General features: G+C 73.8%; 77 protein-coding genes. 48 read left to right on the top strand and 29 right to left on the bottom strand.

The genetic code is table 11. From position 1 onward, the window contains the following. Positions 1–143: 143 nt before the first annotated feature. Positions 144–1,901 carry an ABC transporter substrate-binding protein gene (locus tag ACGFZL_RS29980; protein WP_393696434.1) on the bottom strand — a complete coding sequence of 586 codons (1,758 nt, stop codon included), beginning with the start codon at positions 1,899–1,901 and terminating at the stop codon, positions 144–146. Between the two features lie 74 nt (positions 1,902–1,975). After that, positions 1,976–3,004, bottom strand: a complete 1,029-nt coding sequence (locus ACGFZL_RS29975; RefSeq protein ID WP_393696432.1) for an ABC transporter permease — start codon at positions 3,002–3,004, stop codon at positions 1,976–1,978. Between the two features lie 426 nt (positions 3,005–3,430). Here ACGFZL_RS29975 and ACGFZL_RS29970 point away from each other — a divergent pair, with 426 nt between their 5' ends. From ACGFZL_RS29970 to ACGFZL_RS29950, 5 genes are read left to right on the top strand one after another with little or no spacing between them, the layout of a single operon-like run. Continuing rightward, positions 3,431–5,056, top strand: a complete 1,626-nt coding sequence (locus ACGFZL_RS29970) for an ABC transporter substrate-binding protein (protein ID WP_393696430.1) — start codon at positions 3,431–3,433, stop codon at positions 5,054–5,056. A 9-nt stretch (positions 5,057–5,065) separates the two neighbouring features. Next, positions 5,066–5,989, top strand: a complete 924-nt coding sequence (locus tag ACGFZL_RS29965) for an ABC transporter permease (protein WP_393696428.1) — start codon at positions 5,066–5,068, stop codon at positions 5,987–5,989. After that, a complete protein-coding gene (locus tag ACGFZL_RS29960; RefSeq protein WP_355169367.1) occupies positions 5,982–6,959 on the top strand; it encodes an ABC transporter permease in 978 nt (325 codons plus the stop codon). The genes ACGFZL_RS29965 and ACGFZL_RS29960 overlap by 8 nt, the downstream gene beginning before the upstream one ends. A gap of 10 nt (positions 6,960–6,969) precedes the next feature. After that, positions 6,970–7,953 carry an ABC transporter ATP-binding protein gene (locus ACGFZL_RS29955; RefSeq protein WP_393696426.1) on the top strand — a complete coding sequence of 328 codons (984 nt, stop codon included), beginning with the start codon at positions 6,970–6,972 and terminating at the stop codon, positions 7,951–7,953. After that, complete coding sequence (locus tag ACGFZL_RS29950) at positions 7,946–9,013, top strand: ABC transporter ATP-binding protein (protein WP_393696424.1); 1,068 nt, start codon at positions 7,946–7,948, stop codon at positions 9,011–9,013. Before ACGFZL_RS29955 ends, ACGFZL_RS29950 begins: the two co-directional genes overlap by 8 nt. Before the next feature lie 101 nt (positions 9,014–9,114). Here ACGFZL_RS29950 and ACGFZL_RS29945 read toward each other — a convergent pair whose 3' ends face one another. Beyond that, on the bottom strand, positions 9,115–11,256 hold the full coding sequence (locus tag ACGFZL_RS29945) for a prolyl oligopeptidase family serine peptidase (RefSeq protein ID WP_393696422.1): 2,142 nt from the start codon (positions 11,254–11,256) through the stop codon (positions 9,115–9,117). 167 nt (positions 11,257–11,423) lie between these two features. Here ACGFZL_RS29945 and ACGFZL_RS29940 point away from each other — a divergent pair, with 167 nt between their 5' ends. The 8 genes from ACGFZL_RS29940 (at position 11,424) to ACGFZL_RS29905 (ending at position 18,937) form a co-directional block, all read left to right on the top strand. Further along, a complete protein-coding gene (locus tag ACGFZL_RS29940; RefSeq protein WP_355169375.1) occupies positions 11,424–11,618 on the top strand; it encodes a hypothetical protein in 195 nt (64 codons plus the stop codon). A 31-nt stretch (positions 11,619–11,649) separates the two neighbouring features. Next, positions 11,650–12,543 (top strand): N-acetyl-1-D-myo-inositol-2-amino-2-deoxy-alpha-D-glucopyranoside deacetylase, encoded by an 894-nt coding sequence (gene mshB / locus ACGFZL_RS29935; RefSeq protein WP_393696420.1) that lies wholly within the window; start codon positions 11,650–11,652, stop codon positions 12,541–12,543. Next, the gene (locus ACGFZL_RS29930; RefSeq protein ID WP_393696418.1) at positions 12,540–12,959 is read left to right on the top strand and encodes a DUF6113 family protein; all 420 of its coding nucleotides are present in this window, start codon (positions 12,540–12,542) and stop codon (positions 12,957–12,959) included. Before mshB ends, ACGFZL_RS29930 begins: the two co-directional genes overlap by 4 nt. Before the next feature lie 156 nt (positions 12,960–13,115). Then, a complete protein-coding gene (locus tag ACGFZL_RS29925) occupies positions 13,116–15,392 on the top strand; it encodes a hypothetical protein (RefSeq protein WP_393696416.1) in 2,277 nt (758 codons plus the stop codon). Between the two features lie 125 nt (positions 15,393–15,517). Beyond that, positions 15,518–16,426, top strand: a complete 909-nt coding sequence (locus ACGFZL_RS29920; RefSeq protein WP_393696414.1) for an ABC transporter ATP-binding protein — start codon at positions 15,518–15,520, stop codon at positions 16,424–16,426. Continuing rightward, the gene (locus ACGFZL_RS29915) at positions 16,423–17,163 is read left to right on the top strand and encodes an ABC transporter permease (RefSeq protein WP_355169383.1); all 741 of its coding nucleotides are present in this window, start codon (positions 16,423–16,425) and stop codon (positions 17,161–17,163) included. The genes ACGFZL_RS29920 and ACGFZL_RS29915 overlap by 4 nt, the downstream gene beginning before the upstream one ends. Continuing rightward, the gene (locus ACGFZL_RS29910; protein WP_393696412.1) at positions 17,160–18,326 is read left to right on the top strand and encodes a sensor histidine kinase; all 1,167 of its coding nucleotides are present in this window, start codon (positions 17,160–17,162) and stop codon (positions 18,324–18,326) included. Before ACGFZL_RS29915 ends, ACGFZL_RS29910 begins: the two co-directional genes overlap by 4 nt. Further along, positions 18,323–18,937 carry a response regulator transcription factor gene (locus ACGFZL_RS29905; protein ID WP_355169387.1) on the top strand — a complete coding sequence of 205 codons (615 nt, stop codon included), beginning with the start codon at positions 18,323–18,325 and terminating at the stop codon, positions 18,935–18,937. The genes ACGFZL_RS29910 and ACGFZL_RS29905 overlap by 4 nt, the downstream gene beginning before the upstream one ends. Before the next feature lie 260 nt (positions 18,938–19,197). On the opposite strand, the gene ACGFZL_RS29900 is transcribed toward ACGFZL_RS29905, so the two are convergent. Together ACGFZL_RS29900 and ACGFZL_RS29895 are read right to left on the bottom strand one after the other, a co-directional pair. After that, a complete protein-coding gene (locus ACGFZL_RS29900) occupies positions 19,198–20,016 on the bottom strand; it encodes a transglutaminase-like domain-containing protein (RefSeq protein ID WP_393696410.1) in 819 nt (272 codons plus the stop codon). Continuing rightward, positions 20,013–21,032 (bottom strand): GNAT family N-acetyltransferase, encoded by a 1,020-nt coding sequence (locus tag ACGFZL_RS29895; RefSeq protein WP_393696408.1) that lies wholly within the window; start codon positions 21,030–21,032, stop codon positions 20,013–20,015. Before ACGFZL_RS29895 ends, ACGFZL_RS29900 begins: the two co-directional genes overlap by 4 nt. Positions 21,033–21,172: 140 nt before the next feature. Between ACGFZL_RS29895 and fdxA the strand changes: the two genes are divergently transcribed. Beyond that, positions 21,173–21,493, top strand: coding sequence for a ferredoxin (gene fdxA, locus ACGFZL_RS29890; protein WP_355169393.1), 321 nt, complete (start codon positions 21,173–21,175; stop codon positions 21,491–21,493). Between the two features lie 122 nt (positions 21,494–21,615). Then, positions 21,616–22,710, top strand: coding sequence for a bifunctional succinyldiaminopimelate transaminase/glutamate-prephenate aminotransferase (locus tag ACGFZL_RS29885; RefSeq protein ID WP_393696406.1), 1,095 nt, complete (start codon positions 21,616–21,618; stop codon positions 22,708–22,710). A gap of 57 nt (positions 22,711–22,767) precedes the next feature. On the opposite strand, the gene ACGFZL_RS29880 is transcribed toward ACGFZL_RS29885, so the two are convergent. Next, positions 22,768–23,229, bottom strand: a complete 462-nt coding sequence (locus ACGFZL_RS29880; protein WP_393696404.1) for an ATP-binding protein — start codon at positions 23,227–23,229, stop codon at positions 22,768–22,770. Between the two features lie 279 nt (positions 23,230–23,508). Next, positions 23,509–24,498, bottom strand: a complete 990-nt coding sequence (locus tag ACGFZL_RS29875) for a heavy metal transporter (protein WP_393696402.1) — start codon at positions 24,496–24,498, stop codon at positions 23,509–23,511. A gap of 96 nt (positions 24,499–24,594) precedes the next feature. On the opposite strand from ACGFZL_RS29875, the gene dapE reads away from it, so the two are divergent. After that, complete coding sequence (dapE, locus tag ACGFZL_RS29870) at positions 24,595–25,674, top strand: succinyl-diaminopimelate desuccinylase (RefSeq protein ID WP_393696400.1); 1,080 nt, start codon at positions 24,595–24,597, stop codon at positions 25,672–25,674. 111 nt (positions 25,675–25,785) lie between these two features. Then, positions 25,786–26,544: a TIGR00730 family Rossman fold protein gene (locus ACGFZL_RS29865; protein WP_393696398.1), complete on the top strand. Its 759-nt coding sequence runs from the start codon at positions 25,786–25,788 to the stop codon at positions 26,542–26,544. 4 nt (positions 26,545–26,548) lie between these two features. Here ACGFZL_RS29865 and folP read toward each other — a convergent pair whose 3' ends face one another. Beyond that, positions 26,549–27,421 (bottom strand): dihydropteroate synthase, encoded by an 873-nt coding sequence (folP, locus tag ACGFZL_RS29860; protein ID WP_393696437.1) that lies wholly within the window; start codon positions 27,419–27,421, stop codon positions 26,549–26,551. Between the two features lie 130 nt (positions 27,422–27,551). Here folP and ACGFZL_RS29855 point away from each other — a divergent pair, with 130 nt between their 5' ends. Together ACGFZL_RS29855 and ACGFZL_RS29850 are read left to right on the top strand one after the other, a co-directional pair. After that, positions 27,552–27,905 carry a DivIVA domain-containing protein gene (locus tag ACGFZL_RS29855; RefSeq protein WP_355169957.1) on the top strand — a complete coding sequence of 118 codons (354 nt, stop codon included), beginning with the start codon at positions 27,552–27,554 and terminating at the stop codon, positions 27,903–27,905. Further along, positions 27,902–28,495 carry a DNA-3-methyladenine glycosylase I gene (locus ACGFZL_RS29850; RefSeq protein WP_393696396.1) on the top strand — a complete coding sequence of 198 codons (594 nt, stop codon included), beginning with the start codon at positions 27,902–27,904 and terminating at the stop codon, positions 28,493–28,495. The genes ACGFZL_RS29855 and ACGFZL_RS29850 overlap by 4 nt, the downstream gene beginning before the upstream one ends. 5 nt (positions 28,496–28,500) lie before the next feature. Here the strand turns inward: ACGFZL_RS29850 and ACGFZL_RS29845 are convergent, their stop codons facing one another. Continuing rightward, on the bottom strand, positions 28,501–29,310 hold the full coding sequence (locus ACGFZL_RS29845) for an enoyl-CoA hydratase/isomerase family protein (protein WP_393696394.1): 810 nt from the start codon (positions 29,308–29,310) through the stop codon (positions 28,501–28,503). Positions 29,311–29,606: 296 nt separating this feature from the next. On the opposite strand from ACGFZL_RS29845, the gene ACGFZL_RS29840 reads away from it, so the two are divergent. Next, positions 29,607–29,774, top strand: coding sequence for a DUF3117 domain-containing protein (locus ACGFZL_RS29840; RefSeq protein WP_003966491.1), 168 nt, complete (start codon positions 29,607–29,609; stop codon positions 29,772–29,774). Positions 29,775–29,940: 166 nt separating this feature from the next. Here the strand turns inward: ACGFZL_RS29840 and ACGFZL_RS29835 are convergent, their stop codons facing one another. Next, the gene (locus ACGFZL_RS29835) at positions 29,941–30,639 is read right to left on the bottom strand and encodes an O-methyltransferase (protein WP_355169958.1); all 699 of its coding nucleotides are present in this window, start codon (positions 30,637–30,639) and stop codon (positions 29,941–29,943) included. A 227-nt stretch (positions 30,640–30,866) separates the two neighbouring features. Here ACGFZL_RS29835 and sigE point away from each other — a divergent pair, with 227 nt between their 5' ends. The 5 genes from sigE (at position 30,867) to ACGFZL_RS29810 (ending at position 35,710) form a co-directional block, all read left to right on the top strand. Beyond that, complete coding sequence (gene sigE, locus ACGFZL_RS29830; protein WP_355169407.1) at positions 30,867–31,538, top strand: RNA polymerase sigma factor SigE; 672 nt, start codon at positions 30,867–30,869, stop codon at positions 31,536–31,538. Then, a complete protein-coding gene (locus ACGFZL_RS29825) occupies positions 31,535–32,389 on the top strand; it encodes an anti-sigma factor family protein (RefSeq protein ID WP_393696392.1) in 855 nt (284 codons plus the stop codon). The genes sigE and ACGFZL_RS29825 overlap by 4 nt, the downstream gene beginning before the upstream one ends. Positions 32,390–32,462: 73 nt before the next feature. After that, positions 32,463–34,340, top strand: coding sequence for a trypsin-like peptidase domain-containing protein (locus ACGFZL_RS29820; RefSeq protein ID WP_393696390.1), 1,878 nt, complete (start codon positions 32,463–32,465; stop codon positions 34,338–34,340). Positions 34,341–34,473: 133 nt separating this feature from the next. Next, positions 34,474–34,914 (top strand): sec-independent translocase, encoded by a 441-nt coding sequence (locus ACGFZL_RS29815; protein WP_393696388.1) that lies wholly within the window; start codon positions 34,474–34,476, stop codon positions 34,912–34,914. Positions 34,915–35,038: 124 nt separating this feature from the next. Beyond that, positions 35,039–35,710: a hypothetical protein gene (locus tag ACGFZL_RS29810; protein ID WP_355169414.1), complete on the top strand. Its 672-nt coding sequence runs from the start codon at positions 35,039–35,041 to the stop codon at positions 35,708–35,710. An 86-nt stretch (positions 35,711–35,796) separates the two neighbouring features. Here ACGFZL_RS29810 and ACGFZL_RS29805 read toward each other — a convergent pair whose 3' ends face one another. From ACGFZL_RS29805 to ACGFZL_RS29795, 3 genes are read right to left on the bottom strand one after another with little or no spacing between them, the layout of a single operon-like run. Then, the gene (locus ACGFZL_RS29805; protein ID WP_355169416.1) at positions 35,797–36,930 is read right to left on the bottom strand and encodes an Mrp/NBP35 family ATP-binding protein; all 1,134 of its coding nucleotides are present in this window, start codon (positions 36,928–36,930) and stop codon (positions 35,797–35,799) included. Positions 36,931–36,973: 43 nt separating this feature from the next. After that, a complete protein-coding gene (locus ACGFZL_RS29800; RefSeq protein ID WP_393696385.1) occupies positions 36,974–37,579 on the bottom strand; it encodes a DUF1003 domain-containing protein in 606 nt (201 codons plus the stop codon). Beyond that, positions 37,569–38,861 (bottom strand): magnesium transporter MgtE N-terminal domain-containing protein, encoded by a 1,293-nt coding sequence (locus ACGFZL_RS29795; RefSeq protein WP_355169420.1) that lies wholly within the window; start codon positions 38,859–38,861, stop codon positions 37,569–37,571. Before ACGFZL_RS29795 ends, ACGFZL_RS29800 begins: the two co-directional genes overlap by 11 nt. Positions 38,862–39,311: 450 nt before the next feature. On the opposite strand from ACGFZL_RS29795, the gene ACGFZL_RS29790 reads away from it, so the two are divergent. After that, on the top strand, positions 39,312–40,040 hold the full coding sequence (locus tag ACGFZL_RS29790) for a hypothetical protein (protein WP_393696383.1): 729 nt from the start codon (positions 39,312–39,314) through the stop codon (positions 40,038–40,040). 5 nt (positions 40,041–40,045) lie between these two features. Here ACGFZL_RS29790 and ACGFZL_RS29785 read toward each other — a convergent pair whose 3' ends face one another. Both ACGFZL_RS29785 and ACGFZL_RS29780 read right to left on the bottom strand, forming a co-directional pair. After that, complete coding sequence (locus ACGFZL_RS29785) at positions 40,046–40,561, bottom strand: hypothetical protein (protein WP_393696381.1); 516 nt, start codon at positions 40,559–40,561, stop codon at positions 40,046–40,048. Between the two features lie 39 nt (positions 40,562–40,600). Further along, positions 40,601–41,719 carry a magnesium and cobalt transport protein CorA gene (locus ACGFZL_RS29780; RefSeq protein WP_393696379.1) on the bottom strand — a complete coding sequence of 373 codons (1,119 nt, stop codon included), beginning with the start codon at positions 41,717–41,719 and terminating at the stop codon, positions 40,601–40,603. A 517-nt stretch (positions 41,720–42,236) separates the two neighbouring features. Here ACGFZL_RS29780 and ACGFZL_RS29775 point away from each other — a divergent pair. Beyond that, positions 42,237–42,845, top strand: a complete 609-nt coding sequence (locus ACGFZL_RS29775) for a suppressor of fused domain protein (RefSeq protein ID WP_355169426.1) — start codon at positions 42,237–42,239, stop codon at positions 42,843–42,845. Positions 42,846–42,871: 26 nt separating this feature from the next. On the opposite strand, the gene ACGFZL_RS29770 is transcribed toward ACGFZL_RS29775, so the two are convergent. Beyond that, positions 42,872–44,095 carry an MFS transporter gene (locus ACGFZL_RS29770; protein WP_393696377.1) on the bottom strand — a complete coding sequence of 408 codons (1,224 nt, stop codon included), beginning with the start codon at positions 44,093–44,095 and terminating at the stop codon, positions 42,872–42,874. Positions 44,096–44,260: 165 nt separating this feature from the next. Here ACGFZL_RS29770 and ACGFZL_RS29765 point away from each other — a divergent pair, with 165 nt between their 5' ends. The 3 genes from ACGFZL_RS29765 to ACGFZL_RS29755 all read left to right on the top strand — a co-directional run bounded on the left by ACGFZL_RS29765 (position 44,261) and on the right by ACGFZL_RS29755 (position 46,559). Continuing rightward, positions 44,261–44,938, top strand: a complete 678-nt coding sequence (locus ACGFZL_RS29765) for a DUF6758 family protein (RefSeq protein WP_393696375.1) — start codon at positions 44,261–44,263, stop codon at positions 44,936–44,938. Between the two features lie 98 nt (positions 44,939–45,036). After that, positions 45,037–45,894 (top strand): PHP domain-containing protein, encoded by an 858-nt coding sequence (locus ACGFZL_RS29760; protein WP_393696373.1) that lies wholly within the window; start codon positions 45,037–45,039, stop codon positions 45,892–45,894. A 59-nt stretch (positions 45,895–45,953) separates the two neighbouring features. Further along, positions 45,954–46,559 (top strand): MarC family protein, encoded by a 606-nt coding sequence (locus ACGFZL_RS29755; RefSeq protein ID WP_355169434.1) that lies wholly within the window; start codon positions 45,954–45,956, stop codon positions 46,557–46,559. A 98-nt stretch (positions 46,560–46,657) separates the two neighbouring features. On the opposite strand, the gene ACGFZL_RS29750 is transcribed toward ACGFZL_RS29755, so the two are convergent. The 3 genes from ACGFZL_RS29750 to ACGFZL_RS29740 form a co-directional block, all read right to left on the bottom strand. Continuing rightward, positions 46,658–46,810 (bottom strand): hypothetical protein, encoded by a 153-nt coding sequence (locus ACGFZL_RS29750; RefSeq protein WP_355169436.1) that lies wholly within the window; start codon positions 46,808–46,810, stop codon positions 46,658–46,660. A 172-nt stretch (positions 46,811–46,982) separates the two neighbouring features. Next, on the bottom strand, positions 46,983–47,867 hold the full coding sequence (locus ACGFZL_RS29745; RefSeq protein ID WP_393696371.1) for an alpha/beta fold hydrolase: 885 nt from the start codon (positions 47,865–47,867) through the stop codon (positions 46,983–46,985). 100 nt (positions 47,868–47,967) lie between these two features. Beyond that, on the bottom strand, positions 47,968–50,364 hold the full coding sequence (locus ACGFZL_RS29740) for a DEAD/DEAH box helicase (protein WP_393696369.1): 2,397 nt from the start codon (positions 50,362–50,364) through the stop codon (positions 47,968–47,970). Positions 50,365–50,914: 550 nt separating this feature from the next. Here ACGFZL_RS29740 and ACGFZL_RS29735 point away from each other — a divergent pair. Continuing rightward, entirely contained in the window at positions 50,915–51,661 is a 747-nt protein-coding gene (locus ACGFZL_RS29735) for a ferritin-like fold-containing protein (RefSeq protein ID WP_393696367.1), read from the top strand. A gap of 27 nt (positions 51,662–51,688) precedes the next feature. On the opposite strand, the gene ACGFZL_RS29730 is transcribed toward ACGFZL_RS29735, so the two are convergent. The 4 genes from ACGFZL_RS29730 to ACGFZL_RS29715 form a co-directional block, all read right to left on the bottom strand. After that, positions 51,689–51,958 (bottom strand): hypothetical protein, encoded by a 270-nt coding sequence (locus tag ACGFZL_RS29730; RefSeq protein ID WP_355169444.1) that lies wholly within the window; start codon positions 51,956–51,958, stop codon positions 51,689–51,691. Between the two features lie 197 nt (positions 51,959–52,155). Beyond that, positions 52,156–52,383 (bottom strand): DUF3107 domain-containing protein, encoded by a 228-nt coding sequence (locus tag ACGFZL_RS29725; RefSeq protein WP_355169446.1) that lies wholly within the window; start codon positions 52,381–52,383, stop codon positions 52,156–52,158. Between the two features lie 144 nt (positions 52,384–52,527). Then, on the bottom strand, positions 52,528–53,169 hold the full coding sequence (locus ACGFZL_RS29720) for a TetR/AcrR family transcriptional regulator (RefSeq protein ID WP_355169448.1): 642 nt from the start codon (positions 53,167–53,169) through the stop codon (positions 52,528–52,530). A 191-nt stretch (positions 53,170–53,360) separates the two neighbouring features. After that, entirely contained in the window at positions 53,361–53,582 is a 222-nt protein-coding gene (locus ACGFZL_RS29715; RefSeq protein WP_393696365.1) for a hypothetical protein, read from the bottom strand. Between the two features lie 172 nt (positions 53,583–53,754). Here ACGFZL_RS29715 and ACGFZL_RS29710 point away from each other — a divergent pair, with 172 nt between their 5' ends. The 7 genes from ACGFZL_RS29710 (at position 53,755) to moeZ (ending at position 62,769) form a co-directional block, all read left to right on the top strand. Beyond that, on the top strand, positions 53,755–54,795 hold the full coding sequence (locus tag ACGFZL_RS29710) for an alpha/beta fold hydrolase (RefSeq protein WP_393696363.1): 1,041 nt from the start codon (positions 53,755–53,757) through the stop codon (positions 54,793–54,795). A gap of 8 nt (positions 54,796–54,803) precedes the next feature. Next, complete coding sequence (locus ACGFZL_RS29705; RefSeq protein WP_393696361.1) at positions 54,804–56,348, top strand: DUF3152 domain-containing protein; 1,545 nt, start codon at positions 54,804–54,806, stop codon at positions 56,346–56,348. 198 nt (positions 56,349–56,546) lie between these two features. Next, on the top strand, positions 56,547–58,298 hold the full coding sequence (locus ACGFZL_RS29700; RefSeq protein WP_393696359.1) for a DUF3492 domain-containing protein: 1,752 nt from the start codon (positions 56,547–56,549) through the stop codon (positions 58,296–58,298). After that, the gene (locus ACGFZL_RS29695; RefSeq protein WP_393696357.1) at positions 58,295–59,602 is read left to right on the top strand and encodes a hypothetical protein; all 1,308 of its coding nucleotides are present in this window, start codon (positions 58,295–58,297) and stop codon (positions 59,600–59,602) included. Before ACGFZL_RS29700 ends, ACGFZL_RS29695 begins: the two co-directional genes overlap by 4 nt. 135 nt (positions 59,603–59,737) lie before the next feature. Then, complete coding sequence (locus tag ACGFZL_RS29690; protein ID WP_393696355.1) at positions 59,738–60,787, top strand: NAD-dependent epimerase/dehydratase family protein; 1,050 nt, start codon at positions 59,738–59,740, stop codon at positions 60,785–60,787. Beyond that, positions 60,775–61,527 (top strand): spherulation-specific family 4 protein, encoded by a 753-nt coding sequence (locus ACGFZL_RS29685; protein WP_393696353.1) that lies wholly within the window; start codon positions 60,775–60,777, stop codon positions 61,525–61,527. Before ACGFZL_RS29690 ends, ACGFZL_RS29685 begins: the two co-directional genes overlap by 13 nt. A 63-nt stretch (positions 61,528–61,590) precedes the next feature. Then, positions 61,591–62,769, top strand: a complete 1,179-nt coding sequence (gene moeZ, locus ACGFZL_RS29680; RefSeq protein ID WP_355169464.1) for an adenylyltransferase/sulfurtransferase MoeZ — start codon at positions 61,591–61,593, stop codon at positions 62,767–62,769. A gap of 77 nt (positions 62,770–62,846) precedes the next feature. On the opposite strand, the gene ACGFZL_RS29675 is transcribed toward moeZ, so the two are convergent. The 3 genes from ACGFZL_RS29675 to ACGFZL_RS29665 all read right to left on the bottom strand — a co-directional run bounded on the left by ACGFZL_RS29675 (position 62,847) and on the right by ACGFZL_RS29665 (position 69,052). After that, the gene (locus tag ACGFZL_RS29675) at positions 62,847–64,430 is read right to left on the bottom strand and encodes an alpha/beta hydrolase (RefSeq protein WP_393696351.1); all 1,584 of its coding nucleotides are present in this window, start codon (positions 64,428–64,430) and stop codon (positions 62,847–62,849) included. A gap of 145 nt (positions 64,431–64,575) precedes the next feature. Then, positions 64,576–66,126, bottom strand: coding sequence for an alpha/beta hydrolase (locus tag ACGFZL_RS29670; protein ID WP_393696349.1), 1,551 nt, complete (start codon positions 66,124–66,126; stop codon positions 64,576–64,578). 85 nt (positions 66,127–66,211) lie between these two features. Continuing rightward, on the bottom strand, positions 66,212–69,052 hold the full coding sequence (locus tag ACGFZL_RS29665) for a YbhN family protein (protein ID WP_393696347.1): 2,841 nt from the start codon (positions 69,050–69,052) through the stop codon (positions 66,212–66,214). 203 nt (positions 69,053–69,255) lie between these two features. Between ACGFZL_RS29665 and ACGFZL_RS29660 the strand changes: the two genes are divergently transcribed. From ACGFZL_RS29660 to nudC, 5 genes are all read left to right on the top strand, one after another. Then, on the top strand, positions 69,256–69,618 hold the full coding sequence (locus ACGFZL_RS29660; protein WP_355169472.1) for an MGMT family protein: 363 nt from the start codon (positions 69,256–69,258) through the stop codon (positions 69,616–69,618). 323 nt (positions 69,619–69,941) lie between these two features. After that, positions 69,942–73,460, top strand: coding sequence for an ATP-dependent helicase (locus tag ACGFZL_RS29655; RefSeq protein ID WP_393696345.1), 3,519 nt, complete (start codon positions 69,942–69,944; stop codon positions 73,458–73,460). Positions 73,461–73,594: 134 nt separating this feature from the next. Next, a complete protein-coding gene (locus ACGFZL_RS29650; protein WP_393696343.1) occupies positions 73,595–77,089 on the top strand; it encodes a UvrD-helicase domain-containing protein in 3,495 nt (1,164 codons plus the stop codon). 10 nt (positions 77,090–77,099) lie between these two features. Continuing rightward, entirely contained in the window at positions 77,100–78,503 is a 1,404-nt protein-coding gene (locus ACGFZL_RS29645; protein ID WP_393696341.1) for a dipeptidase, read from the top strand. A 109-nt stretch (positions 78,504–78,612) separates the two neighbouring features. Then, on the top strand, positions 78,613–79,557 hold the full coding sequence (nudC, locus tag ACGFZL_RS29640) for an NAD(+) diphosphatase (protein WP_393696339.1): 945 nt from the start codon (positions 78,613–78,615) through the stop codon (positions 79,555–79,557). Between the two features lie 74 nt (positions 79,558–79,631). Here nudC and ACGFZL_RS29635 read toward each other — a convergent pair whose 3' ends face one another. Next, entirely contained in the window at positions 79,632–79,874 is a 243-nt protein-coding gene (locus ACGFZL_RS29635) for a mycoredoxin (RefSeq protein WP_393696337.1), read from the bottom strand. A 178-nt stretch (positions 79,875–80,052) separates the two neighbouring features. Here ACGFZL_RS29635 and ACGFZL_RS29630 point away from each other — a divergent pair, with 178 nt between their 5' ends. The 4 genes from ACGFZL_RS29630 (at position 80,053) to ACGFZL_RS29615 (ending at position 83,617) form a co-directional block, all read left to right on the top strand. After that, positions 80,053–82,260, top strand: coding sequence for an ATP-dependent DNA helicase UvrD2 (locus ACGFZL_RS29630; protein WP_393696335.1), 2,208 nt, complete (start codon positions 80,053–80,055; stop codon positions 82,258–82,260). Positions 82,261–82,422: 162 nt separating this feature from the next. After that, complete coding sequence (locus ACGFZL_RS29625; RefSeq protein ID WP_355169486.1) at positions 82,423–82,755, top strand: hypothetical protein; 333 nt, start codon at positions 82,423–82,425, stop codon at positions 82,753–82,755. 173 nt (positions 82,756–82,928) lie between these two features. After that, positions 82,929–83,297, top strand: a complete 369-nt coding sequence (locus ACGFZL_RS29620) for a WhiB family transcriptional regulator (protein ID WP_393696333.1) — start codon at positions 82,929–82,931, stop codon at positions 83,295–83,297. Further along, a complete protein-coding gene (locus ACGFZL_RS29615) occupies positions 83,294–83,617 on the top strand; it encodes a hypothetical protein (RefSeq protein WP_393696331.1) in 324 nt (107 codons plus the stop codon). The genes ACGFZL_RS29620 and ACGFZL_RS29615 overlap by 4 nt, the downstream gene beginning before the upstream one ends. A gap of 95 nt (positions 83,618–83,712) precedes the next feature. Here the strand turns inward: ACGFZL_RS29615 and ACGFZL_RS29610 are convergent, their stop codons facing one another. Next, on the bottom strand, positions 83,713–85,098 hold the full coding sequence (locus tag ACGFZL_RS29610) for an ABC1 kinase family protein (RefSeq protein WP_393696329.1): 1,386 nt from the start codon (positions 85,096–85,098) through the stop codon (positions 83,713–83,715). Next, positions 85,091–86,305, bottom strand: a complete 1,215-nt coding sequence (locus ACGFZL_RS29605; RefSeq protein ID WP_393696327.1) for a TOMM precursor leader peptide-binding protein — start codon at positions 86,303–86,305, stop codon at positions 85,091–85,093. Before ACGFZL_RS29605 ends, ACGFZL_RS29610 begins: the two co-directional genes overlap by 8 nt. Positions 86,306–86,534: 229 nt before the next feature. Here ACGFZL_RS29605 and ACGFZL_RS29600 point away from each other — a divergent pair, with 229 nt between their 5' ends. Next, positions 86,535–87,116, top strand: coding sequence for a M48 family metallopeptidase (locus ACGFZL_RS29600; protein ID WP_355169496.1), 582 nt, complete (start codon positions 86,535–86,537; stop codon positions 87,114–87,116). Positions 87,117–87,399: the final 283 nt, after the last annotated feature.

The following is an 87,399-nucleotide window of genomic DNA, read 5'->3' as shown; positions in this document are numbered from 1 at the left end:
GACGTGTCAGATAGGGCATGCCCCCGTAGTCTGGCCGTCGATGAGACGCCGCCGCCCCCCCCCCCCCCCCCCCCCCCCCCCCCCCCCGCCCCGCCGGGGGGGGGGGGGGCCGGGGGGCCCGCCGCCCCCCGCTCGGGCTCGGGCTACTTCATCGCGTAGAGCTTGCAGAGCGCGACGCAGGTGTTGCCGGCGTCGTAGACGACATTGCCGATCTTCGAGCCGTGCATCCAGTTGCGGATGGAGTGGTAGTCGGGCACGGCCGGCGCCAGCTCCATGATCTGGCGGTCGATGGCGCCCCAGGCCTTCTTGGCCTCCTCCGCGTCCGCGATCTTCGCGGCGGCGTCGATGGCCTTGTTGACGCTCGGGTCGTTCAGCTGGGCGTAGTTGCTGCGGCCGTCGCCGATGTTCTTGCCGCTCCAGCAGGGGTAGAACACCGAGTAGCCGGCCGGCCAGTCCGGGCTCCAGCCGGCGCTGAACATGTCGTAGCCGTTGTCGATCTTGCCGATGGCGGTGTAGAAGGTCGACTTGTCGAGCTGCTTGTTGACCACCTGGAAGCCCGCCGCCTCCAGGGCGTTCTTGATCGCGACGGCCTGCTTCACCATGTTGTCCGAGGACTGGTAGGCGATGACCAGCTTCTGGCCGAGCTTGCCGGCCTCCTTCAGCAGCGCCTTGGCCTTCTCCGGGTCACCGGCCGGCTTCTTGGTGGTGCCGTAGAGGTCGAACTTCTCGTAGCCGGGGGTGACCGGGCTGAGGATCGTGGTGGCGATCTCGGTGACCGCGGCACCGCCCTTGATCGTCTGGAGCTGCTGGTGCGGCCAGGCCCAGTTGATGGCCTGGCGGACCTTGACGTCCTTGATGCGGGTGGTGTTGATCGGCCAGTAGTAGGTGACCGTGTCGACCTGGGTGAGGACCCGCTTCTTCAGCTCGGCGTTGGTGAGCACCTGGGCGACGCGCTCGGAGGCGACCTCGTTGAAGATCGAGATCGCGTACTGGTCGTTGCCCCGGTCCGCTATGTAGCGGTCGGTGGAGGCCAGCAGCTCGTAGGTGAAGCCGAACTGGAACTTGTCCGGGTAGGCGTTGCGGATCGGGTCCGTCTTCGGGTCCCAGTGCTCGTTGCGCACGTAGGTCATCGACTTGCCGATGCTGCGGGCACCGATCTTGTAGGGGCCGCAGGAGAACGGGCGCTTGTCGTACTTCTCCTTGGTGTCGTGCTTCTTGGGCACCAGGGAGTAGCCGCGCATGGCGACCGTGAAGTTGAAGTCGCCGTGCGCCTCGTTGAGGCGGAAGGTGACGGTGCGGCCGTCGATCTCGATGGCGTCGAGGTGCTTGCCCTCGAAGGGGCCCTTGTACTTGTCGCCGCCGAGCAGCCAGTCCTGGACGTACCGCGGGCCCTCGGTGATGAAGGAGGCGTAGATCCGCTCGAAGGTGTGGCGGACGTCATCCATGGTGACGTCGGAGCCGTCCTCCCACTTCAGGCCCTCCTTGATGGTGAAGGACCAGGTCTTGCCGCCGTCCTTGGTAGTGCCGGCGTCGGTCGCGGCGTCGCCGACCAGGGTGGTGTTGCCCTTGTCGTCGATCTTGTAGCCGGTCAGACCGCGCATGATCGGGACGGTGATGGCGCCCTCGGTGGAGACGTAGATCTGCGCCGGGTCCATGTGGTCCATGTCGAACTGGTCCAGGCCGTAGACCGTCCCGCCCTTGACCGCGCCCTTGACCTCGGGGGCCGGGCCGGTGGAGTCGGCCTTGGTGCCCACCGGGATGTTGATCGTCTTGCTGCCGGTGACCTTGGGGGCGGAGTTCTTCGACCCCCCGTCCTTGCCGCCGCCACAGGCGGTCAGGACGGTCGACGAGGCTGCGACGACACCCGTCGCGATGATGAAGTTTCTGCGGGAGAAGGACATAGCGCACCTACCAAGGGTTCAGCGGAACGGAAGGGCCGGCCGGACTGCTCTGTGCGGGCCGGAGGAGGACGGGGTCAGCGCCTGGACTTCGGGTCGAGCGCGTCGCGCACCGAGTCGCCGAGCAGGTTGAACGCGAGGACGAAGATCACCATCGACAGGCCCGGAAAGAGCATGAAGGTGAGGTCCTCGGTGTAGAACTGTGCGCCGCGCTGGATCATGACGCCCCAGTCCGGTGTCGGGTCGATCATGCCGACGCCGAGGAAGGCCAGGCCCGCCTCCGCGGTCACGAAGGCCGGGAGCATCAGCGTGGTCTGGATGATGATCGGCGTCCACAGGTTGGGCAGCAGTTCCTTGAAGATGATCCGCCGCGAGGACGCCCCGGTGACCTTGGCGGCCTCCACGAACTCCCGCTCGCGCAGACCCAGCACCTGGCCGCGCAGCAGGCGGGCCAGCGAGGCCCAGCCGAAGGCGGAGAGCACCAGGATCAGCGCCAGGGCGCGCAGCCAGGTGGGGATGTTCTCGTCCGGTGCGACGAAGAGGCCGTAGATCACCGGCATGAAGGCGATGAAGAACAGGGTCGACGGGAACGACAGCAGGATGTCGATGAGCCGTCCGATGAAGTAGTCCGTCCGGCCGCCGAGGTATCCCGCGGTGATGCCGACCACGATGCCGATGAACGCGGTGAGCAGCGTCGCCGCCACCGCGATCCCCAGCGAGGTGCGGATGGCGTAGAGCAGGAAGGTGAAGACGTCCCGCCCGAGCTGCGGCTCGATGCCGAACCAGAAGTCGCCGCTCATGCCGCCGTTGGGGCCGGCCGGGTAGGAGAACGCGTCGAGCAGCTCGGGGTGCGCGCTGGCGTAGGTGGTGTACGGGTCCTTGCCGTACACCTTGGCTATCAGCGGCGCCGCGAGCGCGATCACGAAGAAGAAGATCACGATGCACGCGGACACGAGGCCCGTGCGGTCGCGCTTGAAGCGCTTCCAGGCGAGGCGACCGGGGGAGCGGCTCTCGCCGCCCTGGGGGGTGGGCGCGGGTGCCTTGTCGACGCTCGCGTCGGTCACCTCGTTCAGCGGTGCGGCCGCTGACGGAGTTGGGAGGGTCATGGTGCTCCTGGCCCGAGGAGAGGCTGAGTGACTCCGCAGGGCGTCCCCCTACGGGCTATGGCGGACTTTTTCAACGCAATTCGCTCAGGGTCAATAAATTCTCGCTCGCCTTGGGGTGCTCTTTACCTTTTTTGCGTTTACTTGATCATCCTGTAGCTACGCGGGTAGCGTCCTGTGATCGGACTGTGTCTTACATCGGGCCAACTGCCCTAATCGGTCAACGCGTTCGTTATCCGGACGCCGGGGTGTCGGAATGTGTACACCGTGGGGGCGTAATCCAACGGTTCGGCAACGGTCGCCGGCGATCCGTTGTGCCCGGTCATCCAAGATCCTTCGGCGTTCCGCCAAAGGGAGCCATGCGTGTGCGGTAAGCACCTTTTGCCCCGATGCTGGCCGATAAGTGATCACGGGTAGAGGAGGCACTCCATGCGCGGAGCCACGCACGCCAAGTGGGCCGCCTGCGCGGCGGCGGCAGCGCTCGCGGCGACGGGATGCGGGGGCGGGGGCGGCGGCGCCTCCGACAGCGCGGTGCTCAGCTCCTCCTGGGGCGACCCGCAGAACCCGCTGGAGCCGGCCAACACCAACGAGGTGCAGGGCGGCAAGGTGCTCGACATGATCTTCCGCGGGCTGAAGAAGTACGACCCGGGGACCGGCGAGGCCAAGGACATGCTCGCCGAGAAGATCGAGACCACCGACTCGCAGAACTTCACCATCACCGTCAAGGACGGCTGGACCTTCTCCAACGGCGAGAAGATCACCGCCCAGTCCTTCGTGGACGCCTGGAACTACGGCGCGAGCCTGAAGAACAACCAGCGCAACGCCTACTTCTTCGGCTACATCGACGGCTACGACAAGGTGCACCCGGAGGACGGCGGCAAGCAGAGCGCCCAGACCCTCTCCGGGCTGAAGGTGACCGGGCCGCGCACCTTCACCGTCAGGCTGGGCCAGAAGTTCTCCACCTTCCCCGACACCCTCGGCTACCCCGCCTACGCCCCGCTGCCCCGCGCCTTCTTCGACGACCACGCCGGCTGGCTGAAGAAGCCGGTCGGCAACGGCCCCTACCTGGTCGACAGCTACGCCCGCGGCTCCCAGATGTCCCTGCGGACCTGGCAGGAGTACCCCGGCGACGACAAGGCGCAGAACGGCGGCGTCGACCTCAAGGTCTACACCGACAACAACACCGCCTACACCGACCTGATGGCCGGCAACCTCGACCTGGTGGACGACGTGCCGGCCGCCCAGCTCAAGAACGTCAAGAACGACCTCGGCGACCGCTACATCAACACCCCGGCCGGCATCATCCAGACCCTCGCCTTCCCGTTCTACGACAAGAACTGGAACAAGCCCGGCCTGGAGAAGGTCCGCAAGGGCCTGTCCATGGCGATCGACCGCAAGCAGATCACCGACACGATCTTCCAGAAGACCCGCACCCCCGCCACCGACTGGACCTCGCCCGTGCTCGGCGAGGACGGCGGCTTCAAGGAGGGGCTGTGCGGCGAGGCATGCGACTTCAAGCCGGACGAGGCCAAGCGGCTGATCAAGGAGGGCGGCGGGCTGCCCGGCGGCCAGGTCAAGATCACCTACAACGCGGACACCGGCTCCCACGGGCAGTGGGTGGACGCGGTCTGCAACTCCATCAACAACGCCCTGGACAACGACCGCGCCTGCGTCGGCAACCCGGTCGGCACCTTCGCCGACTTCCGCAACCAGATCACCGACCGCAAGATGCCCGGGCCGTTCCGGGCCGGCTGGCAGATGGACTACCCGCTCATCCAGAACTTCCTCCAGCCGCTCTACTACACCAACGCCTCCTCCAACGACGGCAAGTGGTCGAACAAGGAGTTCGACAGCCGCATCGACAAGGCCAACGGCGAGAGCGACACCGCGCAGGCCGTGAAGGACTTCCAGTCGGCCGAGGAGGTCCTCCGGGACAACATGGGCGCCATCCCGCTCTGGTACCAGAACGGCAGCGCCGGCTACTCCCAGCGCCTGTCCGACGTGCGGCTCAACCCGTTCAGCGTCCCGGTGTACGACGAGATCAAGGTGAGCTGAGGAGGCGCCATGGGACGGTACGTCGTCCGGCGGCTGCTCCAGATGATCCCGGTGTTCATCGGGGCCACGCTGCTGATCTTCCTGATGGTCAACGTGATGGGCGACCCCGTCGCCGGACTCTGCGGCGACCGGCAGTGCGACCCGGCCACCGCCGCCCAGCTGCGCCGCGAGTTCGGCCTCGACAAGCCGGTGTGGCAGCAATACCTGACCTACATGGGCAACGTCTTCACCGGCGACTTCGGCACCGCCTTCAACGGCCAGCCGGTCACCGAGCTGATGGGCACCGCCTTCCCGGTCACCATCCGGCTGACCGTCGTGGCGATCCTCTTCGAGATCGTCGTCGGCATCCTGCTCGGCGTCGTCACCGGCCTGCGCCGCGGCCGCCCCGTCGACACCGGCGTGCTGCTGCTCACCCTCGTCGTCATCTCCGTGCCGACCTTCGTCACCGGCCTGCTGCTCCAGCTGCTGCTCGGCGTGAAGTGGGGCTGGATCGACCCGGCGGTCTCCACCGAGGCCGCCTTCGGCGAGCTGATCGTGCCCGGCCTTGTGCTCGCCTCGGTCTCCCTCGCCTACGTCACCCGGCTGACCCGCACCTCCATCGCGGAGAACCGGCGCTCCGACTACGTCCGCACCGCCATCGCCAAGGGGCTGCCCCGCCACCGGGTCATCACCCGGCACCTGCTGCGCAACTCCCTCATCCCGGTGGTCACCTTCATCGGCACCGACATCGGCGCCCTGATGGGCGGCGCCATCGTCACCGAGCGGATCTTCAACATCCACGGCGTCGGCTACCAGCTCTACCAGGGCATCCTGCGGCAGAACACGCAGACCGTGGTCGGCTTCGTCACCGTCCTGGTGCTGGTCTTCCTGGTCGCCAACCTCGTCGTCGACCTCCTGTACGCCGTACTCGACCCGAGGATCCGCTATGCCTGAGGAGCCCTACCAGCCCGAGCGCGCCATCGCCGGCACCGGCATGGGCGGGCAGATGGACCTCGGCGCCAGCGAGGCGGCCACCCTGGAGAAGCCGCCCGGACCCGACGGCGCCGGACCCGAGGAGAAGCCGCGCAGCCTGTGGTCCGACGCCTGGCACGACCTGCGCCGCAACCCGGTCTTCCTGATCTCGGCGCTGGTCATCCTCTTCCTGGTCGTCATCGCCATCTGGCCCTCCCTGATCGCCTCCGGCAACCCCCTCAAGTGCAACCTGGCCGACGCCCAGGACGGCTCCCGGGCGGGTCACCCGTTCGGCTTCAACGGCCAGGGCTGCGACGTGTACACCCGTACGGTCTACGGCGCCCGCACCTCGGTCGAGGTCGGCGTCCTCGCCACCCTGGGCGTCGCCCTGCTCGGCAGCGTCCTCGGCGGGCTCGCCGGGTTCTTCGGCGGGCTCGGCGACTCGATCCTCTCCCGGATCACCGACGTGTTCTTCGCGATCCCCGTCGTCCTCGGCGGCCTGGTGCTGCTCTCCGTCATCACCAGCAACACCGTCTGGCCGGTCATCGGCTTCATCGTGCTGCTCGGCTGGCCGCAGATCTCCCGCATCGCCCGCGGCGCGGTCATCACCGCCAAGCAGAACGACTACGTCCAGGCCGCCCGCGCGCTGGGCGCCTCCAACTCCCGCCTGCTGCTGCGGCACATCGCGCCCAACGCCGTCGCGCCCGTCATCGTCGTGGCGACCATCGCGCTGGGCACCTACATCGCCCTGGAGGCGACGCTGTCCTTCCTCGGCGTCGGCCTCAAGCCGCCCAGCGTCTCCTGGGGCATCGACATCTCCGCCGCCGCGCCCTACGTCCGCAACGCCCCGCACGCGCTGCTGTGGCCCTCCGGCGCGCTGGCCGTGACCGTCCTGGCCTTCATCATGCTCGGCGACGCGGTGCGCGACGCCCTCGACCCGAAGCTGAGGTGACCCCGCCGCCATGCTCCTCGACGTACGCGACCTGCACGTGGAGTTCCGCACCCGGGACGGCGTCGCCCGCGCCGTGAACGGCGTCAGCTACGCCGTCGACGCGGGGGAGACCCTCGCCGTGCTCGGCGAGTCCGGCTCCGGCAAGTCCGTCACCGCGCAGACCGTGATGGGCATCCTCGACACCCCGCCCGGCAAGGTCACCGGCGGCGAGATCCTCTTCGAGGGCCGGGACCTGCTGAAGCTGAAGGAGGAGGAGCGCCGCAAGGTGCGCGGCGCCGAGATGGCGATGATCTTCCAGGACGCGCTGTCCTCCCTCAACCCCGTCCTCACCGTCGGCGACCAGCTCGGCGAGATGTTCACCGTGCACCGCGGCATGTCCCGCAAGGACGCCCGCGCCAAGGCCGTCGAGCTGATGGACCGGGTGCGCATCCCGGCCGCCCGCGAGCGCGTCCGGCAGTACCCGCACCAGTTCTCCGGCGGCATGCGCCAGCGCATCATGATCGCGATGGCGCTGGCCCTGGAGCCCAAGCTGATCATCGCCGACGAGCCGACCACCGCCCTCGACGTCACCGTCCAGGCCCAGGTGATGGAGCTGCTCGCGGAACTCCAGCGGGAGTACCGCATGGGCCTGATCCTCATCACCCACGACCTCGGCGTGGTCGCCGACGTCGCCGACCGCATCGCCGTCATGTACGCCGGGCGCATCGTGGAGACGGCCCCCGTGCACGACATCTACAAGGCGCCCGCCCACCCGTACACCCGCGGCCTGCTGGAATCCATCCCGCGCCTGGACCACAAGGGCCGCGAGCTGTACGCCATCAAGGGCCTGCCGCCCAACCTCACCCGCATCCCGCCCGGCTGCGCCTTCCACCCGCGCTGCCCGATGGCGCGGGACGTCTGCCGCACCGACGAACCGCCGCTGTACGAGGTCACCGAGTCGGACGGGGACCGCGGCAGCGCCTGCCACTTCTGGAGGGAGTGCCTGCATGGCTGAGCCGATCCTGGAGGTCCGCGGCCTCGTCAAGCACTACCCGCTCGCCGGCGGCATCCTGGTCAAGAGGCAGGTCGGCGCCGTGAAGGCCGTCGACGGCGTCGACTTCACCCTCGACCGCGGCGAGACCCTCGGCATCGTCGGCGAGTCCGGCTGCGGCAAGTCCACGGTCGCCAAGATGCTGGTCGGCCTGGAACGCCCGACCGCCGGGGAGATCCGCTACAAGGGCGAGGACGTCACCCGCCTGTCCGGCCGGGCCCTGAAGGCCGTGCGCCGCAACATCCAGATGGTCTTCCAGGACCCCTACACCTCGCTCAACCCCCGCATGACGGTGGGCGACATCATCGGCGAGCCCTACGACATCCACCCCGAGGTCGCGCCCAAGGGCGACCGGCGCCGCCGCGTGCAGGAGCTGCTGGACGTGGTCGGCCTCAACCCCGAGTACGTCAACCGCTACCCCCACCAGTTCTCCGGCGGCCAGCGCCAGCGCATCGGCATCGCCCGCGGCCTCGCCCTGCGCCCGGAGATCATCGTGGCGGACGAGCCGGTCTCCGCGCTCGACGTGTCGGTGCAGGCGCAGGTGATCAACCTGATGGCGCGGCTCCAGCAGGAGTTCGACCTGTCCTACCTCTTCATCGCGCACGACCTCTCGATCGTCCGGCACATCTCCGACCGGGTCGGCGTGATGTACCTCGGGCGCATCGTGGAGACCGGCCGGGACGCCGAGATCTACGACCACCCGACCCACCCCTACACCCAGGCGCTGCTCTCCGCCGTGCCGGTGCCCGACCCGGAGGCCCGGGAGCACCGCGAGCGGATCATCCTCGCGGGTGACGTGCCGTCCCCGACGAACATCCCCTCGGGGTGCCGCTTCCGCACCCGCTGCTGGAAGGCGCGCGAGCGCTGCGCCCTTGAGGTGCCGGCTCTCGCGGTGCCGGCGGAGTTCCGTGACGTGGCGGGGCCCGCGGCGCACGACTCGGCGTGCCACTTCGCGGAGGAGAAGCAGGTGGTGCCTCCCGAGGAGCCCGGCTCAGGCGGCGGGAACGGCAGCGGGCCGGGGTGACAAGACGCCTCCCCGGCCCGCTCACGGCACCCGCACGGCCGTACGCTGAACAGCCTGCCCCGTCCGTATATCGGGGCCGCTTCCGTCAAGTTGCCCGTACGTTAACCGCGTTGGGCCGTCCCGGTGGTCACGCCCAGTGACCGGCGGAGGAAGTCCACCTGGAGCAGCAGCAGGTTCTCGGCGACCTCCTCCTGCGGCGTCATGTGGGTGACGCCGGACAGCGGAAGGACCTCGTGCGGGCGGCCCGCCGCCAGCAGGGCCGAGGACAGGCGCAAGGAGTGGGCGACCACCACGTTGTCGTCGGCCAGGCCGTGGATCACCATCATCGGCCGGTGCGGCTCGGCGGCGTCGACCAGGCCCGCGTCGTCGATCAGCGAGTTGCGCCGGTACACCTCGGGCCGCTCGCCGGGGTGGCCGAGGTAGCGCTCCTGGTAGTGGGTGTCGTAGAGCCGCAGGTCGGTCACCGGGGCGCCGACGACGGCCGCGTGGAAGACGTCCGGGCGGCGCAGCGCGGCAAGCGCGGCGAGGTAGCCGCCGAAGGACCAGCCCCGGATCGCCACCCGGCCGAGGTCCAGCGGGAAGTCGGCGGCGAGCGCCTGGAGGGCGTCCACCTGGTCCTGGAGGACCACCGCGGCGAGGTCGTCCTTGACCGCCTTCTCCCAGGCGGGCGAGCGGCCCGGGGTGCCCCGCCCGTCGGCGACGACCACCGCGAAGCCCTGGTCGGCGAACCACTGCGAGGTGAGGTGGGCGTTGTGCGCGGCCACCACGCGCTGGCCGTGCGGGCCGCCGTACGGGTCGAGGAGCACCGGCAGCGGGGTGCTGCCGTCGTGGTCCGTCGGCAGCAGCACGGCGCACGGGACGCGGCGTGCGCCCCCTTCGGTGAGGGTCACGCGGGGGGACAGCCCCGGGTCCTCGGCGTACGAGGCCACGACCGCCACCTCCTTGCCGTCCCGCAGCACCCGGGCCCGCGCCCCCGGCCGGTCCGGCGTGGCGGACACCAGCACGGTCACGCCCCCGGCGCGCACCGCCGTGTGCACACCGGGCTCCTCCGAGACCCGCTCCACGCCCAGTTCGTTCACCCGGTACACGTGCACCTGACCCGTCTCCGGCTCGGCCGCGCCCGCCCCGGCCGACGCGGAGACCAGCACGTCGTGCGCGGTGACGTCGAGCACCGCCCGCAGGTGCAACTGGGCGCCGGTGAGGGGGCGCTCGCCGACCGCGAGCACCCGTGCGCCGCCCTCGTCGGCGATCCGCACCAGCTGCCCTGCGGGGGTCCAGCAGGGCACGCCGGGGAACAGTTCCAGCCAAGTTGGATCTTCGTCGGCGTGCACCATCCGGGTCGCCCCTGAGTCGGTGTCCACCGCGAGGAACAGCTGGCCGCGCTGGTCGCGCGCCTGCACCAGGAGCAGCGGCGCGCCCGCCGCCGACCAGTGCACCCGCGCCAGGTACGGGTAGCGCGCCCGGTCCCACCGCACCTCCGTGCGACCCCCGTCGAGGCCGACGACGAAGAGCCGCACGTCCGCGTTGGCGGTGCCCGCCGCCGGATACGGCACCTGCTGCGGGGCGCGCTCGGGGCGCGCCGGGTCGGCGATCCACCAGCGCTGCACCGGGGTGTCGTCCACCCGGGCGACCAGCAGCCGGTCGGACTCCGGACCCCACCAGTGGCCCCGCGTCCGCCCCATCTCCTCGGCGGCGATGAACTCCGCCGAGCCGTAGGAGACGCCCTCGCCGTCCGGCTCGGCCAGCGCCCGGTCGTCCGCGCCGTCCGCGCCGACGACCCGCAGGGAGCCGCCGGAGACGTACGCGACGTGCCGGCCGTCGGGGGAGGGGCGCGGGTCGATCACCGGTCCGCGGGCGGGCAGTTCGCGCGCCGAGCCGTCCGTGAGGCCGGCCGCGAACAGCCGCCCCGACAGGGCGAAGGCGGCCAGCTCGACGGCCGCGTCGGTGGCGTAGCCGACCAGCCCCGCGCCGCCCTCCCGGCTGCGCTCGCGGCGGGCCCGCTCCTCGGCGGACAGGCGCTCCACTGCGCCGCCGAGGAGGGCGCCCGGGTCGGCCGCGACGCGCTCCCGGCCGTCCGCGAGGTCGAGCACCCACAGGGCGCCGGCCCGGTCGGTGCCGGACCCGGAGCGCAGGAAGGCGACCCGGGAACCGTCGGGCGCCACGGTGAACGCACGTGGCGCGCCGAGCGTGAACCGCTGGGTGCGGGCGTGCCGTCGGGGGAAGGATGCGGGCTCGGTCGTCATGCCCCGACCATATTGGCCATGCGCCCCCTTGTGCGGCCGTGCGCCGAGTGATGCGCAGCCACGGATAGTTATGATCACTAGCGCATAGTGGGTATCAACCTGGTGCCCGCTGCGTGGATTTATCTGTCCGACCCCGATGACCCTGGGCCTATTGGAGGTGAGCCGCTGTGGCACTTTCGATTTCGGCGGTGGTGCTGCTGGCGATCATCGTCTTCCTGCTGGTCAAGAAGTCAGGACTGAAGGCCGGGCACGCCGTCGTGTGCGCGCTCCTCGGCTTCTACCTGGCCTCCTCGACCGTCGCACCCACGATCAGCGACGTGACGACCAACATCGCGGGGATGATCGGCAGCATCAAGTTCTGAGCGCCGGGGCGGCCCCCGTAGGCTGGCCCGCATGACGGAACCACCCCCCGGGCACCTGCCGCGGCGTCTGCTCCTGGTGCACGCGCACCCGGACGACGAGTCGATCAACAACGGCGTCACCATGGCCAGGTACGCGGCCGAGGGCGCCCAGGTGACGCTGGTGACCTGCACGCTCGGCGAGCGCGGCGAGGTCATCCCGCCGGAGCTGGGGCACCTGGCCGGCGCCGCGCTCGGCGAGCACCGCCGGGGGGAGCTGACGGAGGCGATGCGCGCCCTCGGCGTCACCGACCACCGGCTGCTCGGCGGCCCCGGCCGCTTCGCCGACTCCGGGATGCTGGGGCTCGCCGACAACGACGACCCCGGCTGCCTCTGGCAGGCCGACCTCGACGAGGCCGCCGCCCTGCTCGTGGACGTCATCCGCGAGGTGCGCCCGCAGGTCCTCGTCACCTACGACCCCGAGGGCGGCTACGGCCACCCCGACCACATCCAGGCCCACCGCATCGCCATGCGGGCCGCCGACCTCGCCGCCGAGGCGGGCTGCCCGGTCGCCAAGGTGTACTGGAACCGCGTGCCCCGCCCGGCCGCCGAGCGCGCCTTCGCTCAACTCCGTGCGGACCTGCCCGGCCTGCCCTTCACCGAGGCCGCCGAGGTCGGCGACGTGCCCGGCGTGGTGCCCGAGGAGCGGATCACCACCGAGATCCGCGGCGCGGACACCCCGTACGCCGCCGCCAAGGCCGCCGCGATGCGCGCGCACGCCACCCAGATCACCGTCGCGGAGCCCTACTTCGTGCTCTCCAACGAACGGGCCCAGCCGCTCTTCACCACGGAGTACTACGAACTGGTGCGCGGCGAACGGGGCCCGGGCGAGGGCCGGGAGAGCGACCTGTTCGCGGGTGTCGACTCGGCGGAGGTCGGGGCGCCGTGAGCCAACGGGACGAACGGGCGAGCGCGCTCGCCCAGCCGCTGCGCGTGCCGCCCCTGGGGCGGTCACTCCTCTATCTCGTGCTGTTCCTGCTCGGCGCCGTCGTCGGCGTCGCGGGCGCGCTGGTGCAGCCCGGCTGGTTCCCCGGCGGGCTGCTGCTCGCGCTGGCCGCCGAGGCCGGGCTCTGCCTCGGCGCCGGGCGGGTCACCGGGCGCCGGGCCGGGGCGGTGGCGCCCGCGGCGGGCTGGGCGCTGCTCGTCGTGCTGCTCACCACCAGCCGCCCCGAGGGCGACTTCGTCTTCGCCGCGGGCAGCGGCTCGTACCTCTTCCTGCTCGGCGGCATCGCCGTGGCTGTGATCTGCGCCACCCTCGCGCCAGTGCGGCAACCGGACGGCGGGGGCACCCGACTTCGCACGTGACGCGTCACCGTTCGACGGTACGGGTGTGCGAGTCCGGTGGGGGTTTCCCCGGCGGTCCCGGGATACCCACCGGACGTGGCCAGTATGGTGGTGCGCGCCGCCGAGCCGCCCGCTGACAGGTGTGACGGGCGGCGGAGCCAACCGGGAGAACCTGCCTTGAGTCGTGAAACTGACAGTCCGTCCTCCGGGCCCCACGGGCGCGGCGGAGCCGCCTACCCCTCGGGCACCCCGCCCTACGGGACGCCCACGGCTCCGGACGACGGCCCGGGCGCGGGCTCGGGCGGCCCGGCCGCGCCGCGGCCGGAGGACCGCAAGACCGAGACGACGCTGACCACCCGGGTCCGGATCAACATCCCCGGGTCGCGGCCCATTCCGCCGGTCGTCATGCGCAAGACCGTGGCGGGCGACGGGAATGCGGGCGCCGAGCCCGAGGCCGTGCCGGGGCCTCCGGTGCCGGGCGTCGGCGCCCCCGGCGGTGGCGCCCCCGCCGCCGGTGGCGGTGCGCCGGCCGAGCCCGCGTCCGCCGGGCCGCCGGAGCAGCCGGCCGAGGAGCGGCCCGCCAGCGACTGGTTCGCGCCGCGCAAGTCCGCGCCGAACGCGGGCGGTCCGGGCACCGGTGCCGCCAACGGGGCCGGGACGCCGGGTGCTTCGGGTCCGGGCGCGGCCGGCTCCGGTCCGGCGGCGGGTCGTTCGGGTCCGCCGGCGGGCGTGTCGGGTCCCACGGCGGGCACCACGGGCACGGGTCCGGGGGCCAACGGTGCCGGTGCCCGTCCCGGCGGTACGGCCGGCCGGCCCGGTGGCGTGGTCGGCGCCATGCACGTACCCGGCGGCAGCCGGCCCGGCTCCAACCGGCCCGGCGCCCCGGGCGGTTCCGGCCTGCCCGGCGCGACCGGCGGCCCCGTCGCGCCCGGACACGGCGGCGGCACCGGCTCCTTCGACGTCACCGATGCCCTGGCCGCCGCCGGGCAGCAGGGCGACGGCCGCCCCACCGGCGACGGCACCGGTGCCGAGCCGAGCCGCGACGACCTGCCGTACTTCACGGGAGACCCGACCGGCGCGGGCGGCCCCGGCGACACCGCGGCCCCGTACGGCGGTCCGCAGGGCCCGGCCGGGCCGGCCGGACCGACCGGCGGACCCGTCACCGGCGACGCCCGGCTGACGCCGCCCCCGGCCGCGGGCGGCTCGCGTGCCCCCCGGGGCCCCGGCGCGGGGTCCAGCGACGACACCGCGATCCTCACGCCGCAGGTCCCGGCGCCCGTACCCGGCGGCCAGGGCCCAGGCGGCCAGGGTCCCGGGCCCTTCGGCGCGGCCAACCCGGACAACGTCTCCGGCAACACCGTCACCAGCGGCATCCCCGTCGTGCCGGGCGGCACCGACCGCGGCACCCCCTTCGGCGCCCCGGCCACCGCAGGACCCCGCGCGCACACGCCCCCGAAGCTGCCCGAGCCGGTCGCCGAACCGCCCGCCGCCTCCTCCTCCGCGCCGGCCCGCAAGAAGGGCCGCCGCAAGCTGCCCCTGCTGGTCGGCGCGGTGGTCGTGGTCGCCGGTGTCGCCTACGGCGCCGGACTGCTGATGAACCGCTCCGACGTGCCCAAGGGCACCACCGTGCTCGGCGTCGACATCGGCGGCGGCACCCGCGACGACGCCGTGGAGAAGCTGGACGCGGCGCTCGGCCCGCGCACCGGCAAGGCCCTGAAGCTGACCGTCGGCGGCGACACCGTCACCCTCCGGCCCGACCAGGCCGGCCTCCAGTTCGACGCCCAGGCGACGGCCAGCGCGGCGACGGGGAGCGACTACAACCCGGTCTCCGTGATCGGCTCGCTCTTCGGCAACCACCGCGTGGTGGACCCGGTCATGCCGGTCGACGAGGAGAAGCTGCACGCCGCCCTCGCGCGCGCCGCGGGTGGCGCCGGCTCCGCCACCGAGGGCACCATCAAGTTCGAGTCCGGCAAGGCGGTGCCCGTCTACGGCAAGCCGGGCAAGGGCATCGACGCGGCCGGCTCCACGCAGGCCGTGGCCGACGCCTACCGCGCCCAGGTGGAGACCGGCAACTCCACCCCGGTCGAGGTGCCGACCACCGAGAAGCAGCCGACCATCACCAAGGCGGAGGTCGACCGCATGCTGAAGGAGTTCGCCGAGCCCGCCATGTCCGCCCGGATCACCGTGCGCGCCGGCGTGCAGTCGATCGCCTTCTCCCCGGAGAAGTCGCTGTGGAAGTTCCTCGGCGTCAAGGCGCAGAACGGCAAGCTGGTCGAGTACTACGACCAGGCCGCCCTGAAGGGGCTGTACGGCAACACCTTCGACTCGGTGCTCGTCACCCGGGCCACCGGCCAGAAGACCCCGGTCACCGTGCAGGACGTCATCGGCGCCATGCGCCCGGCCCTGCTGAGCAAGACCAACCGGGTCGCCGTCGTGGACACGAACCCGAGCTGACGCCCCCGGGGCGCTCGCGGCGTCCCATGGTGCCGGATGACATCCACCGGCCATGACAGATGTCATCCGGCACCATGGACCCCCGGCACTGCCGTGCGCCCGCCCCCCGCCGAGACGATGGGGGCATGACGACGACAGCGGTGGTCGACTTCGACCACGTGACCAAGACCTACGGCGACGTCCGGGCCGTCGACGGCCTGACACTCGCCCTGCGCCCCGGTGAGACCGTGGCGCTGCTCGGTCCCAACGGGGCCGGCAAGTCCACCACCCTCGACCTGCTGCTCGGCCTCAAGCGCCCCGACACCGGCACCGTCCGGCTCTTCGGCACCGAGCCGCGCGCGGCCGTCGTCGCCGGACACGTGGGCGCGATGCTCCAGAGCGGCGGCCTGATGGACGAGGTCACCGTCGCCGAACTCGTCGGCCTTGCCTGCTCCCTGCACCCGCGCCCCTACCCGGTCGCCGAGGTGCTCGCCCGGGCCGGCATCACCGCCATCGCCGGCCGCAAGGTCGACAAGCTCTCCGGCGGCCAGTCCCAGCGCGTGCGCTTCGCGCTCGCCACCGCGGGCGCCAGCGACCTCATCGTCCTGGACGAGCCCACCACGGGCATGGACGTCACCGCCCGCCAGGCGTTCTGGGCCACCATGCGCGAGCAGGCCGACCAGGGCCGCGCGGTGCTCTTCGCCACGCACTACCTGGAGGAGGCCGACGCGGTCGCCGACCGGGTGCTCGTCCTGCACCGGGGCCGGCTGCTCGCCGACGGCACCGCCGCCGAGATCAAGGCCCGGGCCGGCGCGCGCCGGATCTCCTTCGACCTGGCCGACGCGGTCGACGAGGCGGCGCTGCGCGCCCTGCCCGACGTGACCTCCCTCGACCTCTCGGGGCGCACCGTGCGCATCCAGTCCGCCGACGCCGACAACACCGTGCACGCCGTCTACGGGCTCGGCCTCAGGCCCGTCAATCTCGAAGTCACCGGACTGGGCCTGGAGCAGGCCTTCGTCGCCATCACCGCCGCCGAGGAGGCCAAGCAGTCGTGAACGGACTGATCAAGCTGGAACTCACCCGCGCCCTGCGCAACCGCAAGTTCCTGTTCTTCTCCGTCGCCTACCCCTCGGCCCTCTTCCTGATCATCGCCGGCAACGCCGACGCCACCACGAAGGTCGACGGCACCGGCCTCACCCTGCCGACGTTCTTCATGGTCTCCATGGCCTCCTTCGGCGCCCTGACCGCCGTCCTGATGGGCAACAGCGAGCGCATCGCCAAGGAGCGGGAGAGCGGCTGGGTGCGCCAGCTGCGGCTGACCCCGCTGCCGGGCCGCGGCTACGTCCTCGCCAAGACCGCCAGCGCCGCCGTGGTCAGCCTGCCCTCCATCGTGCTGGTCTTCGTCGTCGCCGCGACCGTGAAGCACGTACGCCTGGACGCCTGGCAGTGGCTGGTCCTCACCGCCGCGATCTGGGCGGGCAGCCTGGTCTTCGCCGCGCTCGGCGTGGCCCTCGGCTACCTCGCCTCCGGGGACGCGGTCCGGCCGATCACGATGATCGTCTACTTCGGGCTCTCCATGCTGGGCGGCCTGTGGATGCCGGCCACCACCTTCCCCGGCTGGCTCCAGGACATCGCGAGGTGGCTGCCCACCCACGCGTACGCTGCCCTCGGGCAGTCGATCGAACAGAGCCAGGCCCCGCACGCATCGGACCTCGCCGTCCTCGCCGTCTCCTTCGTGCTCTTCGCGGGCGGCGCGGCCTGGCTGTACCGGAAGGACACGCTGAAGGCGTGAGCGACGTCGGCATCGGGCAGCGCCCGGAGAACGCGCGGCAGCGGACGGTCAAGTCGCTGTGGACGGGCATCTGGCTCATCTACCTGAGCGCCCCCGTGACGGACCTGGTGAGCGGCGGCCACAGCGCCGGCGCCGTGGTGGCCGGGTCTCTCGGCCTGGCCGGCTTCGTCGTCTGGTACATGATGCTGCTGTTCCGCACCGGGCGCCGCGACCAGGTCCGGCCGGTGCTGATCTCGCTCGCCGCCCTCGCGGCCGAGTCCGCGCTGCTGGTCCTGACCCTGGGCCAGGAGTGGCTCGTGCTCTTCGTCTACGTGTCCATCGCCTCCGGCTCGGCCCTCCCGCTGCGCCTGTCGCGCTGGACGGTGCCGGGGGCCTCGGCGCTGATGGCGCTGCTGACCCTCACCGTGCCGGGGGACCGGTGGTCCCTGCTCGGGGGGCTGCTCATCCCGGCGCTGCTCGGCGGGTTCGCGATGACCGGCGTGCGGGAGCTGGTGCGCACCACCATCGCGCTGCGCGAGGCCCGCGCCACCGTCGCGCAGCTCGCCGCCAACGAGGAGCGGCTGCGGCTCGCCCGCGACCTGCACGACCTGCTCGGGCACTCCCTGTCGCTGATCACGCTGAAGAGCGAACTGGCCGGGCGGATGCTGCCGGGGCAGCCCGAGAAGGCCGCCCAGCAGGTCGCCGACATCGAGCAGGTCAGCCGGCAGGCCCTGGTCGACGTCCGCGAGGCCGTCACCGGCTACCGGCGCCCCCGCCTCGCCGACGAACTGGCGGGCGCCCGGATGGCGTTGACGGCGGCCGGCGTCGCGCCCGACGTGCCGGCCGGCCCGCCGGACCTCGCGGGCGTCCCCGAGGAGTGCGAATCGGCGCTCGCCTGGGCGCTGCGCGAGGCGGTCACCAACGTCGTCCGGCACAGCGGGGCCCGGACTTGCGCGGTCGAGCTGCTGCGCCGCCAGACGCTGGAGGGCCCGGTGCTCGAACTGACGGTGGAGGACGACGGCTCCGGCGGGGCGGGCGACGGCCCCGGCAACGGGCTGACCGGGCTGACCGAGCGGCTGACCAAGGCCGGCGGCACGCTGGAGGCCGGCGGCACGCGGCGGGGCTTCCGCCTGGTCGCCCGGGTGCCGGGTGCCGAGGGGGCCGTCCTAGGATCCGGGGCATGACGCGTTTGATCAAGGTCCTGCTGGCGGAGGACCAGTCGATGGTCCGCGAGGCGCTGGCCGCGCTGCTCGGCCTGGAGGACGACATCGAGGTCGTCGCGCAGGTGGCGCGCGGCGACGAGGTGCTGGACGCGGTGCGCTCGCACGGGGTGGACGTGGCGCTCCTCGACATCGAGATGCCGGGGGCGACGGGGATCGAGGCGGCGGCCCTCGTGCACCGGGAGCTGCCCTCGGTGAAGCTGGTCGTCCTCACCACCTTCGGGCGGCCGGGGTATCTGCGCAGCGCGATGGAGGCGGGGGCGGACGCGTTCCTGGTCAAGGACGCGCCGGCCGCGCAGCTGGCGGCGGCGGTACGCAAGGTCCTCGCCGGTGAGCGGGTCATCGACCCCACCCTCGCGGCGGCCGCCCTGGCCGAGGGGGCCAACCCCCTCACCGACCGCGAACGCGAGATCCTCCGGGGTGCGGCGGACGGCTCCACCAACGCGGAACTGGCCACGGCCCTGCACCTCTCCCAGGGCACGGTCCGCAACTACCTCTCGACGGCCATCCAGAAGCTCGCGGCACGGAATCGCACGGAGGCGGTGCGGGTGGCCCGCGAGAAGGGCTGGCTGTGACCCAACGGCCTCCCGCCGTGGGGGCTACGCCGCGTCCCGGGTGCGGACCGCCGTGGCTGGTCGCGCAGTTCCCCGCGCCCCTAGGGCATGCAGTCCTGCCTGTGCCATAGCTGCGGCACCCCTCCCGCCCCAGCTGCGGGCAGTCGTGCCGCTGGGGCGGCACGGGTGGGCGCTGGGGGTCCCCCCTGCTCGAAGAGCTTGGGGGAGGCACCCCGCTGCGCCGGGCTGCGCAACGCCCCGGCCTTGGCTGCAACCGGCGTTCAGTTCAGCATCGCGCGGGCCGCCCTCGCCTCACCGCGAACGCCCTCGGCGAGCGTGTCGTCCACCGCGCCCACCACCTCCGCGTAGGCGTCCAGCTCGACCGCGCCCCCGAGAAAGTCCCCGCGCTGCACCAACAGTTGCGCCCGTTCATACCGCAGCCGCGCCGGATGCGCGGGCAACAGCAGGGAGAGTTCCAGCGCCCACAGCGCGACAACGCTCCGCTCCGGCCGAGCCGCCGCCCAGCTCCGGATGTTGTTCAGGATCCGCGAGACCACCTGCAACGGCGTAGCCGGCTGAAGCATCGAGGCCCGCAGATCCGCCCCGGTCGTCGCAGTGACCAACGCCCGCGCGTCGTCACCGGAAAGCACCCGCCCCCCATCGAAGGGATCGACGAGCACCGCCTCCTCCACCGCCCCGAACCCGACCACGAAGTGCCCCGGCAGCGCCACCCCGTGCACCGGCGCCCCGGCCCGCCGGGCCACCTCCAGCCACACCACCGACAGCAGGATCGGCAACCCCCGCCGACGCCGCAGCACCTCGTGCAGCAGGGACGACTCCAGCCGCCGGTAGTCCGCCGCCGTACCACCGAACCCGTACCGCCCGCCGAGCAGCTCCCGCAGCGCCCCGGCCCACGCGTCCGGCGTCCCGGGCCGGAACGGCAGCTCGCCCGCCAGGCGGTCCAGCTCGACCTGGGCGGCGTCCATGCCCGCCTCGTCGAGGGCCCCGTCCGCCTGCGCCCCGATCAGCAGGCACAGTGTGGACAGGTCCGGCCGCTCGGAGCGGGCCTCCTCGGCGAAGCGCCGCCGCACCTCGCTCACCGCTCCGCACCCGCCGCGGGCTCGCGGTAGTGGTGGTAGGCGTGATGCGCGGTGAACCCCAGCCGGGCGTACAACGCCCGCGCCCCCGCGTTGTCCGTCTCGACCTGGAGCCACCCCGCCGACGCGCCCTCCGCCAGCGCCCGCCGGGCCAGCGCCACCATGACGCCGGTCGCCAGCCCCTCCCGCCGCCGCCCCGGATCCACCTCGACGGCCGCGAACGAGGCCCACCGCCCGTCGACGACGAGCCGTCCGATCGCCGCGGGCGGCGCACCGCCCTCGGCCCCGTCCGGCGCCGCACCCGGCACCGTCGCGAACCACACCGACGGCCCCCCGGACAGCACCCGCAGCGCCACCTCGCCCACGCCCTTGCGCTGATAGCGCGCCAGCCACGCCTCGTCCGCCGCCCGGGACAGCGACACGCCCGTGGGGTCGGGGAGATCCGCCACCGGCGCCAGGGCCCCGGTCCAGACCTCGGCCGTCACCTCCCGCACCCAGCCACGCCGTTCCAGCTCCACCGCCAGGGCGTCCTGCACGCCGCCGGCGACCTGCACGTACGCCGGCAGGCCGCGCGCCGCGTACCAGTGCCGCACCGCGGCCAGCGCGGCGTCGAGCGGCAGGCCCGGATCGCCCAGCGGCAGCACCGAGTTGGCCCGCCGGGTGAACCCGGAGGCGGCCCGCAGCTCCCATTCGCCGAGCCGCTCGCTCTCCACCGGCCGCCACGCCCGCGAGGCGACCCGCGCCAGCTCCTCGTGGGAGGCCGCCGGGCCGCGCCGACGCGCCGGGGCGGCCGGCACCACCTTGCCCGCGACCAGGGACGACTCCGCGATCCGGACGCTCTCGCCGCTCCGGCGCGTGATCAGCAGCACACCGTTGTCCCATGATGTGAGAACCCCGACCGTGTCGGTGAACTTCTCCGCCACGCCTCCAGGTTCGCTCCAGCGCCGGACGGATACCCGTTTGCCCACGTCAGCACTGGTGATACGGACCTCGTATCGCCCGGCGGCGGAGAATTCCACGGGACGGTTCACCCCTCATGTTCGGATCGTGCCCAGGAACGGAGATACTAGGGGCGGGCATCGACGACGCCGCGCTCCCGCGCGCCAGGCGGCGGAGCCTGAGGAGGCCCGCCAGCGCCCTATGGAGGAGGAACGACAGCGTGACCTACGTCATCGCGCAGCCTTGTGTCGACGTGAAGGACAAGGCGTGCATCGAGGAGTGCCCGGTCGACTGCATCTACGAGGGCCAGCGGTCCTTGTACATCCACCCGGACGAATGCGTCGACTGTGGTGCCTGTGAGCCGGTCTGCCCGGTCGAGGCGATCTTCTACGAGGACGACACCCCGGACGAGTGGAAGGACTACTACAAGGCGAACGTCGAGTTCTTCGACGAGCTCGGCTCGCCCGGCGGCGCCAGCAAGCTGGGCCTCATCGAGCGCGACCACCCCTTCGTCGCCGCGCTGCCCCCGCAGGCCGAGTAGCACCGAGCAGCACCCGGGCCGCACCGCCCGCGCCGCCCCGCTCCCGTACGGACCCGATCGCACCGGTCCGCTCCGTACGGGACCGGGGCGTTCGCCGTACCGACGAAAGTGAGCCACCCACCGTGTCCGCAGTCTCCGCGCTCCTGCCCGTCTTCCCCTGGGACAAGCTGGAGCCCTACAAGAAGACGGCCGCCGCGCACCCGGACGGCATCGTCGACCTCTCGGTCGGCACCCCGGTCGACCCGGTACCGGAGCTGATCCAGAAGGCGCTCGTCGACGCGGCCGACTCGCCGGGCTACCCGACCGTCTGGGGCACGCCCGCGCTGCGCGACGCGCTGACCGGCTGGGTCGAGCGGCGCCTCGGCGCCCGGGGCGTCACCCACCGCCACGTGCTGCCGGTCGTCGGCTCCAAGGAACTCGTCGCCTGGCTGCCGACCCAGCTCGGCCTCGGCCCCGGCGACCGGGTCGCCTTCCCGCGTCTGGCCTACCCGACCTACGAGGTCGGCGCCCGCCTGGCGCGCGCGGAGTACGAGGCGTACGACGACCCGACCGACCTCGACCCGGACGGTCTGGAGCTGCTCTGGCTGAACTCCCCGTCCAACCCGACCGGCCGGGTCCTCGGCAAGGACGAGCTGACCCGGATCGTCGCCTGGGCGCGCGAGCACGGCGTGCTGGTCGTCTCCGACGAGTGCTACCTGGAGCTGGGCTGGGAGGCCGACCCGGTCTCGGTGCTGCACCCGGAGGTCAACGGCGGCTCCCACGACGGCCTGGTGGCCGTCCACTCGCTGTCCAAGCGCTCCAACCTGGCCGGCTACCGCGCCGCCTTCCTGGCCGGCGACCCGGCGGTCCTCGGCCCGCTCCTGGAGATCCGCAAGCACGGCGGCATGATGACCTCCGCGCCGACCCAGGCGGCCGTGGTGGCGGCCCTCGGCGACGACGAGCACGTCCGCGTCCAGCGCGAGCGCTACGCCGTCCGCCGCGCCCTGCTGCGCGAGGCGCTGCTCGGCCACGGCTTCCGCATCGAGCACAGCGAGGCCAGCCTCTACCTGTGGGCCACCCGCGACGAGTCCTGCTGGGACACCGTCGGCCACCTCGCCGAGCGCGGCATCCTGGTGGCGCCGGGCGACTTCTACGGGCCCGCCGGGGAGCGGTTCGTGCGGGTGGCGCTGACGGCCACCGACGAGCGGGTCCGGGCGGCGGTCGCGCGCCTCGCCTGACGCACCCGTGGCGAAGGGGCCCGGAACCACGGTTCCGGGCCCCTTCGGCGTACCGGGTCAGCCCAGCGGCAGCCCACCCACCGGCAGGGAGCCGGTGGGCAGCGAACCGGTGGCGGGCAGGCCCTTGCCCAGCGCGTCCGTCGGCAGCCCGCCCTTGGTGGCGGTCTTCGCGGTCTCGCCGACGATGTCCCCGGCGGAGCCCGCCGCGTCGCCGGCCGCCTTCTGCGCCACGGGCGTGGTCTTCTTCACGACCGAGCCGCCGGTCTTGCCCGCGGCCGGCACCGCCTTCTTCACGGCCTTGCCTCCGGTGTCCCCGGCGGAGCCGGTGACGCCGCGGGCCGCGCCGTCGACGGTGCTGGCCACGTTCGCCCCGTCCAGGGCCGTGAGCCCGCCCAGGTTCGGGGTGGCCGGCAGCTCCGCGGCAGCGTTCGCGGAGCCGGCCGCACCGACTCCGGCGGCCGCTCCGGCGGCGACGAGCAGCGCGGCACGGGCGATCCGGCGGGTCAGGGGGAGGGACATGTTGCTCCTTCGACGGAAGTCGACGTTGTGGCTAGGACGCCGTGACTACCGCGCGGAGGCCGCGAAGGTTGCGGACGGGAAACCTAAAGAGTTGGCAATGCGTCGCATTATCGGGTGCCCCGAAAAGCGGGCAAATGGGCCGCGGCCGGAAAGCGGGCCGAATCCTTACACCCCTTTGCTCCCAAGGCGTTCGGCGCATTCGCCGAGGGTGCGGCGCAATTCCGGGGGCGGGCCGGGCCGGAGACCGGTGCGGGTACCCCCGACGGGTGACGGCTCGTACTACCGGCCGGACGTGATCCGGACCGGCCCCGGGCCCCGTTCCGCGCCCGCGGTGCCGTCCGCGCCCGTGGGGCGCCACGTGCTGCCGGTGCTGCCCGCGGTCCACTCGCGCCCCGCGTAGGCGACCCGCTCGATGTGCAGCGCCGAGGCGTTGGCCACCGCCCAGTGCGCGAGCTGCCAGCCGCGCCGCTCGGCGCTCTGCCGGGCTATCGCGCCCTCACCGGTCCAGGAGGCGGTCACCGGGAGCGTCACGGTCCGCCCGCCGGAGGTCTCACCGGAGATCTCGGGGGAGGGGCTGGGCGCCGGGGCCGCCTCCGCGTCAGCGGCGGCCGGCTGGAGCACGCCCCGCCCGAAGTCCCGTACCAGCGCCGCCCGCACCGCGTCCGGGCCCGTCGGGCTCCCGCCGGCCGGCAGGCCCGCGCAGGTCAGTGTCGCCCCGGAGCGGCCGGTCAGCGCGGCGGCCAGCAGCGCGGCGTCCGGCTCGTGCTTGGCGTAGGCGTCCGGGAAGCCGCTGCGCTGCACGCGCTGGGCGGCGTCGGTCAGCGGCAGCCGCGTGTAGTCGGGCACCTTGACCAGGTGGTCGTAGAACTCCCCGGCCGCGTACGCCGGGTCCATGATGTCCTTCCGGGTGCCCCAGCCCTGCGAGGGGCGCTGCTGGAAGAGGCCGAGCGAGTCCCGGTCGCCGTGGTCGAGGTTGCGCAGCGCCGACTCCTGGAGGGCCGTCGCCAGCGCGATCGTCACCGCCCGCTCGGGCAGGGCCCGCGCGGTGCCCACCGCCGTGATCGTGGCCGCGTTCACCGCCTGGTCCGCCGTCAGCCCGTACGACCCCGTGCCGCTGCCGCCCGCGACGACCTTGCAGCCGCGCGCGTCCTCGCCGCCGGTGACGTACTGCACCACCAGATAGCCGGCGACCGCGAGCAGCACCACGAGCGCCGCCCCGGTGCGGAGCAGGCGGCCGGGACGTGCGCGGGGCGCGGGTGGCTGAGACACGCGTACAAGGTACTGGAGAGTAGGCGCGGGGCAGGCGGGCTGTGGACAACCGCGCGGGAACGGTGGGGCCAGGGGGCGGAGGTTAGGGTCGGGGACATGGCCCACACCCCGCTCGACCTCACCCTTGACGCCGCCGAGCTGACCGCGCGGCTCGTCGACATGCCCTCCGAGAGCGGCTCCGAGAAGCCCCTCGCCGACGCCGTCGAGAGCGCGCTGCGCGCCCTGCCGCACCTGAGCGTCGAGCGGTTCGGCAACAACGTCCTCGCGCGCACCGACCTGGGCCGCGCCGAGCGGGTGGTGCTGGCCGGGCACATCGACACCGTCCCCATCGCCGGCAACGTCCCCTCCCGGCTCGACGCGGACGGGGTGCTGTGGGGGTGCGGCACCTGCGACATGAAGGCCGGCGTCGCGGTGCAGCTGCGCATCGCCGCCACCGTGCCCGCCCCCAACCGCGACCTGACCTTCGTCTTCTACGACAACGAGGAGGTCGCCGCCGAGCTGAACGGCCTCAAGCACGTCGCCGAGGCCCACCCGGAGTGGCTGGCCGGCGACTTCGCGGTCCTCCTGGAGCCGTCCGACGGCGAGGTCGAGGGCGGCTGCCAGGGCACGCTGCGCGTGCTGCTGAAGACCACCGGGGAGCGGGCGCACTCCGCGCGGAGCTGGATGGGCGCCAACGCCATCCACGCCGCCGCCCCGATCCTCGCCCGCCTCGCCGCCTACCAGCCGCGCCGCCCGGTCATCGACGGCCTGGAGTACCGCGAGGGCCTCAACGCGGTCGGCGTCACCGGCGGCGTCGCCGGCAACGTCATCCCCGACGAGTGCGTGGTCACCGTCAACTTCCGCTACGCCCCCGACCGCACCCCCGAGGACGCGCTCGCCCACGTCCGCGAGGTCTTCGCGGAGTGCGGCGTCGCCGAGTTCACGGTGGACGACCACAGCGGCGCCGCCCTGCCGGGCCTCTCCCACCCCGCCGCCGCGGCGTTCATCGAGGCGGTCGGCGGCGAGCCGCGGCCCAAGTTCGGCTGGACGGACGTCTCCCGCTTCTCGGCGCTCGGCGTGCCGGCCGTGAACTACGGGCCCGGCAACCCCCACCTGGCCCACAAGCGGGACGAGCGGGTGGACACCGCGAAGATCCTCGCCGGCGAGGAGCGGCTGCGGTCCTGGCTCACCGCCTGACCACCGGAGAGGGTTTTGAACCGGTGCGTGGCGGACATGCTCAGGTCCCCCGTACGTAACCCGCGTAGAACTACGCTGAGGTGCGGATACCGGCGAACGGAGGGAGCGCGCATGGCCACCGGCAACCCCGAGGGCAAGAAGCGGCCACCGGAGGAGCAGCGCCTGGGCCCTGTCCTCCGGCGGCGGGACCAGGTGCAGGAGAGCACCACCGACCAGCGCCTCCTCGACGAGCGGGCGCCCACCGACTGGGTGCACACCGACCCCTGGCGGGTGCTGCGCATCCAGTCCGAGTTCATCGAGGGCTTCGGCACCCTCGCCGAACTCCCGCCCGCCATCAGCGTCTTCGGCTCCGCCCGCACCCCGGCCGACTCGCCCGAGTACGACGCGGGGGTGCGGCTCGGCCGCGGCCTGGTCGAGGCCGGCTTCGCGGTCATCACCGGCGGCGGCCCCGGCGCCATGGAGGCCGCCAACAAGGGCGCCCTGGAGGCCAAGGGCATCTCGGTGGGCCTCGGCATCGAGCTGCCCTTCGAGCAGGGGCTCAACCCCTACGTCGACATCGGGCTGAACTTCCGGTACTTCTTCGTCCGCAAGATGATGTTCGTGAAGTACGCCCAGGGCTTCGTGGTCCTGCCCGGTGGCCTCGGCACCCTGGACGAGCTGTTCGAGGCCCTCACCCTGGTGCAGACCCAGAAGGTGACCCGCTTCCCGATCGTCCTCTTCGGCACGGAGTACTGGGGCGGCCTGCTGGACTGGCTGCGCAACACACTGGTGGCCCAGGGCAAGGCCGCCGAGAAGGACCTGCTCCTCTTCCACGTCACGGACGACGTGGACGAGGCCGTCGCGCTGGTCTCCAAGGAGGCGGGGCGCTAGCCGCTCAGGCCAGCCCCCTGCGGGCCACCGCCGGCTGCCGGTGGCCCGCGATGGACGCCACCATGTCCAGGACCTGCCGGGTCTCGGCCACCTCGTGCACCCGGTAGACCCGCGCCCCCAGCCACGCCGAGACCGCCGTGGTCGCCAGCGTGCCGAGGACCCGCTCCTTCACCGGCCGGTCCAGGGTCTCCCCGACGAAGTCCTTGTTGGACAGGGACACCAGGACCGGCCAGCCGGTGTCCGCCATCTCGCCCAGCCGCCGGGTCGCCTCCAGGCTGTGCCGGGTGTTCTTGCCGAAGTCGTGCCCCGGGTCGATCAGCACCGACTCCCGCGGCACCCCGAGCGCCACCGCCCGCTCCGCCAGGCCCAGGGTGACCTGGAGGATGTCGGCCATCACGTCCGCGTACTCCACCCGGTGCGGCCGGGTGCGCGGCTCCGCGCCGCCGGCGTGCGTGCAGACCAGGCCCACCCCGTGCCGTCCGGCGACCTCGGCGAGCCTCGGGTCGACGCCGCCCCACGCGTCGTTCAGCAGGTCGGCGCCGGCCGCGCACACCGCCTCGCCGACCTCGTGCCGCCAGGTGTCCACGCTGATCACCACGTCCGGGAAGCGCCGCCGCACCTCCGCGACGAAGCCCACCGTGCGGCGCGCCTCCTCCTCGGCGGACACCTCCTCGCCGGGGCCCGCCTTCACCCCGCCGATGTCGATGATCGCGGCGCCGTCGGCGACGGCCTGCTCCACGCGCGCGAGCGCGGGCTCGTCCCGGAAGGTGGCCCCCTGGTCGTAGAAGGAGTCCGGGGTCCGGTTCACGATCGCCATGACCACCGGCTCGTGGGCCCCGAACTCGCGCCGGCCCAGCCTCAGCGTCCCCTGCGACATCTCCACGTTCCCTACCGTTCTGCCGTTCCCGGTGTGCGCTCGGGCCGCCTGCGGCCCCGGCTGTCAGACTCGCATGGCACGATCGGACCCGACACAACCGACGTCCGATCCGGCCATGGGGGCCCCAGCGATGGTCATGTTCCTCTTCCTCGTCCTCGCGCTGGCCGTCGTCGTGGCCGCGGTGACGCTCGCCGTGGTCGGCGGCGGCGACAGCGGTCCCCTCCCCGAGGCCGCCCCCGACCGAGTGCGCGACCTGCTGCCCCCGGACCGCCCGCTGGTCCGCGCCGACGTCGACCGCCTGCGCTTCCCGCTCACCGCCCGCGGCTACCGCATGGCGGACGTGGACGACGCCCTCGGCCGCCTCGGCGCCGAGCTGGCCGAGCGCGACGCCCGCATCGCCGACCTGGAGCACGCCCTCGCGGGCGCCCGGGCGGGCGGGCACCGCGTCGCCATGGAGAAGCCGGCCGAGGGGGAGCAGCAGTGAGCGCCGGTGAGGCCGTCGCAGGACCGGACGGCGTGCCGCGCTGCCCCTGGGCCCTGTCCACCGCGGACTACGTCGCCTACCACGACGAGGAGTGGGGCCGCCCGGTCCGCGGCGACGACGCCCTCTTCGAGCGGCTCAGCCTGGAGGCCTTCCAGTCGGGCCTGTCCTGGATCACCATCCTGCGCCGCCGCCCCGGCTTCCGCGCCGCCTTCGCCGGCTTCGAGATCGCCGCGGTGGCCGCCTTCACCGACGCCGACCGCGAGCGGCTGCTCGCCGACGCGGGCATCATCCGCAACCGGGCCAAGATCGACGCGACCCTCGCCAACGCCCGCGCGCTGGCCGGCTGGGCCCCCGGCGAACTGGACGAGCTGATCTGGTCGCACGCCCCCGACCCGGCCGGGCGGCCGGTCCCCAAGACCCTCGCCGACGTCCCGGCGGTCACCCCGGAGTCCACCGCGCTGTCCAAGGCGCTGAAGAAGCGGGGCCTGCGCTTCGTCGGCCCGACCACCGCGTACGCGCTGATGCAGGCCTGCGGCCTGGTGGACGACCACCTCGCGGAGTGCGCCGCGCGCGGGGCGGCCGGCTCCTAGCGACTTCAGCGGCCCAGGTAGCGGGGCTTCTCCTTCTGCACGAAGGCCCGCACCGCGATGGCGTGGTCCTCGGAGGCGCCGGCCCGGGACTGCAGCTCGTCCTCCTTCTCCAGCGTCTCGGAGAGGGTGTGCGTCAGCCCGTAGGCGACCGACTCCTTCAGCGCGGCGAAGGCGACCGTCGGGCCCTCGGCCAGCGCCCGCGCCGTCCGCTCGGCCTCCGCGCGAAGGTCGGCGGCCGGCACGACGCGGCTGGCGATGCCCAGCTCGAACGCCTCCCGGGCGCCCAGGCTGCGGGGGAAGAGCAGCAGGTCGGTGGCGCGGCCGGGGCCGACGACGCGCGGCAGCGTCCAGGAGACGCCCGAGTCGGCGGTCAGCGCCACGCCCGCGAAGGAGGTGTTGAAGGCCGCCGTGTCCGCGACGATCCGGTAGTCCGCCGCCAGCGCGAAGCCGAAGCCCGCCCCGGCCGCCACCCCGTTCACCGCCGCGACCACCGGCTTGGGCGCCTCCACCAGGGCCCGCACGATCGGGTTGTAGTGCTCGCGCACCGTGCTCATCGTCCGGCCCTCGCCGGACCCCGCCTCCCGGTCCGCGGCCAGCAGTCCGACGTGCTCCTTGAGGTCCTGGCCCACGCAGAACGCCCGCTCCCCGGCCGCCGCGAGCAGCACCGCCCGTACGGCGTCGTCGTCGGCCGCCGCGCGCACCGCCTCCCGCAGGGCGACCTTGGTCGCGATGTCCAGCGCGTTCATCGCCTCGGGGCGGTTCAGCGTGATCGTCGCGAGCCCGTCGCCCACTTCGTAGAGAACGGTGTCGGCCATGGGTATCCCCTCCGCGTCGGGTCTGTGAGCCCACAGCATGACGGAGAACGGCGGCGCCGGACCGGCCCCGGGATGTGAGCTGCGTCAAAGGATTCCGGTCCGTGCCCATTCGGCGGACGTGGCCGAGGGCGCGCAGTATCGCAGTCACATCGCCGAATTGAGTGGTTTTGCTCGCGCGCGTTGCCCAAGCGATGCCGACCGATGTTGGTCATCGGGTCCAGTGATGCGGGATAATGGCTGGGAAGCAATATGTTCGATGCCGGGACGGTGAGCCGGTATCAGGAAGGGGAACGAGCATGGCGGCCATGAAGCCGCGGACGGGCGACGGCCCGCTCGAGGTGACCAAGGAGGGGCGGGGCATCGTCATGCGCGTTCCGCTCGAAGGCGGCGGTCGACTCGTCGTCGAGCTGACCCCCGACGAGGCCGATGCGCTCGGCGACGCCCTCAAGAAGGTCGTCGGCTGACGCGCAAGCGACCATACCCAATCGACCGCCCCGGTGCCGCCCCAGGCACCGGGGCGGTCGATTTCCCACTCTCCGTCATCTCCCGGATTCCCACGGCCCGCCGGTGCACACCCACGCGCGCGTGGGTGTGCGTGGATCCGCGGTGACGTTGATCCGTGGTGACGGATCAGCGCTTGACCGCGCAGAGCAGCCCGTCGCCCACCGGCAGCAGCGAGGGCACCAGCTCCTCGCTCTCCCGCACCGCCCGCAGCAGCTCCCGCAGCCGCAGTACCTCGGTGGGCTGCGGCCCCGAGTCGACCGTCCGGCCGGCGCCGAAGACGCCCTCGAACGCGACGAGGCCGCCGGGCCGCAGCAGGCGCAGCGACTCGGCCAGGTAGTCCAGGTACTCGAGGCGGTCGCCGTCGCAGAAGACCAGGTCGTACCCGGCGTCCGCGAGGCGGGGCAGCACGTCGAGGGCGCGGCCCGGGATGAAGCGGGCCCGGTTGCTGGCGTAGCCGGCGGTGCGGAAGGCCTGGCGGGCGCACTGCTGGTGGTCGGGCTCCGGGTCGACGGTGGTCAGCACGCCGTCCGGGCGCATGCCGCGCAGCAGATGGATCCCGGAGACGCCGCAGCCGGTGCCTATCTCCGCGACGGCCTTGGCGTCCACGGCGCCGGCCAGCAGACCGAGCGCCGAGCCGGTGCCGGGCGTCACCGAGCGCAGGCCCGCCTCACGGGCCCGCTCGCGCGCCCAGCGCAGCGCGTCGTCCTCGGCGACGTAGGCGTCGGCGAACGCCCAGCTCGGCTGCCGGTTGCCGGTAATGACCCTCTCCTGTCCCCGTGGTGGCCTCGGCGTGACTGTATCCGTTGGCGTCGGGAACCCGCAGATGGGACCGGTCGTTTGGGAGGGGAGAGCGAGAAGGCGGAAGGGCGGACGAGTCGGGCCGCCCCAGATCAAATTCTCGTAAAACCGCTTATCCGGAGCTAACGGGCGAGGTGGCTATGGTAGGGGCTCCACTGGACACCACCAGAGCCGACAGGGGAGGTGCGGCCGCACCCGCGGATCGGGGCGGAGTGCTGCGGCGCTTCCTCGGATCGGCAGTCAGGCCGAAATCTGTGAACGACACCGCTGCCGACCACAGCCACGCCGCCGGGCCCGCCGCGGGCCACGGCCAGACCGCGACCTTCACCGGCGACGCGGACGGTGCGGCGTGGACTCCGCCCACCTGGGAGGAGATCGTCAGCACCCACAGCGGCCGGGTCTACCGCCTCGCGTACCGCCTCACCGGCAACCAGCACGACGCGGAGGACCTCACCCAGGAGGTCTTCGTCCGCGTCTTCCGGTCCCTGTCGACCTACACACCGGGCACCTTCGAGGGCTGGCTGCACCGCATCACCACCAACCTCTTCCTGGACATGGTCCGCCGCAAGCAGCGCATCCGCTTCGACGCGCTCGGCGACGACGCGGCCGAGCGGCTGCCCAGCCGGGAGCCCACCCCGCAGCAGCTCTTCCACGACGCCCACTTCGACGCGGACGTCCAGCAGGCCCTCGACACCCTGGCCCCCGAGTTCCGCGCCGCCGTCGTGCTGTGCGACATCGAAGGGCTGTCGTACGAGGAGATCGCCGCCACCCTCGGCGTCAAGCTCGGCACGGTGCGCTCCCGCATCCACCGCGGCCGGTCCCAGCTGCGCAAGGCCCTCGCGCACCGCGCGCCCAAGGCGCGCACCGAGCGGCGCTCCTTCGCGGCCCGGGTGCCGGCCCTGGGAGGAGGGGGCGCGAGCGCGTGAGTGGATCACGTCCGAAGGGCGAGGGACATCTCGCCGAGCAGCATCTGGGAGACCGGCTCTCCGCCCTGGTGGACGGAGAGCTCGGTCATGAGGCGCGTGATCGCGTCCTGGCGCACGTGGCGACCTGCCCCAAGTGCAAGACGGAGGTCGATGCCCAGCGCCGGCTGAAGAACGTGTTCGCGGAGGCCGCCCCGCCCACCCCGTCCGAGAGCTTCCTGGCCCGGCTCCAGGGCCTGCCCGGCGGCGGTCCCGGCCCGGGCTCCGGCGGCGGGCTGCCCTCCGGCGTCTTCGACACGGGCCGCGACGACCGGTTCGCCTTCGGCTATGTGCCGGCCTCCCCTCCGGGTCACGGGCCGCGCGGGCAGGTTCTCGGGCGGCACGAGAGCGACCGGCCGTCCTCCCGCGGCCTGCGCTTCGCCTTCGCCGCCGCCGGCGCGGTCTCGCTGGCCGCCGTGGCGCTCGGCGGGGTCACCGCCGGGATGCCGGACGCCACCTCGGAGGCGCGCGGCTCGGGCGGCGGCAGCAATGTGACGCCGGCCCGCAGCCCGAGCGCGGGCGCGGCGACGTCCCCGGAGGCCCAGCGCCGGCGCGTCGGGGCCCCGCTGCTCGGGCAGGTCCAGGGCGTGCGGACCCTCGGTGACGTGCCGACGGCGCCCACGGAGGCGGCCGCCCCGCTGCTGCCCGGGCTGCGCCAGCAGGCGATGCGCGCGCTGACCGCGCCGGTGACGGCCGGTGCGGCGGTGATGTCCCCGCTGATACGGCCGCTGGAGGCGGTGCCTCCGTCCTGGACGGGGTCGACCGGGGCACTGCCGACCCCCGTCGCGTCCTCCCCCTTCCGCCAGGCTCCCTGACCGGGGCCTGCGCGCCGGGCCGCGGACCTGATTGAATCCGGGATGACGGACCGCGGCCGGCTGTGGGGAGAACATGAGCGAGGCCAAGCCCACGAAGGCGAAGTGGTGGAACCGCTCCCGCCCGCACACCCCTGACGGCGACTTCGAACTGGCCGCCCCTCAACAGCCCTCCGCCGAGGGCGACTTCACGCTGCCGCGCCCGGCGGAGGCCGAGCGACCCCGCCCGGCGGCGGACCTCTCCCGGGCGACCGACGACGTACCACCGCCCCGCCCGGCAGCGGAGCAGGAGGGCGACCCGGAGCCGCCCCGCCCGGCCCCGTCGCCCCAGGCCCGCGACACGGGGGACTACGAACTGCACCGCCCCGAAGCGACACCGACCGGGTCGGGCCCCCGGCCGGCCGCCGAGCCCGGCACCGTCCCGCACCCGTCCGCCGCCCCGGAGCCGACCCCCGCCGGCCTCCCCGGACCCGAGGCGCAGCCGGTCGACGGCGCCGCCCCTGGCCCGTACCCCCACCCCGGCGGCCCCGGCACCCGCCATACCCCCCTCCACGACCCCGACCCCTACAGCACCCCGCCCTACGGCGAGCCCGGCCCCTGGGCGCCCGCGCCGCCCGTGCAGCACCCGGCGGCGACGGCGCCGCCGGCCGGCGGGACCGGCATCGCACCGCCGCCGCCCGGGGACGTACCGCCGGCGGGAGTGAACGCGCCGGCCGTCGGGGGCGTGCTGCCGGCCGTCGATCCGTGGGGGCGCTACGACCCCTGGGCCGTCGCCGCCGGGCCGTTCCAGCAGAACGGGGCGCCCGTGCTCACGCAGAAGCAGGAGCGCAGACGGGCGCGGAAGGGGCTGATCGTCGCCATCCTGCTGATCGCCCTGGCCTCCGGCGCCGTCGGCGGCCTGGTGGGCGCCCACCTGGAGCGCAACGGCGGCGTGGGGACGACCGTCACCCTGCCCCAGGCCGGCCGGGAACCGGCGGGCCGCGCCGCGGACAGCATCGCCGGCATCGCCGGACGGGCCCTGCCCAGCGTGGTCACCCTGCACGTCAGCGGCAGCGACGCCGCCGGCACCGGCACCGGCTTCGTGCTGGACGCCAAGGGCCACATCCTGACCAACAACCACGTCGTGAGGGCGGCCGGCGAGGGGGGCCGCATCACCGTCACCTTCAACAGCGGCGACACCGCCACCGCCACCGTCGTCGGCCGCGACAGCGGCTACGACCTGGCCGTCGTGAAGGTGACCGGCGTCCGCGGCCTCACCCCGCTGCCGCTGGGCAACTCCGACAACGTCCGCGTCGGCGACCCCGTCGTCGCCATCGGCGCCCCCTTCGACCTGGCCGGCACGGTCACCTCCGGCATCATCAGCGCCCGGCAGCGGCCCATCACCGCCGGCGGCGAGGACAGCAGCGACGTGTCCTATGTCGACGCCCTCCAGACCGACGCGCCGATCAACCCCGGCAACTCGGGCGGTCCCCTGCTCGACTCCCGCGGCCGGGCGATCGGCATCAACTCCGCGATCCGCTCCGCCGGAAGCGGCAGCGGCGGAGGCGACGGTGAGGACCCGGACGGCGGCCAGGCCGGCTCGATAGGGCTCGGCTTCGCCATCCCCATCAACCAGGGCAAGCGCGTCGCCGAGGAACTGATCAACACCGGCCGCGCCACCCACCCGGTCATCGGGATCAACCTCGACATGGACTACGCGGGCGACGGCGCCCGCGTCGGCGACAAGGACAACAGCGGCGGCCCCGCCGTCGTGCCCGGCGGCGCCGGCGCCCGGGCCGGGCTGCGCCCCGGGGACGTGATCACCCGGGTCGACGGCGACCGCGTCCACTCCGGCGAGGAGCTGATCATCAGGACCCGGTCCCACCGCCCCGGCGACCGCCTGGAGCTGACCCTGACCCGGGGCGGCAAGGAGACGAAGGTCTCACTGGTCCTCGGCTCCTCGGCAGGAAGCTGACGGACAAGGGGTCAGCAAGGCAAACAATCCGGAAAGGCCACGCATACGGGCGCTCGGCGGACACGGGACAGTATCGGTCGGACGGGGGAGGCGGGTACCGTGGGGGCGGCCCGGACATCCCAAGGAGCTTCAGGTGTTCAATGACATAGGACCACTCGAGCTGGTCACGCTCGTCGTCCTCGCCGTGCTCGTCTTCGGTCCGGACAAGCTGCCCAAGGTCATTCAGGACATCACCCGCACCATCCGCAAGATCCGGGAGTTCTCCGACAGCGCCAAGCGCGACATCCGCGAGGAGCTGGGCCCCGAGTTCAAGGACTTCGAGTTCGAGGACCTGAACCCCCGCACCTTCCTGCGCAAGCAGTTGGACAACGACGAGCTGGGCCTGAAGGAGATCCGCAACGGCTTCGACCTGAAGAAGGAGATGGCCGAGGTCACCGACGCCGTGCACGGCCGCGACTCCGGCAGCTCCTCCCCGTCGCCCTCGTCGTCCGGTGGTGGCCGCGCGGACCTGACGAAGAAGCCCGAGCCCCCGTCCGACGAGGCCCCGCCGCCCTTCGACGCCGACGCCACCTGACCGCCCTTCCCGCCCCCTCCTCGGCGGTGTGGCTATGCTGCCGAGTTGTTGCGCGGAGCCGACGAGTGCGCCCGAAGGGGGGCGGGCCGTTCGGGTCCGTCCGAGCGAGGAGGCGTCGGGGCACATGGAGACGACGAGTCGGGCAGTCGAGCAGACACCGGCCGCGGCGGACGACCAGCGGGGCGCCGCCGCCCGGCGTACGGCCGACGGCTATCTGCGTGCGCCCTTCCCCTGGTACGGCCTGGACGAGGCGTTCACCGGGCCGCGCTGGCTGATGCAGGTCGGCACGGCGGCCGACGGGACCGTGGAGCACGGGTCGGTCGGGCACGGCGACGAGCCGTCCGTCCGCAACGAGCACGTGGCCAATGGCGACCAGGACGCCAAGGAGAAGTTCGCGGTCGTCGTGACCGTCGCCGCCAACCCCGACCGGCGCAGCGCCGACGGCACCGGCCTCCTGGAGGCCACCTCGGTGTCCTCGGCGGCCTGGCTCGCCGGGGTCGGGCTGCTGTCCTTCACCTGGCCCGGCCAGATGGACCACGCGCTGCGCGACGACTGGCTGGACCAGCAGACCGAGACCGCGTGGGTCCTCGCCGACGACCTCGACGGCGAGGACTGGACGACCCTGTCCCTGCCCGTGGACGGCGTCCCGACGGCCTTCCACTACCGCGAGTCGGAGTTCGGCTGGATCCTCGCCGGCTCCACCGCGCAGGGCGTCCACCTGGGCGCGTACGGCCGCGGCATGAGCGCCTACGGCCTCGCCTTCGCCGTGGTCAAGGACATCGCCGCCTACGCCTGACCGGCCGCGGCACACGTGAAGGGGGCGCCGTCCGGCCGGACGGCGCCCCCTTCCCCGTAGGACGGCTCAGAACCTGTCGGAACGGGTCAGAACTTGTTGCGCGGGGTGATCCCCAGCGACAGCCCCGACAGGCCCCGCTGGCGCCCGCCCAGCTTGCCCGCGATGGAGCGCAGGGCCGCGCCCGCCGGGGACCCCGGGTCGGACAGCACCACGGGCCGGCCGTCGTCGCCGCCCTCGCGCAGCCGCACGTCGATCGGGATCGAGCCGAGCACCGGCACGGTGGCGCCGGTGGTGCGGGTCAGACCGTCGGCGACGGTCTGGCCGCCGCCGGTGCCGAAGACGTCGACCATCTCGCCGCAGTGCGGGCACGGCAGCCCCGCCATGTTCTCGACCACGCCGACGATCTTCTGATGGGTCTGCACGGCGATCGCGCCGGCCCGCTCGGCCACCTCGGCCGCCGCCTGCTGCGGGGTGGTGACGACCAGGATCTCCGCGTTCGGCACCAGCTGGGCCACGGAGATGGCGATGTCGCCGGTGCCGGGCGGCAGGTCGAGCAGCAGGACGTCCAGGTCGCCCCAGTACACGTCCGCCAGGAACTGCTGGAGTGCGCGGTGCAGCATCGGGCCGCGCCAGACGACCGGCGCGTTGCCCGGGGTGAACATCCCGATGGAGATGACCTTCACGCCGTTGGCCGACGGCGGCATGATCATGTTCTCGACCTGGGTGGGCCGCCCGTCGGCGCCCAGCATCCGGGGCACCGAGTGGCCGTAGATGTCCGCGTCGACGACGCCGACCTTGAGGCCGTCGGCCGCCATCGCCGCCGCCAGGTTCACCGTCACCGAGGACTTGCCGACGCCGCCCTTGCCGGAGGCCACCGCGTACACCCGGGTCAGGCTGCCCGGCTTGGCGAAGGGCACCTCGCGCTCGGTCTGCCCGCCGCGCAGCGCCGCGGCCAGCTCCTTGCGCTGCTCGTCGCTCATCACGTCCAGCTCGACGTCGACCCGCGTGACGCCCTCCACCCGGGAGACCGCGTCGGTCACGCGCTGCGTGATGGTGTCGCGCATCGGGCATCCGGAGACCGTCAGGTACACCGCGACCGCGACGGCCCCGTCCGCGCCGATCCCGACCGACTTGACCATCCCCAGTTCGGTGATGGGACGGTTGATCTCGGGATCGTTCACCGTCGACAGCGCCTCGCGCACCGCGTCTTCCGTAGCCATAGAGACGATGGTACGGCGCCGCACCGACGCCGCGGAAAGCCCGTCACCGGTCGGGTACGTCACGCCCCGCGGGCCGATCCGCCGGGAATACCCCACCCTCCGGGCGGTGGCCGTCGCGCCGCTCCTCCAGCTCCTTGAGCATGTCCTGCAGCTCCGAGCGGATCCAGTCCCGGGTCGCCACCTCGCCGAGCCCGATCCGCAAGGAGGCGATCTCGCGGGTCAGGTACTCGGTGTCGGCGATGGACCGCTCGTTCTGCTTGCGGTCCTGCTCCAGGTTGACCCGGTCCCGGTCGTCCTGCCGGTTCTGCGCGAGCAGGATCAGCGGGGCGGCGTAGGAGGCCTGGAGGGACAGCATCAGGGTCAGGAAGATGAACGGGTACGTGTCGAAGCGCATCCCGCCCGGGGCGGCGATGTTCCACACCACCCACAGGATGATGACGACCGTCATCCAGACGATGAACCGCCCGGTGCCCAGGAAGCGCGCGATGCGCTCCGAGAGCCGCCCGAACGCCTCCGGGTCCCACTCCGGCAGGATGCGGCGGCGCGGCGGGCGCGGCTGGTCGAGGCGGGTGCGCGGCGGCCGGGAGGCGGCGCTCGACCCCGCCGAGGCGCGCTCGCGGCCCTGCGTCGACTCGCGCTCAGGCGCCATCGGTGCGCACCTCCTCGCCGGCCTCTTCCAGGTGGTACTCGGTCTCCCGCCAGTCGTCGGGCAGCAGGTGGTCCAGGACGTCGTCGACGGTGATCGCGCCGAGCAGCGACCCGGAGTCGTCCACGACGGGCGCCGCGACCATGTCGTACGTGGCGAAGAACCCGGCGATCACCGGCAGCTGGGCGCTGGGGCTGAGTGGCTGGAGGTCGTCGTCCAGGATCGAGCCGACCAGGGTGTACGGGGGGTCGCGCAGCAGCCGCTGGAAGTGCACCGTGCCCAGGTACTTGCCGGTCGGCGTCTCCTCGGGCGGCCGGCAGACGTACACCTGGGCGGCGTGCGCGGGGGAGAGGTCGCGGTTGCGGACCCGGGCCAGGGCGTCGGCGACGGTGGCGTCCGGGCGCAGCACGATCGGCTCGGTGGTCATCAGCCCGCCCGCGGTGTGCTCCTCGTACGCCATCAGCCGGCGCATGTCGGCCGCGTCGGCGGGCTCCATCAGGCTCAGCAGGCGCTCCTTGTCCTCCTCGGGCAGCTCGCCGAGCAGGTCGGCGGCGTCGTCGGGGTCCATGGCCTCCAGGACGTCCGCGGCGCGCTCCTCCTTGAGCTTGCCGAGGATCTCGATCTGGTCGTCCTCCGGCAGCTCCTCCAGGACATCGGCCAGCCGGTCGTCGTCCAGGGCGGCGGCGACCTCGGCGCGGCGCTTGGCGGACAGATGGTGCAGCACGTTGGCGAGGTCGGCGGGGCGCAGCTGCTCGAAGGTGGCCAGCAGGTTCTCCGCGCCCTGCCCGTGCTCCTCCAGCGAGAACCCGGTCACCGCCGACCACTCCACGGTCAGCGCCTCGCCCTTGCTGCGCCGGAAGGCACCGCCCTTGCGGCCCTTGCGCACGAAGACCTTGTCGACCTCCCAGTCCCGGCGGGCCGGCAGCTGCTGCACGGCCAGGTCGAGCACGGTGGCCTCCTCGCCGGTCTCGGTGAGCGTGACGCGCCGGTCGAGCAGCTCCCCGAAGACCAGCCGCTCGGTGGGCCGCTGCTCGAACCGCCGCACGTTGAGCACGCCGGTGGTGATCACCTGCCCGGAGTCGATGCCGGTCACCCGGGTCATCGGCAGGAAGATCCGCCGCCGCGTCGACAGCTCCACCACCAGGCCGAGCACCCGGGGCGGCTTGCGCCCGACGCGCAGCATGACGACGAGGTCCCGCACCCGCCCCACCTGGTCACCGGCCGGGTCGAAGACGGCGATGCCGGAGAGATGCGAGACGAAGATCCGGGGGGCGCCCGCTGCCATGGCCGCGGCTCCTTTTCCTGAGCGTTCGCACCGGCCAGCTCACCGGTGCCGTTCCATACCGTGTCCCTACCCGCATTGCCCGAGCGAACGGCCTTCAGGCTAGCCCGTCCACCGCGACTGTGCCGGTCTGCGGCTCCGCCGCGTGGGCGCGCCCGACCGCGACGCACCGCAAGCCGACCGGCGACCCGCGGAACGGACGGCCTCAGGGGCGCGGGGCTGTGCCGGTCTGCGGCTCCGCCGCGCGGGCGCGCCCCACCACGACGCACCGCAAGCCGACCGGCGACCCGCGGAACGGACGGCCTCAGGGGCGCGGGGAACTGCGCGACCAGTCACGACGCTCCCGCACCCGGACCACACTCCGCACCCCACGGCGCCCCCCACCTCAAGCGCCGCAGGCACCGGTACGCTGCGCTCAGCCACCCCTCCCCCTCGGAAAGAGGCAACCGCTCCGTGTCTGTGAACCACCGGCGCCCCCTGCGCGCAGCCACCGCGGCATGCATCCTGGCCGCGACGGCAACGCTCACGGCATGCGGCGGCGACGACCCGGACGCGGGCACCAACGGAGTCGGCAAGCTCACCCCGGAGAAGATCCAGACCAGGTCCCGCACCGCCGCCGAAGCCGCGCAGACGGTCCGCCTGCACGGCACCGTGGCCGCCGGCGACAACCGCTACACCCTCGACATGCGCCTCAAGTCGGACGGCGGCTCCGGCTCCGTGGCCGCCGAGGGCACCACCTTCCAGGTGCTCCGCGTCGGCGAGCAGCTCTTCCTCAAGGCCGACGCCGGCTTCTGGAGCCACGACAGCCACGGCGACGACGCGGCGGCCGGGAAGCTGGCCGGCAAGTACGTGAAGGTGCCCAAGGGCGACCCGGCGTACCAGCGCTTCAGCGGCTTCACCGACAAGGACACCCTCCTCGGCTCGCTGCTCACCCTGCACGGCGCGGTGACGACCGACGGCCGGCACGAGCAGGCGGGCGTCCGCACCGTCCGGATCACCGGTGACGAAGGCGCCGGCGGCTCCCTGGACGTCTCCCTGGAGGGCACCCCCTACCCGCTGCGCCTGGAGCGGGCGGGCAGCGCCGGCACGATCGGCTTCTCGGACTGGAACAAGGACTTCACCCTCGCGCAGCCCCCGAAGGACGACACCCTCGACTACGGCGGCCAGCTCCCGACGTCATAGGCCGGTCACTTACGGCGCCGCCGGAACAGCAGCCGTGGCAGCCCCGCCGGAGCCGCCCGCCGGGTCGTCGCCGGCGACGGCACCGGCGGCTCGGCCAGCGCCCCGTCCGGCAGCGCCGCCAGCGCCCCCGTCGGCTCGAGCCGCAGCACCCGGCACTCGCGCGCCCAGCGTTCGGTCATCGCCTCGCCGTCCGGGGCGTTGAGCCGCTTGCCCTTGAGGTCGGCGACGGCCGCCTGCCAGGGCTCGGAGCCGGCGGGCAGCTCCGCCACCCGGGCCGCCCAGGAGACCAGCCGGCCGCCCTTGTCCTTGCTGCGCACGGTCACCTCGGCCGCCGCCCCGTCGGCGAGGCCGGGCAGCGGCTGCTCGCCGGGCCCGTCGCCGACCAGGCAGGCCGCGCCCTCGTGCCAGACGTGCCACAGCGCGCGGGCCGGCCCCTCGGGCCCCCTGACCCAGATCAGGCCGGACTTCTTGGTGGCCTCCTCGACGAGGGCCCGGTCCAGCAGATCCCGCTCGCGTGTCATGCGGTCAGCCTTGTCATGCGGTCAGCCTACCGACGCCGCTCACAGCCACCCGTTGCGCTTGAGGGTGCGGTGGATGCCGAGGCAGATGACCACCGTGACGCCCAGGACCAGCGGGTATCCGTACCGCCAGTGCAGCTCCGGCATGTGCTCGAAGTTCATCCCGTACACCCCGCACACCATCGTCGGCACCGCGACGATCGCCGCCCAGGAGGTGATCTTGCGCATGTCCTCGTTCTGCGCGACGGACGCCTGCGCGAGGTTGGCCTGGAGGATGGAGTTGAGCAGCTCGTCGAAGCCGACGACCTGCTCCTGCACCCGGGCCAGGTGGTCGGCGACGTCGCGGAAGTACTTCTGGATGTCGGGGTCCACGAGGCGCATCGGCCGCTCGCTCAGCAGCTGCATGGGCCGCAGCAGCGGCGACACCGCCCGCTTGAACTCGAGGACCTCGCGCTTGAGCTGGTAGATCCGCCCGGCGTCGGTGCCGCGCGGGGTGCCCTTGCGCCCCGGCGAGAACACCTCGGTCTCGACCTCGTCGATGTCGTCCTGCACCGCGTCGGCGACCGCGATGTAGCCGTCGACCACATGGTCGGCGATGCCGTGCAGCACCGCCGAGGGGCCCCGGCGCAGCAGCTCCGGGTCCTCCTGGAGGCGGCGGCGCAGCGCGCGCAGCGAGCCCTGGCCGCCGTGCCGGACGGTGATGAAGAAGTCCCGTCCGGTGAAGCACATCACCTCGCCGGTCTCCACGACCTCGCTGTTGGCGGTGAGCCGGTCGTGGTCGACGTAGTGGATGGTCTTGAAGACGGTGAACAGCGAGTCGTCGTAGCGCTCCAGCTTGGGCCGCTGGTGCGCCTGCACGGCGTCCTCCACGGCCAGCGGGTGCAGCCCGAACTCCCGGGCGATCCCGGCGAACTCGTCCTCGGTCGGCTCGTGCAGCCCGATCCAGACGAAGCCGCCGTCGCGGCGTACAAGACGCATCGCCTCGTGCGGGCCGAGCGGCACGGGGGTCTCCACGCGGCTGCCGTCCCGGTAGACGGCGCAGTCGACCACCGCGGTCACGCTCGCCGGGTCGCGGGTGGTGTCGTAGGCGCCGGTGTCCTTGCGCAGGGAGACGGCCCGGGAGGGGCGGACCGCGGCGCGCAGGTCTCGGATCATCGACATGGCGGGGCTCCTTCGCGACGGGCAGCAAAGCAGCGTCGGCGACGGGTGGAACCACCCGGAATGAGGACGTCCAGACCGCGCGTCTCGGCGCGTCCACAAAGCGGGGGGCACCGCTCCGTCGCGGTGGCCGGCCTCGCTGCTGATCGAGGGGATCAGGCGGAGCTGATCGAGGGGATCAGGCAGGCAAAACGGGATGAAACGCTCTTCCCTGTGATGGCGCGGCGGAGACGGTGAGCGGCGGCGGCGCGATGCCGGAGCGGCTGCGTCAGCGGCCGGAAGAGCGGGTGGTACTGCACGGTCGACTTCGGTCCATGCCAGCCCCACCTCCTCCGGCCGGTCCCTCGTGAGGGACGTCCATTCCCCTGTTTGAAGGGGTTCCCCGATGGGGAGTTTCCATGGCGTCGGGGCGAGATGGCGACGCACTGCGTGCTGCCCCGAAGCGCTGGCTCAGAGTACCAGTCACCCGACGTGTCAAGGCGCCGCTTTGCCGCTTCCCTACGAGTTCTATGCTCGCCGCATGGCTGATGTTCTCCCCCTGGTCGAGGCCCGGTTGCGCTCCGCGCTGGGCGAGCCGGACGCGCGCGCCGCGGTCACCTTCCTCGGCACCGACCGCATCGAGGTGCTGCGCTTCCCCGGCGCCGAAGCCGCTGCGGGCCCGGAGGGCGACGTCGTGCGCTATGCCACCCTCGGCATGTCCGCGCAGCCCATGGCCGACCCGGCCGCCCTGCTCGCCGACCCGGTCGCGGGCCCCCGCGCGGAGCTGGTCCTCTCCGTGCGCGCCGGCCGCGCCGACACCGACAAGGTGCTGCGCCCGCTCGCCGTGCTGGCCGCCTCCCCGCAGGTCGAGGGCGTCGTCGTGGCCCCGGGCGCCTCCCTGGACACCGGCGAACCGCTGTGGCCCGGCGCGCCGTTCACCTCGGTGCTGGTCGGCGAGCCCGGGGGCCTGGTCGAGGACCTGGAGCTGGACGCGCCGCTGGACCCCGTGCGCTTCCTGCCGCTGCTGCCGATGACCGGGAACGAGGCCGCCTGGAAGCGGGTGCACGGCGCGGGCGCCCTCCAGGAGCGCTGGCTGACGCACGGCACGGACCTGCGGGATCCCGCCCGCAGGTCCGTGCCGCTGGACTGAGAGGCTCAAGAGCCCCGCACGGAAGCTCAGTTGGCGAACACCGTGACCGAGTCCTCGGTCGCGTGCGCCGGCTCCAGCTCCTCCGCCTCGTGGGTGAGCGCCCGGCGCCGTACGACGACCACGGCGGCGCCCAGCAGGGCGGTGATCCCCGCCACCACGAACGGGATGTGGATGTCGGTCCACTCCTCGATCTTCGGCGCGAAGTACGGCGCCGCGGCCGCCGCGAACCAGCGCACGAAGTTGTAGCCGGCGCTGGCCACCGGGCGCGGCGCGTCGGAGACGCCGAGAGCCAGCTCGGTGTAGACGGTGTTGTTCACGCCGATGAAGGCGCCGGACAGGATGGTGCACACGATGGCCGCCGTGTGGCTGCCGTACCCGAGCACCACGACGTCGACGGCGAGCAGCACCAGCGAGCCGCCGAGCACCTTCAGCGAGCCGAACCGGGCCTGCACGCGCGGCGCGACGAGCACGGAGAAGACGGCGAGGAGCACGCCCCAGGCGAAGAACACCGCCCCCGACTTGTACGGGCTCATGTTCAGCACGAACGGCGTGAAGGCCAGCACCGTGAAGAACGTGTAGTTGTAGAAGAACGCCGAGACCGCCGCCGAGGCCAGGCCGCCGTGGCCGAGGGCCTTGAGCGGGTCGAGCAGCGAGGTCTTGCGGGCGGGCTTCGGCTGCTCCTTCAGGAGCACCGAGATGCACAGGAAGCCGATCGCCATCAGGAAGGCCGTCCCGAAGAACGGGTAGCGCCAGCTGGCGTCGCCGAGCAGGGCGCCGACCAGCGGGCCGCAGGCCATGCCGAGGCCGAGGGCCGACTCGTAGAGCAGGATCGCCGCGGCGCTGCCGCCGGCCGCCGCGCCGACGATGACGGCGAGGGCGGTGGAGACGAACAGCGCGTTGCCGAGGCCCCAGCCCGCCCGGTAGCCGACGAGCTGGCCGACCGTGTCGGAGGTGCCCGCGAGCCCGGCGAAGACCACCACGAGGGCGAGGCCGAGCAGCAGCGTCTTCTTGCCGCCGATGCGGCTGGAGACGAAGCCGGTGACCAGCATCGCGAGCGCGGTGATCAGGAAGTACGAGGTGAACAGCAGGGAGACCTGCCCGGCGCTGGCGTCCAGGCCCTTGGCGATGGACGGCAGGATCGGGTCGACGAGGCCGATGCCCATGAAGGCGACGACGGACGCGCCGGCGGTCGCCCACACGGCCTTGGGCTGGCGCAGGATGCCGCCCGCACCCGCGTCGAAGGGGTCCATGGTTGCTCCAATCCGGACCGAAATGTTGATTGGTGTATGCACATAGTAAGTTAGCTACGCTAATTAATGCAAGTTACACCTACTTTGCCGGGTGTTCGGCCGGGTGGGCGCCGGATGGGTGATCGTCCTTGACGCGGGCCGGTGCGGGTAGGACCGTGGGGCTCTATGAGGGGCGAACCCAGTTGCCCGAAATGCGGTGGCCGGGTCAGGGCTCCCGGCCTCTTCGCCGATTCCTGGCAGTGCGATGTGCACGGCACCGTCCATCCGCTCCAGCCCGTGGTCCCGCCCAGCGTCGAGGCGCTCGGCGTGGTGGTGCACCGGGCGCGGGTGCCGGTGTGGATGCCGTGGCCGCTGCCGGTCGGCTGGCTGTTCACCGGCGTGGCCAGCGCGGGCGACGACCGGGGCGGCGGCCGGGCGACCGCGGTCGCCTGCTCGGGCCCCGGCCCGCTGGGCGGCGCGGGTGAGCTGATCCTGGTCGCCGAGGAACTCGGCGTCGGCCTCGGCGCCTGGTACGCGGGCATCGACGCGCCCGACCCCGGCCCCTACCTGGACGTGGAGAAGCCCCCGCAGGCCAAGGTCCTGGCCGCGGGCCGCCCCACCCCGCTCTGGCACGTCTCCGGCGCCCCGGTCGACCGGGCCGTCTTCGCCGGCGAGGCGCTCGGCATGTGGGTCTGGGCGATCGTGTGGCCCGAGCCGTCGGGGCTGCTCATGTACGAGGAGCTGGTCCTCGCCGACCTGCGCGAGGCGGGTGCCGAGCTGGACCTGGTGCCGTGCGGGGCGCTGTCACCGCGGCTGATGCGCCCGGAGGGGCCGCGGGGGGAGCGGGGGCTCCCGGAAGGGTAGGGGGCTCAGGGCGGCTGCGGGTGTGACATGGAGCAGCAGGGACTCCGGTTATCCTGGAGCGTCCCCGTCCGCCCCCGTCACCGCTTGGAGTCCGCGTCGTGCGCATCGACCTGCACACCCACTCCACCGCGTCCGACGGCACGGACACCCCGGCGGTCCTGGTCGCCAAGGCCGCCGCGGCCGGGCTCGACGTCGTCGCGCTGACCGACCACGACACCACCCGCGGGCACGCCGAGGCGCTCGCCGCGCTGCCCGAGGGGCTCATCCTGGTCACCGGCGCCGAGCTGTCCTGCCGCCTCGATGGCGTCAGCATGCACCTCCTTGCCTACCTCTTCGACCCCGAGGAGCCCGCGCTGCTCGCCGAGCGCGAGCTGGTCCGGGACGACCGGGTGCCGCGGGCCCGCGCGATGGTCGCCCGCCTCAACGACCTCGGCGTGCCCGTCACCTGGGAGCAGGTCGCCCGGATCGCCGGCGACGGCTCGGTGGGCCGCCCGCACGTCGCCTCCGCCCTGGTCGAACTGGGCGTCGTGCCGAGCGTCGGCGACGCCTTCACCGAGGACTGGCTGGCCGACGGCGGCCGTGCCCACGTGGCGAAGCACGAGACCGACCCCTTCGAGGCGGTCCGGCTGGTCAAGGCCGCGGGCGGCGTCACCGTCTTCGCCCACCCGGCCGCCGCCAAGCGGGGCCGCACCGTGCCGGAGTCCGCCATCGCCGAGCTGGCCGGTGCCGGGCTCGACGGCATCGAGGTCGACCACATGGACCACGACGCGGACACCCGCGCCCGGCTGCGCGGACTCGCCGCCGACCTCGGCCTGCTCGTGACCGGCTCCAGCGACTACCACGGCAGCCGCAAGGCCTGCGCGCTCGGCGAGTACACCACGGACCCCGAGGTGTACGGGGAGATCACCCGGCGGGCATTCGGCGCGTTCCCCGTGCCGGGGGCCGGCGGAGCCTGACCCCCGCTCCCGCAGTCCTTCCCCTCTTCCCCACCTCCCGCAAGGCCAGTAGCTCACCCATGTTCGACGTCGCCGTCTTCGGCTCCCTCTTCCTCACCCTGTTCGTGATCATGGATCCCCCTGGGATCACCCCGATCTTCATCGCGCTCACCTCCGGCCGCCCCGCCAAGGTGCAGCGGCACATGGCCCTCCAGGCGGTCTGCGTGGCCGGCGGTGTCATCACCGTCTTCGGGCTGCTCGGGCACCAGATCCTCGACTACCTGCACGTCTCGGTGCCCGCGCTGATGATCGCCGGCGGGCTGCTGCTCCTGCTGATCGCCCTCGACCTGCTCACCGGCAAGACCGACGAGCCCAAGCAGACCAAGGACGTCAACGTCGCCCTGGTCCCGCTCGGCATGCCGCTGCTCGCCGGGCCCGGGGCGATCGTCTCCGTGATCCTGGCGGTGCAGAAGGCCGACGGCGTGGCCTCGCAGGTCTCGGTGTGGGCGGCGATCCTCGCCATCCACGTGGTGCTGTGGCTGGTGATGCGGTACTCGCTGCTGATCATCCGCGTCATCAAGGACGGCGGCGTGGTCCTGGTGACCCGCCTGGCCGGCATGATGCTCTCGGCCATCGCCGTGCAGCAGATCATCAACGGCGTCACGCAGGTGATCCAGAACGCCTGACCGGGTTCCACGGAACACCGAGCACGACAAGGCCCCCCGCACGGCGTTCGTGCGGGGGGCCTGCGCATACATATGGGTCGTGCGCCCGGTGCCTGGCGTCAGGCGGCCGAGGAGTCGGCGGGGCGGATCCAGAGGCGCTGCCCGATGGCGGCGGCCTGCTGGACGATACGGTTCACGGAGGCGGCGTCCACAACAGTGGTGTCCACGGGCGTCCCGTCGACGTCGTCGAGTCGCATGACTTCAAAGCGCATGGCCTCTCCCTTCATCTGGTGCTGTCTCAGTCAACCGGCCTCGTGTTACAAACATTCCCTACGCTAAAGAAATTTTTCGAACGGCTAATTACTGACCGGTAAGGTGTCCGAGCGGGACCGAGGACCGCCGCGCCTTCGACCTGGACGCCGAGGGCCTCCTCCAGGGGCAGTACTAGCCGGCGGCTTCCATGGGCACGCCGTCCCAGAAGTCGGCGAACGCCTCGGCCGTGGGCAGCGGGCGGTCGGTGTTGGGGGAGTGCTCGGCGCCCTCGATCACCGTGCGGCGCGCCCCGAGCCGCAGCGCCATCTCGTCCAGGAGCGGCACCGGCCAGGTGTCGTCGTACGCGCCGGACAGCACGTGGAAGGGCAGCGGCACCGCGGCCAGCTCGGCGACCCGGTCCGGCTCGGTGCACAGCAGGCGGCCGGTGGCGATGAGCTGGGCGGGCGCGGTGCCCAGCCAGCGCTCGCGCAGCCGGTGCCGCTCGAAGGGGCTGCGGGCGGGACCGCCGACCTCCTCGGGCGGGCCCATCGCCGAGATGACCTCCCAGACCTGCGCCATCGTCAGCGTGTCGAGCGCGTCGCGCAGCAGCTTCACGCGCTGCTGCTGGGAGACCGAGATCTGCGCCGGGCCCGAGGACATCAGCGTCAGGGAGACGAAGGGGGCGGGGTCGAGCAGCACGGCCGCCCGGGCGATCTGGCCGCCCAGGGAGTGCCCGAGCAGATGGAGCGGCCCGGCGTCCAGGGCGGCGGCCTGCGCGAGGGCGTCGCGGGCCAGTTCGGGCTGCGCGTAGGCGGCCTCGTCGTGCTCGGGGCCGGGCGTCTCGTACTGGCCCCGGCCGTCCACGGCGACCGTGCGGTAGCCGCGGGCCGCGAGCGGCTCGTGCAGCAGGGTGAAGTCCTCCTTGCTGCCGGTGAAGCCGGGCAGCATCAGCACCGTGCCGCGGCCGGTGACCCCGTCGGCGGCGGGCGAGTCGACGACGGCGAACTCCCCGCGCGCGGTGCGCAGCCGGTACGCGCGGGCGCCGGGGGGCGGGGTGAAGGCGGCGTTCTGGCTCACGGGCAGAGCGTATCGGGCGGCACTGGAGAGCCGGACGCCGCCGGCCCGGACCCCCTCCTGGGAAGGGGGGCCGGGCCGGCGGCGTCGTGCGCGGTGCGGATCAGCCCTCGGTGGGCTCCGGGGCCGCCGCGGCCTTGCGGGTGCGGCGCGGCTTGGCCTCCGGCTCCTGCGTGGCCTGCGCCGGGATCTCGGCGGTGGCCACGGCGGGCTCGGCGGCCACGGCGGCCTTGCGGGTGCGGCGGGCCTTGGGCTTGGCCTCCTCGACGGTGGCGACGGCGGCCTCCGCGGCCTCGGCCGCCTTCGCCGCCGCGGTCTTGCGCGTCCGGCGCGGCTTGGCCTCGGCGACCTCCGGCTCCGACCCGGCGACCGGGGCGGGCTCGGTGGCCACGGCTGCCACGGCCGGCACGGCTGCCTTGCGGGTGCGGCGTGCCTTGGGCTTGGCCTCCTCGACGGTGGCGACGGCGGCCTCCGCGGCCTCGGCCGCCTTCGCCGCGGCCGTCTTGCGCGTACGGCGCGGCTTGGTCTCCGCCGCCTCCGGCTCGGCCTGCGCCGGGATCTCGGCGGTGGCCACGGCGGGCTCGGCGGCCACGGCCTTGCGGGTGCGGCGGGCCTTGGGCTTCGCCTCCTCCACGACGGCGACGGCGGCTTCGGCGGCCTCGGCCACCTCCGCGGCCTTGGCCGCCGCGGTCTTGCGGGTGCGGCGCGGCTTGACGGCCGGCTCCGCGGTCTCGACGGCCACGACGGCCTCCGCCGGGGCGGTCGCGGGCTCGGCGGCCACCGGCTCGGCGGCCACGGCGGTCTTGCGGGTGCGGCGACGCGGCTTCTCCGGGGCGGGCTCGGCCACCACCGGAGCCTCGGCGACCGGGGCCGGGGTCTCCACGACGGGGGCCGTGGCCGCCACGACGACCGGCCCGGCCACCGGCGTCACGGCTGCCTCGGCCGGCCTGCGGGTCCGGCGGCGGCGCGGCTTGGCCGGGGCCTCGGCGACGGCGGCCTCCGCCGGTGCGGCGGTCTCCACGATCTCGGGCGCCGGCGCCTCGACGGCGGTGTCGCCCTGCGGCGTCACCGGCGTACGGGACGGCTCACCGGCGCGCGTACGGCGCCGGCGGCGCGGCGTGCGGGGGCGGTCGCCGGCGTCGGCGACGCCCTCCGCGCCCTCGGTCACCGGCGTGGGCGCGGTGCCCTCGGAGCCGACCGACTCGCCACCCCGGGTGCGGCGGCGGCTGCGCGGCGTACGCGCCGGACGCTCGCGGCCGGCGGACCGGCCCTCGTCCCGGCCGCCGCGACCGCGGCCGGCGCGCCCGCCCGGCTCGCCCAGGTCCTCCAGCTCCTCCGCGTCGAGCCCGGCGCGGGTGCGCTCCGAGCGCGGCAGGATGCCCTTGGTGCCCGCGGGGATGCCCAGGTCGGTGTAGAAGTGCGGGGAGGTGGAGTACGTCTCCGGCGGGTCGGCGAAGTCCAGCTGCAGCGCCTTGTTGATCAGCTGCCAGCGCGGGATGTCGTCCCAGTCGACCAGCGTGATCGCGGTGCCCTTGGCGCCCGCGCGGCCGGTGCGGCCGATGCGGTGGAGGTAGGTCTTCTCCTCCTCCGGCGACTGGTAGTTGATGACGTGGGTCACGCCGCCGACGTCGATGCCGCGGGCGGCCACGTCGGTGCAGACCAGCACGTCGACCTTGCCGTTGCGGAAGGCGCGCAGCGCCTGCTCGCGGGCGCCCTGGCCGAGGTCGCCGTGGACCGCGCCGGAGGCGAAGCCGCGCTGCTTGAGCTGGTCGGCGAGGTCGGCGGCGGTGCGCTTGGTGCGGCAGAAGACCATGCACAGACCGCGGCCCTCGGCCTGGAGGATGCGCGCGACCATCTCGGGCTTGTCCATGTTGTGCGCGCGGTAGACGAACTGCGTGGTGTTCGCGACCGTCGCGCCCTCGCCGTCCGGCGAGGTGGCGCGGATGTGCGTGGGCTGCGACATGTACCGGCGGGCGAGGCCGATGACCGCGCCCGGCATGGTCGCCGAGAACAGCATGGTCTGCCGCCGGACCGGGAGCATGCCCACGATCTTCTCGACGTCGGGCAGGAAGCCCAGGTCGAGCATCTCGTCGGCCTCGTCCAGGACCAGGCACCTGACGTGCTTCAGGTTCAGCTTCTTCTGGCCGGCCAGGTCGAGCAGCCGGCCCGGGGTGCCGACGACCACGTCGACGCCCTTCTGCAGGGCCTCCACCTGGGGCTCGTAGGCACGGCCGCCGTAGATCGCGAGGACGCGCACATTGCGCACCTTGCCGGCGGTGAGCAGGTCGTTGGTGACCTGCTGGCACAGCTCGCGCGTCGGGACGACGACGAGGGCCTGCGGGGCGTCGGTCAGCGCGTCGGGCGCGGCGCGGCCGGCCTCGACGTCGGCGGGGACGGTGACGCGCTCCAGGAGCGGCAGACCGAAGCCCAGCGTCTTGCCGGTGCCGGTCTTGGCCTGGCCGATGACGTCCGTGCCGGAGAGGGCGACGGGGAGGGTCATCTCCTGGATGGGGAACGGGTTGACGATGCCGACGGCCTCGAGGGCTTCGGCGGTCTCGGGGAGGATCCCGAGGGATCGGAACGTCGTAGTCAGGGTGCTGCCTCTTCTGTGTGCGCGGTGCGAGGCGAGCGCGGGGGTCGTGCCGGATCGTGCGGGAACGGGACGTACGGATGCCGTACGGCGAGCCGCGGGACACGGGACCTCTGCCGACGCTCTAGCGCTCGTACCACTGAGGGTCCCCTCCGGGGATCCGCACACGGCGTGGCGTGCGGCAGGAGGGCTGTCGGGTCGGAGCCGATCGGGCCACCGACCGGGCATCCTCATGCGTGCGCCCCGACGAGGTGAGCCACGTACGCGTACGCGGCTGTTCGTCACCTACTCGGCAGGCGCATTACCACCATACCCCGGATTCGCGCACATGCGAGGGCCGGTGAGCCGACGTATCCGGTGTCACATCGCCCACACCCCGCCCACCCCCCTCCCGCAACCTGCCCGCGCCCGCCCCGACCGGCGCCCCGGCCGCCTCGGCCGGCGGGCTATTGTGCGCTGCATGACGAGCTCTGACACGCCTGGCAACACCGCAGACGCCCCCGCCGAGACCACCTCGGTCGCCGCCCGGGACTGGGCGTCGGCGGCGGCCGACCCGCAGTACCGCGCCGCGGTGGTGGACCTGCTCGGCGCGCTCGCCTACGGCGAGCTGGCGGCGTTCGAGCGGCTCGCGGAGGACGCCAAGCTGGCGCCCACGCTGGCGGACAAGGCGGAGCTGGCCAAGATGGCGTCGGCGGAGTTCCACCACTTCGAGCGGCTGCGCGACCGGCTCGCCTCGATCGGCGAGGAGCCGACCGCCGCGATGGAGCCGTTCGTGGCCGCGTACGACGCCTTCCACAAGCAGACGGCCCCCTCCGACTGGCTGGAGGGCCTGGTCAAGGCGTACGTCGGCGACTCGATCGCCAGCGACTTCTACCGGGAGGTCGCCGCGCGCCTGGACACCGACACCCGCGAGCTGGTGCTCGCCGTCCTGGACGACACCGGGCACGCCGGCTTCGCGGTGGAGAAGGTGCGGGCGGCCATCGACGCGGAGCCGCGGGTCGGCGGGCGGCTGGCGCTGTGGGCGCGGCGGCTGATGGGCGAGGCCCTGTCGCAGTCCCAGCGGGTGGTGGCCGACCGGGACGCGCTGTCGACGATGCTGGTCGGCGGGGTCGCGGACGGCTTCGACCTGGCCGAGGTGGGCCGGATGTTCTCCCGGATCACCGAGGCGCACACCAAGCGGATGGCGGCGCTGGGGCTGGCCGCCTAGACACCGCCGGCGGGGCACCGCTGCCGGTCAGGCGGTCACCGACCGGCGGCGGACCCGGCCCGCGGGGCGCAGCAGCAGCGACAGCGACGCCGACGAGACGGCCGCCGCGCCCAGCAGGGGCAGGAGCAGGCCGCCGGAGCCGAGCGCGGTGTGCGTGACGAAGGCGCCGAAGAGGGCGCCGGCGACGCCGGTGGGCAGGACCAGGACCCGGTCGGGCAGGCGGTGCGGCAGGCTGTGGGCGGCGGCCCAGGCCAGGGTGAAACCGAGGATCGCGGCGCTGATCGCTTCCAAGAGCATGTCGGGGTCCCTCCCACGCGGTTGGCCTGCCCGAAACGGTCTTGGTCGTCTTACCCCTGACCTGCGGAACGAAATCCTCCGAAACGACGAGAGTCCGGCCGAAACGGCGAAGGTGCGGCTGAAACGACGAGGGCGCGGCTGAAACGACGAGGACCCGGCGGATCGTCCGCCGGGTCCTCGCTGTCGGTTCCGCTCCGTCAGAGCGCCCCGAAGCCCACCTTGCGGGGGGCCGGCTCGCCGATCTCGACGTAGGCGAGACGGTCGGCCGGGACGAGGACCTTGCGGCCGTGCTCGTCCACGAGGCTCAGCAGCTGCGCCTTGCCGGCCAGCGCCTCGCTCACCACGCGCTCGACCTCGTCCGCGCTCTGACCGCTCTCCAGAACGATCTCGCGGGGCGCGTGCTGCACGCCGATCTTGACCTCCACGGCTATGTCCCTCCGACGGTCATGAAATGCGCGACTTCCCGCGCCCGTACCAGCACACATTAGCCCGGTGAGGGGACGCGGGACGGCACTCGGTGCACGCCAGGAGCGAACAGCCGGCGGGAATGCGGGGGACCCGCCCCGGGCTCAGTGCTGTTCGTTGCCGTGCAGCGGGAACCCGGCGATGCCGCGCCAGGCCAGCGAGGTCAGCAGCTGCACCGCCTGGTCGCGGGGCACGCTGCGGTCGCTGTGCAGCCAGGCGCGGGCGACCACCTGGGCGAGGCCGCCGAGGCCGGAGGCCAGCAGCATCGACTCCGCGCGGGACAGGCCGGTGTCCTCCGCGATGACCTCGCAGATCGCCTCGGCGCACTCGTTCGTCACCTTGTCGACGCGCTCGCGCACGGCCGGCTCGTTCGTCAGGTCCGACTCGAAGACCAGCCGGAAGGCGCCGCCGTCGTCCTCGACGTACGCGAAGTAGGCGTCCATCGTCGCCCGCACGCGCTGCTTGTTGTCGGTCGTCGAGGCGAGCGCCTGCCGCACGGACTGGATCAGCGCCTCGCAGTGCTGGTCGAGGAGGGCGAGGTAGAGGTCGAGCTTGCCCGGGAAGTGCTGGTAGAGCACCGGCTTGCTGACCCCGGCCCGCTCGGCGATGTCGTCCATCGCCGCCGCGTGGTAGCCCTGCGCGACGAACACTTCCTGTGCGGCGCCCAGCAGCTGGTTGCGTCGGGCACGGCGGGGAAGGCGTGTGCCCCGCGGGCGTACCGCCTCTGTCTGCTCGATGGCTGTCACGCCGCCTCCCATAGTCGTCCTCGTGCGGTGTGCGCCGCGCCGCCATCGTACTTTTCGGTAACCGTGGTGTGCGCGCTGCGAGCGCAGAATTTCACGGACCGGACGGAGGCGATAGCCGCACAGCAGGTTTCAAAAGCTCGCAAGGCGGGCAGAGGGTGTGGCTCGCCTCCTCGCTCACCGTCAGCCGTCGCTCAGCGGTATTCGTCCTCGTCCTGGGAGACGACCCTGGCCTGCTCCGCCAGATCGGCCTCGTTGGCGTGGTCCGGGTCGGCCTCGGTCAGCGGGTCGTCGCGGCGCGGCGCGAGTTCCGCCTGCTGCTCGGCCGCGTCGGCGTCCGGGGCCTCCACGTCGACCTCCTCCGGCTCTCGCTCGGCGGCGGCGAAGGTCTCGGGGTCGGTCGGGTCGACGGTCATCGCGGGCTCCCTTGATCGGGGACGGGTGCAGTGCTGACACGCGGGTGCCCATTTCCAGAGCGTAGGAGACTCCTGAAGCGTAGGAGACCCCTGATTCCGACGCCCCCCGGGTGTGCGGCCGTGTGACGGCGGCCATACGGGCGCCGCGTGATCATCTCGTAACATTGCCCGCATGTCCTCGACCGATCTGCCGTCCGTCCCGCCTGCCACCGTGCTGCCGAAGGTCGCGGCCGTCAAGGTCGCCGAGGGCGAGCGGCTGCGCACGGTGCACCTGCCCGGCGTCACCCTGACGGTCCGGTCACGGCCGCCGGCGCGCGACGGGCTCCCGCCCGCGCTGTACGTGCACGGACTGGGCGGCTCCTCGCAGAACTGGTCGGCCCTCATGCCGCTGCTCGCGGACACGGTGGACGGCGAGGCCGTCGACCTGCCGGGCTTCGGCGACTCGCCGCCGCCGGACGACGGCGACTACTCCGTCACCGGGCACGCGCGCGCGGTGATCCGCTACCTCGACGCGGCCGGCCGGGGCCCCGTGCATCTCTTCGGCAACTCCCTCGGCGGCGCCGTCACCACCCGCGTCGCCGCCGCCCGCCCCGACCTCGTGCGGACCCTCACCCTCGTCTCGCCCGCGCTGCCCGAACTCCGGGTGCAGCGCAGCGCCGTGCCGACGGGGCTGCTCGCCGTGCCCGGAGTGGCCCGGCTGTTCACCCGCTACACCCAGGAGTGGACCGCCGAACAGCGCGTCCGCGGCGTGACGGCCCTCTGCTACGGCGACCCCGCGCAGGTCTCCGAGGAGGGCTTCCGCAACGCCGTGGAGGAGATGGAGCGGCGCCTGCAACTGCCGTACTTCTGGGACGCGATGGCCCGTTCCGCACGCGGGATCGTGAACGCGTACACCCTCGGCGGGCAGCACGGGCTGTGGCGTCAGGCGGGGCGGGTTCTCGCGCCGACGCTCCTGGTCTACGGTGGTCGAGACCAACTCGTCGGCTACCGCATGGCCCAGCGGGCGGCCCGCGCCTTCCGCGGCTCCCGGCTGCTGACCCTGCCCGACGCGGGGCACGTGGCGATGATGGAGTACCCGCAGACGGTGGCCACGGCGTTCCGCGAACTGCTCGCCGACACGGAGCGGTTCGCGTCCGACGGCCGGCCGGCCGCCGACGAGGCCACCGACCGGACCACAGGCATGACCGACCGGACCACAGGCATAGGAGGCTGAGGCGCGACGTGGGACGCCACAGTCGCCGGGGACCCGCACCCCGGACCGCCGGCACCACCGGGGACGCGGAGAGCGCGGCCGCCGCCGCGGCGGCACGCGACGAGCGCGACTCCGGGTACGGGGGCTCCGAGCCGGGGACTTCCGGTCGCGGTGCCGTCGGGTACGGCGTTCCCGGGGCGGCTGCCGCCGGGCGCCGAGGTCCCCGACCGAGCGGCGCCGGCTACGGAGGTGCCCACGGCGGTCCCGGACGCCCCGGCCCCCAGGTGCCGGACGGTACGCCCGCGTACGGGTTCCCGCAGGTCGGACACGGTGCGCCCGGTCGTCCGCCCACGACGGCGCCGGAGGGCACGCCGGCCCACGGGACCCCGCGGCTGCCGGACGGCACGCCGACGCACGGGGTCCCTCGGGTGCGGGGCGGGCATCCCGAGCAGCGTGAAGCGGGGGGTGGCTGGGGCGAGTTCAGGCCCGGTGCCAACGGTGGTGCCGGTGCCAACGGTGGTGCTGGTGCCGGTCGGGGGGTGCCGTCCGCGGCCCGCTTGCCGCGGCAGCGGCAGGGGCCCGCCGCCGGGCCCCGCCAGGACTACCTGGACGCCTTCGGCGGCGAGACCGACGACGACGTCTTCGCGGCCCGCCCCCCGCGCCGCGCCCGCGTTCCCGCGCGGACGCCCGAACAGCCCGCCGCCGAGACGGAGTCGGGCGCCGACGGCAGCGGCGGCACGGGCCTCTCGGACGAGGAGGCCACCGCCAGGGGCGGCAAGGGCCGTGCCTACACCGGCATCGTCGCAGCCGCCGTCACCACCGTGCTGGCGATCGTCGTGGCCGGCCAGGTGACCGACGGGCACGACGAAGGAGTACGGCCGCCGTCCGCCACCGACCAGGCGCGCGACGCCCGCGACCCCGCGTCACGCGGCAAGGACCGGCCGACGCCCGCGCAGCCGGAGCTCGCCGCGCCGCTGACGTACGACCAGAAGATGCACCGGACGTACCCGCTCGGCGCGACCTTCAAGGGCTCGGGCCGGTTCGACGCCGTCCCCGGCTTCGCCAAGGCGCCCGGCGCGGGGCAGAAGTACACCTACCGCGTGGACGTCGAGCAGGGGCTCGGCCTCGACGGCGCGCTCTTCGCCGAGGCCGTCCAGAAGACGCTCAACGACGACCGGAGCTGGGCCCACGGCGGCGCCCGCACCTTCGAGCGGATCCACTCCGGGCACCCCGACTTCGTCATCACCCTCGCCAGCCCCGGCACCACCGCCGACTGGTGCGCCAAGTCCGGCCTGGACACCACCGAGGACAACGTCTCCTGCGACTCCGCCGCCACCGAGCGCGTCATGATCAACGCCTACCGGTGGGCCCAGGGCGCCAAGCCCTACGGCAACGCCATCTACCCCTACCGGCAGATGCTGATCAACCACGAGGTCGGCCACCGCATCGGCTACAACCACGTCTCCTGCGACAAGGACGGCCAACTCGCCCCCGCCATGCAGCAGCAGACCAAGTTCGTCGACCACGACGGCATCGACTGCAAGCCCAACCCCTGGGCCTACCCGAACGGCTGACCGGCCCCGCACCGGTACCGAACACCCCATCTGGCGCGCCTCAACGCGCCCGGCGCGGGAAAGTCACGCCCCTTCACCCCTTCCGGTGGTGCGACGGACAACCGTCCATCGCGCCACCGTCTGGTCCGCATACCTTCGTCCCGCTGCGAGCCGCCGGACCAACGGCGGCTCACCCCAAGGGAGATCGGGGGTGCGCGGGTGCGCATCGGACTGCTTGCGGAGGGTGGCTACCCGTATCCGAACGGTGACGCCGGGCCCTGGTGCGACCGGCTCGTGCACGGACTCGGGCAGCACGAGTTCGACGTCTACGCCCTCAGCACCAGCGAGCGCCAGGAGGCCGGCGGTCGGCTCCCCCTGCCGCCGCAGGTCCGCCGGGTGCGGACCGCTCCCCTCTGGGACGCGGCGGACGACGGGGTCGCGTACGGACGGCGCGCGCGCCGGCGCTTCGCCGAGCACTACGCCGACCTCGCCGCGGCCCTCTGCGTGCCCGGTCCCGCGGACCACGCCGGTGACCCGACGGGCCGCTCCGCCCTTGAGGAGGACCGTTTCGCCAGCGCGCTGTACGGCCTCGCCGAACTCGCCCGGGACAAGGGCGGACTGCCCGGCGCGCTGCGCTCGGACACCGCCGTACGCGCCCTGGAGCGGGCCTGCCGCGCGCCCGGCGCCCAGCGCGCCGCGCGCGAGGCGCGCGTGCCGGAGCTGCTCGATGTCGCCGCGCGCCTCGAACGCGCTCTGCGCCCCCTCTCCCTCGACTGGTACGAGGACGACGGCCTCGACGCGGTCGACCTGTGCCACGCGACCTCCGGCGGCAGCGCGGCCCTCCCGGGCCTGCTCGCCCGGTACTTCGCCGGTGTGCCCCTGCTGGTGACCGAGTACGGCGTGCGGCTGCGCGCGCACTACCTCACCGACCCCGCCGCACCGCCCGCGACACGGTCCCTGCTCGCCGCCTTCCACGGCCGACTGGCCACCGAGACCTACCGGCGGGCCGCCCTGATCACCCCCGGCGACGCGCACGCCCGCCGCTGGCAGGAACGCTGCGGCGCCGACCGCGCCAAGCTCCGCACCGTCCACCCCGGCCTGGACGCGGCCCCCTTCGCCGAGGCGGCGCGCTCCCCGGAGTGCGCGGACCCGCGCACCCTGGTCTGGGTCGGCCGGATCGAGCCCGGCAAGGACCTCGTCTCGCTGCTGCACGCCTTCGCGGAGATCCGCCGGGCGGAACCGGGGACGCGGCTGCGCGTCGTCGGTGCCCCCGACGGCGCCGACAGTGTCGACGGTGCGGCCTACCTCGCCCACTGCCGGAACCTCGCCGCCCAGCTCTTCCCCGACGAGGCCGAGGGCCCGCACGCCGTCGGGGACAATCCCGTGTCCTTCGAGCAGACCGGCGGCCCCGGCCTCCCGCACCGGGCCGACGCCTACGCCGCGGGCGCCCTGGTCGTCCTGTCCAGCGTCGTCGAGGGATTCCCGACCGGTCTGGTCGAGGCCATGCTGTGCGGGCGCCCCACCGTCTCCACCGACGCGGGCGCGGTGGTGGAGGCCATCGGCGGCACCGGCCTCGTCGTGCCGCCGCGCAATCCGCGGGCGCTCGCCGAGGCGTGCGTGGCGCTGCTGCGCGACCCCGAGCGCCGTGCGCGCCTGGGCGCCGCCGCCCGGGCCCGCGCCCTCGAACTCTTCACCGTCGAACAGAACATCGCGGCATTTCACGGCATTTACCTGGAGATCCTCGCCCGCACACCCGTCCGCCGAGTCCTCCTCGACGGCACCGGCGAGCCCCTGCCCTTCGCCGCCCCGGCCGAGGCCCACATTCCCGGCCACTGGACCGGCCCCGCCGCCTGGCTCGCCGCTCGGTCCGCCGCCCCGTCCGCCGCGCGGAGCGGCCCGCGTTGGGCGACCCCGGGGACCGCCGCCCGTACCACCACAGCGGCCACCACCGTCGGCGAGGTGGCCCGATGACCGGTGTGGACGGGGCCGACGGAGCCGCCCGGAGCGGTGCCGGGCGGCGCGATGCCGGGTGGCGCGGCGAGGAGGCCGGTGAGCCGCTGTCCGTGGGCGGACGGCTCCAGGAGCGGGGCCGCGGCGAGGACGACGCGACCGCCGCGAAGGGCCCGCGCGCCCGGGGTGCCGACCGGGCGGGGGGAGCGGCACCGGCGTCCGCCCCCGTGCGCCGCACCGCCGCCGACCCCGTCAAGGCGCTGCTGCACCGCCATCACGACCTGTGCGAACGGGCCGTCGACCCCCTGGAGATCGCCGCCGGCCTGGAGGCGCACGGCGTCACCGACCGCACCGCCGCCCGCTTCCGCCACCGGGACGTCTTCTCCCTCGCGGAGGAGATGTTCGCCCGCGTGCCTCGCGACGGCGACGACGACGCCCCCGCCCCCGCCTCGGCCCCGCTCGCGCCACCGACCCGCCTCGCCTGGCTGCCGCTCGCCCTGCTGCCGGGCGTCCTGTGCGCCGCCACCGTGGCCGCGCTGCGCCTCACCGACGGCCGCCCACGCCTGATCGCGGCCCTCACCGGAGCCCTCGCGGTGGCCCTGGCGCTGCGCGCGCTCCTGCGCCACGGCCCGCTGCAGGCCGGCACCCGCCTCGTCGGCCCCTGGGCCTGCTGGCTCATCGGCTACGCCCTCCTCGGCGACGGCCTGCTCGACGCCGTCCTGAGCGGCGGGCCCGACGGGCTGCCCGACGGCACCGCCCACGGCGACTGGCCCGTCACCCTCGCCCCGGTCCTCGGCCTCGCCCTCGGCTGCGCCCCCGCCGCCGTCTGCGCCCACCTCTTCGCCGCGCGGGCCCGCCACCGACTGACCGCCAGCCGCAGCCTCGCCGACTTCGCCACCTCCGTACGCCCCCTGCTGCTCGGCGTGTTCGCCCTCTACCTCGCCGCCCTCACCGCGCTGCTCGTGCCGGCCGGCGCGCTCCTCGGCGAGAGCGCCGGCCTGCCCCAGGCCCTCACCCTCGGCGCCCTGCTCCTGCTGGCCCGCCTGCTCACCGTGCACGGCCACCCGCACGCCCCCGCCCGCGTCCTGACCGCCGCGGCCACCGCCGAGGCCACGGCCCTGGCCGCGCTGCTCGCCGGCCGCCTGCCCGGCTGCGGCTTCCTGGCCGCCCCCGTGGAGGCCCTCGTCGCCGCCGGGGGCCCGGGCGCCGTGCCGGCCACGGCCTGCGGCGCCGGGGCCCTGCTCCTGCTGGGCCACGCGAGCCGCCGACTGACCAGGGCCTCGGCCCACGCGCCGGGGCGCGGTCGGGCGGCGCCGGTGCGATGACCGCGCGTCCCTGGGGGGGGGCTCCCCCCCCGCCCCCCCGCCCCCCTCACCCCACCCCCAACCCCCGCCCCACCCCTCAAGGAGCCCCCGAATGACCACCTCCCGATCCGGCGCGTCGGCTCCGGGAGCCGCCCGATGAGAGTCCTGCTGATCGGAGCCGGCGGCTACCTCGGCCGCTTCGTCGCCGACCGCCTGCTCGCCGACCCGGCCGTCCAGCTCACCGCGCTGGGGCGCGGCGACGACGCCGATGTCCGCTTCGACCTCGCCACCGGCAGCCCCGGCGCCCTCACCCGCTTCCTCGACGCCGTCCATCCCGGCGTCGTCGTCAACTGCGCGGGCGCCACCCGCGGCGGCGCCCGGGACCTCATCCGGCACAACACGGTGTCCGTCGCCACCGTCTGCGAGGCCCTGCGCCGCAGCGGCTGCGGCGCCCGCCTGGTGCAGCTCGGGTGCAGCTCGGAGTACGGCCCCAGCCAGCCCGGCTCCTCCACCGCCGAGGACGCCGTGCCCCGCCCCGGCGGCCCCTACGGCGTCAGCAAACTGGCCGCCACGGAACTCGTGCTGGGCTCCGGCCTGGACGCCGTCGTCCTGCGCGTCTTCTCGCCCGCCGGTCCCGGCACCCCGGCCGGCTCACCGCTGGGCCGGCTCGCCGAGGCCATGCGCCGCGCCATGCAGTCAGGCGACGGCGAGCTGCGGCTCGGCGGCCTCGGCGCCCAGCGCGACTTCATCGACGTCCGCGACGTGGCCCGCGCCGTGCACGCCGCCTCGCTCTCCGCCGCGCAGGGCGTCATCAACATCGGCTCCGGCCGCGCCGTACGGCTGCGCGACGCCGCCGCCACCCTGGCCCGGGTGGCCGGCTACGGCGGGGCCCTGCACGAACTCGACACCCCGCCCGGTGCCCTGCGGCCCGCCATCGGCCACCCCCGCTCCGAGACCACAGGGCACCGCCTCGACGCCCTCGGCCACCACCGCACCGACGCCCTCGGCCACCACCGGCCGGACGTCGCCGGGCACCGCCCCGACCCCGACCACGCGCCCCCCGTCGCCCATCCCTACCCGGACGGCTGCGGCAGCTGGCAGCAGGCCGACGTGCGCACCGCCCGGGACCGGCTGGGCTGGCGGCCCCGTATCGCCCTGGAGGAGTCGCTCGCCGACATCTGGATGGAGGCGGCGTGTCGTATCTGACCGGCGCGGCGCCGGCCGTCACCGCGGGCACGGCCCGCCGCAGCGGCCTCGGCGTCCCGGGCCTGGCCCACCCCCTCCTCGCCCCCGACGAATGGGCCCGCATCGCCCGTCCCGGAGCCCCGGTGGACTGGGCCGTCCTCGACATCGCCGACGGCCCCGGCACCCGGCCCGACCCGCACTGCCTCCGGGCGGCGAGCCGCCTGCGCGCCGGGGGCGTCCGCGTGCTCGGCCGCCTCGACACCGCCTGGGGCGAGCGGAGCTTCGGCGCGCTGATCTCCGAGGCCCACCGCTATCTGGACTGGTACCGGGTCGACGGCTTCCTCCTCGCCCGCTGCCCCGCCGACACGGCCGACCTCCTCGCCGTCCGCCGGGTGGTCACCACGCTGCGCGTGCTGCGCGAGGACGCCCATGTCGTCCTCGGCCACGGCACCCACCCCTGTCCGGGCTACGCCGAGATCGGGGACCAGCTGATCACCTACTCCGGTCCCTGGAGCGACTACCGCTGGTCCCAGGCCGCCGAGTGGAGCGCGGACCACCCGCCCGAGCGCTTCTGCCACCTCGTGCACGGCGTGCCCCGCGGACACCTGGAGGAGGCACTGCGCGTGGCCCGCTGGCAGGGCGCCGCGACCCTGTGGTTCACCGACCGCAGCGACGGGGGCGGCCAGACCGACCCCTGGGCGGGTCTGCCCGGCTACTGGGACGAAATCGTCTCGCTGGTCGGGACGGGTGTCTCGGAATGAAAAAGGGCGTGGCAGTGTTACGGAGAGAACAACCGTACTGATCGACCGACCAACGGAGTCCCCGTGTCGCTGCCACCCCTGGTCGAGCCGGCCCCCGAGCTCACCGTAGACGAGGTCCGCAGGTACTCCCGCCACCTGATCATCCCCGACGTGGGGATGGACGGGCAGAAGCGGCTGAAGAACGCCAAGGTGCTCGCCGTGGGCGCGGGCGGCCTCGGTTCGCCGACCCTGATGTACCTGGCGGCGGCCGGCGTCGGCACGCTCGGCATCGTCGAGTTCGACGAGGTCGACGAGTCGAACCTCCAGCGTCAGGTCATCCACAGCCAGGCCGACATCGGCCGCCCCAAGGCGGAGTCCGCCCGGGACACCATCAAGGGCATCAACCCTTACGTGAACGTGGTCCTTCACCAGGAGCGGCTCGAGGCCGACAACGTGATGGACATCTTCAGCCAGTACGACCTGATCGTGGACGGCACGGACAACTTCGCCACCCGCTACCTGGTCAACGACGCCTGCGTGCTGCTGAACAAGCCCTACGTCTGGGGCTCGATCTACCGCTTCGACGGCCAGGCCTCCGTCTTCTGGTCCGAGCACGGCCCGTGCTACCGGTGCCTCTACCCGGAGCCCCCGCCCCCCGGCATGGTCCCCTCCTGCGCCGAGGGCGGTGTCCTCGGCGTGCTCTGCGCGTCCATCGGCTCCATCCAGACCAACGAGGCCATCAAGCTCCTCGCGGGCATCGGCGAGCCGCTGGTCGGCCGCCTGATGATCTACGACGCCCTGGAGATGCAGTACCGCCAGGTCAAGGTCCGCAAGGACCCCGACTGCGCGGTGTGCGGCGAGAACCCGACCGTCACCGAGCTCATCGACTACGAGGCCTTCTGCGGCGTCGTGTCCGAGGAGGCCCAGGCGGCCGCCGCCGACTCCACGATCACTCCGAAGCAGCTCAAGGAGTGGCTCGACGACGGCGAGAACATCGAGCTGATCGACGTCCGCGAGCCGAACGAGTTCGAGATCGTCTCCATCCCGGGTGCCCGGCTGGTCCCGAAGAACGAGTTCCTCATGGGCACCGCCCTGGAGGGCCTCCCGCACGACAAGAAGATCGTCCTGAACTGCAAGACGGGCGTCCGCAGTGCGGAGGTCCTCGCGGTCCTCAAGTCGGCCGGCTTCGCCGACGCCGTCCACGTCGGTGGCGGCGTGATCGGCTGGGTCAACCAGATCGAGCCCGACAAGCCCGTGTACTGACACCGGTCCCTCCTCTCCCGGACTTTTCCGCACGGCGGGGCCTCGCGCGCCACAGGTGCCCGAGGCCCCCGCCGTCGTCATGAGCAGACCTTGCCGTCCTTCGGCACGGCGCCCTTGAGCAGGTAGGCGTCCACCGCGGAGTCGACGCAGTCGCTCCCGCTCCCGTACGCCCCGTGTCCCTCGCCCTTCCAGGTCAGCACCACACCGACCCCCTTGCCCAGCTCGTCGGCCATCCTGCGGGCCCCCTCATAGGGCGTGGCCGGGTCGCCGGTGTTGCCCACGACCAGGACCGGCGCGGCGCCCGGCGCGCTCACCTCCGGGGTGTCGTGCTGTCCGGCCACCGGCCAGTCGTGGCACCAGCCGGCGGTGTCCCAGCCCAGGAAGGGACCGAAGACGGGCGAGATCTTCTCGAACCGCGGCAGCCGCCTGCGCGTCTCCTCCACGGTCGGCCGCTGCCGGTCGTCCAGGCACGATATGACCCGCTGGGAGTGGGCCGATGTGCCGTAGTGCCCCTCGTCGTCCCGCTCGTTGTACCCGTCGGCCAGCGCGAGCAGCTCCGAGCCGTCGCCCTCCTCGGCCGCCTTCAGCGCGCTGGTCAGCGCCGGCCAGCCGTCCTCGCTGTAGAGCGGCAGCACGATGCCGGTGAGGGCCAGGGACTGCGTGAGACTCCGCCCGGGGCTCGAGGTGGGCAGCGGCTTCGCGTCCAGGCGGTCCAGGAGTTCGGAGATCCTGCGCGAGCCCTGCCGCGGGTCCTGACCGGTGGACTCGAGGTAGTCGTCCAGTGCGCGCTGGAAGCCTCTGGCCTGGTTCTCCGCGTGGCCGAGCGTGTCCGCCGCCGGGTCCACGACCGCGTCGAGGACCACCCTGCCCACCCGCTCGGGGAACAGATGGGCGTACACGCCGCCGAGCTCGGTGCCGTAGGACATGCCGAAGTAGTGCGTCTTCTCGTCGCCCAGCACCTGGCGCATCAGGTCCATGTCCCGGGCGGTGTCCGTGGTCGAGACGTGTGCCAGCAGCTTTCCGGCGGCCTTCTGGCACCCCCTGGCCAGGTCGGCGGCGTCGGCGAGATACGCCCGTTCCTCGGCCGGTGTGTCCGGTGTGGCGTCCACCGACTCGGCCTTCTGTATCGCCTTGTCGCCCCGGCAGCGGACGCCCTCGCTGGCGGCGACGCCCCGCGGGTCCCAGCTCACCAGGTCGTACCGCTCGGCCAGGGCCGAGACGGTGCCCGCGAAGTTCGGCAGGGCGGAGACGCCCGAGCCGCCGGGGCCGCCGAAGTTGAAGAGCAGGGAGCCGATGCGGTCGTCGCCGCGGGCCTTGGAGCGGATCAGCGCGAGACCGATGGTCTCGCCGTCCGGCTTCGTCCAGTCCAGCGGCGCCTTGAGTGTGGCGCACCGCCAGTCGCCGCCCGGCGCGGGCGAGTCGGCGCCGGCCTCGCAGCGGCCCCAGTCGAGCTTCTGCGAGGTGAGCGACGCGGGGAGGGCGGGTCCCGCCGCCCGGGTCGGCGCCGCACTGCCCGTCGGAGTGCCGCTGCTGCCCCCGCTCCGGTCGCTCTTGTCGCTCTTGTCCCGGTCCTTGTCGTCGCCGCCCGACGAGCCGCCGCAGCCCGCCGCCAGCATCGCGGCCGCGGCTGCCAGAGCCGTCCACCGCAGGAGTCGCGCCATGTCCGTGTCCCCCCTCGCGAGCCCTCCGCACCGTGCGGCGAAGGGTTGTGCCCGCCATGGTAGGCCGGGGCGGCGCAGCCCGTGACGGCCTGTGGATAACGCTTTGACCAGGGGTTATGTGGGGGTGGGAAGCAAGGTGGGAAGGTCAGGGGCAGACGGTCTCGGCGACCGGCGGCCTGCCGTCGAGCAGGTAGGCGTGCACCGCGTTCTGCACGCACTTGTCCTTGCTGTCGTAGGCCCCGTGCCCCTGTCCCCGGTACGTCAGCTCGACGCCGACGTCCTTGCCCAGCGCGTCCACCATCCGGCCCGCGCCCTCGTACGGCGTCGCCGGGTCGCCGGTGTTGCCGATCACCAGGACCGGCGGCGCGCCCGGTGCGCTGACGTCGGGGTGGTCGGCGGCGCCGGGCACCGCCCAGTCGGTGCAGCTGACCATGGACCAGGCGAGGTAGTCGCCGAAGACGGCGGAGGCCTTGCGGAACTCCGGCAGCCTGTCCTGCACGTACCGCTCGTCGTACCGCGCCTTGTCGTCGGCGCAGTTGATGGCGACGTTCGCCGCGGTGATGTTGCTGTACTGCCCGTTCTCGCTGCGTCCGTTCAGCGAGTCCGACAGGACCATGAGCACCCGTCCGTCGCCGTCGTAGGCCTGCTCCAGGCCCTCGGTGAGGTACTCCCAGAAGTCCTTGGAGTACAGCGCCTGGGCGATGCCGCTGGTCGCGGCGGTCTGGGTGAGGTCGCGGGGGAAGACGCCCGGGATCGGCTTGCGGTCGAGGTTCTTCAGCAGCCTGGTGATGCGGTCCTTGACGTCTTCGGGGCTGTCGCCGATCGGACAGTCCTCCGTCTTCGAGGTGCAGTCCTTGGCGAAGTTGTCGAGCGCGAGCTGGAAGCCGCGGGCCTGCCCGAGCGAACTCTGCTCCGCGTCCTGCGTCGGGTCGACGACCGCGTCGAAGACGGCCCGGCCCACCTTCTTCGGGAACAGGTGGGCGTAGACGCCGCCGAGTTCGGTGCCGTAGGAGATGCCGAAGTAGTACAGCCGGTCGTCGCCGAGGACCTGGCGCATCAGGTCCATGTCGCGGGCCGCGTCGGTGGTGGCCACGTGCGGCAGCGTGCTGCCGGAGTTCTTGTCGCAGGCCGCGTTGAACTTCCGGGTGTTGGCCAGCAGCTTGCCGCGCTCGGCCGCGTCGTCGGGTGTGGAGTCCTGCTGGAAGTAGGTGTCGAGCTGCTTGTCGTCCAGGCACTCGACGGGGTCGCTGCGGCCGACGCCGCGCGGGTCGAAGCTGACCAGGTCGTAGCGCGTGCGCAGGGTGCCGTAGTCCTGGCCGAAGGCGGGCAGCGTGGTGACGCCCGAGCCGCCCGGGCCGCCGAAGTTGAAGACCAGCGAGCCGATCCGCCGGTCGGCGGGGCCGCTGGCCTTGGCCCGGATCAGCGCCAGCTTGATGGTGTCGCCCTTGGGGTCGTCCCAGTCGAGCGGGGTCTTCATGGTGGCGCACTGCCAGGTGGCGCCGCCGGGCAGCGGGGAGGGGGTCGAGCCGCCGCCCTCGGCCTGGGAGGGTGCCGGGCAGTCCTTCCAGCTGAGCTTCTGGTCCGTCACGTCCCCGCCGCCGGAGGAGTCATCGCCGCCGCAGCCGGTGAGGGCGGCGGAGGTCAGGAGTGCGGTGGCGGTGAGGGCGGCGGCACGCAGCCGGGCGGGATTCGGCATGCGTCCATCGTGCGGCTGCCACGGGCCGGGCGCTCGGGGCCGGGGCCGTACGAGGGACGGCACGCGCGCGGTGAGCGGGCCGGCGTCACAGCGCGCCCTTGCGCGTCAGCTGGTTGAACGCCAGCCAGCCCGGCAGCACCGGCAGCCACAGCGTGAGCAGCCGGAACAGCAGCACGGCGGGGGCGGCCACCTCCTTGGGGAGACCGACGGCGATCAGACCGACCGTCAGCGTGGCCTCCACCGCGCCCACGCCGCCCGGCGTCGGGGCCGCGGACCCCAGCGCGTTGCCCGCGAGGAAGACGACGGCGACGCTCGCCAGGCTCAGCGACGTCGACTCGTCGCCGAAGGCACGGATCGAGGCGTCCAGGCACATCACGAAGCAGGCGGTGAGCAGGAGCATGCCGCCGATGCCCGTGATGAGCTTCTGCGGGCGCTGGAGGACGTCCAGCATGCGCGGCACCACACCGGCGAAGAGCGACCGCACGCGCGTGACGACGAATTTGCGCAGGAACGGCACCGAGGTCACCACCAGCACCAGCACCGCCACCGTCAGCAGACCCGCGATGACCGTCCTCGACGGCGACAGCGACGGCGTCTTCTCGGTGCCGGTGAGATAGCCGAAGGACAGCAGCATCAGGATGTGGCAGCCGAGCCCGAACAGCTGCGAGGCGCCCACACTCGCCACCGCCAGGCCCGGCCGCACGCCCGCACGCTGGAGGAACCGGGTGTTCAGGGCGACGCCGCCGACCGCCGCCGGGGCCACGATCTTGACGAAGGACCCGGCGACCTGCGCGGCGACCGTCCGCACGAAAGGCACCCGTTCGGGCACGAACCCCAGCAGCGCCATAGCCGCCGCGACATAGCTCGCCGCCGAGAACAGGGCCGCCGCGATCACCCAGCCCCACTCGGCGTGTGCGATCAGCGGGCCGAACTCGATGTGGGTGAGCTGCGTCAACAGGAAGTAGGCGCCGATCGCACCCGCGATGAAGCTGATCAGCGTGCGCGGACGCACCCGCTCCAGGCGGGCCGGCTCGACCGGCGCCTGGGGTCTGATGCGCAGCACCGCGTGCCGGATGAGCGTGAGCAGGTCCTCCTCGCGGGCCTCCTCCACCGCCTCGTCGATGGCGCGCTTCTCGGCCCGCTGCTCGGCACGCACGGCCTTCTTGTCGGGCTTGCCCGCCTTGCCGGCCTTCTCGTCCCTGCCGGTCCTGGTGAGGCCGTCGGCCGCCGCGGCGCTCTGGGCGTGCCCGGCCGCGGTCTCGGCGCCGCCTTCGGCACCGCTCTCAGCCGCCTCGGCGCGGGCCGCCTTGGCCAGCCGGGAGGACTCCAGCACCGCCTCCCGCTCGCGCTGGGCGCGCTCCCGGGCGAGCCGGCGCAGCGTCGCGCGCGTGGAGCGGCTCAGCGCGATGGGCTGGAGCATCGGCAGGCAGTCCGCGACGGCGTCGGGACCGAGCACCTCCACCGCCGAGGCGACCGCGCGCTCCGCGCCGACCCGCAGGCCCAGGGTCACCAGGAGCTGCGAGACGTCCATACGAAGCAGCAGGTCACTGGCCGCGATCTCGCCGTTGCGCAGGTAGGTGAGGATCACCGTGCCGGAACGATCCACCAGGATCGCGTCCCCCACCAGCCTGCGGTGCGCGATCCGGCGGGACTGCAGGGCCCGCACCTGCTCCCAGGTGCCCCGCAGCAGGACGTCGGTGATGTCCTCGTCCGGCAGCGAGTCCAGGGTGCGACCGCCGGTGTGCTCGTAGACCAGCATGACGGCGTCGGGGCCCAGCTCCGAGGTCGCGATCAGCTTGGGCGCGTTGGCGCCGGCCGCGATGGCGGCGTAGGCGAGCAGGGCCTCCTGCTCCAGGGCCTGGCGCAGGGACGGCAGGCTGCGGCGGTTGGCGAAGCCGCGCAGGGTCAGATTGCGCCACGCGCGGTAGAAGAAGCCCTGCGCCTGCTGCTCCCGGTCCACCACCGTCACGTCCAGCGGGCGGCCGTCCTCCAGGGTGACGAAGTAGCGCCGGCCCCGGTCGCCGTTCTCCACGGAGTCCGCCGGCACCTCCTCGCGGGCGGCGGTCACCGGGCGGAAGCCGACGGTCCGCAGGCCCGCCATCAGCGTCCGGCCGGTGGGCCGGACGTTGGGGGAGCCGACCGCGTACAGCGTCCCGTAGGCGACCGTCCAGCCGATCAGCACCGTCAGGATGATCGAGAAGGGGGTGGTGTAGCCGGTGACGAGCATCGAGAAGGCGTCCAGGAGCAGCACGATCCACAGCACCGCACGCCAGCGGGGTCTGCGGGACATGCCGACCGCCGTCATATAGGCGATGACGGGCGCCAGATAGCCGTGCACGGGGTCGGTGAGGGCGTGGATGTCGCCCGGCGAGGGCTGGGTGAGCGCCTCCTGGATGGAGCCGGGCGCGCCCTTGGCGACCCACAGGTCGGTGGCCAGCGTCACGCCGTGCGCCAGGACCGCCGCGAGCACGCCGTCGGCGATGCGCAGCCCGTCGCGTTTGATCAGCCGCTCGATCGCGAAGGCGACCGGCACCAGGAGGATGGCGATGCTGGAGGCCAGTCCGGCGATCTTGATGAGCAGGTCGGGCGCCTGCCCGGTGCCCTTGTTGATGTCCTGTTCGAGGCCGGAGGTGGTGCCGTGCGCGAAGGCCGCGACGGCGAGGAGGACGGCGATGGCCAGCACGCCCACCAGGAGGCGCATCAGGTCGGACGGGCGGTGCACGCGCGCGGGGAGGAGCGGTTCGTCGCCCTCCACCTCGTCGATGTGCGCGACGTCGTCGGGGTCGGCGGCCGTCGCCGACTTGGCGTCCTCTACGGGGCGGTCGTCCTCTGCGGTGCGGTCGTCCTTCGGCACGGGGGCCTCCGGGCGCGAGGAGGCGTCAGAGGTGCCCTCGGGGTCCTCGGGGTGCACACCCTGCTGCTCCATCGCCTCTTCTTGCTCTCGTATCACTGGTCACCGCCCGCATGATGGTGGCATGCCTTGTCCGCCTTCGGGGGCATCAGGGTGTACTCGCGGGCGGCACAGTCTGCCCCAGGCGCGGTTTCCGGGCGACACGGGCGCCCCGCCGCGAGCCGCTCGCGTCGCCGGGGCCCCTGGCGTTGTCGGTGGGGTGGGGCAGGATGGGGCGGATGAGCGAGCAGAGCCTTCCGGACGAGTACGCCGAGCGGGTCCTCGACGTCGCGGACGGCATCCCGCCGGGCCGGGTGATGACGTACGGGGACGTCGCCGAGTGGCTGGGCGAGGGAGGCCCCCGGCAGGTCGGGCGGGTGATGGCCCACTACGGGGGCGGTGTGCCCTGGTGGCGCGTCGTGCGCGCCGACGGCGTCCTGCTGGCCGGCCACGAGCTGGCGGCGCTCGACCGGTACCGCGAGGAGGGCACGCCTCTGAAGGAGGCCGGCCGGGCCGCGGAGGGGCACCTGCCGCGCCTCGACCTGAGACGGGCCCGGTGGGACGGCGACGACCGCGCGCGGGATCAGCGGGATCACGGGTGACGGCTTCCGTCCCCGTGCGGGCCGCGGTGGCGGCTTCCGTCCCCGTGCGGGCTGCGGTGTGACCAATGACCCTTTCGAGGGAAACGGGACCTGCCGGGCACCGGCGCCGCATGGCGTACGTTCGTGAGGCGGGGGACATCCGTTCCCTGAGTGACCCGCGGGGCCGATGCGCCCCGAGAGGACCGAGGGAACAAGGGGAAGCACCGCTTCCGTCGCGCCTCTCGGCGTAGCGTCGGCCGCGCGCGTCCCGCTCATCCCACGGCCCCCGTCGTCCCCGCAGCGCGGACGGCCCACCCGTACACCCACCAGGACCGGCGAACCACGTGAGCTCCTCCTCTTCCACCGGACGCCCGCCGCACCCCCAGGCGCGGCGGGGGAGCCGTGGCGCTTACCGACTGGTGCGTACCCCGCCGGCGCCCATGGATCCCCCTCGCCCGGACGCCGCGCAGCAGGCCGTGATCGACCACCGCACCGGCCCGCTGCTCGTCCTCGCGGGGCCGGGCACCGGCAAGACGACCACGCTCGTCGAGTCGGTGGCCGACCGCGTCGCCCGGGGCGGCGACCCCGAGCGGATCCTGGTGCTCACCTTCAGCCGCAAGGCCGCCGTCGAGCTGCGCGACCGGATGGCCCTGCGCATGGGCGCGGCCCGCGCCCCCCGCGCGACGACCTTCCACTCCTTCGGCTACGCCCTGGTCCGCGCCCACCAGGACAGCGAGCTGTTCGTGGAACCGCTGCGGCTGCTCTCCGGGCCCGAGCAGGACGTGACCGTGCGCGGGCTCCTCGCGGGGCAGGCGGACCTGGAGCGGCTCGGCCTCGCGCACGTGCGCTGGCCCGACGAACTGCGCGCCTGCCTGACCACCCGGGGCTTCGCCGACGAGGTCCGCGCGGTCCTCGCGCGCAGCCGCGAGCTGGGCCTCGGGCCCGAGGCCCTGGAGGCGTTCGCCCAGCGCATCGGCCGCCCCGACTGGCGGGCCGCCGCGGCCTTCCTCGCCGAGTACCTCGACGTGCTCGACCTCCAGGGGGTGCTCGACTACGCGGAACTCGTCCACCGCGCGGTGCTCCTGGCCCGCCGCCCCGAGGTCGCCGCGCACCTGGCCGCGCGGTACGACGCCGTGTACGTCGACGAGTACCAGGACACCGATCCCTCCCAGGTACGGCTGCTGCGCGCCCTGGCGGGCGGCGGGCGCACCCTCCTGGCCTTCGGCGACCCCGACCAGTCGATCTACGCCTTCCGGGGCGCCGACGTCAACGGCATCCTCGACTTCCCGCATGCCTTCCCGCGCGCGGACGGGCGCCCCGCTCCGGTCGAGGTGCTGCGGACCTCGCGCCGCTCCGGCGCCGCCCTGCTGGCCGCCACCCGGCTGCTGACCCAGCGCATGCCGCTGACCCGCCTGCCCGCCGGCACGGCCCGCGCCCACCGCGAACTCGCCGCCGTACGGGACGGGGGACGCGTCGAGGTGTACACGTACCCGACGTCCGGAACCGAGCTGGACAACATCGCCGACATCCTGCGCCGGGCCCACCTGGAGGACGGCGTGCCGTGGGGCGAGATGGCCGTCCTGGTGCGCGCCGGCTCGCGCACCGTCCCGGCGGTGCGCCGCGCCCTCACCTCGGCCGGCGTCCCGCTCGACGTCGACGGCGACGACCTCCCCCTGCGCCACGAACCGGCGGTGGCGCCCCTGCTGACGGCGCTGCGGGCGGTGGCGACGGCGGCGACGGAGCCGCCGGACGGGGGGCGGAGCGGGGCGGATGGCTTGGAGGGGCCCGGCGGATCGGAGGGGGCCGGCACACAGGAGCGGGGCGGCACACAGGAGGACTCCGGCACACAGGACGAGCCCGGCACACAGGACGAGCCCGGCACGCAGGAGGAGCCCCCCGCCGAGGCGGCAGCGGAGTCCGCAGCCCCGGCCGAGCCGAACCCCGCACCCACCCGCACGCCCTGCTGGCTCGACACCGAGACCGCCCTCACCCTGCTCACCTCCCCCCTCGCCGGCATGGACGCCGCCGACCTGCGGCGCCTCGGGCGGGCCCTGCGCGAGGAGGAGCGCGCCGCCGGCAACCCGCTGCCCCCGCCGTCGGACGAGCTGCTCGCACGCGCCTTGGCGGAGCCGGAGCGCCTCGCGGTGCACGACCCCGCCTACGCGCGCGGTGCCCAGCGGCTCGGCGCGCTGCTCCGCAAGGCCCGGGAGCGCCTCGCGGGCGGCGGCAGCGCCGAGGAAGCGCTGTGGGACCTGTGGGAGGGCACACCGTGGCCGAACCGCCTGGAGCGGTCCGCCCGGCGCGGCGGCGCCGCAGGCCGCAACGCCGACCGCGACCTGGACGCCGTGTGCGCGCTCTTCGCCACGGCCGCGCGCGCGGAGGAGCGCACCGGAGGCCGGGGCGCGCTCAACTTCCTCGAGGAGATCGACGCCGAGGACATCGCCGCCGACACCCTCACCCGGCGCGCCGTCCGCCCGGACGCCGTCCGCCTGATGACCGCGCACCGCGCCAAGGGCCTCCAGTGGCGCCTGGTCGTCGTCGCGGGCGTCCAGGAGGGGCTGTGGCCCGACCTGCGCCGCCGCGGCTCCCTCCTGGAGGCCGACCGGATCGGCCGCGACGGACTGGCCGAGCCCCTCACCCCCGGCGCGCTGCTCGCCGAGGAGCGCCGCCTGTTCTACGTCGCGGCCACCCGCGCGCGCGAACGCCTCGTCGTGACCGCCGTACGCGCCCCGGCCGACGACGGGGACCAGCCCTCCCGGTTCCTGACCGAACTCGGCGTCGAGCCCGTCGACGTCACCGGCCGCCCCCGCCGTCCGCTGGCCGTCGCCGCGCTCGTCGCAGAGCTGCGCGCCACCACCGTCGACCCGCGCGTCTCGGACGCCCTGAGGGAGGCCGCCGCCCGGCGCCTGGCCCGCCTCGCCGCGCTGACCGACGAGGACGACCGCCCCCTGGTGCCGTCCGCGCACCCGTACCGCTGGTGGGGCATGTGGGACCCGACCGAGAGCAAGGTGCCGCTGCGCGACCGCGACCAGCCCGTCACGCTGTCCGGCAGCGCCCTCGACCAGCTGGCCAACACCTGCGCCCTGCAGTGGTTCCTCGGCCGCGAGGTGAAGGCCGACGCGCCCGCCACCGCCGCCCAGGGCTTCGGCAACGTGGTGCACGTCCTGGCCGACGAGGTCGCCTCCGGACGCACCCCGGCCGACCTCGACGTCCTCATGGAGCGCCTGGACTCGGTGTGGAACGCGCTCGCCTTCGACGCCCCGTGGAAGTCGGCCCAGGAGCAGGCCAACGCGCGCGTGGCCCTCGAACGCTTCCTCAGGTGGCACGTCATGGACCGGGCCGGACGCACGCCGGTCGCCAGCGAGCACGACTTCGACGTGACCCTGGAGGCGGGCGACCACCAGGTGCGCATCCGCGGCCAGATGGACCGCGTCGAGGCCGACGGCACCGGCCGCGCGTACGTCGTGGACTTCAAGACCGGCAAGGCGGCCCCCACCGCCGCCGAGGTGGACCGCCACCCCCAGCTCGCCGTCTACCAGCTCGCCGTCCGCGCGGGCGCCGTCGACGACGCCTTCGACGGCGTACGACCGCGGCCGGGCGGTGCCGAACTGGTCCAGCTGCGGCAGGGCGCTCCTCAGCGGGAGGGCGGCGAGGCGCTGCCCAAGGTGCAGGCGCAGGAGGCCCACGACGGCACGGCGGGGGAGGACGGCCCGGCGGGGGAGTGGGTCGGCGACCTGCTGGCCACGGCCGCCGGCAAGGTGCTGGACGAACGGTTCGGACCGACCGCAGGCCAGCACTGCGCCCACTGCGCCTTCCGGGCCTCGTGCAGCGCCCGGCCCGAGGGCCGGCACGTCGTGGAGTGACCCGGGCCCGACCTGTGCGAGGCCGCGCGCGAGGCGGGTGTGACCGACGGCACCACCCGGGCTGACCTGCGCCTCTCCCGCCCCCGGGGATGATCCTGCCACCGCTGTCAGTGGCCGCCGCTAGCCTCTCCGACATGCCCGCTCGCATCACCGACCCCGAGCAGCTCAAGGAGCTCCTCGGCATCCCGTTCACCCCGGAGCAGACGGCCTGCATCGTGGCGCCGCCCGCCCCGCAGGTCATCGTGGCCGGCGCCGGATCGGGCAAGACGACGGTGATGGCGGCCCGGGTGGTGTGGCTGGTCGGCACCGGGCAGGTCGCCCCCGAGCAGGTGCTCGGCCTGACCTTCACCAACAAGGCGGCCGGCGAGCTGGCCGAGCGCGTCCGCAAGGCCCTGGTCCGGGCCGGCGTCACCGACCCGGACCTCATCGACCCCGACGACCCGCCGGGCGAGCCGGTGATCTCCACGTACCACGCCTTCGCCGGCCGTCTGCTGACCGACCACGGCCTGCGCCTCGGCCTCGAACCGTCCTCCCGGCTGCTGGCCGACGCCACCCGCTACCAGCTCGCCGCGCGCGTGCTGCGCGAGGCCCCCGGCCCCTACCCCGCGCTCACCCGCTCCTTCCCCGACCTGGTCGCCGACCTCCTCACCCTCGACGCCGAACTCTCCGAGCACCTGGTCCGCCCGGAGGACCTGCGCACCTGGGACGCCGGCCTCCTGCGCACCCTGGAAGGCACCCGTCTCGGCAACGCCGACCTGCGCAAGGTCCCCGAGGCCGCCGCCGCACGCCGCGACCTCGCGGAGCTGGTGATCCGCTACCGGGCCGCCAAGCGCGACCGCGACCTGCTCGACTTCGGCGACCAGATCGCGCTCTCCGCCCACCTGGCCGGGCTCCCCGAGGTGGGGCGCCTGCTGCGCGAGGAGTTCCGGATCGTCCTCCTCGACGAGTACCAGGACACCTCGGTCGCCCAGCGCGTCCTCCTCGCGGGCCTCTTCGGCGGCGGCACCGGGCACCCGGTGACCGCCGTCGGCGACCCCTGCCAGGCGATCTACGGCTGGCGCGGCGCCTCCGTCGCCAACCTGGACGACTTCCCCGAGCACTTCGCCCACCCCGACGGCCGGCCCGCCGGCCGCCAGGCCCTCAGCGAGAACCGCCGCAGCGGCGGCCGCCTCCTCGACCTCGCCAACGGCCTGGCCGAGCCGCTGCGCGCCATGCACGCGGGCGTGGAGGCCCTGCGCCCAGCACCCGGCGCCGAGCGCGACGGCATGGTCCGCTGCGCCCTGCTGCCCACCCACGCCGAGGAGCTGGCCTGGCTCGCCGACTCGGTCGCCCACCTGGTGCGCACCGGGACCGCGCCAGGCGAGATCGCCGTCCTGTGCCGCACGGCCGGCGACTTCGCCGAGATCCAGGGCGCGCTGGTCGCCCGCGACGTCCCCGTGGAGGTGGTCGGCCTCTCCGGCCTGCTGCACCTGCCCGAGGTGGCCGACCTGGTCGCCGTCTGCGAGGTCCTCCAGGACCCCGGCGCCAACGCCTCCCTGGTCCGCCTGCTCAGCGGCCCGCGCTGGCGGATCGGCCCGCGCGACCTTGCCCTCCTCGGCCGCCGCGCCCGGCTTCTCGTGGCCCACGCACGCGTGGCGGGCGACGACGACCCCGACCGGCGGCTCGCCGAGGCCGTCGAGGGGACCGACCCGTCGGAGGTCGTCTCCCTCGCGGACGCCCTGGACACCTTCCTGGAGACGCCGATGGACGGCACCGGGGACGACGACGGGCTGCCCTTCTCGCCGGACGCGCGCGTGCGCTTCGCGCGGCTGGCCGCCGAGCTGCGCGACCTGCGCCGGGCCCTCCCCGACCCGCTGATGGACGTCCTGCACCGCGTCCTCGCGGTCACCGGCCTGGAGGTCGAGCTGTCGGCGTCCCCGCACGCGCTGGCCGCCCGCCGCCGCGAGACGCTGTCGAACTTCCTGGACGTCGCCGCGTCCTTCGCCGCCGGCGACGGCGAGGCCACCCTCCTCGCCTTCCTGGGCTTCCTGCGCACCGCCGCGCAGTACGAGAAGGGGCTCGACAACGCCCTTCCGGGCGGCGAGAACACCGTCAAGGTGCTCACCGCACACCGCTCCAAGGGCCTGGAGTGGGACGTCGTCGCCGTCCCCGGCCTGGTCACCGGCGCCTTCCCGAGCGACCGGGGCCGCGAGAAGTGGACCGCCCAGGGCAAGGTGCTCCCGCACGGCCTGCGCGGCGACGCCGACACCCTGCCCGACGTCACCGCCTGGGACTCGCGGGGCCTCAAGGCGTTCCAGCAGGACATGAAGGAGCACCAGCACACCGAGGAGCTGCGCCTCGGCTACGTCACCTTCACCCGCCCCCGCTCCCTCCTCCTCGGCTCGGGCCACTGGTGGGGCCCCACCCAGAAGCGCCGCCGCGGACCGTCCGGCTTCCTCACCGCCCTCTACGAGCACTGCGCCGCCGGCTGGGGCGAGATCGAGGCGTGGGCGGACGAGCCCGCCGAGGACGCCGAGAACCCCGCGCTGCACCAGGCCGCCGCCGACCGGGCCTGGCCCCTGCCGCTGGACGATGCGGCCTTGACCCGCCGCCGGGCCGCCGCCCAGACCGTCCTCGCCCACCTGGAGGCACCGTCCGACCGCGCCGTCCAGCAGACCCCGAACGACCCGGACTGGCCACCGCCCCCCGAGGACGACGACGCAGAGGACCCCGAGACCTCCGAGACCTCCGAGGCCCCCGAGGCGGAGGACCCGGCGGACTGGGACGCCTGGACCACCGACCGCCCGGCCGAAGCCACCGTCCCGCACCAGGCCCTCCCGCCGTCGCGGCCCGCCCGCCCGAGGGAGCCGGAGCTCACGCCGGAGGAGACCCGCACCGTCGCCTCCTGGGACCGCGACCTCGAAGCCCTCGCCGGGGAGCTGACGCGCGCCCGCGCGAGTGTGACCGAGGTGCCCCTGCCCGCGTCCCTGACCGCCACGCAACTGCTGACCCTGGCCGCCGACCCCGACGGCCTCGCCCAGGAGCTGGCCCGCCCGATGCCTCGCCCGCCCCGCCCCGCCGCCCGGCGCGGCACCCGCTTCCACGCCTGGGTCGAGGCCCGCTTCGAGGCGTTGCGGCTGCCCCTGCTGGAACCGGAGGAGCTGCCCGGCGCCGAGGCCGAGATCGCCGACGAGCGCGACCTGGAGCACCTCAAGGCGGCCTTCGAGCGCACCGAGTACGCCCAGCGCACCCCCTACCGCGTCGAGGCGCCCTTCCAGCTCGCCCTGGGCGGCCGGGTCGTCCGAGGCCGCATCGACGCCGTCTACCGGCAGGGCGAGGGCGAGCGGGCCACATACGAGATCGTCGACTGGAAGACGCAGCGCGCCGGCACCGCCGACCCGCTCCAGCTCGCGGTGTACCGGCTGGCCTGGGCCGAGCAGCAGGGCGTGCCTCCGGAGTCGGTGACGGCCGCCTTCGTGTACGTGCGCAGCGGCGAGGTGGTGCGGCCCGCCGGACTTCCCGACCGCGCCGCCCTGGAACGGCTCCTCCTCGGGGACCCGGACGAAGGGGACCCGGACAGAGCGAACCCGGTCGGTGCGGACGCTGCTGGTGACGAACCGCACGACCAGGGTGTCCGCCCGGGCCGTTAGGCTCGTGAACATGAGCGAGACCCCGGACAGCGCCGTCCGTACGTACATCGAGCAGCACCGCGCCGCCTTCCTCGACGACCTCGTCGCCTGGCTGCGCATCCCGTCCGTCTCGGCGCAGCCCGAGCACGCGACCGACGTACGCCGCAGCGCCGACTGGCTCGCCGACGCGCTCAGCCGGACCGGCTTCCCGACCGTCGAGGTCTGGCCCACCCCGGGCGCCCCCGCCGTCTTCGCCGAGTGGCCTTCCGACGACCCCGGGGCGCCCACGGTCCTCGTCTACGGCCACCACGACGTCCAGCCCGCCGCCCGCGAGGACGGCTGGCACAGCGACCCCTTCGAGCCCGTCGTCCGCGGAAACCGCCTCTACGCGCGCGGGGCCGCCGACGACAAGGGCCAGGTCTTCTTCCACACCCTCGGCGTCCGCGCCCACCTCGCCGCCACCGGGCGCACCACCCCCGCGGTCACCCTGAAGCTGCTCATCGAGGGCGAGGAGGAGTCCGGCTCCCCGCACTTCCGCGCCCTCGCCGAGCAGCGCGCCGAGCGGCTGGCTGCCGACGCGGTGATCGTCTCCGACACCGGCATGTGGTCCGAGGACACCCCCACGGTGTGCACCGGCATGCGCGGCCTGGCCGAGTGCGAGGTCCGGCTGTACGGACCCGACCAGGACATCCACTCCGGCTCCTTCGGCGGCGCCGTCCCCAACCCGGCCACCGCCGTCGCCCGCCTGGTCGCCGCCCTGCACGACGAGCACGCACGCGTGGCGATCCCCGGCTTCTACGACGGCGTCGTCGGCCTCACCGACCGCGAACGCGCCCTCTTCGCCGAGCTGCCCTTCGACGAGCAGCGGTGGCTGAGCACCGCCAAGTCGCACGCCGCCCACGGCGAGGCCGGATTCACCACCCTGGAGCGTGTCTGGGCACGTCCCACCGCCGAGGTCAACGGCATCGGCGGCGGCTACCAGGGAGCCGGCAGCAAGACGATCGTCCCGGCGTCCGCCCTGGTGAAGCTCTCCTTCCGGCTGGTCGCGGGCCAGGACCCCGACCACATCGAGAAGGCGTTCCGCGACTGGGCGGCCGAGCAGATCCCGGCCGGCATCCGCGCCGAGATCACCTTCGGCGCCGCCACCCGCCCCTGCCTCACCCCGCTGGACCACCCGGCCCTGCAGTCCCTCGTACGCGCCATGGGCCGCGCCTTCGACGCGCCGGTCCGCTTCACCCGCGAGGGCGGCTCGGGCCCCGCCGCCGACCTCCAGGAGGTGCTCGGCGCCCCCGTGCTGTTCCTCGGCATCTCCGTCCCGTCCGACGGCTGGCACGCCCCGGACGAGAAGGTGGAACTCGACCTGCTCCTCAAGGGCGTCGAGACCTCGGCGCACCTGTGGGCCGACCTGGCGGAGCACTGGCGCCACGCCCCCTGACCGACAGCCCGCACCCCGCCGCCTCGCGCACGCCCCGCGCCCCGCGCACGGCCCCTCCTCGACCGCTCGCCGAACCGAAAACCGCTCACCGGGGGAGTTGGAAGCACCCGTGACCACCTGGACCGACCACACCGCCGACCGTCCCATCTCGCTGACCGCCCCCAGCGGCATCGACCGCGCCGCCCACCACCGGCTCGACGAGGCCTGGCTCGCGGCGGCCTGGAGCCACCCCTCGACGCGCTGCTTCGTGGTGTCCGGCGGACAGGTCCTCATCGACGAGACGTCCGACGGGCGCACCGAACTCGTCATGACCCCCTCCTTCGAGGCCCCGCTCACCGAGGCGCACCGCTACTTCCTCGGCACCGACGAGGACGGCGTCAGCTACTTCGCCCTCCAGAAGGACGCCCTGCCGGGCCGCATGGACCAGTCCGCGCGCCCGGCCGGGCTGCGCGAGGCCGGCCTGCTCCTGTCACCCCGCGACGCCGGCCTGATGGCGCACGCCGTCGCCCTCGAGAACTGGCAGCGCCTGCACCGCTTCTGCTCGCGCTGCGGCGAGCGCACCGTCATCGCGGCGGCCGGCCACATCCGCCGCTGCGCCGCCTGCGGCGCCGAGCACTACCCGCGGACCGACCCCGCGGTGATCATGGCGGTCACCGACGAGGAGGACCGCATCCTGCTCGGCCGCCAGGTGCACTGGCCCGAGGGCCGCTTCTCCACGCTGGCCGGTTTCGTCGAGCCCGGCGAGTCCATCGAGCAGGCGGTGCGCCGCGAGGTCAAGGAGGAGGTCGGCATCGCCGTCGGCCCCGTCGAGTACGTCGCCAGCCAGCCCTGGCCCTTCCCGTCCAGCCTCATGCTGGGCTTCCTGGCCCGCGCCGTCTCCACCGGGATCGAGGTCGACGGCGACGAGATCCACGAGGCCCGCTGGTTCTCCCGCGACGACCTGAGCGCCGCCTTCGACTCCGGCGAGGTGCTCCCGCCCTACGGCATCTCGATCGCGGCCCGCCTGATCGAGCTCTGGTACGGCAAGCCCCTGCCCACCCGCGGCTTCGCCTGAGCCGCGCCCGCACGTGACAAAGGCCGGTCCCTCCCCTCAGGGAAGGACCGGCCCGCGCGCGTCCGCAGCCTCCGCTACGCGCCGATCTTCTGCTTGACCTGCGCAAGCGACGGGTTGGTGAGCGTCGAGCCGTCAGGGAAGAGCACGGTGGGCACCGTCTGGTTGCCGCCGTTCGCCTTCTCCACGAAGGCCGCGGAGTCCGGGTCGTGCTCGATGTTGATCTCGTTGTACGCGATGCCCTCGCGGTCCATCTGGCTCTTCAGCCGATGGCAGTAGCCGCACCACGTGGTGCTGTACATCGTCACAGTGCCCGGCATGTCTCTCGCGCTCCTTAGGCGGCTCGGCGGATGAGGTCGCAGGGTGGGAACGTCCGGGAGGGCGCGGCCATTCCCCGAGGTGCCGGACGGTGTGAGGTTCGTCGTACCAGTACGACCATCGGTGCCCGGCTGTGGACAACCGGCGCACCCGTCCCGCCCGACCTGGCAGCATGGCGGGGTGACAGCAGCAACGCACTCCACCCTCTTCCCGCGGGTACCGGACACGGCCGACGCGGTGCTCGACGGGCTCGACCCCGAGCAGCGCGAGGTGGCCACCGCCCTGCGCGGCCCGGTGTGCGTGCTGGCCGGTGCCGGTACGGGCAAGACCCGGGCGATCACCCACCGCATCGCCTACGGGGTGCGCGCCGGGATCCTCCAGCCCTCCAGCGTGCTGGCCGTCACCTTCACCAACCGCGCCGCCGGGGAGATGCGCGGCCGACTGCGCCAGCTCGGGGCCGTCGGCGTCCAGGCCCGCACCTTCCACTCGGCGGCGCTGCGCCAGCTCCAGTACTTCTGGCCGCGGGCGATCGGCGGTTCGCTGCCCCGGCTGGTCGACCGCAAGGTCCAGCTGGTCGCCGACGCGGCGGCCGCCTGCCGCATCCGCCTGGACCGGGGCGAGCTGCGGGACACCACCGCCGAGATCGAGTGGGCCAAGGTCACGCAGACCGTCCCCGCGGACTACGCGCCCGCCGCGGCGAAGGCCGGCCGCGAGACACCCCGCGACCCGGCCGAGATCGCCCAGCTCTACGCCGCCTACGAGGACCTCAAGCGCGGACGCGGCGTCATCGACTTCGAGGACGTGCTGCTGCTGACCGTGGCCGTCCTCCAGGACCGCCGGGACGTCGCCGAGCAGGTCCGCGCCCAGTACCAGCACTTCGTGGTCGACGAGTACCAGGACGTCAGCCCCCTCCAGCAGCGGCTCCTCGAGCTGTGGCTCGGCGACCGCGACGACCTGTGCGTGGTCGGCGACGCCAGCCAGACGATCTACTCGTTCACGGGAGCAACGCCGGACCACCTGATCGACTTCCGCGGCCGCCACCCCGGCGCCACCGTGGTGAAGCTGGTCCGCGACTACCGTTCCACCCCGCAGGTCGTGCACCTGGCCAACGGGCTGCTCGCGCAGGCCCGGGGCCGGGCCGCCGACCATCGCCTGGAGCTGGTCTCCCAGCGTCCCACCGGCCCCGAGCCGGTCTACACCGAGTACACCGACGAACCCGCCGAGGCGGAGGGCGCCGCCCGCCGGGTGCGGGAGCTGATCGACGCGGGGGTCGCGGCGGCCGAGATCGCCGTCCTGTTCCGGGTGAACGCCCAGTCCGAGACCTACGAGCAGGCCCTCGCCGACGCCGGCGTCCCTTACCAGCTGCGCGGCGCGGAGCGCTTCTTCGACCGGCCCGAGGTGCGCAAGGCGCACAGCTCCCTGCGGGCCGCGGCGCGCTTCGGCGGCAACGACACGGCGCTGGACGACGCCGTCGACCTGCCCTCCCAGGTGCGTGCCGTGCTGTCCGGCGAAGGGTGGTCCCCGCAGCCCCCGGCCGGGTCCGGGGCGGCGCGGGAGCGCTGGGAGTCGTTGGCCGCCCTGGTCTCCCTCGCGCAGGACTTCGCCGCCGCCTCGGCCGGTGCCACGCTGGGCGACCTCGTCGCGGAGCTGGACGAGCGGGCGGGCGCCCAGCACGCCCCGACCGTGCAGGGCGTCACCCTCGCCTCGCTGCACTCGGCCAAGGGCCTGGAGTGGGACGTCGTCTTCCTGGTCGGGGTCGCCGAGGGCATGATGCCGATCACCTACGCAAAGACCGACGAGCAGATCGAGGAGGAGCGCCGGCTCCTGTACGTCGGGGTCACGCGGGCGCGGGAGCGGCTGCACCTCTCCTGGTCGCTGGCCCGTTCGCCCGGCGGCCGGCCGAACCGCCGTCCCAGCCGGTTCCTCAAGGGGCTGCGCCCCGGCTCGGCCGCCGCCACCGGCGCGCCGTCCTCCGCGGGCGGCTCGGGGGGCGTGGAGCGCGGCTTCGGCGGCGGTGGCGAGATCCCGGCGCCGACGGTCCGGCGGGCCCAGCGCACCCCCGCCCGCTGCCGGGTCTGCGGGCGCACCCTCACCGACGGCGGTGAACTGAAGCTGATGCGCTGCGAGGACTGTCCTTCCGACATGGACGAGGGGGTCTACGAGCGGCTGCGCGAGTGGCGGGCGGTGCAGGCCGAACGCAGCGGGCAGCCGGCCTTCTGCGTCTTCACCGACAAGACCCTGATGGCGATCGCCGAGTCCGTCCCCGAGGACGAGCGGGAGCTGGCCCGGATCCCCGGGGTCGGCGCACGCAAGCTCCACCGCTACGGAGCCGATGTCCTGGCCATCTGCGCAGGTCAGGAGGTCGGTGCGGGGGACGCGGGAGATTGATGGGAAGTCATCTAGAAAATAGTTTGCGCACGCCCCGCGAATCCCCATAGGTTCTTGGTCACGGGGACGGCGGCCTTCCCGGAGGCCCCGAAACCATGCTCTACTTGCATATCCGCGGGCTGGTTCTGCCAGCCCCATAGACGCCGAGAGGAGGCGAGTCCAGTGATCAGCATCAACAGCAGCTCCATCAGCTCCGTCGTGAAAATGACCGATCGCTCGGCCGTCTCCGCGTGCATGCTCGGCGTCTCCTCCCAGGGCACCGGTCTGTCCGGCATCCGTGCCGCGCGTCCGGCGTCCTCCCTCGCTCCCGTGGGCCTTCCCGTCCGCGAGCGCAATGAGCGACCGACCAAGGCACTGGAAGCAGCGGTAACGGCACAGGCCAAGGCCTATGCCTTTACGGCGACCGCGACCGGTGCCGGAATCCGGAAGCTGACGACGCACCACCACCAGATGTGGGCCTTCCGTGGGCCAGAACCCTGGAGTGATCCAGCCTGATCTCGATCAGGCCGGCGCCTTCAGGGCCGCGGAACCCCATCCGGGATCCGCGGCCCTTTTGTTGTCCCTGAACAGGGACGACGCAGCGAAGGGGCCTCGGGACAAGAAGAGAACCCGGTACCAAGCAGCCACCCGGCCGACCGGCCGGAACGACCAGACGAGGAAGACCCACCGTGCAACTCGAAGCGCACGCCCCGTCCGTACCGCCTTCCGCCACGATCCCCGAGCCCTGCTCCACAAAGGACCCCGCCTTGACCCCGCTGACCGCGCTCACCGCGCTCGACGACGCCATCGAGAACCTCGGCGTACCCGTCCCCTGCCGTTCCTACGACCCGGAGGTCTTCTTCGCGGAGTCCCCGGCGGACGTCGAGTACGCCAAGTCCCTCTGCCGCACCTGCCCGCTGATCGATGCCTGCCTCGCCGGCGCCAAGGAGCGGCGCGAGCCCTGGGGCGTCTGGGGCGGCGAGCTGTTCGTCCAGGGTGTCGTCGTCGCCCGGAAGCGGCCCCGTGGCCGTCCGCGCAAGAACCCGGTCACGGCATGAACATCGCAGGAACGATCGACCGCCCCCACACGCACGACCCCGAGAAGCAGGCCCCGATGAAGACATCCACCCACGACTTCGCAGGCATCACGCCTGAAGACTTCACCACCGTCGACGCGAGGGACTCGCGTCAGAACAGGACGCGCGAAATGCAACTCATCCCCGAAGCCCTGGCCCGTGCGCATATGCACGACCGACTGCGCGAGGCCGAGCGGGAACGCCGGGCGCTGCGCCTGGCGGCCGCCCGCCGGATGCAGCGCCGTGCCGAACGTGCCTCGCTGCGCGCTCGGCGCGCGCTGGCCATGGCCGTCATGCAGTAGGCAGCACACCAGCAGCACACCGCACCACCCTCGCGGGGGCCGGTCCGCAGAACGGATCGGCCCCCGCGGCATGTCCGGGCCTCGGGCCCGGCGGATCAGGCCCCCGCGTCCTCCGCGTCCTCCACGCCCTCCTCGCCCTCCTCAAGGTCCTCCGGCACGAACCCGGCCAGCCACGCCTCCAGCTCGTCGCGCAGCCGGACCGTCGCGCCCAGCTGGCACAGCACGCCGATGGTGCTCAGCGTCACCCGGTGGATGAGGAGATAGGCGGGCGGCAGGTTCAACTGCTTGGCCAGCTGGTACGCCGGGGAGCGGGGGTCGCCGATCCGCGCCGCCTGGCCGCGCATCCAGCTCCGGGTGAAGGTGAACTCCTCGGCGCGGGCCGGCTCGATGATCGGCAGCAGGTAGTCCAGGACGGCGTCCGGGTCCAGCTCTATCGACTCCCTGACGAAGCCCTCCGTGCGGAGCATCTCGTAGACGGCCTCGGCCTCGCCGTCCAGGGTCATCCGCAGCGCCTCGCCGATGGGTTCCGGCAGGCCGCCCGGGAGCCGGTCGACGGTGCCGAAGTCCAGGACGCCCAGGCGCCAGTCGTCCTCCCCCTCCGGTCCGCCGGGCAGCAGCCGGAAGTTGCCCGGGTGGGGGTCGGCGTGCAGCAGGCCGGTGCGGGCCGGGCCGGAGAAGAGGAAGTGGGCGAGGAGCTGGCCGGCCCGGTCGCGCTGCTCCGGTGTGCCGTCCGCGATCACCTCCGACAGCGGGACCCCGTCGATCCACTCGGTGATCAGCACCTGGTCGCTCTGGTGGACGACGTCCGGCACCACGATGTCGGCGTCGCCCGCGAACTCCTCGGCGTGCGCCCGCTGGGCCCGCGCCTCCAGCTCGTAGTCCAGCTCCTCGGCGACCCGGTCCTTCAGCTCGGTGATCAGCGGCTTGATGTCCATGCCGGGTACGAGCGGCCCGAGCAGGCGGGCGAAACGGCTGAGCTGGTTGAGGTCCGACAGCAGGGCCTCGCCGGCGCCGGGGTACTGGACCTTGACGGCCACCTCGCGGCCGTCCTGCCACACCGCCCGGTGCACCTGGCCGATGGAGGCCGCCGCGGCCGGCTTGTCCTCGAACTCCAGGAACAGCTCGCGCCACTCCTCGCCCAGCCCCTTGGCCAGCACGGAGTGCACCGTCCGCGTCGGCATGGGCGGCGCGGCCTCCTGGAGCTTGGTCAGCGCCGCACGGTAGGGACCCGCGACCTCCTCGGGCAGGGCGGACTCGAAGACGGACATCGCCTGCCCGAACTTCATCGCGCCCCCCTTCAGCTCGCCGAGCACCTTGAACAGCTGCTCCGCGGTGCGCTGCTGCAACTGCTGGCCGACCAGCTCCGCGGACTCGCCGACGATCCGCTTGCCCAGTCCCCAGGTCGCCCGCCCGGCGAAGCCGAGCGGGAGCGCGGCGAGCTTGGCGGTCCGGGTGACCGCCTTCCGGGGAAGATCAGACATGCGCCCTCCAAGTCCGTGCCGGCCGCGCCGCTCCTGCCTCACGGCGTACTTCTGCTGACGGCCACTGCTCAGCCATTGTCGCGCGCCGCGAGCCCTCTCCGGGGGTGTGTTCCTGCCCACCTTTCGCGGCGGCCCCGCAGGGACAGGCCGGATGCGCCTCGACCGGCCGGCTCCGCCAGGCAAGGCCGGGCAGCGAGACCTCCCATCTGGCACCGGCGCTGGAGGGCGTCCGGCCGTCCAGGAAGGCCAGTGCGTGGGCCGCCGCCAGCCCCGCGACGGCGGTGGACAGCGTGAGATCGCAGGGCGGCACCTCACCCCGTGCGCCGGAGCGCCACTGCGCGACCAGCCGCGGCCAGGCCGGGTCCTCGTCGGTGCGCGTGGCGTGCAGGCAGCCCGCGCACCCCGTCTCGCCCGGCAGGACGAGGGGGCCGACGATGCCGGTCCCCTCCGCGACACCGGCATGGAGGTGGGGCGTTCCTGAGGCCGTCAAGGAGGCGGTCAGGGCGGGGTCGGGCGCGTGCGCCGCGACGTCGTCGCGCGGGGCGAGGATCACCAGGTGCAGGCCCGCGCCCTCGTCGACGGGCGGCGTCCCGGCGGTGCGGCGCGGCGGCCGGTCGGGAGCGGCCCGGGACACGGCGCGCCGGGCCGACCGGTCCCGGCGGTCGCCGACGGCCTCGGCCGGCTGCCCGCCGGGCGCGACGTCCCACGGCTCGACGCAGCCGCCGTCGAGCACCGCGACCTCGCCCACCCCGGCGCCCGACAGCACGGAGGCAAGCACCGCGCCGACCCGGCCGGCGCCCATCACCCGCACCCGCAGGGCGCGCCGGGCCGCGAGGCGGCCGATCGCCTCACCCGGCGCCGAGGTGGTCACGGACAGCGAGGCCAGGTCGGGCCGCAGCCGGTCCAGGACCTCCTTCTTCGTCCGCAGCACCGCGCCGGCCGGTCCGCCGCCCCGGGAGTCGTCCAGCAGCCCCGCCCGCGCCAGCCGCGCCACGAACCGGTCGACATGCCCGTCCGGCAGGTCGTGGCGGCGCCCCTCCTTGCGCAGCAGCGTCGGGCCGCGGGTGCCGTTGAGCAGCTCCAGGAAGCTGCCCGTCGCCGAGTCCACCGGGCGCAGGGTCCGGGCGTGCGCCGGGGTCATCCCGAACTGCACCGTGTTCAGGTCGCGCCAGCCGCGCCGCAGCGCGGGCTTCACCATCGGATGCATCACAGATCCCCCGTACGTGTCGAATCGTGGCGGGACGTGCATTCCGGCACGTTCCGCGAGGTGCGACCGCCAGCATGCCCGGTCCGCCGAGAGGGCGTCGAAAGTTGTCCACAGGCGGTGGATGCTTGTCGTACCGGCCCGGCCGGGGCCGACGCCGGCCGGGCGGCGGAACGGCACCGAACCCGCCCGGAGCCGGGACTTCCCCGTGCGCAGCGGGTAACGTCGGGGCGTGTCCGCCGACCCGCTGAACCGCGCCGGAGCACCCCGGCGCGAAACGACCAGTCCGCCGCCCGGCGGCATCGAGGTGCGCCGGAGCGACCGTCGGCGCCGGACGGTCTCCGCGTACCGGGAGGGCGACCGCACCGTCGTCCTCATCCCCGCCCGGATGTCCGAGGCGGAGGAGCGGCGCTGGGTCGGCGTCATGCTGGACAAGCTGGCCGCCCAGGACCGCAAGCGGGTGCTCGGCGACGGCGAGCTGGCGGAGCGCGCGCGGCGGCTGTCGGCGCAGTACTTCGACGGGCGGGCCCGGCCGGCGTCGGTGCGCTGGGTCACCAACCAGAACACGCGCTGGGGCTCGTGCACCCCCTCCGAGGGCAGCATCCGCCTCTCGCACCGGCTCCAGGGCATGCCCGAGTACGTCGTGGACTACGTCCTGCTGCACGAGCTGGCGCATCTGCTCGTCCCCGGCCACGGCCCCGGTTTCTGGCGGCTCCTGGAGGCGTATCCGCGCACCGAGCGGGCCCGGGGCTACCTCGAGGGCGTGGTCGCCGCCGACCGGCTCCCGCACCCGCCCGGCGCGCGCGACGCGTAGGGCCTGTCGTTTGGATCATGCCGGCGTCGCGGGGTCTGGCACGCACATCTGCCGCGTTGTCGTCACTCGCCGACACTCCGCGTCGACTCCCTCCTCCGCCTTGCAGCTGCACGCACCAGACCCCGCTCGGGCCGGCCAGAAGGCGCGGCACCTGTTTTGCCGACCTGATCCAAACGACAGGCCCTAGCTGTATTGATCACGAGCGTTGTTGACACGCGTGGGTGCTTGATCATGGCGAAGACCTCCGGTGTGGTGGAGCTGTCTAGGACTGCACCGCACGGAG

Origin of the sequence: Streptomyces sp. NPDC048182 (assembly GCF_043202555.1) — a bacterium.
Taxonomy (GTDB): Bacteria; Actinomycetota; Actinomycetes; order Streptomycetales; family Streptomycetaceae; genus Streptomyces.
Note: the sequence above shows the minus strand (reverse complement) of the source record. Positions and strands in the feature narration are given on the sequence as shown.

Bases quoted from the DNA above. Each gene is read 5' to 3' on its own strand.
- ACGFZL_RS29980 (WP_393696434.1), bottom strand. From the start codon at position 1,901: ATGTCCTTCTCCCGCAGAAACTTCATCATCGCGACGGGTGTCGTCGCA.
- ACGFZL_RS29975 (WP_393696432.1), bottom strand. From the start codon at position 3,004: ATGACCCTCCCAACTCCGTCAGCGGCCGCACCGCTGAACGAGGTGACC.
- ACGFZL_RS29970 (WP_393696430.1), top strand. From the start codon at position 3,431: ATGCGCGGAGCCACGCACGCCAAGTGGGCCGCCTGCGCGGCGGCGGCA.
- ACGFZL_RS29965 (WP_393696428.1), top strand. From the start codon at position 5,066: ATGGGACGGTACGTCGTCCGGCGGCTGCTCCAGATGATCCCGGTGTTC.
- ACGFZL_RS29960 (WP_355169367.1), top strand. From the start codon at position 5,982: ATGCCTGAGGAGCCCTACCAGCCCGAGCGCGCCATCGCCGGCACCGGC.
- ACGFZL_RS29955 (WP_393696426.1), top strand. From the start codon at position 6,970: ATGCTCCTCGACGTACGCGACCTGCACGTGGAGTTCCGCACCCGGGAC.
- ACGFZL_RS29950 (WP_393696424.1), top strand. From the start codon at position 7,946: ATGGCTGAGCCGATCCTGGAGGTCCGCGGCCTCGTCAAGCACTACCCG.
- ACGFZL_RS29945 (WP_393696422.1), bottom strand. From the start codon at position 11,256: ATGACGACCGAGCCCGCATCCTTCCCCCGACGGCACGCCCGCACCCAG.
- mshB (WP_393696420.1), top strand. From the start codon at position 11,650: ATGACGGAACCACCCCCCGGGCACCTGCCGCGGCGTCTGCTCCTGGTG.
- ACGFZL_RS29920 (WP_393696414.1), top strand. From the start codon at position 15,518: ATGACGACGACAGCGGTGGTCGACTTCGACCACGTGACCAAGACCTAC.
- ACGFZL_RS29905 (WP_355169387.1), top strand. From the start codon at position 18,323: ATGACGCGTTTGATCAAGGTCCTGCTGGCGGAGGACCAGTCGATGGTC.
- ACGFZL_RS29880 (WP_393696404.1), bottom strand. From the start codon at position 23,229: ATGTCCCTCCCCCTGACCCGCCGGATCGCCCGTGCCGCGCTGCTCGTC.
- dapE (WP_393696400.1), top strand. From the start codon at position 24,595: ATGGCCCACACCCCGCTCGACCTCACCCTTGACGCCGCCGAGCTGACC.
- ACGFZL_RS29865 (WP_393696398.1), top strand. From the start codon at position 25,786: ATGGCCACCGGCAACCCCGAGGGCAAGAAGCGGCCACCGGAGGAGCAG.
- folP (WP_393696437.1), bottom strand. From the start codon at position 27,421: ATGTCGCAGGGGACGCTGAGGCTGGGCCGGCGCGAGTTCGGGGCCCAC.
- ACGFZL_RS29855 (WP_355169957.1), top strand. From the start codon at position 27,552: ATGGTCATGTTCCTCTTCCTCGTCCTCGCGCTGGCCGTCGTCGTGGCC.
- ACGFZL_RS29845 (WP_393696394.1), bottom strand. From the start codon at position 29,310: ATGGCCGACACCGTTCTCTACGAAGTGGGCGACGGGCTCGCGACGATC.
- ACGFZL_RS29840 (WP_003966491.1), top strand. From the start codon at position 29,607: ATGGCGGCCATGAAGCCGCGGACGGGCGACGGCCCGCTCGAGGTGACC.
- ACGFZL_RS29820 (WP_393696390.1), top strand. From the start codon at position 32,463: ATGAGCGAGGCCAAGCCCACGAAGGCGAAGTGGTGGAACCGCTCCCGC.
- ACGFZL_RS29810 (WP_355169414.1), top strand. From the start codon at position 35,039: ATGGAGACGACGAGTCGGGCAGTCGAGCAGACACCGGCCGCGGCGGAC.
- ACGFZL_RS29805 (WP_355169416.1), bottom strand. From the start codon at position 36,930: ATGGCTACGGAAGACGCGGTGCGCGAGGCGCTGTCGACGGTGAACGAT.
- ACGFZL_RS29800 (WP_393696385.1), bottom strand. From the start codon at position 37,579: ATGGCGCCTGAGCGCGAGTCGACGCAGGGCCGCGAGCGCGCCTCGGCG.
- ACGFZL_RS29795 (WP_355169420.1), bottom strand. From the start codon at position 38,861: ATGGCAGCGGGCGCCCCCCGGATCTTCGTCTCGCATCTCTCCGGCATC.
- ACGFZL_RS29785 (WP_393696381.1), bottom strand. From the start codon at position 40,561: ATGACACGCGAGCGGGATCTGCTGGACCGGGCCCTCGTCGAGGAGGCC.
- ACGFZL_RS29780 (WP_393696379.1), bottom strand. From the start codon at position 41,719: ATGTCGATGATCCGAGACCTGCGCGCCGCGGTCCGCCCCTCCCGGGCC.
- ACGFZL_RS29775 (WP_355169426.1), top strand. From the start codon at position 42,237: ATGGCTGATGTTCTCCCCCTGGTCGAGGCCCGGTTGCGCTCCGCGCTG.
- ACGFZL_RS29770 (WP_393696377.1), bottom strand. From the start codon at position 44,095: ATGGACCCCTTCGACGCGGGTGCGGGCGGCATCCTGCGCCAGCCCAAG.
- ACGFZL_RS29765 (WP_393696375.1), top strand. From the start codon at position 44,261: ATGAGGGGCGAACCCAGTTGCCCGAAATGCGGTGGCCGGGTCAGGGCT.
- ACGFZL_RS29755 (WP_355169434.1), top strand. From the start codon at position 45,954: ATGTTCGACGTCGCCGTCTTCGGCTCCCTCTTCCTCACCCTGTTCGTG.
- ACGFZL_RS29750 (WP_355169436.1), bottom strand. From the start codon at position 46,810: ATGCGCTTTGAAGTCATGCGACTCGACGACGTCGACGGGACGCCCGTG.
- ACGFZL_RS29740 (WP_393696369.1), bottom strand. From the start codon at position 50,364: ATGACCCTCCCCGTCGCCCTCTCCGGCACGGACGTCATCGGCCAGGCC.
- ACGFZL_RS29735 (WP_393696367.1), top strand. From the start codon at position 50,915: ATGACGAGCTCTGACACGCCTGGCAACACCGCAGACGCCCCCGCCGAG.
- ACGFZL_RS29730 (WP_355169444.1), bottom strand. From the start codon at position 51,958: ATGCTCTTGGAAGCGATCAGCGCCGCGATCCTCGGTTTCACCCTGGCC.
- ACGFZL_RS29715 (WP_393696365.1), bottom strand. From the start codon at position 53,582: ATGACCGTCGACCCGACCGACCCCGAGACCTTCGCCGCCGCCGAGCGA.
- ACGFZL_RS29710 (WP_393696363.1), top strand. From the start codon at position 53,755: ATGTCCTCGACCGATCTGCCGTCCGTCCCGCCTGCCACCGTGCTGCCG.
- ACGFZL_RS29695 (WP_393696357.1), top strand. From the start codon at position 58,295: ATGACCGGTGTGGACGGGGCCGACGGAGCCGCCCGGAGCGGTGCCGGG.
- ACGFZL_RS29690 (WP_393696355.1), top strand. From the start codon at position 59,738: ATGAGAGTCCTGCTGATCGGAGCCGGCGGCTACCTCGGCCGCTTCGTC.
- ACGFZL_RS29675 (WP_393696351.1), bottom strand. From the start codon at position 64,430: ATGGCGCGACTCCTGCGGTGGACGGCTCTGGCAGCCGCGGCCGCGATG.
- ACGFZL_RS29670 (WP_393696349.1), bottom strand. From the start codon at position 66,126: ATGCCGAATCCCGCCCGGCTGCGTGCCGCCGCCCTCACCGCCACCGCA.
- ACGFZL_RS29665 (WP_393696347.1), bottom strand. From the start codon at position 69,052: ATGGAGCAGCAGGGTGTGCACCCCGAGGACCCCGAGGGCACCTCTGAC.
- ACGFZL_RS29660 (WP_355169472.1), top strand. From the start codon at position 69,256: ATGAGCGAGCAGAGCCTTCCGGACGAGTACGCCGAGCGGGTCCTCGAC.
- ACGFZL_RS29650 (WP_393696343.1), top strand. From the start codon at position 73,595: ATGCCCGCTCGCATCACCGACCCCGAGCAGCTCAAGGAGCTCCTCGGC.
- ACGFZL_RS29645 (WP_393696341.1), top strand. From the start codon at position 77,100: ATGAGCGAGACCCCGGACAGCGCCGTCCGTACGTACATCGAGCAGCAC.
- ACGFZL_RS29635 (WP_393696337.1), bottom strand. From the start codon at position 79,874: ATGCCGGGCACTGTGACGATGTACAGCACCACGTGGTGCGGCTACTGC.
- ACGFZL_RS29615 (WP_393696331.1), top strand. From the start codon at position 83,294: ATGAACATCGCAGGAACGATCGACCGCCCCCACACGCACGACCCCGAG.
- ACGFZL_RS29610 (WP_393696329.1), bottom strand. From the start codon at position 85,098: ATGTCTGATCTTCCCCGGAAGGCGGTCACCCGGACCGCCAAGCTCGCC.
- ACGFZL_RS29605 (WP_393696327.1), bottom strand. From the start codon at position 86,305: ATGCATCCGATGGTGAAGCCCGCGCTGCGGCGCGGCTGGCGCGACCTG.